Below are 95,582 nucleotides of genomic sequence, written 5' to 3'. Positions count from 1 at the left end.
AACAGACACTAACCGGCACCACCCACACCCCAACAGGGTCCAGGATCGCTCCGGAGCAACTTTTCAAACTTACCCGATCAGCAGGACCTTTGCAAATCAACGTTTCCGCGATTCCCGGTCCACTTCCTCGGCCCCACCCGGCACAGGCACGCTCAAAAGCGAACCATTTTCCAGGCTGTTATCAAGAGGGTCGGCCTCCGCAGTTCCCAGCTCCAGGCTGTCTCACTCGCGGCGACTCAGAAGACATTACACGTCCCCAAGCCCCGGCACAAATCCACCGCAACATCACCCAAAACCCCGCAAACACAGGCCAAACGGTGTCACAACGCGGTCGAATCACTCTCAATCGAACGAAATTGGTCGAAGTGAAGCCCATCACAGACCGATCGCGGGCGCGAGCCGAAGGGACTGACAAGGCGACCGCCCACACGTGCGGGTAACTGCCGTCTTCGAGGGTGCGCCAGAGAACGTTGCCACAAGGGGTGAGAGAGCGTCGACCCAACGCGTCGAATACGTGAGAGAGCGTCGACCCGCAGCGTCGAATACGTGAGAGAGCGATGCTTGAAAACGACGAAAAGATGAGAGCGTCGGAAGGAGGCTGCGGTTATCCGGCAGCGCGCGTCCAAGCGCGGCACGAGCGAGCGCGCAGAGGATGACCGCCGCCTCCGCGCCAACCACCCCGCGCCAACCACCCGCGCCAACCACCCGCGCCCCAGCTGACAGTAAGCACGCTTAAACGCAGAAAGGGCCGGCAACCATAACGGTTGCCGGCCCTTTCAGAGCTTCGTGATTACCAGGAAGACTTGGTGATGCCCGGGAGCTCACCACGGTGTGCCATGTCGCGGAAGCGAACACGGGAGATGCCGAACTTCTGGAGCGTGCCACGGGGACGGCCGTCGATCTGGTCGCGGTTACGCAGACGGATCGGGGAGGCGTTGCGGGGCAGCTTCTGCAGGCCGAGGCGTGCAGCTTCGCGTGCTTCGTCAGTCGCGTTGGGGTCAACCAGGGTCTTCTTCAGTTCGAGACGCTTGGCAGCGTAACGCTCAACAATGACCTTGCGCTGCTCGTTGCGAGCAATCTTGGACTTCTTTGCCATGTGTTTAGCGCTCCTCTCGGAATTCGACGTGCTGGCGGATCTTGGGGTCGTACTTCTTCAGGACCAGGCGGTCCGGGTCGTTACGACGGTTCTTGCGGGTTACGTAGGTGTAACCCGTGCCCGCGGTGGACTTCAGCTTGATGATCGGACGTACGTCCTTGTCCTTTGCCATTAGAGCTTTACTCCTCGTGCCAGGATGTCGGCGACGACTGAGTCGATGCCGCGTACGTCGATGGTCTTGATGCCACGGGCTGACAGGGTCAGCGTGACATTACGGCGCAGGGACGGAACCCAGTAGCGCTTCTTCTGAATGTTCGGGTCGAACCGGCGCTTGTTGCGACGGTGCGAGTGCGAAATGCTGTGTCCAAAGCCCGGCTCGGCTCCGGTCACTTGGCAGTGTGCTGCCATGACTCTCCTCCAAAGATTGAATGTAACGGCGTACAGATGTTCCTGCGTTACCGTGCGACAGGCAGCGTCCGCATCCGGGTCCAAACCAATTCGGTAGTTTCCGCAGCACGTGCGGCGAAGAGGGTTGGCCTCAGGACCGGGCAGTGATCAACACTGGAACAAGTCCTGGGATACCGGGCGAATACAGGAATGCACGCAACTTGAGCCCCTAACTACCGGCCCGCGGGATGTCGGAAAACCGACAGTCACCACCAACCGGAGCAATTGCACACGAACCGCACTACCTAGCGCCTAACTATTCTACGGGCCAGGCCAAATTAAGACCAATCCGGCATCATACGCCCCCTAAAGCTCTTTCACAGCAGAACGAAAGGATGATCGGTGAGTCTTAGGTCATGACCTCGTTATTGACCCCGGAATCGCCGGTGGAAACCGCCCCGGCAACGGCCTCGCGAAAGCGGCCACCCGGCGTCGAACGCTTCCGTCCTCAGGCACGACGGCGACTTGCCCGGGCAGATTTGCTCGGGGCCGTGGGTTGGTTGTCGGGTATGGCGGCAGTGGCACTGTGGCTGGCCGACGGCGGTGCCAGCGGTTTCTCAAGCTTCGCGGGGACCATGACTGCCCTTGGCATCGTCGCCGGACTGATCGGCATGGATCTGGTTCTGCTGATGCTGCTGCTGGCGGCAAGGATTCCTGTGGTCGACAACGCGATCGGACACGATCGTGCCTTGGAGATCCACAAATCCCTCGGGAAGCCGGCACTCTATCTGCTTCTGGCGCACGGGCTGTTCTTAGCTATTGGATACGGCGCCGCGGAGGGACTTGACCCGTTGAGCGAGTCCATCTCGCTCTGGGTCAACGTGCCTGACATGTGGTTGGCATTTGTGTCCATGGCACTGTTTATCGCCGTGGTGGTGACGTCCCTGGTTGCAGTCCGCCGCAAGTTCCCTTACGAGTTCTGGTACGTGGTGCATTTGCTGACGTACGCGGCTGTCGGGACGGCCATCCCGCACCAGTTCAGCGTGGGCGGGCTATTTGCCGAAGGAACGTGGCAGCGCTGGTATTGGCTGGCGCTGTGCATCGGCACGGGCGTGGCGCTGGCCTGGTTCCGCGTATACCAGCCCCTCGCGGCAAGCTTCAGGCATCAACTCACCGTCAGCCGGGTGGTCCGTGTGGCACCGGATGTCTTCAGTATCGAAATGACGGGACGGAACCTTGAACGATTGGCCGGCTCGGGCGGCAGGTTCTTCTTGTGGCGATTCCTGGCACCTGGCCAGTGGTGGCAGCCACACCCGTTCAGCCTTTCCGCGGAACCAGTTCCCGGAGGCCTAAACCGACCCGGCAAACTGCGCATCACTGTCCGCAACCTGGGGGAGGGTTCTGCCAGCCTGGCCCACATCAGGCCGGGCACCAAGGTGGCGATCGAAGGTCCTTACGGCTTGTTCAGCACAGCTGCCCGATCCCGCGAAGACGTGGTCATGATTGGTGCCGGCATTGGGATCACGCCATTGCGGTCGCTGTTGGAAACCACGCCGTTTGATCCTGGTCACGCGATTGTCCTGCTCCGCGGCCATGACGAATCCGAGCTCTTCCTTGGCCAGGAAATCATGGCAATCTGCCAGGCGCGTGGTGTCACGCTCTACCATCTGACCGGGCCAAGGTCCTCCGGAGACCATGCTTGGCTTCCCCGCAACGCGGTCAACGACGGCTTCACGCTCAGCTCCTACGCACCCGCAATTGCCAATGCCGACGTCTACGTTTGCGGCCCTGCCCTCTGGGCCTCCTCCGTGATCCGGGACGTGCAGGCTGCCGGTGTCCCGGCGGAACAACTACACAACGAAAGGTTTGACTGGTGAGAATTCGAGCAGCCCTGGCAACCGCCGTCGCGTCGGCCGGTATCCTTCTGGCTGGCTGGCAGTCAGGCGCGCATATCGCCGAGACCGGCACAGCGACCACCACCAGCCTGAACAGCAGCGCAACGAGCGGCGGCATCGCGGCTGGCGGTACAAATTCCGGCGGAGGTACCACTGCTACCGGGCCTTCTTCCGCAGGGTCCGGAAGTAGTTCCGGCAGCAGCACGGGAAGCACGACGGCGGCAACGTACGACGGCGCGTCCGTCCAGACCCGCTTCGGTACAGTCCAGGTGCAAGTGACGATCCAAAGCGGCAAAATCACGGAAGTCACGGCGTTGCAGCTCACCGATGCTGAACGGAAGTCAGCTCAGATCAGCAGCCGCGCAGCCCCGGTTTTGCGGTCCGAAGTACTCCAAGCCCAGTCCGCCAACGTCCAGACCATCGGCGGCGCGACCGTCACCAGCGACGCCTACCTCACCTCACTTCAGGCAGCCCTCGATGCAGCCAACTTCTAACGGACAACAGCTCCGTGCCCGCACCTTCCGCAGCATGGGCACGGTGGTGAGCCTGACAGTGGTGAGCCTGACAGTGGCGAGCAACACCTACGCCGACACCGCCGTGGACGAACTTGAGTCCGCCGTCGAGGTTGTTGAGGGAATCTTCGCGAAACTGGACCACGCATTCAGCTTGTACCGTCGCGGCTCCGAAGCGAGTCGACTGGCCCGCGGCGAGCTGACATTGGCCGATGCCTCGGAGACCATGCGCGACCTTTACGCTGAGGCATCCGAGTGGCGGCTCGCGACAGAAGGTGCCTTCACTGCGGAGCGCCCGGACGGCCGACTGGACCTGACCGGGATCGTCAAAGCCCATGCCGTGCGGGAAGCGGCGATGTCTCTGCGGGCACTCGGGCTTCAGGACTGGTGCGTGAACGCGGGCGGGGACGTACTGGTGAGTGGGTCGCCCGATCCCGCCACGCATGACCCCTGGCTCGCCGGCATCCTGGACCCCCTGGATCGCGAGGCGTTGCTGGGCGCGTTCCCGCTGCAATCCAGGAAGGCACTGGCAACGTCCGGGTCTGCCGAACGCGGCGACCATATTTGGGCCGTCGGAGGAGCCAGGCCGGAGTTTGTCCAAGCCTCCGTCGCGGCAGCGGACATCGTCACGGCAGACGTCCTGGCGACGGCCATTGTCGCCGGCGGAACCCGGACCTTGGATCTGGTCGCTGCCAAGTGGGGCGTTGCGGTGCTCGCGGTGCGGCCCGACGGCGAACTGCTGGCCACACCTGAATTTCGGTCCGCCGCCTAGAGCGGCCTGATCAGTTCGGGGTACTTCGGGCTCAACCCGTCGCCGGAGGAAACTCCACGCACCCGCCGGGCCACCCACGGCGCCGCCGACTCCCGGAACCAGCGGGCGTTGGCTTTCAGGGTTTCAACGCGGTTCATGAGGCGGAGCGGGGCAAGCCGTGGAACCTCAATCACGTGCTCATGCTCAAGAACATCGAGCACGCGCTTCGCCATGTTCACGTGGCCGGCCGTAGACATGTGCATCCGGTCCTCACCCCAGAGGCGCCAGTCGTCGTACTCGTCAAACCGCCAGTAATCCACCAGCAACGCACCATGGTTCTCGGCAATCTCCCGCACCAGTTCGTTGTAGATCGCGGTGCGGCCGCGCATGGCGCTGAAAACTTTGGAGCCCTTGGCATCAAAGCCCGTGAAGAGGACCACGGTGGCGCCCGTCGCGCTTAACTTGGCGATGCCGGCGTCGTACTCCTCCAACAGCGAGTCGATATCGATTTTGGGCCGCAGGATGTCGTTCGCCCCGGCGTAAAGCGTCACCAAGGTCGGGTTCATGGCTACGGCGGCATCCACTTGCTCTGCCATGATCTGGCGCAGCTTCCGGCCCCGGATCGCAAGGTTCGCGTAGCCGAAGTACTCGTTGCTGCTGGCCAGCTGTTCGGCGACGACGTCGGCCCAGCCTCGGACGCCGTTGGGGCGGTTGGGATCGTCGTCGCCGACGCCCTCGGTGAAAGAATCCCCCAGGGCAACGTAACGGGCAGCAAAATCCATGCCGCCAGTCTGCCACTTCAACGCTCGTGGCAACAAAGCACCACTACGAGTCGCGAAGGATCCAGTGATTGTTGTCCAAGCGGGCCACGATTTTTTCGCCAATGCGTGCCAGGTCTGCCACGTCTTCCGGGCTCAGCGAATCAAGCATCAGCGCACGCACGGATTCCACGTGTCCCGGGGCGAGGGAAACGATGGTGGACATGCCGGAATCGGTCAGGTGGGCCACCGTGACACGGGCATCGCCGGGGTGTGCCTGCCGCTCCACCCAGCCACGTTTCTGCAGCTTGGTCACCACGTGGGAAAGACGCGACAAGGAGGCACTTGTGCGCGCAGCAAGCTCGCTCATGGGAAGGTAGCGGCCCTCGGTTTCGGAGAGCATTGCCAACACGTTGTAATCGAAAAGGGACAGTTTTCCGGCCGACTGAAGCTGGGTATCCAAAGCCGAGGGAAGCAAGGTGTTGATGCTCAGCAGGGCCAGCCAAGCACGGCGTTCGTCGGCGTTCAGCCAGCGGGGTTGAGTCATGAACCCATCTTAGGAGAATTCACAGCTTCCTTAGGTCCGGGCTGCGGCCCAAGCGATAGGCTGGCGGCATGTTCGTAGTCTCGCTGACATACAAAGTTCCCGACGAAATTGTCGACTTCCACCGACCGGGCCACATGGCCTGGCTGAAGGACGCGTTCGACGGCGGCATCTTCCTTGCGTCCGGACGCCGCGTTCCAGCCACGGGAGGCGTACTGCTGTCCAAAGTGGACAGGGCTACGTTGGATGCTTCGCTGGCCCAGGACCCGTTCTACAGCAACGGAGTGGCCGAGTTCGAGATCATCGAATTCACGGCCACGAGCGTGGCCGAGGGCTACGAAAACCTGCTGGACACCTGAGGCATTTGCGCCTTCGCAGTACCAAGCCGCTCAGGCAGCACCACAGGCATGGGTTCGGGCCACCGCGCCCCCAGACGGTCGCCGCTCGATACCCCGCGGAGCCGCCGCGAAAGCCAAGGTGCGACGTCGCGCCTCAGCCAGGCGGCGTCGTCGGCGATGTTTTCGGTGAAGGTCCGCGGGCGGGGAGTTGCCAGCGTTGGCGAGCTCAGCGAGTGGGTCGCCCCCAGGACTTCAAGGACTTTCTTGGCCATGTAGCTGTGCCCGGGGGTGGACATGTGCAGGCGATCCGGAGCCCACATCCGCGGGTCCTGGAACTTCTCGAAGCACCAATAGTCCACCAAGAGCGTTTGGTACTTCGCCGCAATCCGCCGGATGGTGCGGTTGTAGATTGCCGTGCGAACTTTGAGCGGCTCAAGCAGGGGCGACAAGGGAACGTTGTAGCCCGTGAACAGCAGGATCGTGGCACCGCTCGCTTTGAGGCGCCGCACCGCATCTTCGTAGTCCCTCATGAGCTTGGCCATATCCAGCCGGGCCATGAGGAGATCATTGCCGCCCGCGTAGAAGCTGACCAAGGTGGGGTCCATGGCCAGGGCGGGCTCGATTTGTTCGTCCACGATCCGTTGAAGGCGCCGGCCGCGGATGGCGAGGTTGGCGTAGCGCGTGCTGTCGTCGTGCCGCGCCATTTCTTCGGCAACACGGTCAGCCCAGCCCCGGCAGTTGTTGGGCAGTCTCAGGTCGTTGTCTCCGACGCCTTCCGTGAAGGAGTCGCCAAGCGCAACAAACCGGATCGGCTCTTTCAATGGGCTGCCTCTTCCATGAGCTTCTTCAAACCACCCGTGCGTGGCACCTTCACGGGCTGTGGCCAGCGCGGGCTGAGCGTGTCGCCGAGCGTGACTCCGCGCAGTTTGCGCCCGAACAACGGCACAACCCAGTCGTTGACCCAGCGGCGCTGCCGGCGTTCCCATTCGCGCATGGACATGCGGGTAGGCGGGCCCCATTCCTTGGGCGAGATCTTGTGCGGAACGTCGAGGTGGTCCAACACCTGGGCGGCCAAGTACTTGTGGCCTGCCTTGGACATGTGCAACCGGTCCGGTGCCCACATCCGCTGGTCCTTGTAGGCGTCGAAGCACCAATAATCCACCAGGATCGCGCCATATCTGGCGGCGATGTCCCGGACTCTCTGGTTGTAAAGGGTGTTTCGCTTCTTGAAGGGTTCCAGGACGGCGGACACCTTCACGTCGAACCCTGTGAACAGGACCAAGGTGGCCCCGGTTTCGCTCAGGCGTGCGACGAGCAGCTCGTAGTCGTTGAGGAGCGCATCCATGTCGGTCCCGAAATCAAGGATGTCGTTGCCGCCGGCATACAGCGTGATGAGCGTGGGCTCCATAGCCAGCGCGGGCTCAAGTTGTTCGTCGATGATGTGCCGGAGCCGCTTGCTGCGCACGGCCAGGTTGGCGTACTCCCAGCCCGGCTCTGCCTTGGCCAACTTCTCGGCTACCCGGTCGGCCCATCCGCGGACCCCGTTGGGCAGGACCTTGCTCGGGTCCCCCACGCCCTCGGTGAACGAATCCCCGATGGCGACAAACCGCCGTCGAACGTTGTTCCCGCCCCCGAAATCTCCCCGCACCCCACCGAAGCTACCCGCCCCCGGTTAAGCCCGAACCAACCGGAGGTAAACCAACGCTCTCTCACCAAACGCGCCAACCGCGGGAGCGCTCTCTCACCGAACGCTAGAGCGTCCCGCTCAAGCCCACGAAAGGTGAGAGAGCGTCCCGCTCAAACGCACGAAAGGTGAGAGAACATCCCGCTCAAGCCCACGAAAGGTGAGAGAACATCCCGCTCAAGCCCACGAAAGGTGAGAGAACATCCCGCTCAAACGCACGAAAGGTGAGAGAGCGTCGGAAGGTTAGGAACGGACGGAGCGAGCGGAGCGATTGGCGGACTAAGCGGTCAAGCTGGCCTTAGCCCTCTGCCTTGCCCCGTCGCCAGTACCCCATGAAGGCAACCTGCTTACGGTCAATGCCAACGTCCCTCACCAGGTAGCGCCTCATTTCCTTGATGACGAACGCTTCGCCGGCGATCCAGGCGTAGAACGGCAGGGCACCGGCGGGAAGGGTGGGGTTCTTGGTTGCTTCGATGGCTGCGGTGTCCATGCGCTGCGGCGTTTCCCAGAGGATGTCCTGGTCCACATTGACGTCTTCGGGCTCGGGTCCGGCTGCGGTCCCGGTACCCTTGATGCCCACCCAGCCCGGCACGGGAACGGCCTTGGCCACGGCTTCCTTAAGGAGTTCTCCGTGGGGACGTGCGCGTCCGATGGCCGCACCGCGTGCAAGCCAGGTGATTTCGATGTCGGCTGCGGTGTTGATGTCCTGGAAGTCGCCGGCTTCCGGTACTTCGAGGAAGGCGTGGCCGGTCATGTCCGCGGGGAGGCTCTCGAGGATGGCGCTGATGGCGGGGACGGCGGTTTCGTCGCCGGCCAGGAGCACGCGCTGGGCCATGCCCGGACGCCACTCGATGCCACCGTATGCGCCGGCCGTGGTGCATTGCGCTGCGCGGTTGTTGGGGCCGATGATGGTGAGCGCGTCGCCTGGTTTCGCTCCAAGTGCCCAGTTGGCTGCGGGTCCGCCGTGGCCGGCGTCATCAAAGTGCATCACGAAATCGATGTCGATCTCGGGGTACACGGCGTCGAGGCGCTCGGAGCGCACGGTGTAGGTGCGCATGTCACCGCGGACGGACGGGTCCATGGCCAGCCATTCCTGGTACCAGCCAGCTTCTTCCATCTTGAAGGGAGGCAGCGGAATGACATTGCCGTGAGCGTCGAAGGACGGGATCATCAGCTTCACGCGGAGGTCCAGGGTGTCGCCCGCTACGCCAAAGTCGCGCAGGGAGTAGCCGCCAAACGTGATGCGGCGGAAGTTGGGGCTCAGCTCCTGCACGGCCGTCACTGTGACGTCGAAGGCGAGGGTCATGGGCTCCACGGCGGCGCTTGCTTTTGCCTGGGTCGGTTGTGCACTCATGAGGCGATCTCCAGTTCGTTGGTTGAAGCGGGGCGTGCGTGGTGGCGTCCGATGGGGACGATCAGCGGTGTGCCTGAAATGGGGTCCGGAACCACCCGGGATTCCAGGCCGAAAACGTTGTAGACCAGCTCTTCGGTGACAACGACGGGCGCCGGCCCTTCGGCCACGATGCACCCGCCCTTCAAGGCGATGACGTGGTCCGCGTACCGGGCTGCGAGGTTGAGGTCGTGGAGCACGATTGCCACGGTGGTTCCGCGGCTGCGGTTGAGGTCGGTGATCAGGTCCAGGACCTCCACTTGGTGTGCGAGGTCCAGGTAAGTGGTGGGCTCGTCCAGCAGCAGGACTTCGGTCTCCTGCGCCAGGGCCATGGCGATCCAGACGCGCTGGCGCTGACCGCCGGACAGTTCGTCGATGCTGCGGTCAGCGAGTTCCAGCGTTGAGGTGGCGTCGAGCGCGCGCTGCACCGCGGCGTCGTCGGCTGCGCTCCAGCTGCGGAAGAAGCCCTGGTGCGGGTAACGGCCGCGGCCAACGAGGTCCCGTACGGTGATGCCGTCGGGAGCTGTGGGGTGTTGCGGGAGCAGGCCGAGCGTCCGGGCGAGTTCGCGGGCGGGACGGGTGTGGATGTCTTTGCCGTCGAGAGTCACCGAGCCGCCGGCGGGTTTGAGAAGCCGTGACAGACCGCGCAGGAGCGTCGACTTGCCGCAGGCGTTGGCGCCCACGATCATGGTCACTTTGCCCTCGGGGATCTCGGTGCAGAGTCCCTCCACCACCTTGCGCTGCTCGTATTGGAGCGTCAGGTCCTGGGCATTAAGGATGGCCATGTCAGGCCTCCTTTCGGTTCGACGTGACCAGCAGCCACAGGAGGAAGGGTGCGCCGAGGGCGCCGGTGATGACGCCGACCGGGAGGACGGTTCCGTCCAGGATGACGGGAGCGATGTTGGAGGCGAAGAAGTCTGCGAGCAGCACGATCAGCGCACCAGTGAGGGCCGACGCCGGCAGGCTGGGTTTGCGGACAATCCGGCGGGCGATTGGTCCGGCCAGGAAAGCGACGAACGCTACCGGACCGGCGGCGGCAGTTGCGACGGCGGCAAGTCCGACGGCGGTCAGCACCAGTCCCAGCCGGGCGGCGTTGACCTTGATCCCAAGGCCCGCAGCGGCGTCGTCGCCAAGTTCGAGGATGCGCAACGGACCGGCGAGGGCAATGACGGCGGGGATCAGGACCAGCAAGGAGACTGCGAGGACGCCTGCGCGGTCCCAGGTTGCGGAGTTCAGGGATCCGTTGAGCCAGATGAGGGCATCCGCGGCGGTGCGGATGTCCGCGCGGGTCATGAGGAAGTTGACCACTGCGTGCAGTGCAGCGGCGATGCCAACGCCGGCAAGGATGAGGCGGTTGCCTGCAGCGTTGCCGCGGCTGCCTCCGCCCGCGCCGGAACCGCCGCGGGAGATTGCGTAGATGATGGCCGCGACGCCGAGAGCTCCACCGAGTGCAGCCCCGGAAACCACGGCTCCGGAGGCACCGAAGATCACGATTGCCGTTACGGCAGCGGCACTGGCACCGTAGCTGATGCCGATGATGTCCGGGCTGGCGAGGGGGTTGCGCAGCATGGTCTGGAACAGTGCGCCGGCCAGGCCGAAGGCGATGCCGATCATGGTTCCCACAACGGCCCTGGGCAGCTTGTGCTCCATCACGATGAAGCTGGCACCGGGGATTTTCTCGCCGCCGGTCAGGTGGTTGATGACAATGGTGAAGAAGTCCGGGATGGTCACGGTGTAGCTGCCCAGCAGCACGTACACCGCGAACATGACCAGGAGCGCCAGTCCGAGGAAGAACGTGGGGCTCAGCACTCGCCGAAGTGGCATTTGATGATGATGTTTGGGGGAAACATTGTCATTAGGTGCCAACTCGGTGGGGAGCTTGTGGACGGTTGTCACAGTCCGGCCCCCTTTCCGCGCCGGATGAGCCAAACGAAGACGGGGGCGCCAATGATGGCGGTCATGATGCCCGCGGGGACTTCACCGGGGAGCAAAATGACGCGGCCAACGATGTCGGCGATGATCAGCAGGATGGGCGCCGTGACCGCGGAGAACGGCAGGATCCAGCGGTAGTCGGGCCCTGTCAAAGAGCGGACAGCGTGCGGGATGACGAGGCCTAGGAAGGCGATCGGTCCGGCCACGGCTGTGGCGGAGCCACAGAGCAAGACGATCCCCAGCCCGGTGATGCTGCGGGCCAACGTGACGTTCTGGCCGAGGCCTCGGGCAATATCGTCGCCCAGGGCAAGGCTGTTCAGGATGCGGCCCCCGGCCAGGACAATCACGGCCCCGACGGCGAGGAACGGCAGCGCCGGCACCAGGACGGACCAGTCGCGTCCACCAATGGTGCCCACCTGCCAGAAGCGGAAACGGTCAAAAGTGTCCTGGCTTGAAACCAGGATGACGTTCATGAGGGAGAACAGGCCTGCGCTCAGGGCAGCACCCGCGAGGGCGAGCTTGACCGGCGTCGCACCATCCCGTCCCAGGGAAGCAACGGCATAAACCACGACGGCGGCCGCAGCGGCGCCGATGAAGGCAAACCAGATGTAGCCGGACAGAGAGCCAATACCGAAAACGTAAATCCCCACGACCACGGCCAAGGCAGCGCCGGCGTTGAGTCCCAGGATCCCGGGATCGGCCAGCGGGTTGCGGGCCACGCCCTGCATGGCTGCACCGGCAAGGCCAAGTGCGGCTCCGGCAAGCAGGCCCAGGACAGTGCGGGGAATCCGGGCGATGACCACTGCGTGGTTACCGTCTGCCGGATTGAAGTTGGTGAGGGCTTCCCACACGGTATTGAGGGGAAGTCCGCGTGCGCCGATCGCCAAGGATGCGGCGCAGACTGCGGCGAGTACGACGACGGCGGCCAGCAGCCAAGCGGTGCGCTTGCCTGCCATGCTGCGGGAGACGGTTCCCCCTCCGGTTCCAGCAGTTTCAGGGGCGATGCCTCCCGGGCCAGCCGACACCGAAGTGCCGTTGCCCCGTCCCTGGACTGCCGTCGTCGTACTCAGTTTCATTGCAGTTACTTGCCCGCTGCGTCCGCAGCCTTACCCAGCTGCGGCAGGAACGTGTCCAGCGCCCACGGCAGGCTCAGAGGCGAAGAAGCGGAGATGGAGAGAGTCAGCGTCTGGTCGGAATCAGCAACCAGGGCGCCCTTCTTGATGGCCGGGATCTGGCCAAGCAGCGGGTCGGCCTTGATGGCGTCGGCTGTGGTGGCGTCCGGAACCCAAGTGACGAAAACGTCGGACTCGAGCTCATTGGCCTTTTCAGCAGACCACGGGATGAAGAATTCTGTAGCGCTCTTGGTGTTCTGCTCCACCACGGGTGCCAGCTTCATGCCGATTTCGGAGAGGAAGCGGGGGCGGTTGTCGATGGCCGTGTAAACGTTGGCGCCATCGCCCTTGGCAGGTTCAAGGTTGCCGTAAATGAAGGTCTTGTCCTTGATCTGAGGGAACTTGGAAACCTTGTCCTTGACGGTGGTTTCGGTGTCCTCGATCAGCTTCTTGGCTTCGGCTTCCTTGCCCAGTGCCTTGCCGATCAGGGTGGTGCTTTCCTGCCACGGCGTACCGTAGGCAAGCTCCGGCTGCGCCACAACGGGGGCGATTTCGCTGAGCTTCTTGTAGTCAGCCTCTTCCAGGCCGGAGTACGCGGCCAGGATAACGTCCGGGCTGAGCTTGGCGATCTCGGTGAAGTTGATGCCGTCTGCCTCGGAGAACTGGACCGGAGCCTTGTCGGTGCCAAAGCCGGCGCCGAGCTTCTCCAGCGCTGCGTCCTTCCAAGGCGTGGAGCCCTTGTCGTTGTTGCCCCACTCGTTCTTCGGGACACCCACGGGAACAACGCCCAGTGCGATCGCGACGTCGTCATTGACCCACGAGACGGTGACTACGCGCTTGGGCTGTTCCTTGATGGTGGTCTCACCAAAGACGTTCTTGATGGTTACGGGGAAAGCTGAGGATGCGGCCTGCTCAGATGCCGGAGCGGACGTTGCCGGACCAGTGGAGCAGCCGGTGAGGGTAAGCGCGACGGCGGCCAGGGCGGCCGTCGCGGTTCCTGCTGTCTTCAGCAGGGCGCGGCGTGGGAGAAGGGAAGCCACGGGACTCCTTAAGTAAGTGATGCGAACCTAAGTAAGGCTAGCCTAGCCTGCCGATAATTAAGAAACGTTTGCGTCACGTAATCCCAAGCGGAATCAAAATGCGATACAGATCACAAGCACCAAGCCCTCCCTCACGTTCCGTACCCTTCAGCCAGTCAATCTCTCAGTGGACACCTGCCCGGAAATTTTGAAAGTATAGGCGGCAGCGGACTACCGCTTCTAAAAGGGAATTGAACGAGGGGATGAGCGTGCGCACTGTTTCAGTTGCCGCAGCCATGGTTGGCGAGGTGGCCGTTTTGGCCTGCTTGGCACTCCCCCACACGTCGGCATCCTTCTAGGCACTCACCCAGCACCCGTTTTGGGGTCCCTTTGCAGTGCCCTCCTTCTCCGGTGACCGACGTCTTCTGCCAATTCCCGCGCGCCCAACCTCGGCGCGCGGACGTCGACCATTCCCGAAAGAAGCTTTGCCATGCAGAAAATCACTGCCCAACAGATCCGTTCGTCCTTCATCAACGCCAGCCGCTCCGAGGCCGCCAAGCTCAACCTTCCGCACAACTTCGAAACCCTCGACTGGGACAACCTCGAATTCCTTGGTTGGCGCGACGAGAAAATGCCCCAGCGCGGTTACCTCGTGGTTCCGCACCGGGGCAAGCTCACAGGAATTCTGCTCCGCGCCCCTGAAGGTGGGTCCGGGAAGAGGCGCGTAGTCCTCTGCGAACTGTGCCGCGACGTTTTCTCCAAGGACGACGTTTACCTGTGGGTCGCCAAGAAAGCCGGGCAATCCGGCAAGGACGGCAACACCGTGGGAACACTGATCTGCGCCGAGTTCGGCTGCAGCACCAATGTGCGCAAGGAACCGCCCGTCAACGAGATCAACCCGGACCCGGCCGCCGTCGTGCTTCGGCAAATCGCCGGACTGGAATCCAGGACCGGACAGTTCCTGGACCGCGTCCGGGCTTAGTAATCAACTAGTCCCAAGTAGGTAGCAGCAAGTGCCGTTGAGAACCCTCAAAACGGCATGATCTGCTACCTACTTGGGCGGGCCGGTCCTACTCCGGGGCGATGGTGACAGTGGCCCCTTCGCAGGAACTTTCGAAGCCCAATTGGCAGGAGAGCCTGGACTGATCCTCGACGTACGTGTCCGTTTCGACGAGCAATTCCAACTCATCCTCGCTGCGCTCCCCGGCGGAAGGGAATGCTTCCTTCTCAAGGAACACGTGGCACGTGGCGCAGGACGCGGTGCCGCCGCAGGACGCGAGGATGGGGAAATCGTTATCCCGCAGGACCTCCATGAGGGACTGATCGGCTGACCACTCGACGGCGTGTTCCTGGCCTTCACGGTCAATGACGTTAATGTTCTTGATGCTCATTGCAGGATCCTTTTCCTGGGTCGAAAAATCAGATTGCGGCTTCCGCCAATGGGGTGCCCGGGACGGATGCCAGAACCGGGTCGACAGCTGCCCCGGCGGCGATCAGCTTCTTGGCCGCCATGAAGTCCTTGAGGGAATCGATGGTGTCCACGGCGGACACCTTGCCGCCACGGAGGTAAACCACAGAGAATTTCTTGTCCTCCACTGCCCCTCGCACAATCGCGTCATCGTCCGGGTGACGCACGCCGGCTGTCTGAAGGCGGACGCCATGCTGCACCGTCCAGAACCACGGTATGTCTGCGTCTTTCCGCGGCTTCTCCATGATGTGATGCACGACGCTGTCCGCCTGGGCCTGGGCATTCTGGATGCATTCCAGGCGGAGGCTCGATCCGTCGAAAGGACTCGTAAAGCGGGTGACATCGCCGGCGGCATAGACCGCCGGGTGCGACGTCCGCCCGTGCTCGTCCACCAGGATGCCGTCGTTACACTCCAGCCCGGCAGCCTCGGCCAACTGCTGGTTTGGAACCACACCTATTCCGGCAATCACGACGTCGGCAGGGTAGCTTTCGCCGTCGGCCGTCAGGACCCGCTCGGCCCGGCCGTCGCCCTCAACGGCCGTTACGGCAGCACCGAAAACGAAGCGCACCCCATGGTTCTCATGATGCTGTTCGAAGAACCGTGAAACAGGCTCGGACGTCACACGGCTCATGACACGATCCTGGAATTCAAGGACCGTAACGTCACATCCGAGTGCAGCCGCCGCCGCTGCCACCTCCAGGCCGATGTAGCCGGCGCCGACAATGACTGCGCGTGCACCCGCGGTGAGTTGCCCCCTGAGCCGGGTGGCGTCGTCGAACGTTTTCAGCGTTTGTACGCCCGGAAGGTCACCGCCCGGGATCCGCAAGGCACGCGCGGTGGAACCGGTAGCGATCACCAGCCGGTAGTAGGCGCGGATGCTGCCGTCAGACAATGTGACCGAGCGATTTTCGACGTCGATCTGCCGGACGTCCAGCCCGAGCACAGTCTCGATGCCCCGTTCCTCGTAGTACCCGGCACGGCGAAGCGGGGTCACGTGTTCAGGTGAGCCAGGCTTGAGCAACTCCTTGGACAACGGGGGCCGCTCATAGGGCAGCCGCGAATCCCCATCGATCAGCAGGATCCGCCCCTCCCAACCTTGCGTCCGCAGACCGGCAGCGACGGAGACCCCACCGTGTCCGGCCCCGATGATGATGATCGGTTCTGCAGGGACGTGTGGCTTATGCATTGGATTTCTCCATCGTGACGAAAAGGTGCTCCGGACCGGAGTTGGTGAGGTTGTTGCCGCGCACATACTCGATTGGCTTAGCGGGATCCAACGCCATGGTGGCGAGCCTCCGTGCCAAGAGCTCGATGGTCACTGTGGTTTCCAGACGGGCCAGCGGAGCACCAAGGCAGCTGTGCACACCGTGGCCGAATCCGAGGTGCCCTTCCGGCTTGCGGTCGATGTCGAACACTGCCGCGTTGGGATACTTCCGGTTATCCCAGTTGGCCGCGGCAGGCATGAGGCGCACCACGGAACCCTTGGGGACGGTGACTCCCGAGACCTCAACGTCCTCGGTGGTGATCCGACTGACCCTCTGCACCGTTCCGCGGTACCGCGCGAGTTCTTCCATGAACAGCTCGGCGTCCTCCGGTGTTTCCCGGACGCGTTCCAGAAGTTCCGGCTTCTCCGCGAAGACACGGAAGGCGTTGGCGATCAGGATGGTGGTGGTGTCATGACCGGCCACGAAGACGAAGGCGCACAGCTCCTTGGCTTCCTTCTCGCTGAGCAGCCCCTCTTTCCACATCCGCGCGATTTGTCCGCCAACGGACTGGTTCTCCTCGGCGTACAGCCTCTCAAGGTTTTCCTTGAGGAATTCGAAGAAGGCGAAAGCGCTTTGCTCGTCGGTACCGGTGCCATTGGCGTTGCGTGCGAGCCGGCCGAAGTAGCTGAACGTCTCGTCGGACCAGAACTTGAGCTTGTCGAAGTCCGGGTTGGGAACGTCCAGGAGGGCACTGATGGTGGACATGCTCAGGGGAATCGCGTAATCGTCCACGGCGTCACCACCACCGGCGGTGAGCATGTCGTCCAGGTACTTGGTGGCGTTTTCCCGCACCCTTTCCTCAAACGTCGCAACGGCCTTGGGGGTGAACGCCTGGGCTACCACCTGCCGGAGTCGGCCATGGTTCGGGGCATCGAACAGGGTCAGGAAGGTCAGCGGGATCGGATCCACTACTTGGGACGAGAAAATCTTCGGCGCGCGGAGGCCTTTCCGTACGTCGTCGTAGCGGGTGATGAACCAGACGTCCGACTGCGGCGTGTGGCAGCGCAACACCGGTGCGTTTTCCAGCATCCACTGGTAGTGAGCGTACGGGTCGCCTTGACTGCCGTCGTCCACCACTTTGAATGGCTCCAGCCCCTCGGGCCAGTCCAGTTCGTGGGAGTAGGGCGGCAGCTGTATCGGATCATGCTCGACGACGGCAACCGACTCGCCGTCGGAGTGGGGAGTCGCGTCCGAAAGACTCATCGGACAGCCGGATCCCGACACTCGGCGTGACGCTTCGTCAATTGGCTCCACGGCTGCGACGGGGCACGTCAAAGGCTCAGACATCGTTGTCCTACTTTCGGCTTGTGGCGGGATCTGCAAGGTCTCCGCCGGGCTGATGTGATGCAGGACTCCAGTCTGTGGATCTGCGGTCAGCGAATGAACAGCCCTTCCGCTGAGCGGAATGAGTCGCTGAAATCAGAGCCGCTGCGAACCCGGAAGCCTGTTATCAGCGCCGAGGGTCCGCGAGATACCGTGGGCCGCTGTCAGCAATGACGGAATGATGGCCGGGACGTTGGCCTCGCTGCGGGGGACGATCGCGTTGAGGGACGCCGCGATCTTTCCGGAAGCTCCGAAGACAGGGACGGCTATCCCGATCCAGTCCATGTGACCAATCCCTGGAATGGCAACGTGCCCACGCTGCCGGATTTCGGCCAAGTGTTTGCGAATGGTCGATGGGTCGGTGATGGTGTCCGCAGTAACGGCCGTGAGGGGCTGCGAGAGAATCTCGTCCTGGTAAGCCTTGTCTGAATACGCCAGGAGCACCAGACCGGACGACGCCGCGTGGATCGGCATGCGCTGGGCAATGTGGGCCGCATCCAGCGGAGATTCCGGAGCAGACAACCGCTCAACGTAGAGAACGGATCCTCTGTCCAGCACTGCCAGGGTGGTGTGCTGCCGAACCGTGGCCTGGACATCCTCCATGTAAGGCAGCGCCACTTCCTGCAGGCCCAACGCCGTTGATCCACGGGCCCCGAGTTCCCACATCCGCATGCCCACGCGGAGCTCATCCCCGGAGACCTTCTCAATCAAACCGTGCCGTACCAGCTCCTGCACAAGCCGGTGGGTGGTGGTGAGGGGGAGGCCCGCCCGCCGCGCCAACCCGGACAGGGTCATGGTGGGAAGCGAACGGTCAAAGGCCGTCATCAACCGGACCACCCGGCTGATGACGGATTCCCCGGGCACGGAATCAGTCATGCAGCGAGTTTGCCACGGACCCTAGCGCAGGACGATGTCCACCGGGTTGGCCTCCGACCGCCATGCACCGGGCTCTCCCGGGCCACCGATGACCGGAGCCGTGAGCACACCCGAGCGGTTGGTGCGCTTGTCCCTGAGGATTTCCGTGACGGATCCGAGGTGCCTGGACAGGTCGATCACATTTTCCGGGGCGGCCAGCAACAGCTGGAACCCGAACTCGTGGAGGGCCTTGATGCCCGCGCCCGCAAATTCCTCTGATGCGAGCACGAACGCTTCGTCCATCATCACGGTGCCATACGTCGTGAATCCTTGCTCAGCGATGCCCAGCTGGTAGCTCAGCGCCGCGGCCATGATGAATGCCGTGAAACGCTGGCGCTCACCACCGGACATGGACCCGGTGTCGGCATGCATGAAGACTTCGGTTTTCCGCTTGGCTGCCTTGCCGGTGCCGGTTTTGCCCGATTTCGAAGCAACCTCGCGGTGCTCCTTGCACTGGATAAACAGGTGCCCACGAACGTCCAGTACCTCTGACCGCCAACGGCGATCCTCCGGGGTTTGTGATCCCAGCCGTTTCACCAACGTTTCCAACGACTTGTAGCGCGCGGTGAGCTCGGCGTCGTCGTCGATTTCTGTTGCCGAAGCAGCAGCGCCACGGGACGGCCGTGTGTGCTTCGCCTTCAGGGCGTTCTGGATCGCATCCTTGAACTGCTTGGCCGTGGCAGGAAGTGTCTGCTTGATGTCCAGTTCCAGGAAGCTGCCCTCATGGAAGTTGACCTCGGACAGGATTCCGTTGAGCGGCAGGATGCGACTGGTGATGCTGCGGCGCTCCTCATCCAGCAGATGCAACAGCGTGCTGAAGGACTCGTGCGTGCGCTGGTTGAAGAACAGCCGGAACTCGGCCTCCTGGGCGGGCAGGCCGTCGCTGACGATTGCGTGGTACCGGGATTCGAAGTCCCCGGCGGCTCCAATCGATGTGCCGTGGTCCGCGCTGATGGCGCTTCCCCAGTCGCGCACGAAGCCCTCGAACATGCGGGTCAGCCGCTCAGCCGTCGCCTGACCGCGGGATTCTGCCGCGTGCAGCTCATCGAGCAGTTTGTTACGGACGCTGTTGGCCAGATTGTCCAGCTCGTACAACTCGGAGACTTCAGCGACGCCGTCGAAGTACGGTTCCAACGCAGTGACGGTGGAGCCCGACGGCGGTGCTTGCTCGAGCTTCAGCCTCGCCGCATCGAGCAGGCCGTCAGCCGTGGTCATCTTGTGGTCGAGTGCTTTGTATTCGCTCTGCAGGACGGCGGCCGTACCTGTGGAGGACTGGTGCTTCTCCCGCACTGCTTCGATGTTGGCACGCAAAGGCTCAAGGTCCGCCTGCGCGGCCAAAGCGTCCGTGAGGCGCTGCTCGATCCGGGCGAGTTCGTCTGCGGCGACGGCTGCGGATACTTGCTCCCACGGCCGCTCATCTTCAGCGACGCGACGAAGTGCTTCCAGCTGCCTGGCCATGCCTTGGTGCGAATCCTCGCGGCTCTGGGCCAGTTCCGCGGCTTTCGCGAGTTCGTTTTCCAGTTCGCCCACGCGCGCCGCCACAAGTTCCAGCTTGGAGGCGTTGTCGAAGCCGAGGACGTAATCCTGCCGGCTCGTGAACCGGTCGTCCTTCTCCACCGTGTGCCGGTTGCGTTTGACCACGCCACCCAGGCTCAGGCCCTTGTCCAACGCGGCAAGCTCGTCCGGGTCCTCCACGCACGGGTACGCGAAATCCAGGGCGATCCGCTCGCGGATCCACTCCCCTGCGTCGGCGTTGCCGCCCGAAGTGAGGATGCTCAACTTAGTCAAGAGGTCGCCGTCGGACACGTCCTCAACAGCCAGCGCGCCACCGGCGAGCGGCTTGGAAACATCAACAGCGCGCAGGGCGCCCCTGACCGTGTTGTCGTTCAAGTACCGCGTGACGGCGGCGAAGTGCTCACCCGGCACCAGCAAAGTGGTGGCAAGGTTACGCAGGGCGCGTTCCGCAGCGGGGCGCCACTGGTCCTGGCCCTCTGCGAGGTCGATCAGCTCGCCGCCAAACGGCATCCGCTCTTCCGGGACCCCGGTTGCCGCTGCGATGGCAGCCCGGTTTTCAATGCTCGACGGCGGCAGCAGAGACTTGCGCGAACGCAGTGACAGCAACTCCTGCTGAGCCGCGGCCAGCTCGCGCTTCTTGGTGGCATGGCCGTCGAACGCCTCGAAACGAAGTTCCTTCAGGGCCTCCGAATCGTCCTTCAACTCAGCCGAACGGGCAGCTGCCTGCTCATGGGCCTGGTCCCAGCCCTCGGCGGACCACTCAAGGTTCAGCCCGGCATCCGCCAGTGCCTTCCTGGCCGAATCCTCCACCTGCTGACGCAGCTTGAGGCCAACCCGGGCATTCTCCAACGACTGCTCAATCGCCGAAATCGCGTTGCCACCGCGGTTGTTGTAATCCAGCTCAAGGTCGCGGAGTTCCTTCGACAGGGAATCGCGGACCGTGCGTTCGGCGGCGAGTTCCTGGGCCTTGGACTGCGCCAACTCCTTGAACCTCGCCAGCGTTTTCGCGTGAACCGTGACAGCGAGTTGCTGCTTGTAGGCCTCGAACTCCTCGCCGGCCAACTCGCGGAGGCGGTTCGCGTCCAACAATGCCTGTGCGTACTCCTTGTTCAGCCCCGGCACGGGAGCCAACTGGTCGCGTTGCTGCCGTACATCCTCCAACCGCTGCCGAATCGACATCAGGTTGCTGAATTCCTCCACCACATCATCTGCGGCAGCCAACGTGGCCGGAGCATCCAGCACCTGGTCGCGGAAGAACGTATTCACGCTGCCGCCCAAGCCCTTACCCGCCTGGATCACGCGAAGCAGCGGGAGCGCCTGGTCCGAGTTGATACCCAACAACCGGCGGAACCTCTCGGCGAACGCCTTGTGGACATCGAAAACCTGGCCCTCGGGGAAGATGGATTCCAAGGCGCCCTTGGTGAACCGCTTCTGCGCAATGCCCTCGATCGCTTCGAGGTCCAACGGCTTGCTGTCAATCACGTAAAAGCGCCCGACGCTCGACTCCGTGCCGTTCTTCGGCAGGTCAAAGAGCGCCGAGACCGTCACCTTCGTGCCAGCCGCGTTATCAAACGTCAGCGCGACGGCGGACCAGGTGGCACCAGGGCGCTGGAAGGCACTCGCCGAACTATCTCCGACCGCCTTATCACCCACCTTGCCGCGCATGTAGGTGAACGTGGTCCTCTTGTCCTCCACAGCGCCGCCGGAACGCTGGGCAGCAGCCTCGTTCGAGCGCGGACGGGCATCGAAAACACGGAGCATGGCGTCAAACAGTGTTGACTTGCCAACGCCCGAGTTACCCGTGAGAAGAGTGCCCTTCCGGTCCACATGCATGGTGTGGGCGCCGTGGAATGTGCCCCAGTTGACCACCTGCACGAGGGCCAAACGCATCTGGCCCGGGTTCATGAGCTCGCCGAGCGGGAGCATGCTTGCGATGGTCACTTGCCAGCCTCCTCTGTTGCCGGGTCGCCTATCGCGGCGGTAGCGTCCGCACTTGGGTCGCCTATCGCGGCGGTACCGTCCGCACTTGGGTCGCCTATCGCGGCGGTACCGTCCGCACTTGGGTCGCCTATCGCGGCGGTACCGGACACATGCTCTGCATGCTCGGTCGTGCCTCCCTTAGACGCATGCTGCCGCATGTCTCCGGCATCGCCGCTCGCTTCGGTGAGGTGCTCGCGCGAGGTAGACGACGCCGATGCCGCCCCGGGAGTGGCTTCGGGCCTGTCGGAGCCGGCAGCATCGTCCGCAGGACGAGTGCTGTCCGGCGAAGGGGCGGGGGCGGCATCGGCGTCGTCGTCCCCATCCGCGGAAGATTCAGAGGTGTCCAGGTCCAGGAGGGGTTCTGTTCCGGACTCGTCGGCGGCTACTGCTATCAGGGCCTCTATTTGGGCTGGGATATCGCCGATGTTCTCGAAGGGGAGAGCCAGTGGCAGGGCGTTGCTGATCGTGTAGCTGTCGTCCAACGGGGTGGGAAGGAGGAGTTGGCGGGCCAGGAGTTTGGTGATGGTGCGCGTGACCACGTCGGAGTCGCGCAGGGCATCTTGTTGGCCGGCCGGGGTGTAGTTGGCCACGAGGTCCGAGATCTCTTCGCGGGTAATCGTGGGGTCTGTTTGGGCGGTGACGTGACGGTCCAACAGGAGGCGCAGGCGGAGCAAAACGATGGTTTCCACGCGGCTCAGGGCGCGCTGCTGGCGCAGGATGCTCGAACGGGAACTGGCGCCGATGATCTCCGGATCAACGGGGCGTAGAACTGCGATCTTGCGGTCGTGATCGAGCTGGAGGGTAAGGAAGAGCTCAGAGAGGCGGCTGCGGAGGATCAGCTGGTTGTCCAGGAGGGTGGTCCATAGTTTCTCGTCGCGGCCGCCGTCGATGTAGGGGCCCTTCAGGAGCTTCACCAGTGCGTGCCGCACCTTCATGGGAAGCACTCCGGTATCGCCGGGGAAGAGCGCAGCGCCGTCCACGAAGGAGTCGCGCGGCGTGACCCGGAACGGGTCAGTGTGGCTGGCCGCCGGGGGCGCCTCAGCTACCTCGTCGGTGACCCCATCCGTTCCCGTGAAGTCATCCGCTTCGGCGACATCCGTCGTCGTGAATTCCGTCGTCGTGGATTCTTCTGTCGTGACTTCTTCTGTCGTGATTTCCTCAGTCATCAGAATCCTCATTCAGCGTGACGACAGGCAGGTACGCCGTGCGGATGCTGCCGTCTATTTGTTCGAAGTCGATGTGTTCCCAGGCGGCCCGGTCGAAGGCCGCTCCGGTCTGCAGTGCCATGGACAGCAGGGTGCGCACGGTGTTGATGTGCCGTTCTTCGGCGGGCAGGTTCTCCCATGCGTCGCCCAACGTGGCTGCGCCGGCCATGGCTGCCCGCACCACGGCGGGCTTGGCTTTACCGGTCCGAGCCGAACGCACTCTGTCCGAATCGCTGAACGCGATGGGATCGGCCAGGCGTGGGGGTGTCGCAAATTCGTCGGGGTCGAAAAGTTTGACCATGGCCAGCGACTCGAACCCGGCGTTGAACAGGACCGGTCCGCGCACCAGGCCGGGTCGGTCGCGTTCGTACGGCAGGGAACGGATGGCTTGCTCGGCCTCGGCCAGCACCTTGCGCAGACTGACGGACTGCCTGACGTCGTCGCTCTGTATGTAGGTGTTCAGGCTTTCGGAGAGCTTCCCGTAAATGCGCTGGATCTGGCTATGCTGTTGCCGCAGTTCGGCCACGAGGTTCTTCAGGGTTTCGCGGTCCTCATGGGAGAGGTCGTCCGCGAATTGCCTGCTCAGCACCTCGCCGATCGCCGAGCGGAATCGCAGCTGCTGCTGCGGGTCCTCCAGGAAGGCAGTGAAGGAGCGGAAGGTGCGGCCTTCCGGGCTCTGGCGCAGGCGTTTGTCGGCCTCCAAAACCTGGGCCATAGTGGCGCCCTTGCTCAACGATTCCTCGATGATCTGGTTGCGGAGCTCGCCCACCAGTTCCTCGATCCGGTCACGCATTTTCTTGTAATCGGCGGGCAGGCTGGCTGCGAGGTCCAGGATGTTCCCTGCAGCTTCCACGGCTTCTTCGTCATCCAGCAGGCCATCGAACTCGCCCGAGCTAATGTCCTCCACCAGTTGCTGGCGCTCCTGGATTTCGTCCTCGAGAGCCTCCAAGCGTGCGCTCTGGTCCGGATTTGTCTCGTTGGCGAGCTTCTCAACATCACCCAGAAGTGTGCCGAGCCGCGACCCGTTCAACGTGGAACGCTCGCTGGAGAGGCTGTCCAGGAACGCGAGCACACGGGCTGCAGGTTCCGTGACTTCGTAAACGATCTGCCCCGACTGGTTGCGACGCGTCAGGAACTGCTTCCGCGTCCATTCGTCGCCGAACAGCTTGCCGTTCTGCTGGCCGCCCAGCGTGGGGTCCTGGCGGCGGAGCTGCTCAAGGAACGCGTCGACGTCGGCATGGAACTCCTCGAGCGGAAGTTGCGGACGGGTTCGGGTGAAGGATGCTTGCAGCACAGCGATCACCCATGGCGCCGAACGCGTCAGGGCCCATGCCGGGCCCCGGGTCAGCTGTTCGAGATCGCGGAGCCGTGCGCTGATGGCGTCGGCGGAGGACATGGCTGAACGGGACAACTACTCTCCTTCAGCTGCTGCGAAACCTGGCTGGCAGCGGAAACTGCCCCGTACAAGGTTAACGCAGAGCGTCAGAACCTCCCCACCGAAACCATTTCGTAACCTACCGTCCGGTATGGTTTCGATCCCATATCAACGCCGTCGCGACGCGTTTCTCCTCTGGTCGGAATGCACGCCCACCCCTAGTGTCAGAGCATCGACGCATCCACGCCGCGCCGACCCACGCACCGTCGCTCCGGGGGGGAACCATGGATTTCGATTTCACTGCGCTGGAAACAGGCACTTACGTAGTTATTGGAACGTTGGTCTTCGCTGCAATTCTGGTGGCATTTATCGCCGCAGCAGCAATGGCAACAATTATTCTTATCGGGGCCATGGGCATGGTCTGGTACACCGTCAAGGGTGTACTTGGAGGCCTTGTCCACGGCATTAACTTTGCGTGGGACCGCCTGGTCCACCACGCTGGACAAGTGGAAATTCCGGCCGAATTCCAGCCGCAGATTTCCCCTAGCACGGGTAGCTACTCGCGGGTAGCATTGAGGGACAGCTGAAGGGTTCCCACCCAAGGCGGACCCTGGCTCCATCCGGCACAACCGGCTAGAGGAGTTACCCCATGACGTCCGCCACTGACAACAGTCTCGCCGCCGCAAGCGTCAATGCCACCGCAGAAGAGGCCCGCGCCGTCGCCGAAGCCGCGCGCGAAACCGAATGGAACCGGCCCAGCTTCGCCAAGGGCCTCTACCTGGGCAGCTTCGACCTCAGCCTGATCCACCCGTGGCCACAAGCACGGGCAGACGACGTGGAGCGGGGCGAGGAGTTCATGGGCCGGTTGCTCACGTTCGCCAAAACCATGTCCGGCCGCACCATTGAACGCGATGCCAGGATTCCTGATGAGTACCTCAAAGGGCTCGCAGATCTTGGTGTCTTCGGCATGAAAATTCCCCGTGAATACGGCGGCCTGGGCTTGTCCCTGGTCTACTACGGCCGGGCACTGGCCCTTCTGGGGTCGGTACACCCAAGCCTCGGCGCCCTGATTTCCGCCCATCAATCCATCGGCGTTCCGGAGCCAGTGAAGGAATTCGGCACGCCTGAGCAGAAGCAGGAATACCTGCCGCGTTGCGCCGCCGGCGCCATCACGGCTTTCCTCCTGACAGAGCCCGACGTCGGCAGCGACCCCGCTCGCATGGGCGCCACTGCCGTACTGTCGGACGACGGCGGTTCTTACCTTCTGGACGGCGTCAAGCTTTGGACCACCAACGGCGTGATCGCTGAGCTCGTGGTGGTCATGGCCAGGGTCCCCGCCCATACCGACACGGACGGGACCGAGCACAAGGGTGGAATCTCCGCTTTCGTCGTGGAAATGGACTCCCCCGGCATCACCGTGGAGAACCGCAACGTATTCATGGGCCTGCGCGGGATTGAAAACGGCGTGACCCGGTTCCACCAGGTTCGGGTACCTGTGGCCAACCGGCTCGGCCGCGAGGGCCAGGGACTCAAGATCGCCCTCACCACCCTGAATACGGGGCGGCTATCCATCCCGGGGCTCTGCGTCGCCGCCGGAAAATGGAGCCTCAAAATCTCCCGCGAATGGTCCAACGCCCGGACCCAATGGGGGCGCCCGGTTGGCAAGCACGAGGCAGTGGGCAAGAAGATCGCCTTCATCGCCGCCACCACTTTTGCGCTGGAGGCAGTGTTTGAGCTGTCCGCTGAGATGGCCGACGCCGGGCTGAAGGACATTCGCATCGAAGCTGCCCTGGCCAAGCTGTGGTCCACGGAACTGAGCTGCTTGATTGCTGATGAACTGGTCCAGATCCGTGGCGGACGTGGCTTTGAAACGGCCGACTCACTGGAGGCCCGGGGCGAACGCGCCGTACCGGCCGAGCAACTGCTCCGCGACCTCCGCATCAACCGGATCTTCGAGGGATCCAGCGAGATCATGAAACTGCTGATTGCCCGCGAAGCAGTGGACGCACACCTCGCCGCCGCGGGCGACCTCGCATCAGCGGACGCGAGCCTGCAGGACAAGGCGAGGGCCGCCGTCGGGGCCTCTGGTTTCTACGCAAAATGGCTGCCAAAACTTGTGGCGGGCGCAGGCATGGATCCGCGGTCCTACGCTGAGTTTGGCCGTCTGGGAAAGCAACTGCGGTTCGTTGAGAGGTCGTCGCGGCGGCTTGCGCGGCAGACCTTCTACGGCATGGGCAGATGGCAGGCCAAGCTGGAACACAAGCAGGCGTTCCTGGGCAGGATCGTGGATATCGGCGCCGAACTGTTCGCCATGGCCGCATGCTGCTCGAGGGCCGAGATGCTGCTGCGCAAGCACCCCGAACAGGGTGCGGCAGCATTCGAGCTGGCCGAAGCGTTCTGCGAGCAGGCACGCGTGCGGGTGGACGAGTATTTCGACCAGCTGTGGAGGAATACTGACGACGGCGATCGCGAGCTGTCGCGCAAGGTCCTCGCCGGCGACTACGCCTGGTTGGAGGCCGGAGTCCTGGATCAATCCGAAGGAACCGGCCCCTGGATCGGCGACGCCTCGCCCGGTGCTTCAACCAAGGAGAATCTGCACCGCAAATACCGGTAGTCCGCTAGCCGACGTCGCCGTCCACGTAGAACCAGCGCCTGCCCTCACGCACGAAGCTGCTGACTTCCCGCTGGACGCCGCGTTCGCCGTCGAGCCTGTAATGGGCGGCGAACTCCACGGTGCCGGTGGAGTCCAGGGGACCGCCACTGCCAGTTGCGAGGATGTCCAGCCGGCGCCACTGCATGTCCGGATCGAGGTCCATGGATTTCGGCCGGGTGGAGGCGTGCCAGGTGCGCAGGAGGTAGCCGGGGTCCAGGACGACGAAGGCCGAATAGCGGGACCGCATGAGCTGCTCGGCAGTAGGCGCGTCGGCGTCCCCTCGGTGGAATCGCGCGCAGCAATCATCGTATTGCTCCCCGGAGAGGCAGGGGCAGGCGCCGTTGCGGAGTCGGGCAAGGTCAGGGGTCACGAGGTCCCAATCTGAGGCTGTAAATGAGAGCTGGGCAACATATTTTCCCACGCCATATAACAGCTTTGAAACAACCCCGCCAGAGTAGGCGGTGGGGCGTGATTCCGTCGGTGCTGGACCTTAGGCTAGATACGCAAGCTGGGTGGGCAATGCGCGCATCACAAAACGACAGCCAGGGGAGGCTACGTGGAGGATCCGACAACACTCGCCATCAACTTGACGTATTTGGGCACACTTGGACTCGCTGTCCTGATGTTCCTGGGTCTCGGGTTGATCATCATCATCACTCTGGTGGTAGCTGGGGTTGGGCGACTGCTGTCGATCGTGCTCCTCGCAATGGTCGGGATCTTCCCCAAGAAGGAGACCACTCCCATCGTCCAGTTGCCCCCATCTCCGGCGCGCGTACCTGTCCCGGTGAATGGCAACGTCGAGTCCCCACAGCCTGTCGCGTCTCCGCTTGATGACCTGGCCTACCTCGAAACCGGGTCCACGACACAAGTGCCGGCCCCGGCAACGGTCGCGCCCACGGCAAAACGCCCTGCGCCGGCGGCAAAACCCGCCAAGATCCCGAGCAAAGAACCTGCTGCAGCCGTTGCACCGGCGGAGTCCACAGAACCTGTGGCACCCAAGCGGGACCTCCTTGGAGACGTTCGACGGCGGCTCTCGGGTGCGTCTGCCGCTGTCAAGGACGGCGCATGGAAGGCCAAAGTGGACCCCCGCAACCTGCCCAAGCCGGCAGAGGTGAAGTCAGTGGTCGAACATCAGACCGCACACCATCCGATCGTTGTGGCAGCCACCAAGGAACCGCCTGTTCTGGCGAAGGATTGGGCTGACGCGGTGGCCAAGGCAGACGAGCGGGCAGCCGCCCGCGCAAAGGCAGGGCAGCCGCCCGCCATCAAGGTGACCGTCCGCGACCTTGGCGAACCCACGCCGTCGTCGAACGGTAAAACCCCTGGGCCGAAGCAGCCAGACATCCCCGCAAAGAAGCCCGGCAACGCTCCTGCGAAGCCGGCTGATTCCAAGAGCCCTGCCCAAGGCAATGGCGCAAAGAATACGGGCCCGAACCCTTCCAAGAACGGAAAGACTCCGAGCCCCATTCGTAAGGGTTCGCTGAGCAGCGCCAGCCGCAACTCCTAGTTTGGCTAAGCGGCCAACTGTCGGAACGCTGCGCCGTGGTAGATGAGCGGCTGCGATTCGAGGTTGATGGTGGTTGCCTTGACCTCCAAAACCACGATCGCATGGTCCCCTGCGGGCGTCTCCGAGACAACTTCGCATTCGAAGCCCAGCACGGCGCCGTCGATCAGTACTGCGCCTGAATCACTCACGCTGGTATCGAGTCCGGCGAAGCGATCGCGGGTCTTCGAAGCCAGTTGGAGTGCGGCTGCTTCTTGTCCCTCTGCGAGGACCGAGACACCCAACCGTTGGGCCTGCCGGAGCTTCGGCCAGGTTGTGGAGGAGTTCTGCACCGCGAACATCACCAGGGGCGGCTCCAGCGAAACGCCAACTGTGAAGGACGAGGCCACCAAGGCTTCCGGCGTGAAGTCCACCATCGCACTGAAGGCAGCAACTCCGGACGGGAACTGTGCAAATGCAGCCTTGATGGCCGCCGTTTCTTCCACTGTGGTCTGTGTCATTCTGCTGTCCCCTTCGTGCGTCGCTTGAGTTCCTTTCCCATAATTCACCTGCTTCGGGCTACGGCAATATTTGTTGATTCGAAAGACATTTGTGTTGCTGCGTGTCAAGAAGTGTCGCGAAGTAAGGCCTCTTCCATTACCTCGCAAGACGAAAAACGAAGAAGTTCTACCGCTTGCGTTTATGCCTCCTACGGCCGTGTGTAGCCTCGATTGAACATCCATGGCCACCGACCCAGGCCTGGACTTCAGCACTGTCCCACCACAGGAAGCCGACATGAGCCTCAACGAGCTACGAACGCTTGGACGCACTGGCGCCCTGATCAGCCCCCTCACGCTGGGCACCCTCAACTTCGGCACCGGCGCCGCTCCGACGGGACCCGCCGACAGCATCCGCATCATCAAAGCAGCCCTCGACGCCGGTATCACCAGCATCGACACCGCGGACATCTACTCCCAGGGCGAAGCCGAGACCGTTGTGGGCCAGGCCATCCACAGCCGCCGCGACGAAGTCTTCCTCGCTACCAAGTTCCACGGTCAGATGGGCTCCAACCCGGCGCACGCAGGCAACTCGCGCCGGTGGATTGTCCGGGCCGTGGAGGACAGCTTGCAGCGGTTGAACACCGACAGGATCGACCTCTACCAAGCGCACCGCCCCGACTACACCACGGATCTCCTGGAGACCATCACTGCGCTGAACGACCTCATCCGGCAGGGCAAGATCCTCTACTACGGCACGTCCGTGTTCAGCCCAGCCCAGCTTGTTGAGGCCCAGTGGATCGCCAACACCAACCACCTGACCCCACCGGTGGTTGACCAGGTTCCTTACTCCCTTTTGGTGCGCGCCAACGAACGTGACGTCTTCCCCATCACCCAGCAGTACGGCGTCGGGGTTTTGAGCTACGGACCCCTCGACGGCGGCTGGCTGTCCGGCGATTACCGCGTCGGCGGCGGCCAGCCGGAAAGTTCCCGATCAGCGGCGGTTCCGGGCCGCTTCGACGTCAACGCGCCGTTCAACCAGGGCAAGCTGCATGCGGTTGACGCCCTGGCCCAGCTCGCGGCCCGGCATGGATTGACCCTCATTCAGCTTGCCGTCGCCTTCGCCCTGAATCATCCGGCCGTGACCAGTGTGGTCATCGGGCCGCGCACCGAAGAACACCTCACCGACTATCTGAAAGCCACAGACGTCGTGCTCAGCGAAGCCATCCTGGACGAAATCGACGACATCGTGGCACCCGCAGTCAACTTCCTGGAGCGCGACGCCGGCACTGTTGCCCCTCACCTTGAATACCCGGAATTGCGACGCCGGTAGGCCCCCTTCCGTTGCGCGGCCCGCTTTGCACACTTTGGGCTTTCTTTAGAGCGCAGAGCGGGCCTCGCAACGAGCTATTGACGGAGTTCGGCCCGCGGCGTGATCCTTGTCCTAAGTGCTGCGGCACTCCGCAGCGTTAGCTCCCAGTAGAACGCCGCCGTCCCATGTCCAAGCACCATGTCAAGCAAAGAGCAACCAAGGCCACTGCCCCAGGACAGCCGACCGAAGGCCCCCTCACCCACGAGGAACTGCAACTATCCGGGCGGAACCATTCCATGCCCCTGGAGGCCCTGCACGACGACATCACGCCGGCGGGCCTGCACTACCTGCTGATCCACTTCGACATCCCGCACGTATCCGCCGAGACGTGGCGGCTGCGGCTGGGAGGCGCTTTTGAACGTGGCCTTGAACTGAGCCTCGATGACATCAAAGCGCGGCCTGCCGTCACCATGCCCGTCACGCTGGAATGCGCGGGCAACGGCCGGTCACTCTTGGCACCGCGACCCCTGAGCCAGCCCTGGGTACTGGGTGCGGTGGGCACGGCCGAGTGGACCGGAACCCCCTTGGCACCCCTTCTGGAGGAGGCAGGTTTGGCGAGTGACGCCGTCGAACTTGTCTTTACCGGTGCCGACAACGGCATCCAGGGCGGCGTCGAAGAGCCCTATGCCCGCAGTCTTTCCATCGCCGAGGCCATGCATCCCGAAGTCATGCTTGTTTACGCGATGAACGGCAATCCATTGCCGATCCAGCACGGGTTCCCCTTGCGGCTGCTGGTGCCGGGTTGGTACGGCATGGCGAGCGTGAAGTGGTTGACGTCGATCGAGGCCGTGACGTCGCGGTTCATGGGGTTCCAACAGGCAGTCGCCTACCACTATCTGCAGGGCCCCGATGGGCCGGGCCTGCCAGTGACGCATATCCGTGTGCGCTCCCTGATGGTTCCACCGGGGATCCCTGAGTTCTTTACCCGGCGAAGGATCGTGGAAGCCGGTCCTGTCATGCTGCACGGACGCGCTTGGTCCGGACACGGCGAGGTGGAACGGGTGGAAGTGGGGATCGACGGCGAGTGGATGCCCGCACATCTGGATCCACCTGTGGGTGATTTCGCGTGGCGGTCGTGGTCCATGGTGTGGGTGTCCAGCCCCGGCGAGCATGTGCTGCGGTGCCGTGCGATGGATACGTCGGGCGCGCTGCAGCCTACCGAGCAGGTCTGGAATTACCAGGGCATCGGGAACAACATGGCGCAACGGGTTGAGGTGACGGTGCGTTAGGCCGTTCCTCCTGGCCCCGCCTAGCCGAGATCGTTGGAACGCTGCGGGATCGCCGGAGCTTTCCGACCATCCCGCGTGTTTCGGGCGATCCGGCGTGATTCCGGCGTTCTCGCCAGCCCGCTCTGCCCCGGTTAGACTCGTTCCAATCATGAGCATCCCCTCTTCTTCCCCAGCCAACGTCCGAGTCGACGCCTGGCTGTGGGCGATCCGCGCGTACAAGACCCGCTCCGCTGCCACGGCCGCCTGCCGTGCCGGGCACATCCGCATCAACGGAAACCCGGTGAAGGCTTCGCAAAGCGTGATCATCGGCGACACCATCCGGGTCCGCGAATCCGGTTGGGAACGGATCCTCGAGGTGCGGCGCCTGATCGCCAAGCGCGTCGGGGCCGAAGCCGCCTCACACTGCTTCACCGACCACACTCCCCCGCGCCCCGTCGCCCCCAAGCTCGGCCTCCCCCAGCGCGACCGCGGCGCCGGACGGCCCACCAAGAAGGACCGCCGGGATATGGAGAAGCTGCGGGGGTAGATCGTTTTGGCGGGCGCTTATCCACAGGCCGCCATTTCTGACATGAAACCTGCTCCGGCCCCGGCTTAGACTGACCGGCACACCGCCAAACAGCTGCTGGGGAGCCTGTCATGCCACGCCTTTCGTCTGCCACTTTTCGTTTCCCGAATGCCGGGACACTGGTTACGGGAGTGGCATTGGCGCTCCTCCTCAGCGGTTGTCAGGGCGCTTCCACGCCCAACGCATCACCCTCAGAATCAAGTTCGACGACGGCGTCGCCCACCACGAGCGTTTCGGTTCCGGCGGCTTCGGCCACTCCTTCAGCGGCCGCCGTGTACAAGCCCGCGGATGCCAAAGGGAAGGCACAGAATGTACCGGTTCCCGTGATGCCCGACCTGGCGAAGGAGAACTCGAAGGCAGGGCTGGAAGCGTTTATTAGGTACTACTTCCAGCTTCTTAGCTACGCATACGAAACAGGCGAAACCACAAGAGCCAAGGAACTATCCAGCGAGAGCTGCGTGCTCTGCGCGGACCTCTTGACGGCGGTCGCTACAAACTACACCGAGGGGCGGTGGCTGGTTGGCGGAAAGTATCAAACCCCTGTAATTGAAGTACTTTGGCAGCCGTCAGCGGAATCGCAACCGGCAAAAGTTCAAATCTTGCAACAGCAGATCTCATACCAGAACGCTGATGGCTCCCATGGTCGAGAACCGACAGCGGCAATAAATGACGCGGCTGCCTTCGTTGGTGTGTTCACTGATGGGGCTTGGTCCACGACGGATCTTGGCGTTATTAGATGAAACCCCGCTCTGTCCACTACGCAGCTGTCGGTGTTTTGCTCGTATTTACGATGCTTTGTTTTACGATGCTTTGTCCAGCGTCTTCTTGGGCTGCGACCACACCAAGCCCAGGAGCCGGCTTCATTGATCGCTCACTTTCGGTGGGTGCCGAGTTCACTATTGATCCAGTCACTGGCATACCTTCAACGAACATGCCATCAGACTCGGCCGCCTCTGAGGATCCAAACCAGTACATGGCGGACGTCCATTGCCGGTCTGGCGGAACTGACACGCCGGACAAAGGCTGCCTCACGATGGACTGCCCTGCCAAGACACCAGACGGAGAAGAAGGCACACCCGTGATCTGGAGGCAGGCCCCGAAATCCATCACGAATCCGACGTGGACGGACTACCCAGCCGTCAGCGGACCCACGTGCTTGTACGCCCCCGAACCCGAGAACGTCCTGGCCAACATCGCCGCCCGCATCCTCAACGACTTCCGCCAACTCCCCGTAAATCCAGGAACCCTCGAAGCCCAACCGTTCCCCCACACCCTCAAAGGCGGACCCACCAACTTCTACGCCACCGCAGGAGAACAGGGCTTCGACGTCACCATCCTCGGCCAAACCGTGCACCTGACCGCAACACCCGCCAGCTACACCTACACCTTCGGCGACGGAACAGCCCTTGGACCAACACCGGGGGCCGGCTACTCCATCCCCCAAACCGAATGGCTCACCAACGAGACACGCACCAGCCACATCTACACCGAAACCGGCAACTACCAAGCCGCCCTCACCACCAGCTTCACCGGCACCTACTCCGTCAACAACGGCCCACCACTACCCATCAACGGAACACTCGACCTCACCACACCAGCCAAAACCATCCTGGTCTGGAAAACAGAAAGAGCACTCGTCGCCGACACCTGCCAGGAAAACCCCAACTCCTGGGGCTGCCCCGGCGCAGCGGAGAAGTAGGCCGCGGGGGTCTAGCCGGAGGTTACGAGAACCAGGTCCCCGGAGGGCCCATGAACAGCAGGAAGCTGAACACTGCGCCCACGGCAACAAGGGTTACGACAACGGCGAGGATCGGGTTCCGCAAGACCCAAGCCTGGGCTTTCTCGAAGAGACCGTGAGGTGATTCTCCCCCGGCTGCCAAACGCCAACCGCCGGTGAGGAGGCCACGGCGGTCGAGCGATTTCTCCATGGGAATGGTGGCGTAAGGGATCACTGCCGAACCGATGGCAAGGAGGCCAGTACGGGTGGTCCACTTCTGGTTGATCCAAGTGAAGGCAGCCGTCGCTGCGTAGCAAAGGAACACGAAGCCGTGGATTCCGCCCGCGATGCTCACCCCAACGTCGGTGGTGCGCGTGACGTACTTAAGGAACAACCCGATCAGCAGCAGTGTCCAGGTCACGGCCTCGGCAAAAGCTACAGTACGGAACAAGGTGCGGGGCTGCATGAAAGTCCTCAAGTAGGAAACGGGAGACACATCGTATTTTACCGGCTGTAGAACTTCCTCTGCTTCAGTCAGTGCAACCGGAGAGTTACGGCAACGGAAGAGCTTTCCGGTTCCGGATGCGGGAATCGCCAAACTCGATGGCAACGGGAGCAATCTCAACGACCGGTTCGTGCCGCGTGCGGGCTTTCCCGACAGCAATATGCGGAACCCACCGGGGTGACCTATAGCCAAGAGCGGGTGAGCTCAGGATGAAGTCGTCAATGTTGTCGAGGCCCAGGTCGTCCAGCAGTACGTGCAAACCCTGCAGCAGGAGCGCCTGGTAGTCGTGGACTTCTTGCGGAACCTCCACCTCCAGGCCCATGACCCGTCCGCCACCCAAGGGAATCAGCCGGTCCGATTTGCCAAGGAACCCGGCCAAAACAGGCAGCTCCGTCAACCAACTGCCGACTTCAGGGAGCACATGCTCAGGCCTGGCCGTTCCTTTGGTCCATGCCACGATGTCCTGGGCCAGGTCATCGAGAATGCCGACGTGCAGCAGTGTCAGGTGCAACCCCGAAGGTTTACGGAGGGCATCAACGAACCGGGCCAGGCCCTCATAGTCGGAGGCTCCGTCGCCGATACGGAGAACGGGCACTTCAACGGTGATGCGAGGCCCATCCGGTTTGATTCCAACTGGCTTGCTGGCCGTCATGGTTGCCATTATGCGCCGAACGCACAGCGGGCGGGAGGCCGACGGCGGAACTCGCCAACCGCCGTCGTGCCTGACTCTTTACTTCTTGGAGCGCGCCTGAACAAGGTTGGCGAACGGAAGCCTCCCGAACGCCGCAACAAAATCAGCGTGGTAGGTCGCTTCGGCGGCATTGACCTCGGAGGCGGGGAACTCCTTCCAGGCAACAATGAGGTCCAAGGCATCCCGTAATTTCCAGATGAGACGCGCGTCCCAGACGACGGTTGGCCGTCCGCGGCCGTAGTCCAAGAATTCCTGGATCTGCTTGCGAAGCCCTCGATTACCCTGGCTGCCGGCACCCGCTTTGCCCAGGTACAGCACGGAAGCATCCGCAATCCACTCGGCCTCCAAGGCTTCCCGTTTGAGCGAGGGGTCCTTCTTCTTGAACGTGCCGGCAGTGCTCTTGCTGAGGAATACGGGGTCGAAATCCGCGGGGCACAGGATGGCGAAGACGCCGGGGCCTTGGGGAATCCTCATGGGGTCGAGCTCGTCGAGCGGTCGGAATCCGGTGAACCCGTCCTGCATGAGGGACTTTTTGGTGAAGAGCATGGTCCATTGTGTCAAGGATGGCTCATCCCGACAGAAAGCCGTGGTGGCGGTTCCGGAAGGCCCTTACCAGCCCCCAAACCGTGAAGCAAGCCTTTCAGCGTTGACAGTCCCTTGTGACCCGTGCCATATTCGAAGCGTGAACCTGTCAGACAGCCGGACAGCCGGACAGCAAGAGCCCCAGGGTGGCCATATGCCCATCTCGCGCATTTCCGCAGCGGAAGCGGTATTCGCGGCCCTGAGGCGAGCCATCGAGGGCGGGCAGTTCGACATCGGCACGAAGTTGAGCTCGGAAGCGACGCTCGCTGGTCAGTACGGCGTTAGCCGCTCCGTCATCAGGGAAGCGCTGAGGTCCTGCAACACCTTGGGCCTCACGGTGACCAAAACCGGCAAAGGCACGTTCATTGTGGCCAACAAGGTCGCTAACGACCTTACCTTGGGTCAGTACAGTGCGCGTGATCTTAACGAGGCACGACCGCACATCGAAATCCCGGCTGCCGGCCTCGCCGCCCAAAGAAGGACCGATGAGGAGCTTGAGCACCTCAAGGACATCGTCCAGGAAATGCTGAGCGAGAACGACCCCGAAGCCTGGGTAAACCTGGACGCCAGCTTCCATTCAGCCGTCGCCCGTGCCAGTGGAAACCGGGTGTTCGCCAGTGTGGTCTCTGATATCCGCGAGGCCCTGGCCCACCAGTCCGAAACCTTGAACCTCGTCGCAGACCGCCAACACCGCTCGGACGAGGAACACGTCGCCGTGCTCAACGCGATCGAAGCGGGCGACTCCGAAGCCGCAAGTAAAGCCATGGCCGCCCACCTCCAGGCCGTCAGCGTTGCGCTGGACACGATCCTCAGCAAATGACACCCCCCAAGGACACCATCACCATGCCCGCCTCCGAAGCCACGGCCCAAGCGCACAAAGCCCCCGCTCACGTCCCGCTCGTCGAGGTAACCCGCGACGGCCTGGTGGAGAGCATCCACTACGGTTCGCTGGTCGCGCTCAACAAAGACGGCACCACCGCCGTAGAAGCCGGCGAACCTGACGCCCCGATGTACCCGCGCTCAAGCCTGAAGCCGTTGCAGGCCGTAGCCCTGCTCAAAGCCGGCTTGGACATCCCCCAAAACCTCTTGGCCCTCACTGCGGCCAGCCACTCCGGCGCGAAAATGCATCAGGATGGCGCCGCTGAAATCCTGAAGCTGCACGGCCTCACTGAAGCTGCGCTGGGCAACAGCACGGACCTCCCCTATGGAGTGGAAGAGCGCGAAGAATGGCTCCGCGCAGGCAACGGTCCCACCCAGATCGCGCAGAACTGCTCCGGCAAGCACGCTTCCATGACCGCAGTGTGCGTCATCAACGGCTGGCCTGTGGAGGGGTACCTGCATCCCGGGCACCCGCTACAGGTCCTGGTCCGCGACACCATCACGGACCTCACCGGCGAGGAAGCGGCCGCAGTCAGCACTGACGGCTGCGGGACCCCACTCTTCGCGCACTCGCTGCACGGCATGGCCAGGGCTTATGGCCGCCTCGCCGCCGCCGATGAAGACACTGACGAAGGCAAAGTTGCCCACGCCATGCGCCGCTTCCCGGAGATGGTGGCCGGAGAGGGCCGCGACGTCACCGCCCTCATGCGGGCCGTACCGGGCCTCCTCGCGAAGGACGGATTTGAAGGCCTCCAGCTGGTCGGCCTCCCGGACGGAACGGGTCTGGCCGTCAAGGTTTCCGACGGCGGCGATCGCGCCCGCATGCCCGTCACCGTTGAGGTTCTTCGCCGACTGGGTGTCGACGGCGGCAGCTTGGACACGCTTCAGAGCCCGCCCGTGCTGGGTGGCGGCCTTCCGGTCGGCGAACTCCGCGCAGCCCAAATTTTCAGCAACTAAACCAAGGACAGCTATGACCACCGTCGATCAGGCAATCCCACTCCGTTCCGAACACGACCTTCTGGGGGACCGAAACGTTCCTGCGGATGCTTACTGGGGCGTTCACACGCTCCGGGCTATCGAGAATTTCCCCATCACCGGGCAGCCCCTCTCAACCAACAAACACCTCGTCAGGGGTTTGGCTGCGGTCAAGCAGGCCGCCGCACGCACCAACCACGAACTCGGCCTCCTGGATGCCGAACGGGCAGGCGCCATCGAGCAGGCGTGCCAGGACATCATGGACGGCATGCTCCACGAGCAGTTCATGGTGGACGTGATCCAGGGCGGCGCCGGCACCAGCTCCAACATGAACGCCAACGAGGTCATCGCCAACCGTGCGTTGGAAATCCTGGGCCACCCCAAGGGCGACTACTCCAAACTGCACCCGAACGACCATGTGAACCTGAGCCAGTCCACCAACGACGTCTACCCGACGGCGGTGAACCTGGCCACGATCTTCTCCGTGAAGGAACTCCTCCTGGCCTTGGAAGAGCTGGAGCTGGCGTTCGCCGAAAAGGGCCGCGAGTTCCGGACAGTCGTGAAGATGGGCCGCACCCAGTTGCAGGACGCTGTCCCCATGACTTTGGGCCAGGAGTTCGGCGGCTATGCGGTGACCATCGGCGAAGACCGGGCACGCCTGGACGAGTCCCACATGCTGATCCACGAGATCAATCTTGGTGCCACGGCCATCGGCACCGGCCTGAATGCCCCGGCCGGATACGCCGAAGCCGCCTGCCGGCACCTGGCCGAAATCACTGGCCTTCCCCTCCTCACCGCCGCCGACCTCATAGAGGCCACCCAGGATGTTGGAGCCTTTGTGCACCTGTCCGGTGTCTTGAAGCGCGTGGCCGTGAAACTCTCCAAGATTTGCAACGACCTCCGCCTGCTGTCCTCCGGACCGCGCGCGGGATTGGGCGAGATCAACCTTCCGGCTGTCCAGTCCGGTTCGTCGATCATGCCCGGCAAGATCAATCCGGTGATCCCGGAAGTGGTCAGCCAGGTGGCATATGAAGTCATCGGCAACGATGTCACTGTCACCATGGCCGCGGAGGCGGGTCAGCTTCAGCTGAACGCCTTCGAACCGATCATTGTGCACAGCCTGCACAAGAGCATCTCCCACCTGGAAGCAGCGTGCCGCACCCTTACGGCACGCTGCGTCCGGGGCATCACCGCAAACACCGAACGGCTACGGCTTACCGTGGAGCAGTCGATCGGTCTCGTCACGGCATTGAACCCCCACATCGGTTACGCCTCCGCCACCGCTATCGCCCAGGAGGCGCTGGCAACGGGCAAGGGTGTGGCAGAGCTTGTTCTGGAGCATGGCCTGCTGACCGCAGCCCAGCTGGAAGAACTTCTCAGCCCCGAACGTCTGGCAAATCTCAGCAAATAGGTCGAAACTGACCACTAAGCCCAGCGGCTTCAGCCAGCCGCCCCGCCCGATGAGGCATACCGCCACGAGGCGCTGTTCTGCGTGCCCGGACCCCCGAGCCGGACGCGCCCAGGACACCCCCCAACAGGACACTCCTAAGGATTCCAATGACCAACCCCATCACGGACCACACGGTCCCGGCCCAAGCGCACGCCAGCGAGAAAGCCCTCCACAAGGAGGACTCCGGCTACCACAAGGACCTTAAGCCCCGCCAGATCCAGATGATCGCGATCGGCGGCGCAATCGGCACCGGACTGTTCCTGGGCGCCGGTGGCCGACTCAACGCAGCTGGCCCCTCCCTTGTTATCGCGTACGCAATCTGTGGCTTCTTCGCTTTCCTGATCCTCCGCGCTCTCGGTGAACTGGTTCTGCACCGCCCGTCGTCGGGTTCCTTCGTTTCCTACGCCCGTGAGTTCTACGGCGAGAAGGCAGCCTTCGTTTCGGGCTGGTTCTACTGGATCAACTGGGCCACCACCACCATCGTGGACATCACCGCAGCGGCGCTCTACATGGAGTTCTTCGGCAAATACGTCGCCTGGATAGGTGCCGTTCCGCAGTGGGCGTGGGCGCTCATTGCACTGGTTGTAGTGCTCTGCCTCAACCTGGTCTCCGTGAAGGTCTTCGGTGAAATGGAGTTCTGGTTCGCGCTGATCAAGGTGGCAGCGCTGGTGGCCTTCCTCCTGGTGGGCTCCTACTTCGTCATCTTCGGCACCCCGGTGGAGGGCCAGGAAGTCGGCTTCAGCCTCATCGCAGACAACGGCGGAGTCTTCCCCAACGGCGTCCTTCCCATGATCATCCTCATGCAAGGTGTGCTCTTCGCTTACGCATCGATTGAACTCATCGGCACTGCAGCCGGCGAAACTGCCAACCCGGAAAAGATCATGCCCAAGGCCATCAACTCCGTGGTCATCCGCATCGCCCTCTTCTACGTTGGCTCCGTGATCCTGCTGGCTCTGCTGCTCCCGTACACCTCTTACGAGAAGGGCGTCAGCCCGTTCGTGACGTTCTTCGGTTCCATCGGCGTCGAGGGCGTGGATGTCATCATGAACCTTGTGGTTCTCACCGCAGCACTGTCCTCGCTGAACGCCGGGCTTTACTCCACAGGCCGCATCCTCCGCTCCATGTCGGTGGCCGGCTCGGCCCCGAAGTTCGCCCAGCGCATGAACAAGGCAGGCGTCCCCTACGGTGGCATCGCCATCACCGCCGGCGTTTCCCTGCTCGGTGTTCCGCTGAACTACCTGGTCCCGGCCGATGCTTTCGAAATCGTCCTCAACGTCGCATCAGTGGGCATCATCGTCACCTGGGCCACCATTGTCCTGTGCCAGATGCAGCTCAAACGCTGGGCCGACAAGGGGTGGCTCAAGCGCCCGTCCTTCCGGATGTTTGGTGCTCCCTACACCGGCTGGTTGTCCTTGATCTTCCTGGCGGCCGTGCTGATCATGGTGTTCATCGAGTCCCCGTTGACCATGCTGGTCACCGCGATTGCCTGCGGACTCATGGTCTGGGGCTGGTTCCTGTGCCGCAAGCAAATCCACGAGCTTGCTGCCACCCGCGACGGCTACACCGGCAGCGCGCCCGTGATCGCCAACCGCCCGCTGCCCGGCGGCGACAAGTAGCAAGCAACAACCGCTGAATCACGACGGCGGCACCCGGGTTCCGTAACAATCGGAACCCGGGTGCCGCCGTCGTTGGTTAACGCCCCTAGTCAGGTCGCAGTTCAGGTCGTTCTGAGCGGTGGGAACGACCTGAACTGCGACTCAGTTGGGTGGTGACGCGGCGGAAACAGACATCGGATCATTCGTGGCTACTATTGGTCCATGGCTGTCACAGACGAGGCGATCAGCAAGATCAAAGACATGCTGATCCGCGGGGAACTCAAGGCCGGCGATCGACTTCCGCCGGAAAAGGAACTGAGCGAGCGGCTCGGTCTTTCAAGGAGTTCGTTGCGCGAGGCCGTGAAGGCACTCGAACTCATCCGTGTGCTGGACGTCCGCCGCGGTGACGGAACTTATGTGACCAGCCTCGACGCCAAGCTGCTCAACGAAGCCGTGGCGTTCGTGGTGGACCTGCATCAGGACCGCTCCATCCTTGAGCTCTTTGAGGTCCGACGAATCCTTGAACCAGCCACCGCACACTTGGCGGCGAGCAAAATGACGCCCGACCAACTGCTGGCCCTCCGGAACACCATGGACGGCATTGACGAGAACACGGACGTCGAGGAACTTGTGGCCCATGACCTCGAGTTCCACAGCATCATCACCGAAGCCGCCGGAAACGACTACCTCGGCAGTCTCTTGGAGGCCCTGTCCAGCAGCACAGTCCGGGCACGGATCTGGCGCGGACTGACACAGGAAAAAGCTGTGGCCCACACCTTGGCCGAGCATCACGCGATCGCAGACGCCCTGGAGCGGGGAGACTCCGAACTGGTGCGGGCACTGGTGACGGTGCACATCAGTGGCGTGGAGAACTGGCTGCGGCAGGCGCTCTAGCCTTCGGCGAGAGGGGTGACTGCCAAGCCGTAAGTCCGGATGGCTGTCCCCTCAAGCACCAAGTCCTGCTCCGTGGGACTCAAGGAAGACACGAGTTCCAGCAGGACATCCAGCGTCCGGCCGTAGGGCGCCCCCAACGTACTGACCGGCCAGTCGCCACCAATCATCAAGCGACCGGGCCCGAAAGCTTCCAACGCTGATTCAAACAGCCGCCTCAACGCATCCGCGGTGTAGGGCACGCCGGGCAGGTGAAGACCGGAGAGCTTGGCCACGGCGTTCGGCTGGCGCCCGAGGGAACAGAAGTCCGCGCGCCACGAATCCATGAGCTCAGGATCGGCCAGCGGCGGCTTCCCCAAGTGATCGAGCACAACGGACAGTTCCGGCATCTCGCGGGCCAGCCGGACCACGGAACCGAGGTGCCGCGGAAACGCATCCGGGACATCGACAGGGAGCCCCAGCCCTGACACCATGGCCAGCGACTCCCGAACAGCGGGAAGATCCAGAAAGTCACTTCGCGGATCATCATGGATAAGGTGCCGCACTCCCTTGAAAACCGGCTGGGTCGTGAAGCGGTGCAACTGCTCCGCGGCTTCAGTGGGCGAGTCCAGCCGGATCCAGCCCACCACTCCGAGCACCCAGGGATTCCGTGCGGCCACCGCCAGCATGCTTTCGGTGTCGGCAACGGTATCGTCGGCCTGCACCAGCACAGCTCCCCGAACGCCGGCGGCGTCCAACGTCTCGCGGGCCTCGTCCTCGCCGAAGCTCCTGAAAAGCGCACCGTGCTGCGGTCCGAGCCACGCATAGTGGCGCAGGCCCCCAGTCACGAACGTGTCCAAGGTCCACAGGTGCAGGTGCGAATCAATCACGCCCGGCTGCCTCCAACACGTCCCACAATTCGTCGGGAATGGGTTCTTCCATCCGGGCTGCGTTTGTGGCGATTTGCCCGGGTGCGCTGGCCCCGACGGTCACGTTCACCACCGCGGGGTGCCGCAAGGGGAACTGGAGTGCCGCCGTCGGAAGTTCCACGCCAAAGTCGCGGCAGACTGCCGCCAGATGCCGTGCCCGCTCAACCAGCGCCTTCGGTGCGCGATCGTAGTTGTAGTGCGCGTCTTCCGGAACTTCGGGCCGGGCCAGCAGCCCGGAGTTGAAGGCACCAACACTGACGACGCCGGTGCGGCGCTCCACGCAGCGTTCAAGCAACGGGACGCTGGGCTGCTCAAGCAGGGTGAATCGTCCGGCGAGCATGACAAGGTCCAAGTCAGCGGCTTCGACGCATTCCAGCGCGGCCTCGGCCGAGTTGATGCCAACGCCGATTGCCCTGACCACCCCCTCGGAGCGGAGCTTCTCAAGGACGGGCAGCGCCTGGGAAATTCCAGCGTGGAGATCGTGGACGTCGGGATCGTGGAGGTACGCGATGTCGACATGGTTCAACCCCAGCCGCTCCAAAGAGTCCTCGATGCTGCGCCGGATTCCTGCCTCGGTGAAATCCCAGACCCGCCGGGTGGTGGCGGGAACATCGAACCCTTCAGGGTCCTGACCGCCGCCGGAACTCGGTTCCAGCAGTCTGCCCACCTTCGTGGAGATGAGAAATTCATCCCGTGGTTTGTCCCGGAGGACCGCGCCCAGCCGCTGTTCAGAGAGGCCAAGCCCGTAGTGCGGGGCCGTATCGAAGTAGCGGATGCCCCCATCCCACGCGGCCAGGACGGTCGCGAGTGCCTCACCATCCGGAATGGCGCGGTACAGGTTCCCGATGCCCGCACCGCCGAAGCCAAGCTTGCCCAATGCGCCCAGGTCAAGTGGTGTCATGGCAGTTCCCATACCTTCTTGATACCCGAATCTTCCCCCGAGTAATCGTCCTGGACCTCCAAAAGTTCAGCCATTCTGGCCTGCCACGGCACATTGGCCGGATGATCGGCGAGCGCGCGGCGCATCGATTGGTAGTCGTCGACGTCCACCACGTGGAAGAGATCGAGCCCGCTGCGCCATATCCGCCAGTTCTTAACCCCCGCTTCTTTGAGAGCCGCCACCAGTTCGGGCGGGATATGCGCGTGGGCGTCGGAGTACTCGTCCTCGGTCCCCGGCTTGAGCTTGGTGTGGAGGGCGATGCTCTCAGCCATGCAGGGCCTCGGAGTCGGAAGCGGAAGGCTTCAGGAACAGTTCCAGCACCGGAACCGCGACGTCGGGCCGCTGGACAGGCAGCTTGATGGTCAACGTTCCAGGCGGCTGGCCGCCTGGAGTCATGTTCATGGCCTGCTGCCCGGGATCCACCTCCTTGAGGAACGCCTCGGAGGCGTCGTTGAGCAATTGAGCGTACTCAACCTTCCCCGCAAGGTCCGGAAGGTGGACGTACTCGAACGGCCATGCGAAAAGGTGAACGTAAAGACGGTCGCCGCGTTGGGTGTAGCGGGCGTCGGGCGGGGACGTGAACTGCGACGCCCCGGCACCGTAGATGGCGCGGGAGTGCAGCGCCATCCATTCGCCGATGCCTTCCAAAGAGGCCAGCGCCCGGGGATCCATGCTCCCCCGGCCCGTCGGCCCGACGTTGAGCAGCAGGTTGCCGCCCTTGGACACGCCATCCACCAGCATGCGGATGAGGAGGTCCACGGACTTGTAGTTCAGGTTGTCCCGGTCGTAGCCCCAGCTGCCGTTCAACGTCTGGCAAGCCTCCCAGGTGACGGGTTCGCCGTCGAGCATCATGGGGCCGGCGGGCTGGTACTGCTCCGGCGTGACGAAATCTCCCGGTATATCCAGCCGGTCGTTGACCACGATGCCCGGCTGAAGCTCACGCACCATTGCCAGCAGCGCGTGAGAGTCCCAGTCCTTGCGTCCTTTGCCGCCCCAGAATTCTTCGTCGTGGCCGGGCCCGGCGTAGGAGAAGTCGAAGAACAGGTAGTCGATGGTGCCGTAATTGCTCAGAAGTTCACGCACCTGTCCGTGCAGGTACTCGCGGTAGCGGTCCATGTCCCGCCCGGCGTTCAGGCTTTCGACGTCGGCCGCGTTGCGTTGGGGATGTACCCCGTCAATAGTGAAATCGGGGTGGTGCCAGTCGATAAGGGAGTGGTAGAAACCAACCTTTAGCCCCTCTGCCCGGAGCGCTTCCACATAGGGGGCGATCAAGTCCCGGCCCGCAGGGGTATTGGTGGCTTTGTAATCGGTCAGGGCGGAGTCCCAGAGGCAGAAGCCGTCGTGGTGCTTGGTTGTGAGGACCACGTACTTCATTCCCGCGTTCCGGGCGGCGCGCGCCCATTCGCTGGGATCGTAGAGATCCGGGTCAAAGCGCCGGAAATACTTGGAGTACTCCTCCACAGTGGTCTCTTCGCGGTTCATCACCCACTCATGGCGTGCAGGCAAAGCGTAGAGGCCCCAGTGTACGAACATGCCAAAGCGTGCCTCTTCGAACCAAGGTGCGTGCGGGATCAACGGGATTCCTTCCAGATGGGGCCGTTCGGAAAGCTGTACGCGGCCAGTGTTTCACGGAGCATTTCGTTTCCGGCTCCAGGAGCCGACGGCGGCCAGTAAGCACCGCTGTGGACGTCCACGGGAGTGATGAAGTGTTCATGGAGGTGGTCCACGAACTCAATAGTCCTGTCCTCCTTGGTTCCTGACACGGCGACGAAGTCGAACATGGACAGGTGCTGCACTGCCTCGCATAAGCCCACACCACCGGCGTGCGGACACACGGGCACGCCGAACTTGGCAGCCAGGAGCAGGATGGCAATATTCTCGTTCACCCCGGCCACGCGGGCGGCGTCGATCTGCAGGACCTGCAGTGAGCCGGCCTGGAGCATCTGTTTGAACACCACCCTGTTCTGGACGTGTTCCCCGGTGGCCACGGGAACCGGAGCTACGGCGCGAGCAATGGCGGCATGGCCCAGGATGTCGTCGGGGCTGGTGGGCTCCTCGATCCAGGCGATGTCGTAGGGGGCAAGGTGGGCCATCCAGTCGATGGCTTCCTGGACGTCCCAGCGTTGGTTGGCATCCACGGCGATCTTGATGTCGGGTCCAACAGCGGCGCGAGCTGTGCGTACGCGGCGGATATCGTCCTCCAGGGAGGCACCAACCTTGAGCTTGATCTGGGCAAATCCGTCGGCCACGGCTTCCTTGGCCAGACGCGTCAGTTTCTGGTCGCTATAACCCAGCCAGCCCGGCGTCGTGGTGTAAGCGGGGTAGCCGTCGGCGAGAAGGGCCGCTTTGCGCGTTTCCCGTCCCGGCTCGGCGGCTCGAAGTATCTCCAACGCCTCGTCAGGGGTGAGCGCATCCGTGAGGTAGCGGAAGTCAACCAGGGCCACGAGCTCTTCCGGGGTCATCCCGGCAAGCAGCTCCCAGAGGGGCAGTCCGGCGCGTTTCGCCTTCAGGTCCCACAGGGCATTCACCACGGCACCGATGGCCATGTGCATGACGCCCTTTTCGGGCCCCAGCCACCGGAGTTGGGAATCATGGGCCAGCAGCTTCCAGGTTGCGCCCATGTCAGCGAGCAGGTCCTCTACGGTATGGCCGACGATGTGTCCGCCAAGGGCGTCCAGCGCTGCCGTCTCCACCTCATTGCCCCGTCCGATGGTGAACACGAATCCGTGCCCCTCATGCCCGTCGCCGGCGTCCGTGCGGATGATCAAGTAAGCAGCCGAGTAGTCCGGGTCCGGATTCATGGCGTCGGAACCGTCCAGTTCCAAGGATGTGGGGAAACGGATATCGAACGTATCCATTGCGGTGATGATGCTCATGCGGCTCCTGAAGTGCGTCACGATTCTTCAGTGAGCCTAAACATCCGATGTCTGCCTTGTCAATGGGTCACATTTCCGTATTATGGGTGAGAACACCACACTAGAGCTCGGATGTTAGTCCCGAACGCACGGAGGAAGCCATGACCTTGAAATTCGCCAGGCTGGGCACGGCCGGAAACGAACAACCGGCTGTCATCGCCCAGGACGCCAGCGGTGCCGAGAAGTACTTCAGCCTGACGCCACTGACCAACGACATCGACGGCCACTTCCTTGCCGCGGACGGCGTCGAACGCACCCGCGAGGCCCTGAATAAAGGCGAACTTCCCGAAATCTCACCCGAAGGCCTGCGCATCGGGGCTCCCGTTGCCCGCCCGGGCGCAGTGGTGGCCATCGGTCTCAACTACACCGCGCACGCCGCCGAATCCGGTGCGACACCGCCCGAGGTTCCCGTTGTCTTCCTCAAGCCGAGCAACACCGTCGCCGGACCGTTCGACGCCGCACCCATCCCGCCGTCGTCGGAAAAGTATGACTGGGAAGTGGAACTGGCAATCGTCATCGGCCGGGAAGCGTCATACCTTTCCTCCCTTGAAGAGGCTGACGCGTGCATTGCGGGCTACGCAGTGGCCAACGACCTTTCCGAGCGCGAATACCAGATTCCCGGCGCCGCAGGACAATGGACCAAGGGCAAGTCGCTCCCCGGCTCCACTCCCCTGGGTCCGTGGCTGGTTCCCGCCTCGGACATCGATGCCGGCAGCCTTCGCCTGCAGACCGTGGTCAACGGCGAACCCCGCCAGGACTCCACTACCGCGGACATGATCTTCGACCCCGCCACGATCGTCCACCACCTCAGCCAGTACATGGTCCTCGAACCTGGCGACGTGATCATCACGGGCACTCCCGAGGGCGTGGCACTATCCGGCCGGTTCCCCTTCATCCAGCCCGGCGACGTGGTGGAGCTGGAAATCGAAGGCCTGGGCCGCCAGCGCCAGGAGTACTACCGGGCGCAGGCAGCTTCCCGGTCAGGTGCGACCGCCCCCGCCCACATCAACGCCTGATGTCACTCGTCGTGGGCAACGAATTCGAAGGCCTCGCAGCGCTCGTGACCGGCGGCGCCTCCGGGATTGGAGCGGCCATTGCGGACCGTCTCGCGGCCGGAGGCGCGCAGGTGGCGGTCCTGGACCTCGCACCGGAAACCAGCACCCACTTTGGCGTGCAGTGCAACGTGGCCGATGACGCCTCGGTGCGGGCCGCCGTCGACGCCGTCGCTACCAAGTTCGGCCGCTTGGACATCGTCATCAACAACGCGGGCATCGGCGCTCAAGGTGACATTGCCGCGAACGACGACGACGAATGGCTGCGCGTCCTCAACGTCAACGTGGTGGGAATTGCCCGCGTCAGCCGGGCAGCCTTGCCATACCTGCGCGAGTCTCCGGCGGCCGCGATCGTGAACACCTGTTCCATCGCGGCAACGGCAGGGCTGCCCCAGCGTGCACTGTATTCGGCATCCAAGGGCGCAGTTCTGTCCCTGACGCTTGCCATGGCGGCAGATCACGTGCGTGAGGGCATCCGCGTGAACTGCGTAAACCCCGGCACCGTCGACACACCTTGGGTGGGCCGTCTGCTCGATTCAGCGGCCGACCCCGCCGGCGAGCGCACCGCCCTCAACGCCCGCCAGCCGCATGGCCGGATGGTTGATCCGGCCGAGGTAGCCGGCGCTGTCGTGTACCTTGCAAGCCCGCTGTCAGGCTCGACGTCGGGAACTTCGCTGGCGGTCGACGGCGGCATGCAGGGATTGCGGTTGAGGCCCGCTCAGTAACCGGGGCGTGGGGCTGGCTCAGTAGAGCCCGTTAAGGATGTTCCAGCTCCAACCAGCGGTTTCGGCACCCCTTTCAGACGCCCCGTCCGACGGCGGGACGAACCCCGACGGCGAGGGCCCGCCGTCGGGTTCCCCCGTAACGCAACTGGCCCGCAACGTCCGGCCCCAGCTCTTCGCCTATGCTCAACACCAAAGGAATCAACGGCGACTCACTTAGCAGACTCAGGAGATACAGCCATGAGCAATTGGCGCATCAGGGACTTCCACTCGTCCGATCTGGACGGCATCCTGCACCTCTGGGAGTCACTCAAAGCTGACGGCGTTGAGCCCGTATACGCGTTGTCCGAAGTCCTGGCGTCCTGCGAAAAGGACCACGCAGTGGTTGCGGTGCAGGGTGACCAGGTGGTGGGTGCTGCTGTCGGACGCGCCGCGCATGACCAGGGTTGGATCGTTTTCCTTGCCACCTTGACGGAGTTCCGCGGCCGCGGGATCGGCACCTCGCTGCTGTCCGCCGTCGAGAACCGCATGGCTCCGCACGGCCTCAACAAGCTCTCTGCGCTCATGCCGGAGACCGAAACGCGCGTCGAGGCGTTCCTTGGCCGCGGGTTCGTGGTGAAGAAGAACCTGCGCTACTTCGAGCGGACCATTCCCGTGCAGCGGCAGGAGCTGGAGCCGTTGAGCCTGCTCGGCGGCCGCATCCTGGCACGGGATCTCTGGGAGAACGTGGCGGGCATGCGCCGTGAGAAGGAACTCCTGGAACGCCGCTTGGTGCTGCCACTGGCAGAGGCCGATCTCGCCGACGAATACGGTGTTGTGCCCCCACGCGCGGTGGTGCTGTTCGGTCCTCCGGGCACCGGAAAGACCACCTTCGCCAAGGCCATCGCGTCGCGGCTGGAGTGGCCGTTCGTGGAGGTTTTCCCGTCCCGTTTGGCCGCCGATCCCAAAGGCCTGGCCGGCGCGCTGCGCGAGACATTCCTGGAAATCGCTGAGCTGGAGCACGCCGTAGTGTTCATCGACGAAGTTGAAGAAATCGCCTCGCAGCGCGCCGGGGATCCGCCGTCGCCGTTGCAGGGCGTCACCAATGAGCTACTGAAGATCATCCCGGCCTTCCGCGAGCAGCCCGGCCGTTTGCTGGTCTGCGCCACCAACTTCATCCGCGCCCTGGACACCGCGTTCCTCCGCCACGGCCGGTTCGATTACGTGATCCCCATCGGCCTGCCTGACGTCCACGCCCGCGAGGCCATGTGGCAGCGCTTCATCCCCGCAACCGTGGTGGATTCGGTGGACATCGCCCAGCTGGTGGAGCGGACTGAAGGCTTCTCGCCCGCGGACATCGAGTTCGCGGCACGCAGCGCCTCCCAGCGCGCCCTGGAAAAGGCAGTGTACGACGACGACGGCTCGGGTCTTGCGGCCAACGGACATAAGGGGCCGGTCACCCAGGACTACCTCGACGCGATTGCCGACACCCGCACCACCGTGAGCGCCGAAGTGCACCAGGACTTCCTGGAAGACATCGACGTGTTGGGCCGGGTCTAGCGGTTTGCTGAGCGAGTTCGCCGGAACGTTGCGGGTTCCACCGGTGTGTTACGGCGATCCCGGCGCATTCCGGCGATCTCGGCGTGAGCACACGGGCAGCGGTAATCTTTGAGCCATGTCCACGAATCCCCTTCGCCATGCACTCTCCCGCATGGGCGGCCGCGATCCCCATGAAAAGCACCGCACAGCCACTCCGCTGGAGCTCTTCTTCGACCTGACCTTTGTCATAGCCTTCGGTGTTGCCGGCAGCCAGTTCGCGCATGCGGTGGCGGAATCACATTTCTGGCCCGGGCTCCTCGCATTCTCCTTCGCCATGTTCGCGGTGATCTGGGCCTGGATCAACTTCACCTGGTTCGCCAGCGCCTACGACACCGATGACTGGGTCTTCCGGGTAGTCACCATGATCCAAATGGTGGGCGTGCTCATCCTGGCCATGGGCATCGAACCAGTGTTCCACTCGATCATCGAGGGCAGGCACGTGGACAACGTCACCATGGTGCTCGGCTATATCGTCATGAGGGTTGCCCTGATCTTCCAGTGGCTGCGTGCCGCCCGCCAAGACCCCGAGCGCCGTGAAACATGTTTGCGGTATGCGAAGTACGTGGCGATCGTACAGGTCGGCTGGGTTGCAGTCCTCTTGATCGATGCGAGCGTCCTCACTACCTTCCTCATGGCCACGCCGCTGTTCATCCTGGAGATGTCGGCACCGTACTTCGCGGAACGGAAGATCCGCACGCCTTGGCATGCCCACCACATCGCAGAGCGGTATGGGCTTCTAGCCATCATTGCGTTGGGTGAGTGCCTGATCGGAGCCATTGAGACCCTGCGGGCGATTGTTGCGTTGCACGGTTGGACTTTGGATGCCGCGTTGGTTGGCCTCAGCGGTACTGGCCTGGCCTTCGCCATGTGGTGGATCTACTTCATCCTGCCTTCAGGACCAGCACTCCATTTCCAGCGGCACCGCTCGTGGGTGTTTGGTTATGGGCACATCGTCATCTTCGCCGCCATCGCTGCCACCGGCGCGGGGCTCCACGTTGCCGCCTACTTCATCGACCACGAAGCCCACATCAGCGCTGCGGCGGCAGTCGCATCGATCGCCATACCCATCATTCTTTTCAAGGTGTCCCTGACGACGCTCTACAGCATCATGCTCAGCCCTGACCGCGAGTTGCTCTGGAGCTCTGCACTTGTGGTCATTGGTCTCGCGGGAAGCATCGCCATGGCCGCAGCAGGCGCATCAGTGGCGCTGTGCATGCTTGAAATGATGCTGGTTCTGGGTCTGTCCATTGCTTACGACGAACGGCGCGGCCACAAGGGCAGGGCAGCTGCTCTCCGACGTTTGGAAGCCGCCGCAGGCTAACTGCGCCTGCGTTGCGAGGCCTGCCCTGCGCACTATTTGCCCGCAAAAGCACGCAGAGCAGGCCTCACAACGGCCGGCCAAGCTACTCGGGAACGATCTCGTCCAACTCCGCGATCAGGTACGGATTGATCCGCTCCAGGATCATCAGGATTTCCTCGCGGGGAACCGCCGTGTACAGGACCGGGCGGGCATCGGCGTAGCGGGTTACCGGTGGCTTGTCCGGCCACTTCTCGGCGAGGGCCCGCACCCGCTCGGGCAGTGAGTTGTGGGCGTTGTCCGCGATCTTCACCAGCGTGGCGTCGTGGTCTTCGGCAACATAACGGATGCCGGCGTCGTAATCATCCGGATCTTCGTGGAAGCGGCGGGTGACGCGCTCGATAATGTCGACAGCCCGCTCGGAAACCCCCATGTCCAGCAGGGCCTGCCGGGTGATGGGCGTATCTTCGGCAATGTCGTGGAGGTAGCCTGCGATCTGGACGTCCTCGTCAAAGTCCGCGAGCGCATCCCCCACGGCCAACACGTGCTCCCGGTAGGGACGCTTGAGTTTGTCCTTCTGCCGGTTGTGAGCCACCTCGGCCAGGACCTGGGCTGTTTCAACGGTAAAGCGTGGTTCGGTCATGCGGGCCTCCGGATTAAAGAGGGACCGGCGGGGATCGGTCCTTACCTTCAGGCTATCCGCTGTTCCGGGACCAGCCGCACCGGCCTACCAGTCCTGGACTGCTCGTGCGGCAATGGCAACGGTCACGGCCCTGGGCAAGCGCTGAGCGAATCCGGCTGCGACGCGGTTGACCCACCCGGACACTACGCTGCCGGGTGTTCCCTTGCGATCGAGTGCTTTGATGGCCGTTCCCACAACCTGGCCGGAGGTTTGCATCCGTCCCACTGCAGCGGACTGGCTTCCGAGGACGTCGAAGAACTCGGTGCGCGTCGCTCCGGGGCACAGGGCCAGGACGTTTAGCCCGGAATCCTTTGTCTCGTGTGCCACGGCTTCAGTGAAACTCAGCACGAAGGCCTTGGTGGCGCCGTAAACCGCCATGCCGGGGATTGGTTGGAAGGCGGCAGTGCTTGCGACGTTCACCAGCGCACCTTTACCGGAAGAGAGCATGTCCGGAAGGAACGCCCGCGTGATATCCACCAGCGCGGCCACGTTCAAGGAAATCTCAGACGCAATGGTGTCCGGGGCCTCTTCGACGAAGGGAGAATGGGTGCCGAAACCTGCGTTGTTGATCAGCGTGTCCACAGTGATTCCGCGGCCACGCACCTCATCGAAGAGCTCGCGGCCAACGCCAGGACGGCCCAGGTCCATCGGAACTACTGTCACGGTAACTCCGTGCTTGGCGCGCAGGTCCTTGGCCGACTCTTCCAGCCGATCCTCACGCCTTGCGACCAACACAAGGTTGGAACCGCGGGAAGCGAATTGCCCGGCGAACTCAGCGCCCAGGCCGGAGCTTGCCCCGGTGATGAGTGCGGTGGTGCCGGTGTAGGTCATGGTCATGGCATATCCAATCGGTTTGAGGCTGAATGATGTAGTCACTGTCAACATGGTAGGCAGTGTCTACTTTGTTGTCAATGACTACATTGGCCTAGACTTATCCCATGATCGAGCAGCCCTACCACCACGGCAAACTCCGGGAAGCCCTCCTGGAACGCGCCATGGCGACCATCGAAGAAGCTGGCGTGGACGGACTCTCCCTGCGGCAACTCGCCCGCGATGTGAACGTCAGCCATGGCGCCCCGGCAAAACATTTCCGCGATAAGCAGGCCCTGATCGATGCGCTGGCACTGGCCGGCTTTGAGTCGATGAACCGCCTCATCCTGAACGCCGCCCAGTCCAGCGATGACCTCCGGGTCAGGTTTGTCAATGTTGGAAAGGCATACGTCGAGTTCGCGGTTGCGCGTCCTGCCCTCCTGACAGTGATGTACTCCACCAAGCACCACCCCGACTCCAGTGCGGAGCTGAGAAGCACCGGCGAACAAGGGATCCACGTGGCCCAAGCTATGATCACCGAAGCTCAGGAGGCCGGTGCACTCGCCGCCGGCGACCCCCAAACTCTGGCCATGGTGTGCTTCGTCAGCCTCCACGGCGCCGCCCTTCTCGCCGCGGGCAAACACCTGGACGGGACAACGGTTGAGGATGTGGTGGTGGCAACGACCGACACCCTGTGGGCAGGAATGGCGGCAGGAGTCCCGGCAGCCCAACTCAGCCAGGCCCCCTAACTTACTCAGCCAGCCCAGCTCAACTCTTACTCAGGCAGCCCGACTCAGCCAAGACAGCTCCGCTGAACTAGGCCGCGAGCCCGACGATCGCTTCCCGAACAGCCGAACTCAGCTGGAAGTTGCGGCAGCCCACGCCCCCGGGCTCTGCCTGCTGCGGCACGTAACCAAAGCCAAGTTCGTACACGGGGTCCGCGAACCCCAAAGATGCGCTGGCGCCGTCGTGCCCAAACGCACGGTAACTGCCGAACGGCATCCTGGCGTGGGACTTCATGAACACGGTGGCGAAGCAGCCGGACTCCCCAAAAACACGATCGATCCCAAACACCTGCTCGGCTGAGACGGTCCGGATGGTCTCTTCGGTCAGAAGGGGCGCGAGCCCGGCATCACCGACCAAGCCCGTCAACGCCGCCGCATAGATTCTGGCCATGCCATCCGCACTCGCTACGCCGGCCGCCGAGCTCAACCCTGCTGCCCTCACCTCGCGGATGTTAGGCAGATCCAGGATGTTACCCACGGCAGAGTTGGCCGCCAGACCCCCATGGCTGGCAGGATCCACCCACGGCCACGAAGGATCTGCCGCCCACCGGAATGGTGCGAATCGGACTTCTTCGGCGTCGGGCAGCCCGAGATAGAAGTGGGCTCCAGTGACCGCCCTGATCCTGGTTTCGAAGATTTCCTGCAAGGTGGCACCGGTGATACGCCGGCACAGCTCTTCCATGAAGATGCCAATGGTCAGCGCGTGATATCCGAACGCGGCTCCAGGCTTCCACAGCGGTGGAAGCTTGGCGAGCTTCGCTGCTGCGAGCCCGGATTGGTTGACCTCCTCAAGCGTCAGACCACCTTCTACTCCCAAGAGCCCGGCTTGATGGGACAGGAGCTGCGCGACGGTTATCGAAGCCTTGCCCTCTACGCCAAACTCGGGCCAATACTTGACCACCTCTGCATCAAGATCCAGCTGGCCGTCCTGCACCAACAGCGCAATGACCAAACCCGCCATGCCTTTGGAACACGAGAAGACTCCAGTGACCGAATCAGGCCGGATGTGGGGACCGCCGCTCAGGTCCAGCACTTTGACGCCGCGATGGTAGGCCGCCACCTGCGCGGAATACTCAGGGTCTTGATCGAGGAAACCTCCAAAGAGCTCGGCAACGGGTTCGAAACCTGGGGCGATCACCTGTGAATGCATCCAGACAGCCTACGCTGTGGGACGTTCAGCCCCGGGGCGTTATCCACACCCAAGGCTCCGTCGGCAGCCTTGTCGGGTCAAATTCCGGAAGGGCATCCCGAAGAGTCCCGGCGGGCAGGCCAAGGGAACCCAGGATCAGGTTGCGCACACGTTCAGCAGGAATTCCGACGGCGGCAAGGTCGCCCAGCGTGACGGCGCCGTCGCGCTTTGCCAGCCTGGCGCCGTCGGCGTTTACCACCAGCGGAACATGAGCATACTCGGGGACAGGCAGCCCCAGCAGCGTCGCCAGATACGCCTGCCGCGGCGTGGACGAAAGGAGGTCGTCGCCGCGTACCACCTGGTCGATTCCCTGGGCGGCATCGTCCACCACCACCGCCAGGTTATATGCCGTCACGCCATCATTTCGACGCAACACAAAGTCGTCCACCACACCCAGGTATTTGCCATGTAACTGGTCCTCAACAGCCCACTCCGCGACGTCCGATCGCAACCGGATCGAGGCGGGCCGCGTCGCGCGCCGGATCTCACGTTCCGCGTGGGACAGCCGCCGGCACGTCCCTGGATACGCACCCTGCGGCGCATGCGGGGCGGACGGCGCCTCCTGGATTTCACGGCGGGTACAGAAGCATTCATAGGTGCGGCCATCTGCGGTGAGGCGCGAAATCGCCTCATCATAAAGGGCTGCGCGCTCAGTTTGGCGCACGACGGCGGCATCCCAGCTGACGCCGATGGCCTGCAGATCGCGGAGCTGCTCCGCCTCCGCGCCGGACCGGGCCCGGTCCAGGTCTTCTACGCGCAGCAGGAAATCCCTGGCGCTGGACTTCGCGAACAGCCAGGCGAGGGCGGCTGTGCGGAGGTTGCCGACGTGCAGTTCGCCGGAAGGGCTCGGGGCGAAGCGGCCAGCTGGAGTCATGATTCAAGCCTATGCGGGTCTTTTCGGGGACTGAACTCCGGGCCGGCGTGGTGCGCCTCATGTCGGGGCAACACAAGAGCCCCTCAGCTACCGCAACGATCCGGTGGCTCAGGGGCTCTTACTGTGCTGCCCGCACGAAACGGGCGAGTGCAGAATGACAATGCTGTGAACAAGAGTCAATCAGCGGCTGCTTCCTTGCGGGAAACCTGTGCAGGGCTCCGGGTGGTGTTCCGGGTTCCTGGTGCCTGCGGGATCCGGCGGTAGCCTCGTCCTGCTTCGTTGTCACCATTTGAGCAGGAGACATACAGTTGGTGCAACGGACAGTAAAAAGAATGGTCGATCTGACCAGTATGCTCTGAAAACTTGGACAGGAAGTGGTCACTTTGCAGGAACTCGACGCCACGGACCGCCGGATCCTCGCCGCTCTTGATGAAGATCCCCGGGTGCCCATCATGGTGTTGGCGCAGAAGCTCCACCTCGCGCGCGGGACCGTGCAGTCCCGTCTGGAGCGCATGGCGGCGGCCGGAGCCCTGCGCCCGAACAGCAGCCGCGTCCTGCCGTCCGCACTGGGACGCGGTGTTGCCGCGGCGGTCAGCGCCGAACTCGACCAAAGCCATCTGAACGAAGCCATCGCCGCCCTCCGGAACATCCCCGAAGTCCTCGAATGCCATGCACCCGCAGGTGACACCGACCTCATCATCAGAGTGGTGGCCAAGAGCCCGGACGACCTCTACCGCGTGTCCGAGGAAATTCGCTTGTGTCCCGGAATTGTGCGCACGTCCACCAGCATGTTCCTCCGGGAAGTGATTCCCTACCGGACAACGGGGCTGCTGGCGGAGTAGTTATTCACATAGGGCAGTTATATCCACATAGGGCAGTTGTGCCCATGTGCCGCTTGCGTGCCCCAGCTTAGGATGGGGTCAGATCAACGGCAGACATTTTGGGGGCACGGTGGCGGGCAATTTCTACGGCGCAGACGTCGCACAGCTGCGGCAGCTGGCCAAGGAACTGGCCCGCAGCGCAGACCGACTCAGTGATTTGGGACAACAGTTATCCGGGTCCATCACCAACAGTCCATGGCGAGGGAACGACGGCGACCGCTTCCGTCATGACTGGAACAGCTCGCATCTGCGGGCCCTCCAGAGCGCGGCGTCCGGCATCAAGAGCGCGTCGCAGAGCCTACTGAAGAATGCGCAGGAACAGGACACCGCCAGCACTGGCGGCGGGCCGGGTGGCACCGGGTCCGGCGGACCCGGCCCGTCCGGCGGGAACGGACAGGAGCTAACGGATCTTCTGAACGGCATGACGCCTGAGGAACGGGCCGAGTACCTTCGCAGCGACGAATTCAAGAAGTGGGCGCTCGAACATCCCGAGGAAGCCAAGGCCGCCATGGATGCGGCCGCCGATTCGGGGCTTATCGCAAAGAAGTCACCGGAATACTCCCAATTCCTCAGTGATTACTGGAACCAGCAGGCCATGCGGGAGATGGGCATCGATCCTTCCACCTGGGACACCAGCAAAGGCACCGAGTACAACTGGGAAACCATCAAGAAGGTCTATGACTTCTACGGGCAGGCTTTCCTGTCCAACCCGGACCTCCAATGGGCCGGCATGGCCAATATGATCGGACCCTCCTTCGCCGGCGGGTTCAAGGACATGGCCATGCTCCGCGACTTGGCCCAGCAAATCGCCGATAACCCTGCCTCTGACATCCCGATCCCCGTGCTGGATCAGATCGAGCAGCTCGCCGGCATGACCGATGCCGAGATCGAGTTCTACGAGACGTCCATGCTGGACATGAACAAAGAGATCTTCCTGGACCAAGCCCGCCAGCACCAGGCCTACATGAACGGCGGCATTGACGAGATCAACCGGCTCCGGGACTCTGGCGCCATCGACCCCGGCACGGCTGAGGCTTGGGCGCAGATCGATTCGGGAGACCCCGAACAGGTCAGGGAGGGCAACACGGCCCTGCTGTACCGCGAGCAGAACGAGATCATCGCGGATGACTACACAGATATGCGCAACCACCCCGGCGGCGAAGCCGTGACGTACATGGTGACCTTGGCCGGCGAGCCGTCCATTCCAGGCGCCAAAAGCTACCCTGAAGTCTTCCCGTACGAGTTCAGCGTAGAAAGCCCTGGACCGGAGAACCTCCCCTTCACCAATTGGGACAACCCGACGCAGTTCCGCACGGATTTCACCACTGGGTTCCCGGACGGCAACATCGCCGATGCCGACCAACGGTGGGCCCTCATCCAGCAAGACACTCTCCCGGCCTACCAGGACCTGTTGGCCAACGATCCGCAGCAGGCCCGGGACATCGTCGGTTCGGACTTCAACGACCGCGTGGAGCAGTACCGGCCTACCAACAACATTCCAGGCATCATGGACCGGTTCCTCGACGGCTTCGACGCGGAGGTCCACCAATGAGCCGCTCCAACCGCGGGCTTCTTCGGCCGGCAGTCCTGGCACTTGTCAGTCTTGGACTCCTGGCCACCACCGCATGTCAGGTGCCCCCGCCCGTTCCTCAGTCCCAGTCGTCAGAAACGTCCTCATCTTCCCAAGGGAGCACAGTGATTACCTCGGAATTCTCCACGTTGGACGCCGCAGGCGTAGACCGGATCAGGACGGACAAGCAAGCCCGGTTGGACATGAGCAGCGGTTCCCTGCAGAAATCTGCAGTGCGTGTTTCCGAGGACAGTTATGGTCCGGAGATCAACACGCAGGACTCGGGCAAGATCAACCTCACCATCGTGGGCCCCAGCGGCGAGATCAACTCCCAAACAGACCGCATCCGCTTCAAGACCACCGACACCAGGCCTGACTTCACCGAAGTCACCTACTTCCTCACCGCGGACTCGCTGGAAGGCTTCACAACGCTGATCCGCGACGGTGTGGACAAGTACGGCATAGGCGCCGACGACGCTGAACGCTGGATTGCATCCACCAGCCAGGATCCTGGTTCCAAAAGCGACTATTCGTTGACGTCCGGGACCAGCACCGGGTTGGAAGTGAACTACGATCTCCGCTTCGACGGTTCCAAGGACTCCCAGGTCATCATCGTCCATGTGAGCCCCGCGAGCTGACCGGGCCGGCTCTCTTCACGCGGGCGCGAACCTCACCCCACCGGCAGCCTAAACAGGCGGCCCGATGTTGGTTTTCAGGTTCTTCATCACCAAGGTTGACGTCAGGCGTTCCACCGCGGGAAGAGCCGCGAGTTCGTCGTCGTAGAAGCGCTGATATGCAGGCAGGTCCGCGGCAATGACCTTCAACAGGTAATCCGGGGAGCCGAAGAGACGCTGGGCTTCCACGATGTTGGGACTCGCTGTTACACGCTCCTCAAACTCCGCCATGATGGTGCGCTCAACCTGCCGGAGAGTGACAAAAACAATCGCTTCGAAACCCAACCCCACCGCCGCAGGATCGATGTCCGCCCGGTAACCACGGATCACTCCTGAGGACTCCAGATCGCGGAGCCGCCGGTGACAGGGAGCTACGGTCAAACCCACCTTTGAAGCGAGCGCCGTAGCCGTCATCCGGCCATCCTCTTTGAGGTGGCGCAAAATGCTTCTATCAATTCCATCTATCACGCAATAATCTTACCCAAATCACGGCTGTCAGAGCTAAAACAGGGAACACTTATGGGGCAATTTTCCCTAGAGTTTTCCTACCAACTAGCTCTGGAGAGATCGTGAATCCGCAATTGTTCCTCGCCTTCATGCTTGTCGCCGTCAGCCTGGCATGCACCCCCGGCGTCGACTGGGCGTACTCGATTTCCGCCGGCCTCCGTCAACGCAGCTTCATACCCGCCGTCGCCGGCCTTTGCAGCGGTTACGTCATCCACACTTTGCTGATGGCAGCAGGATTGGCGGCCCTTCTGGCTGGAGTTCCCGGACTGCTGGGATGGCTGACCATTGCCGGCGCCGCCTACTTGCTGTGGCTCGGCGTCGCCACCATCCGCTCGTGGCGAGGCGCGAGCTTCAGCGCGGAAGGCGGCGTCGTGCAGTCCGGCAACCAACTCCGCACGTTCCTCCAAGGCATGGGAACCAGCGGTATCAACCCCAAGGGCCTGTTGTTCTTCGTCGCTTTGGTTCCGCAGTTCGTTAGCCCCGAGGCAGCACTGCCCGTTCCGGTCCAGTCGGGCTTGCTCGGCCTGACCTTCGTGATCCTTGCCGGACTGGTTTACACCGGCGTGGCTTTGACCTCCCGGAAGCTGCTGGCTTCCCGGCCGGGTGCCGCGCGGGTTGTGACGCTGGTCAGCGGGATCATCATGATTGGGCTGGGGACAGTGCTGTTGTCGGAGCAACTCCTTCCACTTCTGCAGCACCTGCGGCCGGTGGGCGCCTAGGCGGCAAGCAACTCGTCCAGCCGCTCGTATCCTTCGATCACGCCGTAGTCCATGCCAGTGGAAAGGGCCATGTCGCGGGCTTCCACGGAAGGGTAGACCTCGTGGGCCGACATCCGGGTCCTGCCATCGATTTCCTCGAAGGTGGTGGTGCTGATGACCACCTGGTTGGGGGCGCCGTCGAACTCCACCGTCTGGATGATCAACGCATCGGATTCAACGGTGTGGAAGACGCCGCGGAAGCCAAACATCCCGTTGTCGTCGCCACTTTCGTAGCGCCAACTGCCGCCGGTGGTGGCGTTGTACTCGGTAATCTTCGTGACAGTGCTGCGCGGGCCCAGCCATTTGGCCAACAGGTCCGGGTCAACGTGGGCTTTGAAAACTGCACTGACCGGGGCATCGAATTCGCGGACTGTATCAACGAACGGGACGCCATCGTCGGCAGTGATTGTTGTTGGATTGCTCATTTCAGTTCCTCTTTCTTCTTTGCTGGCTTTATGGTTCCTGATCGGATGGACCTGCACCCAGCAGCGTGTCGAGCCGCCTGAAGCGGGATTCGGCGATCAACCTGTACTGGTCAATCCAGGCCGTCAGACGCTCAAGCGCCGCCGCATTTAGATGGACAGGCCTCCGCTGGGCATCGCGGGAGCGGGTCACCAGCCCTGCATGCTCCAGGACCTGTATGTGTTTGGAAACCGCCTGTTTGGTAATGGCGAATGGTTCCGCGAGCTCGTTGACCGTGGCATCCCCCCGCGAAAGCCGGGCAACGATTGCCCGCCTCACCGGATCCGCCAACGCCATGAAGGCCCTATCCAAAGTGTCAGAGCCCAGAGCCTCTTGTTCCATTCGCCACATACCTCTTCGTAATCAACCAAATCCTTTATCAATGGTTTGGTTGATTACAACGATACGCCTCCAAGGAGGAGTGCACAATGGCCTCTTTACTCGCCGCCCAGCTGCCGGAAGTCGTTCTCCCACAGCCGGCGCATCTCAGCGTCCTTTCGGATGACTTCCAGAGTCTCAAGCTCCGCGGGCAGAGCCGGCCGTTTGGATCTGGGTGTAAGGGTCCGGCGCCCCTGATCCAGCGCGAGGAGCGCCCTGTCAGTCAAGGCATCGTTCTTCAACGCCAGGTTGGTCTTCCGACGCCGGAGGACCTCCTTCAACGCAACTTGGGCAGACTCGAAGTCGCCTCTTGCCCGCTGCGACCCCGCCCGGATCAACAGCAGGGCAGCCGAGAGGTCGTCCGTGTTCAGCAAACCCTCAGTCCAGAGCACAACATCCCGGTGCCGTTCCAACGAATACGCCGCCGTGCAGCGCGCCAAGGCAGAAGGCAACGACGGCGGCAGGCTCACCACAGCCTCCAACGCCGACTCGGTCATCCCCATCTCCCGGAGGCAATGGGCCAGCGCCAGGAACACCGATTCCTCGCTGAACAAAACCGGAACCTCAATACGTTCGGCAACCTCAACCCGGGTGACCACCTGCCCAAGGTAGATGGCCGAGAACTGGCTGGCGTCGTCGTCGATCCTTGTTGTTAGACCGCGCTGCAACAGCTCGGAAGCCCTCAAGAAACTGCCGTGTTTGTACGCAAGCAAGCCCGCCATCACTTGGCACAAGCCCGCCCACCCGGGATTCATGCGGCCAAAAGCCAGGAGCCGGTCCGGTTCCGTGGACGTGAAGACGGCGTCGTGCATCGCCTTGGCCGTCTTGGGTGACAGCATCTTCAGTCTCGGGACATTGCCAACCAAGGACAACTTCGCATGGTCCCGGCCGTTCAGGACCCCGAAGAGCACATCGTTGACGCCGTCGGCGAGGCCGCGGACCGGCGTCCGGACGTACCCTTCACGGAAAGGCGTCACATCCCGGGTGTCATGGAAGATCGTGTGCACCCGCCCGTTTGGAACTTGGCTCATGAACCCATGCTAACCGCCGCTGAACTGGGCACATCCCCTGCTATCGGAGGCATTTCAGGAGTATTATGGCGGCGTCGGCAAGGTTTTGCCACACCCCTTGCCGCAGGTCGGCTCTCCATGAGAAGAGCCGGTTAACCGCGTGAAAGGGAGGACTTGATGACCACCGCTTCGCACCCCGCCGAACACCACCACATGATGGGGTTGACACTTCGCAACACCGCCATGGGCGTTGGCATTGTATTTCTGCTGGTTGGTGTCCTGGGCTTTATCCCGGGAATCACCACCAATTTCGGCGCCATGACCTTTGCGGGACATGAATCCGGCGCCATGCTGCTTGGAGTCTTCCAAGTGTCCATACTCCACAACATCGTTCACCTGCTGTTTGGCGTGGCCGGCTTGGCCATGGCAAGGAACGCACGCATGGCCCGCCTGTTCCTCCTGGGCGGCGGCGCCGTGTACATCGTTCTTTGGATCTACGGCCTGGTCATCAACCAGGAAACGGGCGCCAACTTCGTCCCGTTCAACACGGCTGACAACTGGCTGCACCTGATCCTTGGCGTTGCCATGATCGGTTTGGGCGCCTGGCTGGGCAGGGATGCCATGGACGAGCCAAGGACGGCCCGAAGGAACATGTAGTCCTTCATGCACGCCTTGTGAATCAACGACGGCGGCTGTCCCCTTCGCGGGGACGGCCGTCGCTTCGTTTCCCCCGAGATGGCACTTGATGACAATGATTGCGCTTGGGACTGTCCTTAATTGGCATCTCGGCAGCCGTTTCGAGGGCTCGACGGCGGGTACCCGACTTAGCGCGGGGCGCGCCCACCCAGCCGCGTTGTGACCTTGGCTGCGGCTGCGGCGCAGGCTTCGCCGAGGCTTGTCAGGGTGTCCTGCGAGACGCGGAATTTCGGCGCCGGGATCAGGACGGATGCCACGATGTCGCCCCTATGGTCATAAACGGGAGATGCCACGCCCACCTCTTCGATGGACGTTTCCCCAAAGTTCACAGACCAGCCGCGCCCCATCGACTCCTTCAGCCGCAGGAGGTAGGCGTCAATTGAGCCTTCGTCCAGCCCGGGCAGGTCAATGACACCGCTGCTCAGCAGGTTCCTCACCCGATCCTCGTTCTCGGCCGCCAGGAAAACCTGCACCGATGAACTCAGGGCCTCGTTGTAACGGGCACCCAACGGAGCGAGATGCTTGACCTGATGCCGGCTGGGGATCTGTTCCACACACATGGATTCGTTGCCGTTCCACACCATAAGCGCACTGGTCTCTCCCGTGCGCTCGGTGAGTTCCCGCAGCACAGGGTAGGCGACGCGGCGCTCTTCGAGTTCCGCCAGGAGTGGCCCCGCCATGGCGATCATTCCCAGCCCCATACGGAACCTGCGCGAATCGACGTCGCGCTCTACAAGGTTCTCCTGTTCCAGCGTGGCCAGGATGCGGGAGACGGTGCTCTTGTGCAGGCCGATACGGCCCGCGATTTCGGTGACTCCCAAGAGGGGTTCGTCAGCAGTGAAGCTTCGCAGGACCGCGATGGCGTTGACGAGCACTGACGTGCTCTTGCTGTCTCCGTTGCTGTTGCTGTTCTCTGGAGCGTCGTTGGATTCCGAGGGAGTCATGGGTTCACTATATTTCGCTGGGGCAGGGACCATGGCCGGTGGACGCCGTGCACTGCCCCCACCGGCCCAGCCACCTAGGCTCCGATGATGTTGCGCTCGGGGCCGAACGGGAACTTGGTGATGTTCTCCGCACCGTTGTCGCCCACCACCAGGATGTCGTGCTCGCGGTACCCGCCGGCACCCGGCTGGCCGTCAAGGACGGTGATCATTGGCTCCATGGAAACCACCATGCCCGGCTCCAGCACGGTATCGATATCTTCGCGCAACTCCAGGCCGGCCTCGCGCCCGTAGTAGTGGCTCAGCACACCGAAGGAGTGGCCGTAGCCGAAAGTACGGTTGGCCAGCAGGCCGTGGCTGATGTAGATCTCGTTGAGCTCGGCGGCGATGTCCTTGCAGACGGCACCGGGCTTGATGAGTTCCAGTCCGCGCTGGTGGACCTCCACGTTGATGTTCCACAACTCCAGGGAGCGGGCATCCGGTTCGCCGTAGAACAAAGTCCGCTCCAGTGCCGTGTAGTAGCCGCTGGTCATCGGGAAACAGTTCAGGGACAGGATGTCGTGTTCCTGGATCTTGCGTGTGGTTGCCCAGTTGTGGGCGCCGTCGGTGTTAATGCCGGACTGGAACCACACCCATGTATCGCGGATTTCGGAGTCCGGGAACGTACGGGCGATCTCGTGGACCATGGCCTCGGTGCCGATCAAGGCGACCTCGTACTCGGTGATCCCGGCCGTGATGGCGTTGCGGATGGCCTCGCCGCCGAGGTCTCCGATGCGGGCGCCATGCTTGATGACCGCAATTTCCTCTTCCGACTTGATCATCCGCTGACGCATGGCTGCTTGCGCAACATCCACCAGCGTCGCTCCGGAAAAAGCGGCCTGGATCTTGTTGCGGTTATCGAGCGGCAGCGAGTCATCTTCGACGCCGATGCGGCGAGGGTTGATGCCGCGGGTGCGCAGGACTTCCTGGATGGCGTGGATGTAGTTGTCACGGCGCCAGTCCGTGTACACCAGGTTGTCGCCGTAACTGCGGCGCCAAGGCATACCGGCGTCGATATTTGCCGTAATGGTGACCGTGTCATCCTTGGTGACCACCATGCCGTAGGAGCGGCCGAAGTAGGTGAAGAGGAAGTCGGAGTAGTACTTGATGGAGTGGTAGCTGGTGAGGATGACGGCGTCGAGGTCCTTCTCGGCCATAATGCTGCGCAGGCCACAGAGGCGCCGTTCGAACTCGGCGTCGGAGAACGTCAGCGAGACTTTTTCGCCATTGTTGAGGACCTTGGTGCGCTCGAGCTTGGCGACATCGTTGACGGCCTCGTTCTGGGTGATGGTCATGGTTTTTCCTTTCAAGGGGTTGGTTGTTCTAGTCCTGCAGCAGGGGCTTCTTGGAAGTCTCCGTGGCAAACAGGACTGCGATGAGGGAAACCAGGGCGGCGGCCACGAGGTACCAGCCGGGGGCCAGTTTGCTGTGGGTCATGCCGATCAGGAGAGTGGCCATGAACGGTGCGGTGCCACCGAACAGCGCGTTGGAGAGGTTGAAGCTGACGGCGAAGCCGGTGTACCGGACCTTCGTGGGAAAGAGTTCGGCGAGGAAACTGGGCAGGGTGCCGTCGTTGAGGGTGAGCATGCCGCCCAGGAGAATCTGGACCAGAACGATCACCAGGAAGTTGCGGGTGTCCAGGAGCATAAAAGCCGGCACGGTCAGCAGGATGAACAGAACTGATGCCGTGATGAGCATGCGCTTCCGGCCGAATTTGTCGGAGGCGATACCGGTCAGGAAGATAAAGCCGATGTAGCTGGCCAAGGCTATGGTGGTGGCCAGGAACGATTCCGTGGCACCAAAGCCGAGCTCCTCCGACAGGTACGTGGGCATGTAACTGAGGATCACGTAGAAACCGACGGCGTTGAGCAGGACCGCGCCCGTGGCGATGATGAGTTGCTTCCGGTAGGTCCGGAACATTGCGAACGCCGGGGCTTTCACCGCATTGTCCTTCTCCGCCAACTCCCGGAAGGCCGGGGTGTCCTCCAGCCTGGTCCGGATGTACCTGCCAATCAAGCCCATGGGCGCCGCGAGCAGGAACGGCAAGCGCCAACCCCAGTCGCCCAACTGCTCGGCAGTAAGCAGCGAACTGAGGAGCGCGGCCAGCAACGACCCCAGCAGCAGTCCCGCTGCGGTACTTGCAGGCACGACGGCGGCATAGAGTCCGCGTCGATTGGCCGGTGCGTACTCCACCAGGAAGGCGGAGGCGCCGGCGTACTCCCCAGCTGCGGAGAAGCCTTGGACCACCCGTACGAGGAGAAGCAGGATCGGTGCCATCACTCCGATAGTGGCGTAGCCGGGGATCAAGGCGATGCAGAAAGTGGCCACTGACATCAGGACGATCGAGAGGGACAACGCTTGCTTACGGCCAAGCCTGTCGCCGATATGGCCCCAGATGAAACCGCCAAGCGGCCTCACGAAGAAGGAGATCGCGAAGACACCGAAGGTCGCCAGCAGAGCTGTTTGCCGGTCGGACTCGGGGAAGAAGACTGTAGAGATGACGCCGGCCAAGTAACCGTAGACGGCGTAGTCAAACCATTCGACGAAGTTGCCGATGAAGCTGGCAGTGACCACTCGCCGTCGAGTGTCCTTGCTGACTGTGTTCATGGGGGTAAGTGTGTGGTCGGGGCCGGAGGCGGGTGAAGTGCCTTGCTCGGCTGCCACAGAGGATTCATTGCTCATGTGTCCACCAAAATCATTGGGGTTGCATTCAACGCAACGCTGTTGCACCAGAGTATGTGTGAGCGGCGCCACGGTCAAGGCTTATTTTGAATCCGAATTTTGACCGCAAATAACACTCCGACTTACGCAGACTCCGACGGCATGAGTTGATTCTGTTGCGATAACGCCAACCTAGTTGCACTCACCAATCGATCCCCTCTCACCTTCCGCCCCCTTTTCGACGACGCTCTCTCACCATCCGCCCCCTTTTCGACGACGCTCTCTCACCATCCGCCCCCTTTTCGACGACGCTCTCTCACCTTCCGCCCCCTTTTCGACGACGCTCTCTCACCTGGGCGCTTGAGGCCCGACGTCGGCACTCAAGGAGGCATCGACGTCGGGCGCTGCCTTCTGGCGGCGGAGCGCGCTGCCGCCGCCAAGACGAGGCCAGGCGGGAGGCACGAGCACAGCGGCGCCATGCAGCGGACATGAGAGAGCGTCGGGAAAACCCGGCCTAACCGTGAGAGAGCGTCAGGAAAAACCGCTCAAACCGTGAGAGAGCGCCGGGAAAAACCGCGCAAACGGTGAGAGAGGGTCAGAGGACCTTGCGGATGGTCTCTTCGAAGCTGACTACGTGGTGCAGGGCGAGCTCGGCGGCCCGGTCTTCGTCGCCGTCGGCGATGGCAGTCAGGAGGTCGGCGTGCTCGGAGATGTGGCCGGAGACGGAGGGCATCTTCTCGAGCATGTGGCACCAGATGCGGGTGGCCAGGTTGTCATATCGAATGAGGACGTCTTCGAGGTGCGCGTTGGCGGAGGCCTTGTAGATGAGCCGGTGAACCTGGATGTCGTAGCGCATGAGTTCCTGGGAGGAGTTGTCCTGGCCTTCAAGGTCACGAATGGCATCAGCGACGGAGCGGAGCTCCGAACGCATGGAGGGACTGGCCATGCGGGCAGCTTTCCGGGACGCCAGGGGTTCCAGCAGCTCGCGGATCTCGGAGACCTCGGCGAGCTGCGTGATGTCCACGCCAGTGGCAAAGGTTCCGCGCCGGGGGTACGACACCACCAGATGGTCGCTTTCGAGCCGCTTGATGGCTTCGCGAACAGGTGTGCGCCCGATCCCCAGTTCGGCCGCGATCTGACCGTCATTGATGGGGTCGCCGGGTTTGATGTCCAACATAATGAGCCTGTCGCGCAGCAGCAAATAGGCGTTCTCCGCGAGGGACGTACCCTGCGGAGCTGATTCCAATGCTTCCAATGCTGCGCTCATTGCTCTCTCCCGTTAGTCGCATTCCCAGTCTGCTGGATGAGTTACCGCAGACCTGTTGACGACTATGTGATCTCCAACATACTATGGCAATAGTTCTAATATATCAGTTGCCTAACAGACGGCCGCTTCAAGTACTTCAGAAGGAGAACACCATGGTTGAACCGCTGATCCGCCCGCTCGCACAGGCGGACCCGGAGGTCGATCAGGCGATCGCCCAGGAACTCATCCGCCAGCAGTCAACGCTGGAAATGATCGCCTCTGAGAACTTCGCCCCTACGGCCGTCATGGAAGCCCAGGGATCGGTGCTGACCAACAAGTACGCCGAGGGCTACCCGGGCAAGCGTTACTACGGCGGCTGCGAACACGTTGATGTGATCGAGCAGCTGGCCATCGACCGCCTGAAATCCCTGTTTGGCGCGGAATTCGCCAACGTCCAGCCCCACTCCGGAGCCCAGGCAAACGCCTCGGCGATGCACGCGCTGATCACCCCTGGCGACACCATCATGGGCCTGAACCTCGCCCACGGCGGCCACCTCACCCATGGCATGCGGATCAACTTCTCCGGCAAGCTGTACAAGGTTGTTCCCTACGGTGTCCGCGAGGACACCCACACCGTGGACATGGCCGAAGTTGAGCGCCTGGCTCTCGAGAGCAAGCCGCAGCTGATCGTCGCCGGCTGGTCGGCATACTCCCGCCAGTTGGACTTCGCCGAGTTCCGCCGCATCGCGGACCTCGTGGGTGCCTACCTCATGGTGGACATGGCCCACTTCGCGGGTCTCGTTGCTGCAGGGCTCCACCCGAGCCCCGTCCCGCACGCCCACATTGTCACCAGCACCACGCACAAGACCCTCGGCGGTCCCCGCGGTGGCGTGATCCTGACCAACGACGCCGACATCGCCAAGAAAGTTAACTCGGCAGTCTTCCCCGGCCAGCAGGGCGGCCCCTTGGAGCACGTCATCGCCGCCAAGGCAGTGGCCTTCAAGATGGCCGCCGAGCCCGAATTCCAAGAACGCCAGGTCCGAGTGCTGGAAGGCTCCAAGATCCTGGCCCAGCGCCTCCTCCAGGACGACGTAGCTGCAGCCGGCATCTCCGTTGTCAGCGGCGGAACCGACGTCCACCTGGTGCTCGCCGACCTTCGCCACTCAATACTTAACGGTCAGCAGGCCGAGGACACGCTCCACCAGATCGGCATCACGGTCAACCGCAACGCCGTCCCGTTCGACCCCCGCCCGCCCATGGTTTCGTCGGGCCTGCGCATCGGCACCCCCGCCCTCGCCGCCCGCGGCTTCGGCGCCGAGGACTTCACCGAAGTCTCAGACATCATTGCGACGGCGTTGATCGCCGCAGCGAACAGCGGGACCAAAGCCGGCACCGAGGGTGACGTCACCCTGGACCACGCGACCGCCGTCGAACTCCGCAATCGCGTGACCGCGCTGGCAGAGAAGTTCCCGCTCTACCCGCACCTGAACAACAACGGCAATGGCGCCGCAACCGAAGCAGAACTGATTGGAGCAGCCCAGTGAGTGCAGACCACCTCCCCGAACACCCGGACTTCCTCTGGCGCAACCCGGACCCGAAGAAAAGCTACGACGCCGTGATCGTGGGCGGCGGCGGGCACGGCCTGGCCACCGCGTACTTCCTGGCCAAGAACCACGGCATGACCAACATCGCCATCCTGGAAAAGGGCTGGCTGGCCGGTGGAAACATGGCCCGCAACACCACCATCATCCGTTCCAACTACCTCTGGGACGAAAGCGCAGCCATCTACGAGCACGCGCTCAAACTCTGGGAAATCCTCCCGGAGGAGCTGGAGTACGACTTCCTGTTCAGCCAGCGCGGCGTCATGAACCTCGCCCACACCCTGGGCGACGTCCGCGAAAGCGTTCGCCGCGTAGGAGCCAACCGGCTCAACGGCGTTGACGCTGAATGGCTTGACCCGCAGCAGGTCAAGGAACTCTGCCCCATCCTGAACATCAACGACAACATCCGCTACCCCGTCATGGGCGCCACCTACCAGCCGCGCGCAGGCATCGCCAAGCACGACCATGTGGCCTGGGCCTTCGCCCGCAAATGCGATGAGCTCGGCGTGGACATCATCCAGAACTGTGAAGTCACCGGCTTCATCAAGGACGGCAACCGGGTCACTGGCGTCAAGACCACCCGCGGCAACATCAACACCGAAAAGGTGGGCCTGTGCGCCGCCGGCCACAGCTCAGTGCTGGCCGAAATGGCCGGCTTCCGTTTGCCCATCCAGAGTCACCCGCTCCAGGCTTTGGTGTCCGAACTGCACGAGCCGGTCCACCCCACGGTGGTCATGTCCAACCACGTCCACGTCTATGTTTCCCAGGCCCACAAGGGCGAACTGGTGATGGGCGCTGGTGTGGACTCCTACAACGGCTACGGCCAGCGCGGCTCGTTCCACGTGATCGAAGAGCAGATGGCAGCAGCCGTCGAGCTCTTCCCGATTTTCGCCAGGGCACACGTACTCCGGACCTGGGGCGGCATCGTGGACACCACCCTGGATGCCTCTCCCATTGTTGGTCTTTCCCCGGTGGAGAACATGTTCGTCAACTGCGGTTGGGGAACGGGCGGCTTCAAGGGCACTCCGGCAGCCGGCCTGACGTTCGCGCACACCATTGCCACCGGCGCCCCGCACAAGCTGAACAAGCCTTTCGCTCTGGAACGCTTCGAGACCGGCGCCTTGATCGACGAACACGGCGCCGCAGCCGTAGCCCACTAGCCAGGACAGGACAGACATGCTCCTCATTTCATGCCCCAACTGCGGGCCACGTGACGAAACCGAATTCCACTACGGCGGCCAGGCACACATCGCCTACCCCGAGAGCCCGAATGACCTCACGGACCGTGAATGGGCTGAATACCTGTTCTACCGGGAGAACACCAAGGGCACCTTCGCCGAGCGCTGGGTCCACAGCACGGGCTGCCGGCAGTGGTTCAACATGCTCCGCGACACCGTGAGCTACGAGATCCACTCCATCTATGGGATGGGCCAGCCCCGCCCGGATCTGAAGACAACCAGCCCCAAGAGCGAACCGGACAAGCCTGGTGAGTTCACCCAGAGCGGTGACTTCGGCCAAGCCGGCGAACCAGGCCTCGCCCCCGGCGCCGCTTCACCCACGGCCACCACCCCCATCTCCTCGGAAGGAGTCTAGAAGTGACCAGCAAGAACGCACGCCTCGCCACCGGCGGACGCATCGATCGCAGCATCTCTTGGCGCTTCACCGTGGACGGCCAGGAATTCACCGGCCACCCGGGCGACACCATCGCTTCGGCGCTGCTGGCCAACGGCCACATCAACGCCGGCAACTCCCTCTACGAGGACCGCCCCCGCGGCATCATGGCGGGCGGCGTGGAAGAGTCCAACGCCTTGGTCAAGATCGCTCCCCGCTTCCGCGGACATGTTGCCGAGTCCATGCTTCCCGCCACGGCAGTTTCCCTGGTGGACGGCATGAACATTGAGCTCCTCTCCGGCCTTGGCAAGCTTGATCCCAATGAGGACAAAGCTGAGTACGACAAGAAGTACGTCCACACGGATGTCCTGGTAGTCGGCGGCGGTATTGCTGGACTGGCAGCCGCCCGCGAAGCTGTCCGCACCGGTGCCCGCGTCATCCTGATCGACGACCAGCCGGAACTTGGCGGCGCATTGCTGTCCGGTTCAACGGCCCCGGAACTGGCCGAACTGATCGAAGGCAAGCCGGCCCTGGAGTGGGTTGCTGACGTGGAAGCCGAACTGGTTTCCGCCGGCGAATGCACGGTACTGAACCGCACCACGGCTTTCGGCTCCTACGATTCCAACTACTTCATCGCAGCCCAGAACCGCACGGACCACTTGAGCGTTCCGGCCGCCTCCGGTGTCTCCCGCCAGCGTATTTGGCACATCCGTGCCAAGCAGGTTGTCCTGGCCCCCGGCGCCCACGAGCGTCCGCTGGTCTTCGAGAACAACGATCGCCCCGGCATCATGCTCGCCTCGGCCGCCCGTACCTACCTGAACCGTTACGCCGTCGCCGCCGGTTCCCGCGTCGTCATCAGCACCACCAACGACTCCGCTTACGCTCTTGCCGCGGACCTGAAAGCAGCAGGCGTGGCGATTGCCGCCGTCGTCGATGCCCGTCCGCAGATCAGCGCGAAGGCCGCAGCCGCCGTCGAGTCCGGTATCCGGGTCCTCATCGGCAGCGCCGTGGCTGACACGTCGGCGGACGAGAATGGCCGCCTGAATGGCGTCACCGTCCGCAGCATTAACGACGACGGCGAACTCACCTCGGGCGTCGAACAGCTGGCTGCCGATCTCCTGGCAGTTTCCGGTGGCTGGAGCCCGGTGGTCCACCTCCACAGCCAGCGCCAGGGCAAGCTGCGTTGGGACGACGAGCTCGCAGCGTTCATCCCCACCAAGCCCGTCCGCGACCAGCAGGTTGTTGGCGCAGGCCGTGGCAGCTTCGAACTCCAGGACTGCCTGGCAGAGGGCATCTCGGCGGGAGCGGCAGCGTCCATTGCTGCTGGTTTCGAGTCCGCAACCACCCCCGCGGAAATGCAGGCTCCTGTGGCGAGCGCTCCAAGCCGCCAGCTTTGGCTGGTTCCCGGCCAGACCGGTGAGCCCGGCGAATGGCACCACCACTTCGTCGACTTCCAGCGCGACCAGTCCGTGGCCGACGTTCTCCGCTCCACCGGGGCGGGCATGCGGTCCGTGGAACATGTCAAGCGGTACACCTCCATCAGTACGGCCAACGATCAGGGCAAGACTTCCGGGGTCAACGCGATCGGCGTTATCGCCGCTGCGCTGAAGTTCGGTGGCGCCGAAAGCATTCCGGGCGTCGGCGAGATCGGAACCACCGCATACCGCGCACCGTTCACGCCCGTAGCTTTCGCAGCCCTGGCCGGCCGCCAGCGCGGCGAGCTGTTCGACCCCGCCCGCGTGACCTCCATCCACCCGTGGCACGTTGCCCAGGGCGCACTGTTCGAAGATGTTGGACAGTGGAAGCGTCCCTGGTACTACCCGCAGGGCAGCGAAGACATGGACACGGCCGTCCTGCGTGAATGCGCAGCCGTCCGCGATTCAGTGGGCTTTATGGATGCCACCACGCTGGGCAAGATCGAGATCCGCGGCAAGGACGCGGGGGAATTCCTGAACCGCGTCTACACCAACGCGTTCAAGAAACTCGCCCCGGGATCCGCCCGCTACGGCGTCATGTGCACCTTGGACGGCATGATCTTCGACGACGGCGTGACCCTTCGCCTGGACGATGACCGCTACTTCATGACCACCACCACCGGCGGCGCAGCCAAGGTGCTGGACTGGCTGGAAGAGTGGCACCAGACGGAGTGGCCGGAACTCGACGTGGTGTGCACGTCCGTGACGGAACAGTGGAGCACCATTGCCGTGGTCGGTCCCAAGTCCCGCGCCGTGATCGCCAAGGTTGCTCCGCAGCTGGCCGAAAACGGTGGCCTGGATGCGGAAGCCTTCCCGTTCATGACGTTCCGCGAAACCACACTCGCATCCGGGGTGCAGGCACGCGTTTGCCGCATCTCCTTCTCCGGTGAACTGGCTTACGAAATCAACATCCCGTCCTGGTACGGACTCAACACTTGGGAAGCCGTTGCTGCCGCAGGTGCCGAGTTCAACATCACCCCGTACGGCACGGAAACCATGCACGTCCTCCGCGCCGAGAAGGGCTACCCGATCGTTGGGCAGGACACCGACGGCACGGTCACCCCGCAGGACGCCGGCATGGACTGGATCGTCTCCAAGGCCAAGGACTTCATCGGCAAGCGCTCCTACCTCCGTGAGGACGCAAGCCGCGAGGACCGCAAGCACCTGGTCAGTGTCCTTCCCGTGGACCACTCCCTGCGGTTGCCGGAAGGCACGCAGTTGGTGGAAAAGGGCATCCCGGTCAACCCTGCCCAGGGACCCGTTCCCATGGAGGGCTTCGTGACCTCGAGCTACCACAGCGCCGCACTGGGCCGTTCCTTCGCCCTGGCACTCATTCAAAACGGCCGCAACCGCATCGGCGAGACCCTGGTGGCCTCGCTGGGAGACCAATTGGTGGACGTGGTTGTTGGCGAAACCGTACTTTTCGATGCTGAAGGGACCCGCAAAGATGGCTGAAACAGCAACACCAGCAGAAACCGCACACGTCGATCGCGTCCGGGGCGCCCGCCGCAGCCCGGCCGAGCACCTGGCTGAAGCCTTCACTTCCGGCTCCGTGCCGGGCACCGTGACGCTCACCGAAATCCCATACCAGGCCATGGTGGGCGTCCGGGTCCACACGGCCTCCGACGCCGGCGCCCGCGTTGCGTCCGTGACCGGCGGCTTGCCTGCCGCTTGCGGTGAGGTAACGGGCAAGGATTCCGTCAACGCCCTGTGGCTCGGTCCCACCGAGTTCATGGTGGTAGCTCCGGAGGAAGCCCACGATTCCCTCGGCGGTTCCCTGGTCAGCGACCTGACCAGGGCGTTGGGCGGTGACCCGGGCCAGGTGGTGGACCTGTCCGCCAACCGCACCACGTTCGAACTCTCCGGAAGCCACGCCCGTGCAGTGCTGGAGAAGACCTGTTCACTGGACCTGCACCCGCGGGTCTTCAAGGCCGGCAAGGCTGTCTCCACTGAGCTGGCCCACATCCCGGTAATGCTCTGGAAGACCTCGGACGAGACCTACCGGATCTTTCCCCGGGCCTCGTTTGCCGACTTCCTGGGACGTTGGCTCCTCGACGCCATGCGGGAGTACGCCTCCCCCGAGGTCCCCTAATGGCACTGAGTGTGCTTGACCTGTTTTCTGTTGGCATCGGGCCGTCCTCTTCACACACGGTGGGCCCGATGCGTGCGGCAAAGCAGTTCACGGACGGTCTGGAATCGTCCGGCCAGCTTCCGGCAACGGTGCGCGTCCAGGCGGAGCTTTTCGGCTCGCTGGGCGCCACCGGCCGGGGCCACGGCTCCGACAAGGCCGTGGTGCTGGGGCTGCAAGGCCACTCCCCCGAAACCGTGGACACCACCACGGCTGACGACCAGGTAGCAGCGGCGGCACTCGATGCGGAACTGCGCCTGGCCGGCAACCACCGGGTGGACTTCAACTGGGACGAGGACGTGGTCCTGCACCGCCGCAAGTCGTTGCCCGCCCACCCCAACGGGATGACCTTCCGTGCACTGGACCATACGGGCACCGTGCTCCGGGAGCGCAGCTACTACTCCATCGGCGGCGGCTTTGTGGTGGACGGGGACGTCTCCGGAGCCGACAAAGTGGTAGCCGATGACACTGTCCTGCCCTACCCCTTCACCACCGCCGACGAGCTGCTGGCCATCTGCCTCCGTGAGGGCAAGTCCATCTCGGACATCATGCTGGCCAACGAACTCGTGTGGCGCTCCGAGGAAGAACTTCGCGAAAAGCTGTTGGGAATCTGGGCCGTCATGCAGGAATGCGTGGACAACGGCTGCTCTGCCGAGGGAATCCTGCCGGGAGGCCTGAAGGTCAGGCGACGGGCGCCGTCGTTGTTCAAGACGCTGGCCGCTACCGACGCCGCAAACAAGGCCCCCGGAGCTGCGTCCAATCCTTCAGACCCCCTCCTCGCCATGGAATGGGTCAACCTGTTCGCCCTGGCCGTGAACGAGGAGAACGCCGCGGGCGGCAGGATCGTCACCGCGCCCACCAATGGTGCCGCGGGAATTGTCCCGGCCGTCCTGCACTATTACACAAAGTTCGTTCCGGGAGCCAACGACGACGGTGTCGTGCGCTTCCTGCTGGCGGCGGCCGCCGTCGGAATCCTGTTCAAGATCAACGCGTCCATTTCGGGTGCCGAGGTGGGCTGCCAAGGCGAAGTGGGCTCCGCCTGCTCCATGGCCGCTGCCGGGCTCTGCGAAGTCCTCGGCGGAACGCCGGAGCAAGTCGAAAACGCCGCCGAGGTGGGCATCGAACACAACCTGGGCCTCACCTGCGATCCCGTGGGTGGGCTGGTGCAGATCCCTTGCATCGAACGCAACGCGATCGCCAGCGTCAAGGCCATCAATGCCGCCCGCCTTGCCCTGCACGGCGACGGCAGCCACAAGGTGTCCCTGGACAAAGCCATCAAGACCATGCGCGAGACAGGCGCCGACATGAAATCCAAGTACAAGGAGACCTCCCGTGGAGGCCTCGCCGTCAACGTAGTGGAGTGCTAGCCATGACTGCCATCCAAACTGAAACTGCTGCCGGTTCCTCCCCGGAAACGAAAGTGGAGCACGTCCTCACCCTGGACTGCCCCGAGGGTCCCGGAATCGTGCACGCCGTATCCGGCTTCCTGCTGGAACACGGCTGCGACATCATCGACAACAAGCAATTCGGCGAACGCGCCGAAGCGCACTTCTTCATGCGGGTGCACTTCGCGTCCGACGGCGATGCCTCCACACTTGACGAGCTGCGGACCGCTTTCGCCCCGGTAGGCGAGAAGTACGGCATGAACTGGCAGCTTGAACGTCAGGGGTCCAAGCGCCGGGTGTTGATTATGGTCTCGAAGTTCGGGCACTGCCTGAACGACCTCCTTTTCCGCGCAAGGATCGGCGAGCTGCCCATTGATGTGGTGGGTGTCGTGTCCAACCACACCGACCATCAGGGTTTGGCGGAGTGGCACGGAATTCCGTTCTTCCATGTGCCTGTCACCGCCGCCACCAAGCCGGCCGCCGAGGGCCGCTTGCTGGAGATCATCGATGAACTGGACGTGGAACTCATTGTCCTGGCCCGCTACATGCAGGTGCTCAGCGACGACCTCGCCCGCAAGCTTGATGGCCGTGCGATCAACATCCACCACTCGTTCCTGCCCAGCTTCAAGGGTGCAAAGCCCTATCACCAGGCTTACGCGCGTGGTGTGAAAACTGTGGGCGCCACGGCCCACTACGTGAATGGCGAGCTGGACGAAGGTCCAATCATCGCCCAGCAGGTAGTGGAGGTGGACCACACGTTCGGACCGGACGATCTCGTAGCCGCCGGTCGGGACACAGAGTGCAAGGCCCTCAGCAACGCCGTTCGCTGGCACTGCGAGGGGCGGATCATCCTGAATGGGAACAGGACGATCGTGTTGAAGTAGGGCTTTGCTTAGCCATTCACGGCGTTGATCCACACTCCAATGATCCATGTACTTGCCGCGGCGCACGCCAGTCCGAACTCCACCAGGATCCCGATGCCGGTCGCCTTGAGCGCGGCGCCACTGGAGCGGACGGCCGTGCGGAAGTTGCGCGTGCGCTGGACTTCGCTCAGGAGAAGTCCGACGGCGAACCCCACAAACAGCCCCACCACGGGAATGACGAACATTCCCACGACCCCCAGGACCACGCCGATCAGCACCGATCGGTTGGGGATACCGTGTTGCTTGAGCTTGCGTCCAGTGAGCACTGCGCTGGCGGCCATGCCCGCCACCACAAACACCATTCCGACGGCGAAGATCACCCATCCCAGCGGACCGGCACCTCCCCAGATGGCCCATGCCAACAGGCTTGCGCCGATAAGAATGCTGCCCGGAAGCACGGGAATGATGGTTCCGGCCACACCGACCGCGATGGCCAGGCCGCACAGGATGGTCACGATGAGTTCGGCGTTCATGCCCCTCAGTCTAGGTGGCGCCCGAAAACAAACGGTGTCCGCGAGCTGTATGAACAACTAAACAACCAGCGCCAATTCCGAGCCTCGAAAAAATACGAAGGCCCGGGAAACAAAAGATTAACGTCCATCTAACTTGTATAGACAAGTGGCATTTTTCGTTGTCTGGATCCAGTCGAAGCGGCAGGGTTGAGGAGTCAGGCTGTCGGCAAACTCAGCCAACAGCTCCCCCTCGGACCCGAACCTGGAGAAAACATTGGACAACGCACGTCCTTTTCGCACCGCCACGGCAACAGCCGCACTTACGCTCGCGGCCGCCGTCGTACTCCCGTCTGCTGCAGTAGCCGCCCCTGCGGCACCGGACGCGCCGGAGACCCAGTACGCAAGCACCGACAGCCGCCCGGCCCAGGCCCCGTACTCCGGGCTTCCTGACGGGACCAAGCGCAAGAAGACCCTGGTGATTGGCCTCGATGGCGCCGCAATAGCCAAGTTTTCCGCTGCCGGCGTACCGAATATCCAGAGCGTGGTCGACTCCGGCATGACCGCCAAGAGCAACCTGTTCGCGAACCCGATGGCCCCCACAGTCTCGGGAGCGGGTTGGTCGAGCATCGCGACTGGAGTGTGGCCGGACAAGCACAACGTGGTGGACAACAACTTCACGGCACCCAACTACAGCCAATACCCGGACTACCTGAGCCGCCTCGAATCGACCCAGCCCAAAGCCTCCACCCTGGTTGTGGGCACTTGGTCTCCCATCCCCCAAACGGTGTTCGGCGAAAAGGTTGACCTGAGGCTCGCCGGAGGAAACGACGCCGGCACCACGGCCAAGGCCGTGGATTACCTTGCCAACGGCAACCCGGACAGCACGTTCGTCCACTTGGACGAGGTTGACGGCGCGGGCCACTCCTACGGCACCGAGCGTGAGGAATACCTGGCAGCCCTGCGCAGGGCGGACGGCCAGGTCGGCGAGATCCTGAATGCCGTGAAAAACCGCCCCAGCTACACGTCCGAGGATTGGCTGGTGGTTCTTACAGCCGACCACGGACACACCCCCACAGGTGGCCACGGTGGCAACACACCCGCCGAGCGCCAGACGTTCGTCATCGCCCAGGGCAAGGGGATCAAGGCCGGTACCGTCCGCAACGACGTCAAGATCACGGACATCGCACCCACTGTGCTGAAGCACGAAGGAGTCACGACCGACGCTGCATGGAACCTCGACGGGAAGGCCATCGCGGACATCGAAGCAGACGACTTCGATTCCCTGCGGGACAGCCTGCGCACCCGCGCCGACGAAACCGCACCAGCCGCCGATGTGAAAGGGTGGACCACCACCGCACCCGAAGGCTGGAGCATCGACAACTCCGCCATGCCGGCCGGCGGTGTGACCGAATGGCGCGGCTGGTCGTTCGCCACCGACGAGTTCTGGACCAACACCGACCGCAACCAGGGCCGCGAAACGTCCGTCCGCAACCGCAACGTCTTCGCCGTCGCCGACTCCGATGAGTGGGATGACAAGGCACACGCCGCCGGACAATTCGACTCCACCCTCGTAAGCCCCGATTTCAAGGTGAAGGGCGGCAAGACGGCAACACTGTCCTTCGCCTCGAACTACAGGATCGACGGACCCCAGAGCGGCGAAGTTTTTGTCAGCTACGACGGCGGAGTCCCGCAGCTGGTGAAGGCCTACACCGCCAACTTCAACGGCTTCGAATCCCTTGCGCTCGAGGTCCCCAAAGGTGCCAAGAAGGCCAAAGTCAGCTTCCGATACACCGGAACCAACAGCGCCTTCTGGACAGTTGACCAGGTGAGGCTGGACCGCTGACCCGCCAACGGCAGGCATAACCAGAGAACGACGGCGACGCTCCCCAGCACGGGAGGCGTCGCCGTCGTCGGTCTTGCGTCAGTAGCCGCTATTCGGTGACTGCAGCAGCAACAGCCGCGGTGACGGCCGGTGCCACGCGGGCATCCAGCGGGCTCGGCACGATGTAGTCGGCGGAGAGGTCCTCCGCGGCGAGCTCAGCAATGGCGTTTGCGGCGGCGATCTTCATGGCGGGCGTGATGCGGCGGGCCTTGGCATCGAGTGCGCCACGGAAGATACCCGGGAAAGCCAGGACGTTGTTGATCTGGTTCGGGAAGTCGCTGCGGCCGGTGGCAACAACGGCCGCGTACTTCTGGGCAACCTCGGGGAGAACTTCCGGGTCCGGGTTGGACAAGGCGAACACGATCGACTGATCGTTCATCAGCTTCAGGTGCTCTTCGTCCAACTTGGAGGAGGAGACGCCCACGAACACATCGGCGCCGGTCAGCCCCTCGCCCGGACCGCCGGTCACGCCGCGGGGGTTGGTGCGCTGGGCCATGCGGGCCTTGACGCTGCCGGGATCGGCCACGAGGTCGGCACGCTCAGCGTTGACTACGCCCTTGGAGTCGAGCAGGATGACGTCCTTGATGCCAACAGCAAGAAGAATCTCGGCAATGGCAATGCCTGCGGCACCTGCGCCGGACACGACAACCTTGAGGCCTGCGAGTTCGCGCTGGGTCACCTTGGCTGCGTTGGTCAGGGCAGCGAGAACCACCACGGCGGTGCCGTGCTGGTCGTCGTGCATGACGGGGCAGTCGAGGGCCTCAATGAGTCGCTCTTCGAGCTCGAAGCAGCGGGGAGCCGAAATGTCCTCGAGGTTCACGGCGCCGAAGCTCGGGCGCAAGCGGACCAAGGTCTCAATGATTTCGTCAACGTTGGTGGTGTTGAGCACCAACGGAATGGAGTCGAGGTCGCCGAAGGACTTGAACAGGGCAGATTTGCCTTCCATGACGGGAAGGGAGGCGCTCGGTCCAATGTTGCCGAGGCCCAGAACCGCGGTGCCATCGCTGACGACAACCACCAGGCGCTCGGCCCAGGTGTGCGTCCGGGCAAGCTTGGGGTCTGCGTGGATTGCGCGGCTGACCTGTGCCACACCGGGGGTGTAGGCGATGGAAAGGTCGCGCTTGTTGTTCAGCGGAACGGTGCTGGAGATGGTCAGCTTGCCGCCTTCATGGGCTGCGAAGATCTCTTCTTCGGTCAGTACCAGGGCGTCATTGTCAGTTGCAATTGTCTCGATGGACACGTCTTTGTCTCCTCAGGCTAGCCGTGGTCCCACGGCATGATTCGGGCAGGAACAGAACTGCTGTAGCGGACCAAGGGTGTCTGGTCCGGCGTTGCTTCTGCAGATAGGGGGCTGCTAGCCGCTTCGGTGTTTCCAGCCTAGGGAGACCTGGAGGGTACAAGATTCAATACCAAGAGAGACGATTCGAGAGTAAAACGTTCAACCAGATCTAAATGTGACTCAGGTCATGCCAAAAACCGCATTCTCAGCGCATTCTGGTCTAGACCAGTGAGCATATTTCGTCATTCACCAGTCAATAGGGTGCAGGCCTTCTTCAGATCCTTTTCGGCCTCGAAGAGCGATAACCTACGGCACCGGACCGCCTGGACCAGGCCACTGACCAGATGCAACAGGATCCTGGCCCTGACGGCGTCCTTGCCCGTGTCCTTACTCAGCGAGCCCACCACTTCCTCGGACAGGGCATCGATCTCCCGCAAAAGCTGAGCCGTGTCATCGTCCTTGCCTGCAGGCCGGATGAGGCAGTGCTCAACGCCCGGCTGCATGACCCTCAGATGAAAGATCTCCATCATCAAACCAGCGAGCGCGTGCCCCTTGCCTTCGCGGCGGCGAACACCATCCCGGAGTTCCCGCAGCTGCTGCCTGTAGACAGCCAGCATGAGGTGGGCCGTGGAGGGAAAGTAGCGGTACAGCGTGCCGAGCGGAATATCAGCCCGGGCGGCGACGTCGGAAAGGCTCAAGGTATCGAACTGCCGCTGGGCGAAGCCGGCCGCGGTTTTAAGGATGCGGGCATAGCGCAGCTGCTGCCGCGGGGTGGTGGGTGCGGCAGCCATACGGGGCAACCCCGTGGTCAGGTCAAGGGAGTACGGTTCCAGTGAGTTTGATGCGGGCATTTCCGGCGATCTCTTGGCAGGCTGGCAAGGAAGCGGCCGGCTGGGGTCCAAGACCCGTGGCTGGCCGATCGCATCAATAATACGGGAGCTAAATGACCGTTTCCTGAGAGCTTGCCCTGCATCAACAGGCTCATGCCGCTCCCGGCTATTGCTGTCCAGCGCACATACACTGCAGGAAGGTTTGAGCCGCTGATTTGGAGGAACACATGGGGAAATTTCGACGCCGGATGGCAGCAACGCTGCTGACCGCCACAGTGGCGGCCATGGCACTCTGCCCCCTGCCGGCGTCGGCCGCTACAAGCAGCGGGCCGGACCCCGTACTCAGCGGTGAAGCGTTCGTCGGCCAGAAGCTGACCACAGACATTGGCCCTTACACGTTCTATGGGTGCGGGGGCGGCAAAGGCCCGGACTTCACCGTCTACTGGACCCGTGACGGATTCCTGGTGGCCGGCGAAACAGCGCGGTCCTACGCGCTGCAGCCGGATGACACGGGAGCCCGGATGGCCGTGCACGTCACTGCCAGTAAAACCGCGTGCGGCGGCGAATCGCTGCACAGCGACGAGACCAAACCCGTGGGCGCCGCAAACCGGGCTGCCGGCTTCACCGGCCGGAGCTTCGAACTCCTGGCCAGGGGCACCGACGGCGCATTGCAGCTATACGGCCGCAAGGGCAACGCCTGGGAAGCGGCCCGCACCGTGGGGTGGGGCTGGAACATCTTCAACCTGACACTCTCACCCGGAGACTTCAACGGTGATGGCAAGGGCGATGTCATTGCCAGGGATGCCGCGGGGACCCTGTACCTCTACGCAGGGGACGGAACAGGCGGCTGGAAACCAGCGCAGACCATCGGCAAGGGCTGGAATATCTTCGACTCAATCGTCAGCCCCGGGGACTTCAATGGCGACGGCAACAACGACATCCTCGCGCGCGAGCCCGGCGGCACCCTCTACCTGTACCCGGGCAATGGTTCCGGAGGCTGGTTGGCGAGAACCGTCGTCGGGCAGGGCTGGCAAGTGATGGACGCGCTGCTGACGCCGGGGGACTTTAACGGCGACGGCAACGTGGACGTGCTTGCCCGGGACCGCAGCGGTTACCTGTACTACTACGGCGGCAACGGTGCCGGCGGCTGGACCAGGTCATGGTTGATCGGTGTCGGCTGGAACGCGCTCAAAGCAGCGGGCGCGGCCGGAGACTTTGATAATGACGGCTTCAACGACGTCTATGGCGTCGACCAGCAAGGCCGCCTGGTGATCTACTACGGCAACGGGCGCACCGGATGGCGCGGGACTGACGTAGCAGGTAATGGTTGGGGCAATTTCACATCGATCTTCTAGAGAAATCCCCGCCGCGGTAGAATTAGCCCCATAAAGTCTGGGGAGGACATCATGAACGCACCAACACGCCCTACGTCAGGTGTGCGCCGAGTGGTGGCAGGCATTGCCGCGGCGGTCGTCGCCGCACTCGCTTTCGCTCCGGCCCCTGCCATGGCAACCATGGACCCTTCGGATCCCGTGATTCACGGTTCCCCGTTTGTCGGCTCAACGCTCACGCTTGAAATAGATCCTGCTTCCTACCGTGGGTGCGGCGCCGCGGCCGGCCCGGACTACCGCATTTACTGGACCCGCGACGGCGTCCTCGCCGAGGACCACTGGGCCTGGTGGACCTACACGCTCGACGAATCAGATCGCGGCAAGACCATTGCCGCCCACGTCGCAGCCAGCCAAAACGGGTGCGAGCCGCTGGAAGTCTCCAGCGAAGAAACCGCCCCGATCTCAGCCTCCAACCGTGCCAACGGGTTCACCAGCCGCGGTGCGTACGAAATGCTGGCCCGCCGCTCCGACGGCACCCTCATGATGTACCCGCGCGTCAACAACGCCTGGGAATCCGCCAGGACAGTGGGGCCGGGCTGGAACGGCTTCGGAACTGTGGTGTCCCCCGGCGATTTCAACGGCGACGGCGCCAACGACATCCTGGCCAAGGATTCGGCCGGCAATCTCTTCCTTTACGCCGGAACGGGCAACGGCGGTTTTCTCGCCGGGCGCCAGGTAGGCAGCGGCTGGAACGCCTTCAACTCGATCGTTTCCCCCGGCGACTTCAACGGCGACGGCCACAACGACATCCTCGCCCGCGATTCCGGCGGCCTCCTGTACCTGTACCCGGGCAACGGCGACGGCGGATGGCTTAACCGGTCGGTGGTCGGCAGCGGTTGGAACGTCGTCAACACGATGATCACCCCCGGCGACTTCAACGGCGACAGCAACGTGGACATCCTTGCCCGTGACACCGCGGGCGCCTTGCGTCTGTATCGCGGCAACGGGACAGGCGGCTGGGCAGGCATGGCCATCGTCGGCCAGGGTTGGGGCGGAATGTCCACCATTGGTGCGGCCGGCGATATCGACGGCAATGGTAATGCGGACGTCTACGCAGTGGACGGCTCCGGCCAACTGCTTGCCTACTACGGCGACGGCGACGGCGGCTGGAACGGTGCCGGCACCATCGGATGGGGCTGGGGCGGGTTCAACGCAGTGTTCTAGGGATTGGGGAAACCATGACAATGCTTGCTTCCGCGCGCTCCGCAGGCACAAGTTTTCGCGTCCTTCTGGCCGCTCTGCTGTGCGCCGCCCTGGCCATCGCAGTTCCTCCCCCGCATGCCATGGCAGCCGGTCCGGACGTGCCACTGCCCACAGTGGTCACGCGAACATCGCCGGCCACGGTAGTGCCCGGTAACACCATCTCCTTGTCTTTCACCCTGAGCGGTCCGGCCCAGGAAGTGGGTTTCACCTACGTCAATGAAGACACCCTGGAGCAGGCCACCCTCTACGGCCCCACCAGCCAAGCGCCCGGACCGTACAGCGCTCAGGCCAAGGTGCCAGTGAACGGAAGTGCCTTCAAACGGACAGGGCGCTACAAGCTCCTCAGCGTCAGCATCGTGCTTCCAGCCGGCAAAGGCTCCGTTCGCTATGGCCGCGACGGCAACATCCTCTTCCTCAGCCAAGGCCTCGAAGCGCCGACGCAACGGCCCGGCGCCCTTGACGGTGTGGACTTCGCCGTCAACAACCCCAGCTTCCCCCTGGTGGACAATCCCAACACCAAGCCACCAGTCGTCACAGGCGTGGCACGCTACGACCAAGTGCTGACTACAAGCAACGGCTCGTGGACCTATCCACCTACCGGCTTTGCCTACCAGTGGCTCCGGAGCGGCCAGCCCATCCCCGGAGCGACGCTCAACACGTACCGGGTAGCCGAAGCCGACCTGGACCAAACCCTGTCAGCCCGGGTCACTGCCACGCGGGCAGGATACCGGGCTGTGTCGGCCTCGTCCCTGCCGCTCACACCAACATCGCCCATCACGGCCAGCACCCCCACACTCCAAGGAAAGCTGACCGTCGGCGAGAAACTCACAGGTGTCTTCGATGAAGGCAGCGTCTCCACGGGAACAGCCGGCGGCCCCGTCAGCGTCCGGTACGAGTGGGTGCGGAACGGTACCCCTATTAACGGGGCCACCGCCAAAACCTACACCCTGACCGCAGCCGACCGTGGCGCCGTCGTCGGCTTCCGCGCGACAGTCCAGGCAGGCAATCCTGCCACGGCCGTGCGGCCGTTTACGGTCTACAGCCGCACAGTGGTGCGGAACAAGGCCCACACAGCAGGTTTCGACGCCGGTACCTCGTTGGATCTGTTCGCCCGGAACGCTGCGGCGAACCTCCTTCTTTACCCCACTGACGGTGCCGGACGCTGGCAAACAGTGAAAACCATCGGGTTTGGCTGGGGCGTTTTCGATCTCGTGTTCAACGCAGGCGACTTCAACGGCGACGGCTTCAACGACGTCCTGGCCCGCGACGATGCCGGCACCCTTTTCCTCTATCCGGGCAATGGGACCGGCGGCTGGCTGCCGCGCAAGGAGGTCGGCTGGGGCTGGGACGTCTTCGACTCCGTCATCGCAGCGGGTGATTTCTCAGGAGACGGGAACAACGATCTCCTCGCCCGGACACCCTCAGGTGCGTTGGTCCTCTATCCCGGCAACGGGGTGGGTGGATTCCGTTCCCCCGGCGCTGTTGGCCAGGGTTGGGATGCCCTCAGCCAGGTCTTCTCTCCCGGCGACTTCGACGGCGACGGCAATCCAGACGTCATGGGCCGCGATAGCGCCGGGAACCTCCGGCTTTACGGGGGCAACGGAAACGGCGGCTGGACCACCGCCCGGGCCGTCGGCACAGGCTGGAATGTCATGTCGCGTATCGGCGGCGCAGGCGACTTCAACGGTGACGGCCTCAACGACGTCTGGGCCATAGACTCCGCCGGCCAACTGAACATGTATTACGGCAGCGGCAGCGGCAGCTGGAAAGGCGCCGGTGTTGTTGGCTGGGGCTGGGGCGGGTTCACCGCGGTGTTCTAAGCCGATTTCGGTTGCGTTTTGGGTTGACGCACGACACATTTCGGCGAATATCGGTAATCCAATCCCAATAGCTGTGCGCGGGATGGCCGGGCTGTATTGTCATCTCAATTGGCCTCGACAGGCCGCTCTGGTCTGCACCATTTGGGGGAATCTTGGGGTCTCATCCTGCTCTGCGCTTTCGTGCTGCATCCGCGGTGGTTCGCGCACTTCTGATGTTGCTTGCCTTTGTTGTAGCGGCTGTGGTGGTGACGCCCGTTTCACCCGCCGTGGCCGCCGCGCCGGTCCTCTCCACTTTCGTGAGGTCCTCCCCTGCAACGGTCGACGCCGGCGCTCAAGTCAGTTTCGACTTCACGACTTCCATTGCGGTCAAGCGCGTTGAAGTGGGCCTGCGGAGTGCTGCGGGGACGCACGCTTTGGCGTGGACAGCGCCGGCTGGCGGCAAAGCCGGCACAGTCGCCGGCGTCGCTGCAGCCTCTTCCTGGCCCAATGGCACCATCGAGGTCAGCTACATCCAGGTGATTACCACTGCGGGTGCCTCCCAGGTCCATTACCGCGGCGGCGGCGTCTACCCGCCCGGGACCGGCACCGCACTCTTCGGTGATCCCGCGACGCAGGACTTCAAGATCAAGAACCCGTTGCTCCCCTATATGGCGGCTGTTCCTACGTCCTTTCTTCCGTCCAAGGCCACCGTCGCACCCGGACAAACCGCGGGGGTCCAGGTCAAGCTCTCGCAGCTTGCCCAGGCTGTCAGGCTGGTCTACCGCGACGCTTCCGAGGTCACCACTTTCGAACTCGCGTGGACAGGCAACCCCGCGCCGGGCCCCCAAACCGTCACGGCAACGGGGGCAGTCACGGCCGCTCAGGCGGCGGGTGCGTACACCTTGGAGCGGGTCGAAATCACCTACTTCGATGGGCTGGCCAAGGATTCCTACCTGCGTGACGGAACACTGGAGCGGACCTCGCCCGTTCCGTTGGGAAATGTTGGGCGTGCGGCACTTTCCACTGGTGATTTCACGGTCAGCAACCCTGCCAAGGTGCTGCCGAAACTCACTCCCACTGTCAACCCGAGCATCACTGGCGCCATGGTCTACAACACCGAACTTGGCATCAACCCCGGAACGTGGCCGGTTGAACCAGCCTTCACCGACTTCCAGTGGTACAGGAACGGCGCACCCATCGACTACGCCGTCAAGGACACGTACCAGTCCAACATGTCCTTCGACCCCGGAAACATGATCTGGGTGAAGATGACTGCCCGGGCGGCCGGGTATCTGCCTGCCACTGTGTCCACTTCGGCATTCGGGCCCATGCCACGCCGCGTCTGGGTGGGCAATCTGCGCATTACCGGAGACGCGTCCGTGGGAGGCCAACTCCGGCTGGAACACGATGCCGCCGGGATCGACCCCGTCGGCGGACAGCCCGGTTACACCTACGTCTGGAAACGCAACGGAACGCCCATCCCCGGTGCAACCTCGAGGGACTACAAGCCCACCGTGGCCGACAAGGGCAACATCATCACGGCCGGGGTCACCGCACGTTTCGACGCCGGATCGGTCGTCACCGAGGTAGTGGATCTCAGGGGTCCCATCTCGGACAAAGCCCGTGGCAAGGGCTTCAACGCGGACGGCACAGGCGACATCTTCGCGCGTGATGCCGGCGGCAACCTCTGGCTGTACCCCAGCAACGGCAACGGCGGCTGGCTGACAGCACAGAAGATTGGCCAAGGGTGGAACGGGTTCACCTCCCTCCTTTCCCCCGGAGACTTCGACGGCGACGGCAACGTGGACGTCATGGCCCGCGATGGTGCGGGCAGGCTCTTCCTCTACCAAGGCAACGGCCAGGGTGGCTGGCTGCGCTCCTTCCAGATCGGCCAGGGATGGGGTTCCATGAAGGACATCGTGGCACCGGGCGACTTCAACAGCGACGGCACAGCAGACCTTATTGCCCGTGATGCTTCCAACACCCTGGTCCTCTACCCAGGCAACGGCCGCGGCGGCTTCCTGACCCCGCACGTCCTCAGCGGTGGATGGAGCAATTTCAATACGTTCGTCTCCCCGTCGTCGAGGATTGTCTTCGCCCGCGACAACGAAGGCAACCTCCGAAAATACGACGGTGACGGGAACGGATACTTCCACGACAATTCGTGGACCCCCAACGTCTTCAGCTCGTACGCCGGGTATGGCTGGGGAGGTTTCAGCCGGATTGGCGCGCCGGGAGATTTCGACAGCGACGGAGTCCCGGAGGTGTACGGGATCCACCCCGATGGACGGCTCACCATGTTCTACGGGTTGGGCCACACCGCCCTGAAACGCCAAGCCACCATCGGTTGGGGCTGGAACGCCTTCAACACCGTCTTCTAACCCACATCATGCTGGCACCAACTTCACATCCCCGGGGGATCAATTGACTACATCTACGGCCGCCACGCCCCGACGCAAAACCACAGTGCATCGACTCCTGGCTCTCCTCATGGGGCTAACGATGACCGCCGCCCTGGTGGCGCCAGGAACTGTGTTGACAGCGGCTCCAGCCGTGGCAGCTGAACAACCGGTGCCGCAGTTGACTTCCCTGAAACGCATTTCGCCTGCCACCGCAGCCCCTGGCTCCACACTGCAGATCGGCTTCACCCTCGCCCAGCGTGCCCAGCGGGTGCTCTTTGTCTACAGGGATGAATTCCTCGCGACGGAACACCGCATTGAATGGTCAGGGACGCCCGCCGCCGGCCCCCTGACTGCGACTGCGTCGGCTTCCATTACTGCGGGTGCGTACTTCCACGGGTCACACAAACTGCAGAGCGTGATCATCTCCTACGGCTCGGAAACCCTGGAGTACTTCCGTGGCACGCCCAGCCAATACACCTTTCCTGTTTCATGGGAGAGTCTCGACTTCAGCGTGACCAACCCCGGCAATGTCCTGACGCCCAATTCCAATCTGGTTCCTCCCAGTCTTGGGATCAGAAAAGAAGCCGGGTACTCCAACTTGTCGTTCCAAGTCCAGCACGGGACATGGTCTGCTCTGCCTTCGTCGTACACCTACGAGTGGTTCCGGGATGGCGTCCGGCAGACTTCGGAGTCCAGCCGGTTCGGCGTTCCAGACAACCTCGCCGGCACGGGGTCCGGTCTGACCTTGAAACTCACCGCAAGGGCGGCAGGGCGTCTGCCGGAAACCGTGGAAACCGCTCCCTTCTACCTGGTGGACGCAGCTGATCCGCGACTGCCATCCACCGTCTCCGTGCGGAGCCCCGTCAAGGCCGGGTTCGACCCCTCAACCATCAAAGGGCTCCCGGCGGGAGCCAAGCCGACGGTCAGCTACCAATGGCTGGTGGACGTCGCAGAGCCTATTGCCGGAGCAACCGGCGACACCTACAAGCCCAAGCCAAGTGAGGCAGGAAAGCAGCTCGGTGTCGCTGCGGTGGTCAGCTACGCCGGAAGCGTGGTGGGTATCTTCCGCAGCTCCAGCGACCCAAGGGTCAAGATGCACTCGCTCCTGCGTGACTTCGACGGTGACAGCAGGCCGGACGTGATCACCAGGAAGCCGAACGGCACACTGACCTTGTTCTCCGGAGGCTCCAGCGGAGAGTTCAAGAGCGGGAGCAAAGACATCGGCTGGGGCTGGGCAAACTTCACGTCCTTGTCATCTCCGGGCGACTTCGACGGCGACGGCCGCATGGACGTCCTGGCGCGTGATAGAACGGGGCAGTTGTGGCTTTACCGGGGCAACGGGGGCGGCGGCTGGCTGGGTTCTTCGGTCATTGGTACCGGGTGGGGTGGTTTCAGCGAGATCATTCCCGCCAGCGACTTCAACGGCGACGGAACAAGCGACATCCTGGCCCGCGATGCGCAGGGCCGGCTCTTCCTCTACCCCGGCAATGGCCGTGGCGGATGGCTCGCAGCATCGCAGGTCGGGCAGGGGTGGAACGTCTTCAACAAGGTGTTCACGCCCGGTGACTTCAGCGGAGACGGCGTCTCCGACATTCTTGCCAGAGGTACGGACGGACGACTGCATGCCTACTATCCAGATGGCAAGGGTGGCTGGTCTTCCTCACGGGTACTGCTTGGAAATTACGCGTCAAGCCGGTACATGGGTGCCCTCGGTGGTTTCAACATGTGGGAGCAGTACAACTACTTCTTCAACGTCACGGACCAGGGCGCTTTCCGCGGCGAGGAAATGAGTCCTGACGGATATTACTACCGGCAATCGTATGAGATCGGCACCGGCTGGGCCTACCTCACCGCCGTTTTCTAACCCGGATTCGGTTGCGTTTGGGACTTGACTTGTCTTTTCCCCGAACTTTTGCGAGCAAATTCCCGGCCTGTCGTTCCCCCGTTGTACTCTCAAATCACTTACACCCGCCGGCCATCCGGGACCGGCTTGATTTGGGGGAACAATGGGGAGCACTCCTTTGCGCCGAATGCGCAATTGGCTGGCCGTAATGGCGAGCGGCATCGTCTTGGTTAGTGGTTTGGGCTTAGCGCCTGCAGCGAAGGCCGACGACACCTTCGCGCCGGTCCCCGTGGCTGTCTCCACCACCCCGGCCTCAGTGGGCGAGGGCGGTCAGGCAACTTCACGGATCACTTTCCAGGCAACCGGGCTCATCACCGACGTCTACGTCGCATTCCGGCACGCGCCCACGTCCACAGTCCACCGGCAACTGACACACGGGACATACAACCCGGCTGATTCGTCGTATTCATTCGACCTGCTGTTTCCCCAGGGCACACCGTCGGGGTCCTATCTTGCGCAGTACCTTGAGATTCACACCTCGGCGGGCAACGAGGTGGTCTACTGGCGCGACGGTTCCCTCATCGAAAACCCAGGCAACCTGCCAAACCCCGGAGTCAACGCCGTCAGGTTGGACGCCTTGGACTTCACCTACGGAACCCCCAAAGACCGTCCGCACACCACTGGTTTTTACCGTGACCAGTACTGGGACCCCTACACAATGAACCTCCTGGTACGCGACTCTGCAGGCCGGCTCGGCATGTACACCACGGGTGGAAACGGCACCTGGAAACAGGCCTACCAGGTTGGCTCCGGCTGGAATATCTTCAATGAGATGCTGGCGTCGGGAGACTTCAACAACGATGGCGAAAATGACGTGATCGCGCGCGATGCCTCCGGTTCGCTGTTCCTCTACCCCGGCGATTGGCATGGCGGCTGGTACCCGCGTCAACAGATCGGCTGGGGCTGGGGTGTCTTCACCACGATCCTTACAGCTGATGACTTCAACGGAGACGGCAACAACGACCTCCTGGCGCGCACGTCGTCCGGCGAACTGATCCTCTACCCCGGCAACGGACACGCCGGGTTCCTCGCCCCGACCACCATCGGCTGGGGGTGGAACGGCATGACGTCCATCTTCTCCCCCGGTGACTTCGATGGAGACCGAAAACCGGACGTCCTGGCCCGTGACGCCGCCGGAAACCTGCGGTTCTACGGCGGCAACGGCCTTGGCGGCTGGAACACCAGCAGCGTGATAGGCCAAGGATGGAACGCCATTACCAAGTTGGGCGGTGCGGGCGACTTCGACGGCGATGGCGCCAACGATGTCTGGGGGATCGACACCTCCGGCCAGATGCGCATGTACTACGGCAACGGCTCCGGTGGCTGGAAGTCCTCTGGCGTTGTCGGTTGGGGCTGGGGAGGGTTCAACGCGGTCTTCTAGGCCCCCTCACCGCTCAATGTTGATGGCCTCGTCCGGATCCATCCGGCCGGGGCCTTCCTTCACAAATTCGTTGGTTTCCCGGAATCATTTACGGGGCGAACACGAAATATGTAGTGTCATCTCAATTGATCTCAGCTGGCCCCTATGGCCAGTCATTTCTTGGGGGAATCCTTGGACCTTGCTACTGCCCCGCGTTCGACCGCGCCCAACCGTCCGCGCCGCCTCGTCGCGCTACTGACAACGTCGCTCCTCGCTGTGGCCATGGCCGCTCCTTTCATCGCGGCTCCTGCCAGTGCAGCGCCGCACCGGGACGCCTCCGGCCGAGCAGATATGGTGCTGCCTGCCGCCGCCCGCCCGGTGTACATGGGCCAACCCCAACTCAACGGCGATCCCACTGTCGGAGGCATCCTCAAGGCAGAACTGGGCGGATACGCTCCGTTCGTTATTCCCGAAGGTGGCACGCCTTCCTTCACCTACAGGTGGACCCGGGACGGCCAGGCCATCGCCGGGGCCACCGGCTCAACGTATCGGGCCACGGCTGCGGACCTCGGCCGGGTGATCGCCGTTTTTGTCACCGTTTCCTACGACGCCGAATCCCGGCTGACTCTGCAAGCAGACTATCCGCTGCGAATTGCGGCGAAACCCCGGGCCCGGGGATTCAACGGCGACGACACCCTGGACATCTTTGCGCGTGACGCCGCCGGTCGTCTCCTCCTATATCCCACCGACGGCCGGGGCAATTGGCGCGCGGCACAAGTTCTCGGAACCGGCTGGAACGTCTTCAATCTCTTGTTCTCCCCTGGAGACTTCGACGGCGACGGCACCGTGGACGTGATTGGCCGCGATGCGCAGGGGCGGCTCTTCCTGTACCAGGGCAACGGCACGGGAGGCTGGAAGAAGGCCTTCCAGATTGGCCAGGGCTGGCAGGGCTTCAAAACCATTTCGGCGGCAGGCGACTTCAACGGCGATGGAAGCAACGACCTGATTGTTGTCGATCAATGGCATCAAGCCATCCTCTATCCCGGCAACGGTCGGGGCGGATTTCTTCAGGCCTACGGCGTGGATACCTATTGGATCAACCAGGACCCCGTCTTCGCGATGGGCCACTTCGGCGGCAGGAGCAATCTGGGGGTTGTCTCCCGGGACATCCACGGTGAGCTGTGGCTCCATGAGTCCTCTCGAAACGGATGGTTTGCCGGCACCGAACACATCGGTACAGGGTTCAACGGCCTCACCAGTGTGGGCTCAGCCGGCGATTTCAACGGGGACAACAAAATCGATGCCTACAGCATCGACGCTTCAGGTCGGCTCACCATGTATTACGGCAAGGGCTCCGACTACTTAAACAGCGGCCGGCCCGACATCCGCTGGTACGGGCAATCCGTCGTCGGCTGGGGCTGGGGTGGCTTCACAGCCGTGTTCTAGGCCTAATCGTTCCAGGCCTAATCGACGCTCTTGATCTTCACCACGAACACAGCACCCAGGAGCCCGATGACTGCTGCGGCTACGTACAGCGAGACGTAGCCGCCCCAATAAGCGACAAACGGGAACGCGATTAATGGCGCCACTACTTGGGGCAGCGAGTTCGCGATGTTGATGATGCCCAGGTCCCGGCCGCGGTCCATGGCGGTGGGCAGAACCTGGGTAATCAGCGCGAAGTCCACTGCAAGGTAGGCTCCGAATCCGATTCCCAGCACCATCGCACCCGCAAGGCCACCGATCCATGTAGGTGCAAAAGCGAGAATCAGCGACGCCACAGCGATGATGACGGATGAAGCTATGACCAGCGGCTTCCGCTTGCCCATCCTGTCGCTCAACCTCCCGCCCAAAACACTGGTGATGATCACCGTAACGGCGTACAGGCCAGTGAGGATGAGAACGCCGAACTCCGGCTTGATGCCCTCGGTTTCCTCCAGGTGCACGGCATCGCTGAGGAAGAAGAGCAAATACAGCGTGACCATGTGATTGCCCGTGCTGACCAAAAGCCGGGTCAGCCATGCCCACGCGAAATCCGGATAGCGTTTGGGCGAAACCCAGAAGCCCTTGAGGAATTTCGCCAGGTTGAACGCAGGACGGTCGCCGGATAAGAGCGGTTGATCGTCGCTCTTGAAAAGATAAACCACGACGCCGGCCAGCAGGGCTGCGGCGCACACCCAGTAACCAGCGGCGAAGTTACCGGCAACGACGGCGGCGATCACCGCTCCGACGAGGATACCCACCGTCTGCCCCATGGCAGCCAGTCCGCCCACGGTTCCGCGTTGCGGCACGGGTACGCGGTCCGGCACAGCGGCAGTGATGGCGGAGTACATGGCGTTGGCTCCGGCCTGCACGAGGCACCACAGCAAGGTCATCACGGCAACATTGGGAGCACCCGCCAAGGCAACCAACGCAACAGCGCCCAGGATGGCACCCATCAGTACCCATGGAACACGGCGGCCGAATCGGGAGGTCGTACGATCACTGAAGGCGCCGAACAACGGATTGGCGACCATGGAAACGGCTGCACCACAGCCGGTTACCAGAGCCAGGATCGCTTCCTTCTGCCCCTCATCGAAATGAGCGGCCTGCTGCCCCAGGAGCACTTGGAGGGGACCAAAGAACACTGCGTTGATGCCCAGGTTGACCAGCACCACGCCCGTGATCCAGAGCGGCCGAACACGTTCCACCGGTTCGGCCAGGGCCGTTGTGGTTCCCCGCATCACGGCAGGATCCGGCACTGGACCCGGTAGGTCGGACAGGCTCATGGCAGGTTCCCCCTCATTGAATGTTTGGATTCAGCCTAGCGCGACAGGGCGACATGAAACCGCCGTCGCGCCTTTTATCCACATAGGCCGAAACAGGCGCTGCCGCAGCCCTGATGCAAGCGTTAGTGTGGCCTCAACCGGATTGAGGAGCAGCACTGTGAGCGAGCAAGTAAATACAGCCGATCTGTACGACGAACGTGGCGAGGAGCTGGAATCCATCGCCGTCCAGTTCCAGGACCTGGGTGGAAACACACACTTCAGTGGACAGGTCCGAACCATCCGGTGCTTCGAAGACAATGCGCTGGTGAAGACGGTCCTCAACACTCCCGGCCAAGGAGCCGTTCTGGTGATTGATGGGCAGGCGTCGCTGCGCACCGCTCTCATGGGAGACATGATTGCAGAGAGCGCGGTGGCCAACGGCTGGTCCGGCGTGGTGATCAACGGAGCTGTCCGGGACCGCGAGGCCATCGCCCGCCTGCCCCTTGGCGTCAAGGCGCTGGGCAGCAACCCAAAGAAGAGCGCCAAGACAGGGGTGGGAGAAGTAGATGTTGAGCTGGTGATCGATCGCGTCCGCATCCAACCTGGCGTGATGATCTACTGCGACCCTGACGGCATCCTGGTTGAGCGCTGACTCCTCGCTGGTGCCGACTTAGAGAAAAAGTCGAGGAAATATTCTCCCGCTGGGAATCAAGTGGGCCGTAAGATAGTTACTGAAAGCAACTATCCTGCTTAATCCACTTTTCTGCCACCTCTGGAGAAGATATGTCCAAAACCACGCCCGTTCGGGCTGCCGGTGAGGTGCTGACCCATCGTCAGACCCTCACTGTCATGGTGGGACTCATGCTCGGCATGTTCCTGTCATCGCTGGACCAGACCATCGTGTCCACGTCCATTTACACCATCGCCAACGACCTCGATGGTCTCTCGCTTCAGGCATGGGCCACCACCGCGTACCTCATCACATCAACCGTGAGCACCCCGCTGTACGGCAAGCTCAGCGACATCTTCGGCCGGCGCCCGCTGTACCTCGTGGCCATCGTGATCTTCCTTGCCGGCTCTTTGTACGCGGGGTCGGTCAACTCCATGACCGAACTGGCCATTGCGCGCGGCATCCAGGGCCTCGGTGCCGGTGGCTTGCTGGCGTTGGCGCTCACCATCATTGGCGACATCGTGGCCTTGAAGGACAGGGCCAAGTACCAGGGCTACTTCATGTCCGTATTCGGCATTTCGTCCGTCCTGGGGCCGGTGATTGGCGGTGCCTTCGCAGGCTCGTCCAACATCCTGGGCTTCGACGGCTGGCGCTGGGTCTTCTTCATCAACCTGCCTATTGGGCTCGCCGCACTTGTTGTGGTCTTCCTGTACCTGCACCTTCCAGCGCGGCACCTGAAGCAAAAGATCGACTATTGGGGTGCTGCCGCCATCACGCTGGCCATTGTTCCGCTGCTGCTGGTCGCGGAACAGGGCCGTACATGGGGTTGGGCCTCCGCGGGATCCTGGCTCTGCTACGGCCTCGGCATCATCGGCATCGTCGCATTCCTGCTCGCTGAGAAGCGTGCCGGAGACTACGCACTGATTCCGTTGCGGCTCTTCAAGAACATGACGTTTGGATTGTCATCGCTGCTGAACTTCATCATCGGCATCGGTATGTTCGGGGCCATTGCCATGCTGCCCATGTACCTGCAGCTCGTGAAGGGCCTGACTCCCACCGAAGCCGGCTTGATGATGATCACGTTCACCGTGGGCATCCTCTTCGGTTCCATCTCTGCCGGCAGGACCATCTCGTCGTCGGGCGTCTACCGGATCTTCCCGATCATGGGCACGGCTGTCCTGGCGGCGGCGGCTACCGTCATGGGTCTGGTTCTCGGCGTCGACACCGGGCTCTGGGTACCCGGCCTGATCGCGGTGTTCTTCGGCGTGGGACTGGGCTTCTGCATGCAGCCGCTGACGCTGGCCATGCAGGTTTCGGTTCCGCCCAAGGACATGGGCGTGGGTACCTCCACGGCTGCGTTCTTCCGTTCCATGGGTGGAGCAGTGGGCACTGCGGTGTTCATCTCCATGCTCTTCAGCAC

90 protein-coding genes and 1 pseudogene (1 of these 91 cut by a window edge) are annotated in these 95,582 nt (G+C 63.0%); 45 read left to right on the top strand and 46 right to left on the bottom strand.

Annotated elements, in window-relative coordinates; all coding sequences use genetic code 11:
• Positions 1–790: 790 nt before the first annotated feature.
• The 3 genes from rpsN to rpmB are packed head-to-tail and all read right to left on the bottom strand — an operon-like array spanning position 791 to position 1,504.
• On the bottom strand, positions 791–1,096 hold the full coding sequence (gene rpsN / locus N7568_RS11760; RefSeq protein ID WP_011776360.1) for a 30S ribosomal protein S14: 306 nt from the start codon (positions 1,094–1,096) through the stop codon (positions 791–793).
• A 4-nt stretch (positions 1,097–1,100) separates the two neighbouring features.
• Entirely contained in the window at positions 1,101–1,268 is a 168-nt protein-coding gene (rpmG, locus tag N7568_RS11755; protein WP_003798558.1) for a 50S ribosomal protein L33, read from the bottom strand.
• Positions 1,268–1,504, bottom strand: a complete 237-nt coding sequence (gene rpmB / locus N7568_RS11750) for a 50S ribosomal protein L28 (RefSeq protein WP_011776361.1) — start codon at positions 1,502–1,504, stop codon at positions 1,268–1,270. Before rpmB ends, rpmG begins: the two co-directional genes overlap by 1 nt.
• Positions 1,505–1,899: 395 nt before the next feature.
• Between rpmB and N7568_RS11745 the strand changes: the two genes are divergently transcribed.
• The 3 genes from N7568_RS11745 to N7568_RS11735 are packed head-to-tail and all read left to right on the top strand — an operon-like array spanning position 1,900 to position 4,662.
• The gene (locus N7568_RS11745) at positions 1,900–3,360 is read left to right on the top strand and encodes a ferredoxin reductase family protein (protein WP_261610000.1); all 1,461 of its coding nucleotides are present in this window, start codon (positions 1,900–1,902) and stop codon (positions 3,358–3,360) included.
• Positions 3,357–3,872, top strand: coding sequence for an FMN-binding protein (locus N7568_RS11740; protein ID WP_261609999.1), 516 nt, complete (start codon positions 3,357–3,359; stop codon positions 3,870–3,872). The genes N7568_RS11745 and N7568_RS11740 overlap by 4 nt, the downstream gene beginning before the upstream one ends.
• Entirely contained in the window at positions 3,856–4,662 is an 807-nt protein-coding gene (locus N7568_RS11735) for an FAD:protein FMN transferase (RefSeq protein WP_261609998.1), read from the top strand. The genes N7568_RS11740 and N7568_RS11735 overlap by 17 nt, the downstream gene beginning before the upstream one ends.
• Here N7568_RS11735 and N7568_RS11730 read toward each other — a convergent pair.
• Positions 4,659–5,423, bottom strand: a complete 765-nt coding sequence (locus N7568_RS11730) for an SGNH/GDSL hydrolase family protein (protein ID WP_261609997.1) — start codon at positions 5,421–5,423, stop codon at positions 4,659–4,661. The two genes, N7568_RS11735 and N7568_RS11730, sit on opposite strands and share 4 nt — an antisense overlap.
• A 43-nt stretch (positions 5,424–5,466) precedes the next feature.
• Positions 5,467–5,946 carry a MarR family winged helix-turn-helix transcriptional regulator gene (locus tag N7568_RS11725; protein ID WP_261609996.1) on the bottom strand — a complete coding sequence of 160 codons (480 nt, stop codon included), beginning with the start codon at positions 5,944–5,946 and terminating at the stop codon, positions 5,467–5,469.
• 68 nt (positions 5,947–6,014) lie between these two features.
• Here N7568_RS11725 and N7568_RS11720 point away from each other — a divergent pair, with 68 nt between their 5' ends.
• Positions 6,015–6,302: a YciI family protein gene (locus N7568_RS11720; protein ID WP_261609995.1), complete on the top strand. Its 288-nt coding sequence runs from the start codon at positions 6,015–6,017 to the stop codon at positions 6,300–6,302.
• Here N7568_RS11720 and N7568_RS11715 read toward each other — a convergent pair.
• The 7 genes from N7568_RS11715 to N7568_RS11685 form a co-directional block, all read right to left on the bottom strand.
• Complete coding sequence (locus N7568_RS11715; RefSeq protein WP_261609994.1) at positions 6,278–7,102, bottom strand: SGNH/GDSL hydrolase family protein; 825 nt, start codon at positions 7,100–7,102, stop codon at positions 6,278–6,280. The two genes, N7568_RS11720 and N7568_RS11715, sit on opposite strands and share 25 nt — an antisense overlap.
• Positions 7,099–7,929: an SGNH/GDSL hydrolase family protein gene (locus N7568_RS11710; protein ID WP_261609993.1), complete on the bottom strand. Its 831-nt coding sequence runs from the start codon at positions 7,927–7,929 to the stop codon at positions 7,099–7,101. Before N7568_RS11710 ends, N7568_RS11715 begins: the two co-directional genes overlap by 4 nt.
• A 334-nt stretch (positions 7,930–8,263) precedes the next feature.
• Entirely contained in the window at positions 8,264–9,319 is a 1,056-nt protein-coding gene (locus N7568_RS11705; RefSeq protein ID WP_261609992.1) for a siderophore-interacting protein, read from the bottom strand.
• Positions 9,316–10,140, bottom strand: a complete 825-nt coding sequence (locus tag N7568_RS11700) for an ABC transporter ATP-binding protein (protein WP_261609991.1) — start codon at positions 10,138–10,140, stop codon at positions 9,316–9,318. Before N7568_RS11700 ends, N7568_RS11705 begins: the two co-directional genes overlap by 4 nt.
• A gap of 1 nt (position 10,141) precedes the next feature.
• A complete protein-coding gene (locus tag N7568_RS11695) occupies positions 10,142–11,251 on the bottom strand; it encodes a FecCD family ABC transporter permease (RefSeq protein ID WP_261609990.1) in 1,110 nt (369 codons plus the stop codon).
• Positions 11,248–12,363 (bottom strand): FecCD family ABC transporter permease, encoded by a 1,116-nt coding sequence (locus N7568_RS11690; RefSeq protein ID WP_261609989.1) that lies wholly within the window; start codon positions 12,361–12,363, stop codon positions 11,248–11,250. Before N7568_RS11690 ends, N7568_RS11695 begins: the two co-directional genes overlap by 4 nt.
• Positions 12,364–12,368: 5 nt before the next feature.
• Entirely contained in the window at positions 12,369–13,439 is a 1,071-nt protein-coding gene (locus tag N7568_RS11685; protein ID WP_261609988.1) for an iron-siderophore ABC transporter substrate-binding protein, read from the bottom strand.
• Positions 13,440–13,908: 469 nt separating this feature from the next.
• On the opposite strand from N7568_RS11685, the gene N7568_RS11680 reads away from it, so the two are divergent.
• Positions 13,909–14,400, top strand: a complete 492-nt coding sequence (locus N7568_RS11680) for an FBP domain-containing protein (protein ID WP_261609987.1) — start codon at positions 13,909–13,911, stop codon at positions 14,398–14,400.
• 88 nt (positions 14,401–14,488) lie between these two features.
• Here N7568_RS11680 and N7568_RS11675 read toward each other — a convergent pair whose 3' ends face one another.
• The 7 genes and pseudogenes from N7568_RS11675 to N7568_RS11645 all read right to left on the bottom strand — a co-directional run bounded on the left by N7568_RS11675 (position 14,489) and on the right by N7568_RS11645 (position 24,501).
• Entirely contained in the window at positions 14,489–14,809 is a 321-nt protein-coding gene (locus tag N7568_RS11675; RefSeq protein WP_261609986.1) for a 2Fe-2S iron-sulfur cluster-binding protein, read from the bottom strand.
• Positions 14,810–14,837: 28 nt separating this feature from the next.
• Positions 14,838–16,073: an NAD(P)/FAD-dependent oxidoreductase gene (locus tag N7568_RS11670; RefSeq protein ID WP_261609985.1), complete on the bottom strand. Its 1,236-nt coding sequence runs from the start codon at positions 16,071–16,073 to the stop codon at positions 14,838–14,840.
• Positions 16,066–17,355: a cytochrome P450 gene (locus tag N7568_RS11665; protein WP_261609984.1), complete on the bottom strand. Its 1,290-nt coding sequence runs from the start codon at positions 17,353–17,355 to the stop codon at positions 16,066–16,068. The genes N7568_RS11670 and N7568_RS11665 overlap by 8 nt, the downstream gene beginning before the upstream one ends.
• Positions 17,356–17,571: 216 nt before the next feature.
• On the bottom strand, positions 17,572–18,351 hold the full coding sequence (locus N7568_RS11660) for an IclR family transcriptional regulator (protein WP_261609983.1): 780 nt from the start codon (positions 18,349–18,351) through the stop codon (positions 17,572–17,574).
• 21 nt (positions 18,352–18,372) lie between these two features.
• Complete coding sequence (locus tag N7568_RS11655; RefSeq protein WP_261609982.1) at positions 18,373–21,846, bottom strand: ATP-binding protein; 3,474 nt, start codon at positions 21,844–21,846, stop codon at positions 18,373–18,375.
• Positions 21,847–22,181: 335 nt separating this feature from the next.
• Positions 22,182–23,051, bottom strand: a pseudogene (locus N7568_RS11650) (DUF4194 domain-containing protein); the annotation flags it as partial.
• Entirely contained in the window at positions 23,044–24,501 is a 1,458-nt protein-coding gene (locus tag N7568_RS11645) for a DUF3375 domain-containing protein (RefSeq protein WP_261609981.1), read from the bottom strand. The pseudogene N7568_RS11650 and the gene N7568_RS11645, both read right to left, overlap by 8 nt.
• 248 nt (positions 24,502–24,749) lie before the next feature.
• Between N7568_RS11645 and N7568_RS11640 the strand changes: the two genes are divergently transcribed.
• Positions 24,750–25,052: a hypothetical protein gene (locus N7568_RS11640; RefSeq protein WP_261609980.1), complete on the top strand. Its 303-nt coding sequence runs from the start codon at positions 24,750–24,752 to the stop codon at positions 25,050–25,052.
• A 62-nt stretch (positions 25,053–25,114) separates the two neighbouring features.
• Positions 25,115–27,079 carry an acyl-CoA dehydrogenase family protein gene (locus tag N7568_RS11635; protein WP_261609979.1) on the top strand — a complete coding sequence of 655 codons (1,965 nt, stop codon included), beginning with the start codon at positions 25,115–25,117 and terminating at the stop codon, positions 27,077–27,079.
• Positions 27,080–27,083: 4 nt separating this feature from the next.
• Here the strand turns inward: N7568_RS11635 and N7568_RS11630 are convergent, their stop codons facing one another.
• Complete coding sequence (locus tag N7568_RS11630) at positions 27,084–27,488, bottom strand: YchJ family protein (RefSeq protein WP_261609978.1); 405 nt, start codon at positions 27,486–27,488, stop codon at positions 27,084–27,086.
• A 186-nt stretch (positions 27,489–27,674) separates the two neighbouring features.
• Here N7568_RS11630 and N7568_RS11625 point away from each other — a divergent pair, with 186 nt between their 5' ends.
• Positions 27,675–28,625: a hypothetical protein gene (locus tag N7568_RS11625; RefSeq protein ID WP_261609977.1), complete on the top strand. Its 951-nt coding sequence runs from the start codon at positions 27,675–27,677 to the stop codon at positions 28,623–28,625.
• A 5-nt stretch (positions 28,626–28,630) separates the two neighbouring features.
• Here N7568_RS11625 and N7568_RS11620 read toward each other — a convergent pair whose 3' ends face one another.
• Positions 28,631–29,122: a flavin reductase family protein gene (locus N7568_RS11620; protein ID WP_261609976.1), complete on the bottom strand. Its 492-nt coding sequence runs from the start codon at positions 29,120–29,122 to the stop codon at positions 28,631–28,633.
• A gap of 274 nt (positions 29,123–29,396) precedes the next feature.
• Here N7568_RS11620 and N7568_RS11615 point away from each other — a divergent pair, with 274 nt between their 5' ends.
• From N7568_RS11615 to N7568_RS11605, 3 genes are all read left to right on the top strand, one after another.
• Positions 29,397–30,431, top strand: a complete 1,035-nt coding sequence (locus N7568_RS11615) for an aldo/keto reductase (RefSeq protein WP_306422851.1) — start codon at positions 29,397–29,399, stop codon at positions 30,429–30,431.
• A gap of 164 nt (positions 30,432–30,595) precedes the next feature.
• Positions 30,596–31,699, top strand: coding sequence for a sulfite oxidase (locus N7568_RS11610; protein WP_261609974.1), 1,104 nt, complete (start codon positions 30,596–30,598; stop codon positions 31,697–31,699).
• Positions 31,700–31,847: 148 nt separating this feature from the next.
• Entirely contained in the window at positions 31,848–32,225 is a 378-nt protein-coding gene (locus tag N7568_RS11605) for an RNA-binding S4 domain-containing protein (protein ID WP_018779945.1), read from the top strand.
• Between the two features lie 199 nt (positions 32,226–32,424).
• On the opposite strand, the gene N7568_RS11600 is transcribed toward N7568_RS11605, so the two are convergent.
• Positions 32,425–32,559, bottom strand: coding sequence for a hypothetical protein (locus tag N7568_RS11600; protein ID WP_261609973.1), 135 nt, complete (start codon positions 32,557–32,559; stop codon positions 32,425–32,427).
• A 31-nt stretch (positions 32,560–32,590) separates the two neighbouring features.
• On the opposite strand from N7568_RS11600, the gene N7568_RS11595 reads away from it, so the two are divergent.
• Positions 32,591–33,004 carry a DUF6318 family protein gene (locus N7568_RS11595; RefSeq protein ID WP_261610018.1) on the top strand — a complete coding sequence of 138 codons (414 nt, stop codon included), beginning with the start codon at positions 32,591–32,593 and terminating at the stop codon, positions 33,002–33,004.
• A gap of 338 nt (positions 33,005–33,342) precedes the next feature.
• Positions 33,343–33,963 carry a PKD domain-containing protein gene (locus N7568_RS11590; RefSeq protein WP_261609972.1) on the top strand — a complete coding sequence of 207 codons (621 nt, stop codon included), beginning with the start codon at positions 33,343–33,345 and terminating at the stop codon, positions 33,961–33,963.
• A 22-nt stretch (positions 33,964–33,985) separates the two neighbouring features.
• On the opposite strand, the gene N7568_RS11585 is transcribed toward N7568_RS11590, so the two are convergent.
• The 3 genes from N7568_RS11585 to N7568_RS11575 form a co-directional block, all read right to left on the bottom strand.
• Positions 33,986–34,447, bottom strand: coding sequence for a DUF3817 domain-containing protein (locus N7568_RS11585; RefSeq protein WP_261609971.1), 462 nt, complete (start codon positions 34,445–34,447; stop codon positions 33,986–33,988).
• An 85-nt stretch (positions 34,448–34,532) separates the two neighbouring features.
• Positions 34,533–35,138: a hypothetical protein gene (locus N7568_RS11580; RefSeq protein ID WP_306422782.1), complete on the bottom strand. Its 606-nt coding sequence runs from the start codon at positions 35,136–35,138 to the stop codon at positions 34,533–34,535.
• A gap of 78 nt (positions 35,139–35,216) precedes the next feature.
• Complete coding sequence (locus N7568_RS11575) at positions 35,217–35,723, bottom strand: hypothetical protein (protein ID WP_261610017.1); 507 nt, start codon at positions 35,721–35,723, stop codon at positions 35,217–35,219.
• Between the two features lie 136 nt (positions 35,724–35,859).
• Between N7568_RS11575 and N7568_RS11570 the strand changes: the two genes are divergently transcribed.
• The 5 genes from N7568_RS11570 to N7568_RS11550 all read left to right on the top strand — a co-directional run bounded on the left by N7568_RS11570 (position 35,860) and on the right by N7568_RS11550 (position 41,552).
• Positions 35,860–36,579, top strand: coding sequence for a FadR/GntR family transcriptional regulator (locus N7568_RS11570; RefSeq protein ID WP_261609969.1), 720 nt, complete (start codon positions 35,860–35,862; stop codon positions 36,577–36,579).
• Positions 36,576–37,595: an asparaginase gene (locus tag N7568_RS11565; protein WP_261609968.1), complete on the top strand. Its 1,020-nt coding sequence runs from the start codon at positions 36,576–36,578 to the stop codon at positions 37,593–37,595. The genes N7568_RS11570 and N7568_RS11565 overlap by 4 nt, the downstream gene beginning before the upstream one ends.
• A gap of 13 nt (positions 37,596–37,608) precedes the next feature.
• Positions 37,609–39,024, top strand: coding sequence for an aspartate ammonia-lyase (locus tag N7568_RS11560; protein ID WP_261609967.1), 1,416 nt, complete (start codon positions 37,609–37,611; stop codon positions 39,022–39,024).
• 146 nt (positions 39,025–39,170) lie between these two features.
• On the top strand, positions 39,171–40,679 hold the full coding sequence (locus N7568_RS11555) for an amino acid permease (protein ID WP_261609966.1): 1,509 nt from the start codon (positions 39,171–39,173) through the stop codon (positions 40,677–40,679).
• A 201-nt stretch (positions 40,680–40,880) separates the two neighbouring features.
• A complete protein-coding gene (locus tag N7568_RS11550; RefSeq protein WP_261609965.1) occupies positions 40,881–41,552 on the top strand; it encodes a FadR/GntR family transcriptional regulator in 672 nt (223 codons plus the stop codon).
• Here N7568_RS11550 and N7568_RS11545 read toward each other — a convergent pair.
• The 5 genes from N7568_RS11545 to N7568_RS11525 are packed head-to-tail and all read right to left on the bottom strand — an operon-like array spanning position 41,549 to position 46,273.
• Positions 41,549–42,418, bottom strand: a complete 870-nt coding sequence (locus N7568_RS11545) for an amidohydrolase family protein (protein ID WP_261609964.1) — start codon at positions 42,416–42,418, stop codon at positions 41,549–41,551. The two genes, N7568_RS11550 and N7568_RS11545, sit on opposite strands and share 4 nt — an antisense overlap.
• Positions 42,411–43,370, bottom strand: a complete 960-nt coding sequence (locus N7568_RS11540; RefSeq protein ID WP_439898975.1) for an aldo/keto reductase — start codon at positions 43,368–43,370, stop codon at positions 42,411–42,413. Before N7568_RS11540 ends, N7568_RS11545 begins: the two co-directional genes overlap by 8 nt.
• Complete coding sequence (locus N7568_RS11535; RefSeq protein WP_261609962.1) at positions 43,355–43,669, bottom strand: L-rhamnose mutarotase; 315 nt, start codon at positions 43,667–43,669, stop codon at positions 43,355–43,357. The genes N7568_RS11540 and N7568_RS11535 overlap by 16 nt, the downstream gene beginning before the upstream one ends.
• A complete protein-coding gene (locus N7568_RS11530) occupies positions 43,662–44,972 on the bottom strand; it encodes an alpha-L-fucosidase (protein WP_261609961.1) in 1,311 nt (436 codons plus the stop codon). Before N7568_RS11530 ends, N7568_RS11535 begins: the two co-directional genes overlap by 8 nt.
• A complete protein-coding gene (locus N7568_RS11525) occupies positions 44,969–46,273 on the bottom strand; it encodes an L-fuconate dehydratase (protein ID WP_261609960.1) in 1,305 nt (434 codons plus the stop codon). The genes N7568_RS11530 and N7568_RS11525 overlap by 4 nt, the downstream gene beginning before the upstream one ends.
• A 140-nt stretch (positions 46,274–46,413) precedes the next feature.
• Between N7568_RS11525 and N7568_RS11520 the strand changes: the two genes are divergently transcribed.
• The 4 genes from N7568_RS11520 (at position 46,414) to N7568_RS11505 (ending at position 50,985) form a co-directional block, all read left to right on the top strand.
• Complete coding sequence (locus tag N7568_RS11520; RefSeq protein WP_261609959.1) at positions 46,414–47,328, top strand: fumarylacetoacetate hydrolase family protein; 915 nt, start codon at positions 46,414–46,416, stop codon at positions 47,326–47,328.
• Positions 47,328–48,089: an SDR family NAD(P)-dependent oxidoreductase gene (locus N7568_RS11515; protein ID WP_261609958.1), complete on the top strand. Its 762-nt coding sequence runs from the start codon at positions 47,328–47,330 to the stop codon at positions 48,087–48,089. The genes N7568_RS11520 and N7568_RS11515 overlap by 1 nt, the downstream gene beginning before the upstream one ends.
• A 237-nt stretch (positions 48,090–48,326) precedes the next feature.
• Positions 48,327–49,625 carry an ATP-binding protein gene (locus tag N7568_RS11510; protein ID WP_261609957.1) on the top strand — a complete coding sequence of 433 codons (1,299 nt, stop codon included), beginning with the start codon at positions 48,327–48,329 and terminating at the stop codon, positions 49,623–49,625.
• A 115-nt stretch (positions 49,626–49,740) separates the two neighbouring features.
• Positions 49,741–50,985 (top strand): low temperature requirement protein A, encoded by a 1,245-nt coding sequence (locus N7568_RS11505; protein WP_261609956.1) that lies wholly within the window; start codon positions 49,741–49,743, stop codon positions 50,983–50,985.
• 82 nt (positions 50,986–51,067) lie between these two features.
• On the opposite strand, the gene N7568_RS11500 is transcribed toward N7568_RS11505, so the two are convergent.
• Together N7568_RS11500 and N7568_RS11495 are read right to left on the bottom strand one after the other, a co-directional pair.
• A complete protein-coding gene (locus N7568_RS11500; RefSeq protein ID WP_261609955.1) occupies positions 51,068–51,604 on the bottom strand; it encodes an HD domain-containing protein in 537 nt (178 codons plus the stop codon).
• Positions 51,605–51,688: 84 nt separating this feature from the next.
• Entirely contained in the window at positions 51,689–52,519 is an 831-nt protein-coding gene (locus N7568_RS11495; protein WP_261609954.1) for an SDR family NAD(P)-dependent oxidoreductase, read from the bottom strand.
• A gap of 62 nt (positions 52,520–52,581) precedes the next feature.
• Here N7568_RS11495 and N7568_RS11490 point away from each other — a divergent pair, with 62 nt between their 5' ends.
• The gene (locus N7568_RS11490) at positions 52,582–53,202 is read left to right on the top strand and encodes a TetR/AcrR family transcriptional regulator (RefSeq protein WP_261609953.1); all 621 of its coding nucleotides are present in this window, start codon (positions 52,582–52,584) and stop codon (positions 53,200–53,202) included.
• Positions 53,203–53,269: 67 nt separating this feature from the next.
• Here the strand turns inward: N7568_RS11490 and N7568_RS11485 are convergent, their stop codons facing one another.
• Positions 53,270–54,388, bottom strand: a complete 1,119-nt coding sequence (locus tag N7568_RS11485) for a serine hydrolase domain-containing protein (protein WP_261609952.1) — start codon at positions 54,386–54,388, stop codon at positions 53,270–53,272.
• Positions 54,389–54,413: 25 nt separating this feature from the next.
• A complete protein-coding gene (gluQRS, locus tag N7568_RS11480; protein ID WP_261609951.1) occupies positions 54,414–55,301 on the bottom strand; it encodes a tRNA glutamyl-Q(34) synthetase GluQRS in 888 nt (295 codons plus the stop codon).
• Between the two features lie 383 nt (positions 55,302–55,684).
• Here gluQRS and N7568_RS11475 point away from each other — a divergent pair, with 383 nt between their 5' ends.
• The 3 genes from N7568_RS11475 to N7568_RS11465 all read left to right on the top strand — a co-directional run bounded on the left by N7568_RS11475 (position 55,685) and on the right by N7568_RS11465 (position 58,390).
• Positions 55,685–56,143 (top strand): Lrp/AsnC family transcriptional regulator, encoded by a 459-nt coding sequence (locus N7568_RS11475; protein WP_261610016.1) that lies wholly within the window; start codon positions 55,685–55,687, stop codon positions 56,141–56,143.
• Between the two features lie 109 nt (positions 56,144–56,252).
• Complete coding sequence (locus N7568_RS11470) at positions 56,253–57,734, top strand: WXG100 family type VII secretion target (RefSeq protein WP_261609950.1); 1,482 nt, start codon at positions 56,253–56,255, stop codon at positions 57,732–57,734.
• Positions 57,735–57,877: 143 nt separating this feature from the next.
• Complete coding sequence (locus tag N7568_RS11465) at positions 57,878–58,390, top strand: hypothetical protein (protein WP_368736515.1); 513 nt, start codon at positions 57,878–57,880, stop codon at positions 58,388–58,390.
• Positions 58,391–58,438: 48 nt separating this feature from the next.
• On the opposite strand, the gene N7568_RS11460 is transcribed toward N7568_RS11465, so the two are convergent.
• Positions 58,439–58,894: an Lrp/AsnC family transcriptional regulator gene (locus N7568_RS11460; RefSeq protein WP_261609948.1), complete on the bottom strand. Its 456-nt coding sequence runs from the start codon at positions 58,892–58,894 to the stop codon at positions 58,439–58,441.
• Positions 58,895–58,995: 101 nt separating this feature from the next.
• On the opposite strand from N7568_RS11460, the gene N7568_RS11455 reads away from it, so the two are divergent.
• Entirely contained in the window at positions 58,996–59,652 is a 657-nt protein-coding gene (locus N7568_RS11455) for a LysE family translocator (protein WP_261609947.1), read from the top strand.
• Here the strand turns inward: N7568_RS11455 and N7568_RS11450 are convergent.
• The 3 genes from N7568_RS11450 to N7568_RS11440 form a co-directional block, all read right to left on the bottom strand.
• Positions 59,649–60,116: an SRPBCC family protein gene (locus tag N7568_RS11450; RefSeq protein WP_261609946.1), complete on the bottom strand. Its 468-nt coding sequence runs from the start codon at positions 60,114–60,116 to the stop codon at positions 59,649–59,651. The genes N7568_RS11455 and N7568_RS11450 overlap by 4 nt on opposite strands.
• 28 nt (positions 60,117–60,144) lie before the next feature.
• Positions 60,145–60,495, bottom strand: a complete 351-nt coding sequence (locus N7568_RS11445) for an ArsR/SmtB family transcription factor (RefSeq protein ID WP_261609945.1) — start codon at positions 60,493–60,495, stop codon at positions 60,145–60,147.
• 95 nt (positions 60,496–60,590) lie between these two features.
• On the bottom strand, positions 60,591–61,562 hold the full coding sequence (locus N7568_RS11440) for a hypothetical protein (RefSeq protein ID WP_261609944.1): 972 nt from the start codon (positions 61,560–61,562) through the stop codon (positions 60,591–60,593).
• A gap of 156 nt (positions 61,563–61,718) precedes the next feature.
• On the opposite strand from N7568_RS11440, the gene N7568_RS11435 reads away from it, so the two are divergent.
• The gene (locus tag N7568_RS11435; RefSeq protein WP_261609943.1) at positions 61,719–62,198 is read left to right on the top strand and encodes a DUF4383 domain-containing protein; all 480 of its coding nucleotides are present in this window, start codon (positions 61,719–61,721) and stop codon (positions 62,196–62,198) included.
• Positions 62,199–62,365: 167 nt separating this feature from the next.
• Here the strand turns inward: N7568_RS11435 and N7568_RS11430 are convergent, their stop codons facing one another.
• From N7568_RS11430 to N7568_RS11415, 4 genes are all read right to left on the bottom strand, one after another.
• Positions 62,366–63,181 (bottom strand): IclR family transcriptional regulator, encoded by an 816-nt coding sequence (locus tag N7568_RS11430; protein WP_261609942.1) that lies wholly within the window; start codon positions 63,179–63,181, stop codon positions 62,366–62,368.
• 74 nt (positions 63,182–63,255) lie between these two features.
• Positions 63,256–64,512: an aminopeptidase P family protein gene (locus N7568_RS11425; RefSeq protein ID WP_261609941.1), complete on the bottom strand. Its 1,257-nt coding sequence runs from the start codon at positions 64,510–64,512 to the stop codon at positions 63,256–63,258.
• Between the two features lie 28 nt (positions 64,513–64,540).
• Positions 64,541–65,899, bottom strand: a complete 1,359-nt coding sequence (locus tag N7568_RS11420; RefSeq protein ID WP_261609940.1) for an MFS transporter — start codon at positions 65,897–65,899, stop codon at positions 64,541–64,543.
• A 574-nt stretch (positions 65,900–66,473) separates the two neighbouring features.
• Positions 66,474–67,145 carry a GntR family transcriptional regulator gene (locus N7568_RS11415; protein WP_261609939.1) on the bottom strand — a complete coding sequence of 224 codons (672 nt, stop codon included), beginning with the start codon at positions 67,143–67,145 and terminating at the stop codon, positions 66,474–66,476.
• A gap of 152 nt (positions 67,146–67,297) precedes the next feature.
• On the opposite strand from N7568_RS11415, the gene glyA reads away from it, so the two are divergent.
• Genes glyA through purU form a run of 7 tightly spaced genes read left to right on the top strand, consistent with a single transcriptional unit; the run spans position 67,298 to position 76,208 of the window.
• Positions 67,298–68,668: a serine hydroxymethyltransferase gene (gene glyA, locus N7568_RS11410; RefSeq protein WP_261609938.1), complete on the top strand. Its 1,371-nt coding sequence runs from the start codon at positions 67,298–67,300 to the stop codon at positions 68,666–68,668.
• A complete protein-coding gene (locus N7568_RS11405; protein ID WP_261609937.1) occupies positions 68,665–69,885 on the top strand; it encodes a sarcosine oxidase subunit beta family protein in 1,221 nt (406 codons plus the stop codon). Before glyA ends, N7568_RS11405 begins: the two co-directional genes overlap by 4 nt.
• Before the next feature lie 16 nt (positions 69,886–69,901).
• Entirely contained in the window at positions 69,902–70,318 is a 417-nt protein-coding gene (locus tag N7568_RS11400) for a sarcosine oxidase subunit delta (protein ID WP_261609936.1), read from the top strand.
• Positions 70,319–70,320: 2 nt separating this feature from the next.
• Complete coding sequence (locus N7568_RS11395; protein WP_261609935.1) at positions 70,321–73,266, top strand: sarcosine oxidase subunit alpha family protein; 2,946 nt, start codon at positions 70,321–70,323, stop codon at positions 73,264–73,266.
• Entirely contained in the window at positions 73,259–73,903 is a 645-nt protein-coding gene (locus tag N7568_RS11390) for a sarcosine oxidase subunit gamma (protein WP_261609934.1), read from the top strand. The genes N7568_RS11395 and N7568_RS11390 overlap by 8 nt, the downstream gene beginning before the upstream one ends.
• Positions 73,903–75,306 carry an L-serine ammonia-lyase gene (locus tag N7568_RS11385; RefSeq protein WP_261609933.1) on the top strand — a complete coding sequence of 468 codons (1,404 nt, stop codon included), beginning with the start codon at positions 73,903–73,905 and terminating at the stop codon, positions 75,304–75,306. Before N7568_RS11390 ends, N7568_RS11385 begins: the two co-directional genes overlap by 1 nt.
• A gap of 2 nt (positions 75,307–75,308) precedes the next feature.
• Entirely contained in the window at positions 75,309–76,208 is a 900-nt protein-coding gene (gene purU / locus N7568_RS11380; RefSeq protein WP_261609932.1) for a formyltetrahydrofolate deformylase, read from the top strand.
• An 8-nt stretch (positions 76,209–76,216) separates the two neighbouring features.
• Here purU and N7568_RS11375 read toward each other — a convergent pair whose 3' ends face one another.
• Positions 76,217–76,720, bottom strand: coding sequence for a DUF456 domain-containing protein (locus N7568_RS11375; RefSeq protein ID WP_261609931.1), 504 nt, complete (start codon positions 76,718–76,720; stop codon positions 76,217–76,219).
• Positions 76,721–76,973: 253 nt separating this feature from the next.
• Between N7568_RS11375 and N7568_RS11370 the strand changes: the two genes are divergently transcribed.
• Positions 76,974–78,542: an alkaline phosphatase family protein gene (locus N7568_RS11370; protein ID WP_261609930.1), complete on the top strand. Its 1,569-nt coding sequence runs from the start codon at positions 76,974–76,976 to the stop codon at positions 78,540–78,542.
• 88 nt (positions 78,543–78,630) lie between these two features.
• Here N7568_RS11370 and N7568_RS11365 read toward each other — a convergent pair whose 3' ends face one another.
• Complete coding sequence (locus tag N7568_RS11365) at positions 78,631–79,821, bottom strand: NAD(P)-dependent malic enzyme (RefSeq protein WP_261609929.1); 1,191 nt, start codon at positions 79,819–79,821, stop codon at positions 78,631–78,633.
• 281 nt (positions 79,822–80,102) lie between these two features.
• Positions 80,103–80,711, bottom strand: a complete 609-nt coding sequence (locus N7568_RS11360) for a TetR/AcrR family transcriptional regulator (protein WP_261609928.1) — start codon at positions 80,709–80,711, stop codon at positions 80,103–80,105.
• A 206-nt stretch (positions 80,712–80,917) separates the two neighbouring features.
• Here N7568_RS11360 and N7568_RS11355 point away from each other — a divergent pair, with 206 nt between their 5' ends.
• The 7 genes from N7568_RS11355 to N7568_RS11325 all read left to right on the top strand — a co-directional run bounded on the left by N7568_RS11355 (position 80,918) and on the right by N7568_RS11325 (position 92,194).
• Positions 80,918–82,045: an FG-GAP repeat domain-containing protein gene (locus N7568_RS11355; protein ID WP_261609927.1), complete on the top strand. Its 1,128-nt coding sequence runs from the start codon at positions 80,918–80,920 to the stop codon at positions 82,043–82,045.
• 51 nt (positions 82,046–82,096) lie between these two features.
• Entirely contained in the window at positions 82,097–83,245 is a 1,149-nt protein-coding gene (locus tag N7568_RS11350; RefSeq protein WP_261609926.1) for an FG-GAP repeat domain-containing protein, read from the top strand.
• 14 nt (positions 83,246–83,259) lie between these two features.
• Positions 83,260–85,104, top strand: a complete 1,845-nt coding sequence (locus N7568_RS11345) for a VCBS repeat-containing protein (RefSeq protein ID WP_261609925.1) — start codon at positions 83,260–83,262, stop codon at positions 85,102–85,104.
• Positions 85,105–85,298: 194 nt separating this feature from the next.
• Complete coding sequence (locus tag N7568_RS11340) at positions 85,299–87,464, top strand: VCBS repeat-containing protein (RefSeq protein ID WP_261609924.1); 2,166 nt, start codon at positions 85,299–85,301, stop codon at positions 87,462–87,464.
• A gap of 43 nt (positions 87,465–87,507) precedes the next feature.
• Positions 87,508–89,349 carry an FG-GAP repeat domain-containing protein gene (locus N7568_RS11335; RefSeq protein WP_261609923.1) on the top strand — a complete coding sequence of 614 codons (1,842 nt, stop codon included), beginning with the start codon at positions 87,508–87,510 and terminating at the stop codon, positions 89,347–89,349.
• A gap of 187 nt (positions 89,350–89,536) precedes the next feature.
• Positions 89,537–90,769: an FG-GAP repeat domain-containing protein gene (locus tag N7568_RS11330; protein WP_261609922.1), complete on the top strand. Its 1,233-nt coding sequence runs from the start codon at positions 89,537–89,539 to the stop codon at positions 90,767–90,769.
• Between the two features lie 144 nt (positions 90,770–90,913).
• Positions 90,914–92,194, top strand: coding sequence for a VCBS repeat-containing protein (locus tag N7568_RS11325; RefSeq protein ID WP_261609921.1), 1,281 nt, complete (start codon positions 90,914–90,916; stop codon positions 92,192–92,194).
• 17 nt (positions 92,195–92,211) lie between these two features.
• Here N7568_RS11325 and N7568_RS11320 read toward each other — a convergent pair whose 3' ends face one another.
• On the bottom strand, positions 92,212–93,513 hold the full coding sequence (locus N7568_RS11320; RefSeq protein ID WP_261609920.1) for an MFS transporter: 1,302 nt from the start codon (positions 93,511–93,513) through the stop codon (positions 92,212–92,214).
• Positions 93,514–93,670: 157 nt separating this feature from the next.
• Here N7568_RS11320 and rraA point away from each other — a divergent pair, with 157 nt between their 5' ends.
• Both rraA and N7568_RS11310 read left to right on the top strand, forming a co-directional pair.
• Positions 93,671–94,144 carry a ribonuclease E activity regulator RraA gene (rraA, locus tag N7568_RS11315; protein WP_261609919.1) on the top strand — a complete coding sequence of 158 codons (474 nt, stop codon included), beginning with the start codon at positions 93,671–93,673 and terminating at the stop codon, positions 94,142–94,144.
• A gap of 131 nt (positions 94,145–94,275) precedes the next feature.
• On the top strand, positions 94,276–95,582 hold the 5' portion of the coding sequence (locus N7568_RS11310) for an MDR family MFS transporter (protein ID WP_261609918.1). The gene runs 346 nt beyond the window's last position; the window shows 1,307 of its 1,653 coding nt (coding positions 1–1,307); its start codon is at positions 94,276–94,278; its stop codon lies off the right edge, out of view.

Source organism: Paenarthrobacter aurescens, assembly GCF_025421775.1.
In the GTDB taxonomy this organism is placed as follows: Bacteria; Actinomycetota; Actinomycetes; order Actinomycetales; family Micrococcaceae; genus Arthrobacter; species Arthrobacter aurescens_B.
This window is presented reverse-complemented; position numbering and strand designations above follow the sequence as displayed.

Coding starts and splice junctions, on each gene's coding strand:
- rpsN (WP_011776360.1), bottom strand. CDS start 1,096: ATGGCAAAGAAGTCCAAGATTGCTCGCAACGAGCAGCGCAAGGTCATT.
- rpmG (WP_003798558.1), bottom strand. CDS start 1,268: ATGGCAAAGGACAAGGACGTACGTCCGATCATCAAGCTGAAGTCCACC.
- rpmB (WP_011776361.1), bottom strand. CDS start 1,504: ATGGCAGCACACTGCCAAGTGACCGGAGCCGAGCCGGGCTTTGGACAC.
- N7568_RS11745 (WP_261610000.1), top strand. CDS start 1,900: ATGACCTCGTTATTGACCCCGGAATCGCCGGTGGAAACCGCCCCGGCA.
- N7568_RS11735 (WP_261609998.1), top strand. CDS start 3,856: ATGCAGCCAACTTCTAACGGACAACAGCTCCGTGCCCGCACCTTCCGC.
- N7568_RS11730 (WP_261609997.1), bottom strand. CDS start 5,423: ATGGATTTTGCTGCCCGTTACGTTGCCCTGGGGGATTCTTTCACCGAG.
- N7568_RS11725 (WP_261609996.1), bottom strand. CDS start 5,946: ATGACTCAACCCCGCTGGCTGAACGCCGACGAACGCCGTGCTTGGCTG.
- N7568_RS11720 (WP_261609995.1), top strand. CDS start 6,015: ATGTTCGTAGTCTCGCTGACATACAAAGTTCCCGACGAAATTGTCGAC.
- N7568_RS11705 (WP_261609992.1), bottom strand. CDS start 9,319: ATGAGTGCACAACCGACCCAGGCAAAAGCAAGCGCCGCCGTGGAGCCC.
- N7568_RS11700 (WP_261609991.1), bottom strand. CDS start 10,140: ATGGCCATCCTTAATGCCCAGGACCTGACGCTCCAATACGAGCAGCGC.
- N7568_RS11690 (WP_261609989.1), bottom strand. CDS start 12,363: ATGAAACTGAGTACGACGACGGCAGTCCAGGGACGGGGCAACGGCACT.
- N7568_RS11680 (WP_261609987.1), top strand. CDS start 13,909: ATGCAGAAAATCACTGCCCAACAGATCCGTTCGTCCTTCATCAACGCC.
- N7568_RS11675 (WP_261609986.1), bottom strand. CDS start 14,809: ATGAGCATCAAGAACATTAACGTCATTGACCGTGAAGGCCAGGAACAC.
- N7568_RS11670 (WP_261609985.1), bottom strand. CDS start 16,073: ATGCATAAGCCACACGTCCCTGCAGAACCGATCATCATCATCGGGGCC.
- N7568_RS11665 (WP_261609984.1), bottom strand. CDS start 17,355: ATGAGTCTTTCGGACGCGACTCCCCACTCCGACGGCGAGTCGGTTGCC.
- N7568_RS11660 (WP_261609983.1), bottom strand. CDS start 18,351: ATGACTGATTCCGTGCCCGGGGAATCCGTCATCAGCCGGGTGGTCCGG.
- N7568_RS11640 (WP_261609980.1), top strand. CDS start 24,750: ATGGATTTCGATTTCACTGCGCTGGAAACAGGCACTTACGTAGTTATT.
- N7568_RS11635 (WP_261609979.1), top strand. CDS start 25,115: ATGACGTCCGCCACTGACAACAGTCTCGCCGCCGCAAGCGTCAATGCC.
- N7568_RS11620 (WP_261609976.1), bottom strand. CDS start 29,122: ATGACACAGACCACAGTGGAAGAAACGGCGGCCATCAAGGCTGCATTT.
- N7568_RS11615 (WP_306422851.1), top strand. CDS start 29,397: ATGAGCCTCAACGAGCTACGAACGCTTGGACGCACTGGCGCCCTGATC.
- N7568_RS11610 (WP_261609974.1), top strand. CDS start 30,596: ATGTCCAAGCACCATGTCAAGCAAAGAGCAACCAAGGCCACTGCCCCA.
- N7568_RS11605 (WP_018779945.1), top strand. CDS start 31,848: ATGAGCATCCCCTCTTCTTCCCCAGCCAACGTCCGAGTCGACGCCTGG.
- N7568_RS11595 (WP_261610018.1), top strand. CDS start 32,591: ATGCCCGACCTGGCGAAGGAGAACTCGAAGGCAGGGCTGGAAGCGTTT.
- N7568_RS11585 (WP_261609971.1), bottom strand. CDS start 34,447: ATGCAGCCCCGCACCTTGTTCCGTACTGTAGCTTTTGCCGAGGCCGTG.
- N7568_RS11580 (WP_306422782.1), bottom strand. CDS start 35,138: ATGACGGCCAGCAAGCCAGTTGGAATCAAACCGGATGGGCCTCGCATC.
- N7568_RS11575 (WP_261610017.1), bottom strand. CDS start 35,723: ATGCTCTTCACCAAAAAGTCCCTCATGCAGGACGGGTTCACCGGATTC.
- N7568_RS11565 (WP_261609968.1), top strand. CDS start 36,576: ATGACACCCCCCAAGGACACCATCACCATGCCCGCCTCCGAAGCCACG.
- N7568_RS11560 (WP_261609967.1), top strand. CDS start 37,609: ATGACCACCGTCGATCAGGCAATCCCACTCCGTTCCGAACACGACCTT.
- N7568_RS11555 (WP_261609966.1), top strand. CDS start 39,171: ATGACCAACCCCATCACGGACCACACGGTCCCGGCCCAAGCGCACGCC.
- N7568_RS11550 (WP_261609965.1), top strand. CDS start 40,881: ATGGCTGTCACAGACGAGGCGATCAGCAAGATCAAAGACATGCTGATC.
- N7568_RS11540 (WP_439898975.1), bottom strand. CDS start 43,370: ATGGGAACTGCCATGACACCACTTGACCTGGGCGCATTGGGCAAGCTT.
- N7568_RS11535 (WP_261609962.1), bottom strand. CDS start 43,669: ATGGCTGAGAGCATCGCCCTCCACACCAAGCTCAAGCCGGGGACCGAG.
- N7568_RS11525 (WP_261609960.1), bottom strand. CDS start 46,273: ATGAGCATCATCACCGCAATGGATACGTTCGATATCCGTTTCCCCACA.
- N7568_RS11520 (WP_261609959.1), top strand. CDS start 46,414: ATGACCTTGAAATTCGCCAGGCTGGGCACGGCCGGAAACGAACAACCG.
- N7568_RS11515 (WP_261609958.1), top strand. CDS start 47,328: ATGTCACTCGTCGTGGGCAACGAATTCGAAGGCCTCGCAGCGCTCGTG.
- N7568_RS11510 (WP_261609957.1), top strand. CDS start 48,327: ATGAGCAATTGGCGCATCAGGGACTTCCACTCGTCCGATCTGGACGGC.
- N7568_RS11505 (WP_261609956.1), top strand. CDS start 49,741: ATGTCCACGAATCCCCTTCGCCATGCACTCTCCCGCATGGGCGGCCGC.
- N7568_RS11500 (WP_261609955.1), bottom strand. CDS start 51,604: ATGACCGAACCACGCTTTACCGTTGAAACAGCCCAGGTCCTGGCCGAG.
- N7568_RS11490 (WP_261609953.1), top strand. CDS start 52,582: ATGATCGAGCAGCCCTACCACCACGGCAAACTCCGGGAAGCCCTCCTG.
- N7568_RS11485 (WP_261609952.1), bottom strand. CDS start 54,388: ATGCATTCACAGGTGATCGCCCCAGGTTTCGAACCCGTTGCCGAGCTC.
- gluQRS (WP_261609951.1), bottom strand. CDS start 55,301: ATGACTCCAGCTGGCCGCTTCGCCCCGAGCCCTTCCGGCGAACTGCAC.
- N7568_RS11450 (WP_261609946.1), bottom strand. CDS start 60,116: ATGAGCAATCCAACAACAATCACTGCCGACGATGGCGTCCCGTTCGTT.
- N7568_RS11445 (WP_261609945.1), bottom strand. CDS start 60,495: ATGGAACAAGAGGCTCTGGGCTCTGACACTTTGGATAGGGCCTTCATG.
- N7568_RS11440 (WP_261609944.1), bottom strand. CDS start 61,562: ATGAGCCAAGTTCCAAACGGGCGGGTGCACACGATCTTCCATGACACC.
- N7568_RS11435 (WP_261609943.1), top strand. CDS start 61,719: ATGACCACCGCTTCGCACCCCGCCGAACACCACCACATGATGGGGTTG.
- N7568_RS11430 (WP_261609942.1), bottom strand. CDS start 63,181: ATGACTCCCTCGGAATCCAACGACGCTCCAGAGAACAGCAACAGCAAC.
- N7568_RS11425 (WP_261609941.1), bottom strand. CDS start 64,512: ATGACCATCACCCAGAACGAGGCCGTCAACGATGTCGCCAAGCTCGAG.
- N7568_RS11420 (WP_261609940.1), bottom strand. CDS start 65,899: ATGAGCAATGAATCCTCTGTGGCAGCCGAGCAAGGCACTTCACCCGCC.
- N7568_RS11415 (WP_261609939.1), bottom strand. CDS start 67,145: ATGAGCGCAGCATTGGAAGCATTGGAATCAGCTCCGCAGGGTACGTCC.
- glyA (WP_261609938.1), top strand. CDS start 67,298: ATGGTTGAACCGCTGATCCGCCCGCTCGCACAGGCGGACCCGGAGGTC.
- N7568_RS11400 (WP_261609936.1), top strand. CDS start 69,902: ATGCTCCTCATTTCATGCCCCAACTGCGGGCCACGTGACGAAACCGAA.
- N7568_RS11390 (WP_261609934.1), top strand. CDS start 73,259: ATGGCTGAAACAGCAACACCAGCAGAAACCGCACACGTCGATCGCGTC.
- N7568_RS11385 (WP_261609933.1), top strand. CDS start 73,903: ATGGCACTGAGTGTGCTTGACCTGTTTTCTGTTGGCATCGGGCCGTCC.
- purU (WP_261609932.1), top strand. CDS start 75,309: ATGACTGCCATCCAAACTGAAACTGCTGCCGGTTCCTCCCCGGAAACG.
- N7568_RS11375 (WP_261609931.1), bottom strand. CDS start 76,720: ATGAACGCCGAACTCATCGTGACCATCCTGTGCGGCCTGGCCATCGCG.
- N7568_RS11360 (WP_261609928.1), bottom strand. CDS start 80,711: ATGCCCGCATCAAACTCACTGGAACCGTACTCCCTTGACCTGACCACG.
- N7568_RS11355 (WP_261609927.1), top strand. CDS start 80,918: ATGGGGAAATTTCGACGCCGGATGGCAGCAACGCTGCTGACCGCCACA.
- N7568_RS11350 (WP_261609926.1), top strand. CDS start 82,097: ATGAACGCACCAACACGCCCTACGTCAGGTGTGCGCCGAGTGGTGGCA.
- N7568_RS11345 (WP_261609925.1), top strand. CDS start 83,260: ATGACAATGCTTGCTTCCGCGCGCTCCGCAGGCACAAGTTTTCGCGTC.
- N7568_RS11330 (WP_261609922.1), top strand. CDS start 89,537: ATGGCGAGCGGCATCGTCTTGGTTAGTGGTTTGGGCTTAGCGCCTGCA.
- N7568_RS11325 (WP_261609921.1), top strand. CDS start 90,914: ATGGCCAGTCATTTCTTGGGGGAATCCTTGGACCTTGCTACTGCCCCG.
- N7568_RS11320 (WP_261609920.1), bottom strand. CDS start 93,513: ATGAGCCTGTCCGACCTACCGGGTCCAGTGCCGGATCCTGCCGTGATG.